The sequence below is a fragment of the Sphingomonas sp. RS6 genome, from assembly GCF_054489705.1.
The window spans coordinates 1-112,724 of sequence record NZ_JBTMWM010000008.1; the positions used below are offsets into that span (position 1 = coordinate 1).

Genomic DNA, 112,724 nt, shown 5'->3' on the forward strand with positions numbered 1-112,724 from the left:
ACGATCCCCTGTGGCTAGGACGCTGTTTCCAGCTGGGAAGTTCGGCTCTTAGCGCAACGGCGCGTCACGGCAAGTCATTGCGGTGCACAAAGCCGTTGCCGCGTGGCACAAACAAAAAGGCCCGCAAAATGCGGACCTCCATCATATTCAAGCTTCCGGGCCAGCGACACATTAACCAATGGCGCACGGCCACCGGCCCGGAAAAACGATCAGATTTAGAGCGGACGGATTTCGTTGCCGGTAACGCCGTCACGGAAGAAAAGGTTGAACCCGAACATCATTTGTCTCCCAGTCGTGCGGTTGCCGCACGCCGAATGTGTTAACGGAAAATTAATGATCGGGCAATCGAGATTCGGCTGCGAAACGTGTTGGCGGCGCGTACCGCAGCGGGACGTTTACCATTCGTTGAACCTCATCCGCTAACCAGTTGGTGGAATGTCGGTAATGATCGAGCCACCTGAGCGCTCCCATGGCGCGGACACGGACCTCGCGGCGCGCGCCGACGGGGCCGCGGCGCCAGTGCGGGCGGGTGATCAAATCGATCCAGGCGCGAAACCAGCCGAGGCGGGTTGGTACGGAATCGCGCACGTTTCAATCGGCAACTATGCGATCATCCGGCGCAATCACGGTCGCGGGGCAACCCGGCGCGCTTTCGATACGCTGATTTCGGAAATTGAGCGCCATCCGGATGTCAGCCTTTTGGAGGCCGGCCGCGACATCATCGAATTTGCGTTTCCAGCGGGGGACCTCAACGCGATTGAGCGGTTCGCCGAAACCATATGGCGGCAGCTTGAAGCCTGCTGTGAAGAGCTCGTGCAAGGCGATCCGCTGGTTCTTCACCTTGGCGTGGCGGCCGGCCCAATCGGTCAATGCGACGAAACCCGGCTTGTCGAGGCCGCCGAGTCCGCAGCGACGGTGGCGGCCGGAACGGGCGGGTTTCACCTGATCGACCTTTCGCGTGTCGATCTCGCCTTCGATTCGTTGACGCTCATGCGTGAGTTGCGGCGCGCCATCGAACAGGGCGAGATGTTTCTCCACTATCAGCCGAAGCTGAATGTCCGCCAGCAGCGGATCGCCGGTGTCGAGGCATTGATCCGATGGCAGCATCCCACGCGCGGGCTGATCCTGCCTGGCGATTTCATTTCGGTTGCCGAGAAGGCGGACGAGATCGGCGCGCTGACGCTCTGGACGTTGCGACAGGTTATTGCGGACCAGCGGCGGATGGCGGATGCGGGGCACGACATTCCTGTCTTCATCAATGTTTCGGGCGTGCTGCTGGCCGATTCTGCGTTCGTAGCGGAGGCTTGCGCGATAATTGACGGTAATTCGGAGGCAAGGCTTGGCTTCGAAATCACCGAAACGGCAGTGATTCAGGATCCAGACAGCGCAATTCGACACCTGAAGCAATTCGCAGATAGCGGCATTGCCTTGGCTATCGACGATTATGGTGCCGGTCTCTCGTCGCTCGCCTATCTAAAGCAACTCCCCGCGAAAGAGTTGAAGATCGACAAGATGTTCGTAACGAACCTCACGTCGAGCAACCGTGATCCGCTGATTGTGCGGTCCACGATTGACCTTGCGCATGCGTTGGAAATGGAAGTAACCGCCGAAGGGGTGGAGACGCCATCGGCGCTTGCTCTGCTGAGCGTCATGGGATGCGATATGGTTCAGGGCTATTTAATTTCGAGGCCCATCCCGCTCGATGCTCTGCTGGCCTATCTCGACGATCAGTTGAAGGAGGATCGCGAGGATCGTCTAGCTTCGCCCTTCATTCGACCTGAGAGCCTCTGGAAACGCGCGTGATCGGCGCCTTTCGCCGGTGTTTGATCGCACTTGCGATCACAGTTGTTGCTTTTCCCGGCGCGGCGTTAGCCGAAAATCTCGTTGATCTCCAACCTCTCGTGAACGCGGCAAAGCAGCATCTAGTTGAGCGGCCAGAGGACGCCTTGTCCTATATCCAAAAGATTCGGGCCGAATCTGCGCGCATCCAAGACAAGACGGATCAAGCGGCTGGAATGGCAACGGCGCTTTGGCTGGAGGCGGAATTAAAGATTCGTACCGATCATCCAGGTGAAGCCCAGCGTTTGTTAGAAGCCGGGATCAAGCTGATTGAAGATGTTCATCAACCAATTAAAGTACGCGGCGACTTGAGGATGTCGCTGGGCAACTTGTATATTGTGCAAGATCGTGCTGCCGCTGCTCTCGCCTCTTACCAGGAGGCGTATCGTATATACGGGCGTATCGGAGAACTCCGAAGTCAGGCAATCGTATTACAAAGTATTGGGGCGCTTTACACATCGGCAAATGATGTTCGAAGGGCCGAGCGATACTACGAGCAAGCCGCCAAAAAATTCCAAGGTGATCCTGTCCTATCACTGGCGCTTCACAATAGTCGTGGTAATGCGCTTTTGCTGCTGGAGCGCTATCAGGAGGCGAATCACGAATTCTCGGCCGCTGTTAAGATTGCAAGAGAACTTGATAAGCCGCTTTTGGAAGCTCGGGTTCTAAGTAATATGGCGCGCAATCAAGTTGAGTCTCGCGATCTGACGGGTGCCCAGCGGACGTTGAAGCGGGCATTCACCTTGATCGCTGGCGGCGACGCCGCAGGCTTGGATACCATGCTTCTCGCGACTGCTGCCCGTTTGGCTGAAGATCGAGGGGACATTCATCGAGCCAGGCAGCTAATCGATGAGGCGTTTGAGGGGGTTGATCTATTTAGTACCTCCGTCGAATTCAGGGGCCCGCACTTCTACGCCTACAGCATCTACCGCGCACTCGGCGACTATAAGCGCGCGCTTGTCCATCTGGAGGCGCTCAAGCGGTTGAGCGACGAGGCGGCGAAGGTTGCCACCACCAACAGTGCGGCGCTGATGGCGGCGCGGTTCGATTACGCCAACCAGGAACTGACGATCCAGAAGCTCACCACCGAGCAGTTGCGCAAATCGGCCGAGTTCCAGCGCACCCTGTTCCTTGCGATCGGCAGCGCGACGCTGGTGGTGATCGCGCTCCTGACCGTCGGGCTCATCACGATCCGGCGCAGCCGCAACGAGGTTCGGGCGGCGAACGCGGTGCTCAACGAAACCAATGTCGCGCTCGAAAAGGCGCTCAAGGCCAAGACCGAGTTCCTCGCCACCACCAGCCACGAAATCCGCACCCCGCTCAACGGCATCCTCGGCATGACTCAGGTGATGCTCGCCGATGGCAGGCTCGATCCGCTGATTCGCGAGCGCGTCGAACTCGTGCACGGCGCCGGCATGACGATGCGGTCGCTGGTGGACGATATTCTCGACGTCGCGAAGATGGAGACGGGGAACCTCACCGTCGACCCGATCCCGATGGATTTCGCCGCGCTGATGGCAGAGGCGGGACGGCTATGGGCGGAGCCGGCCAAGGCCAAGGGCCTGGCGTTCGACGTCGATCTCGCGGGCGCCCCCGGCTGGATCATCAGCGATCCGGGCCGCATCCGCCAGATGACGCTCAACCTGCTGTCGAATGCGCTCAAGTTCACGGCCGAGGGGCGAATCGGCCTGTCGGCGCGGGCGGTTCCCGAACGCGAGACGATCGAGATCAGCGTGTCGGACACGGGCGTCGGCATTCCTGCCGACAAGCTCGAGGAAATCTTCGAATCATTCCGCCAGGCGGATTCGAGCACGACGCGCGAATTTGGCGGCACCGGCCTGGGCCTCACGATCTGCCGCAATCTGGCGCAGGCGCTGGGCGGCGACATCCGCGTTTCGAGCGAGCCCGGCCGCGGATCGACCTTCACGATCGCGTTGCCGCTGATCCATGCCGAGGCGCCGGAGGCAGCGAGCGTGGCGAACGCCGCACAGGGCGGGGTGCTGATCGTCGATCGCAATCCGATCACACGGGCGATGCTGCGCGCGTTGTTCGCCGAGCTGGTGGAAACTGTCTGCCTGGCGGGCAATGTCGACGAAGCGGTTGCGCAGCTGGCGGCAAACCCGATCTTAGCGGTGATCGTCGACGATACGAGCGTGCGCGATCCCGCCGTTCCGCTGGCACAGGGATTGTCGAAGCTGGTCGCGGCGGGCGGCGCGCCTTTCATCAGCCTGTTGTGGACGCCAAAGGAGGGGGAGAACGAAGCCGATCTGCTGGACGCCGGCATGGCACAGGTGATACATAGGCCTGTGTCTGGCGCTGCACTGGTACGGGCGGCGTTGCCTGACGGGATAGCGAGAAAATCGATTCCACGGGCGAAAGACCCGCTTGTTTCGGAAGCGGCTTAGAGCGATAGCACACCACAAGATGAAAAAAACGGTCGCATTTTCTGAACTTGGCTGCGTGAGCGGGCCCGCATGAACGTCCTTTTTATCGAAGATGATCCGATGAATCGGCGCGTCGTCAAGGACATGCTCGACGTTGCGGGGGCTACCATGGCCGAAGCGGCCTGGGCCGAGGAGGGACTCGCGCGCATCGATGCGGAGACATTCGACGTCATCCTTGTCGATCTGCGCATGCCGGGAACCGACGGGTTCGAAACGATCCGGCGGATTCGCGCGCGCGGCGATGACAAGGCAAAGCTGCCGATCATCGTGGTCACGGCAGACGCGGCGGTGGATCTTCACCAGCGCTGTATGGCGCTCGGCGCGGACGACGTGCTGTTCAAGCCGGTGGCGATGGACGCGCTGTTCGATGCGATCGGCCGGGTGCTCGCAACGCGCGGCGACGGCCTGATCGCCTAATCCTCGACGATCTGGCTGTGGCGGGCGGTGTCGCGCATCGTCGCATAGGTGACGAGCGAGACGGCAATCAACGCCGTCACATACCAGTAAAAGCCGCGCTCCCAGCCCTCGTTTTTGAACCACAGCGCCACCGACGGCGCGGTGCCGCCGAAGATGGCATTGGCCAGCGCATAGGGCAGCGCCACGCCCAGCGTGCGGATATGGGCGGGAAACAGTTCCGCCTTCACCACCGCGTTGATCGAGGTATAGCCGGTGACGATCAGCAGCGCCCCGCTCATCAGCAGGAATGCCGATACCGGGTCCCGCACGCCCTCCAGCGCAACGAAAATCGGATAGGTGAAGACGACGCCGAGAATGCCGAAACCGACCATCAGCGGCTTGCGGCCGACCCGATCCGACAGCGCCCCGGCAAGCGGCTGGATCGCCATGAAGACGAACAGCGCGGCGGCATTGACCTGCGTCGCCGCGGCGTCGGAAAAGCCCGCCGTGTTCTTCAGGAACGCGATCGGATAGATGGTATAGGCATAGAAGGCGAGGGTGCCGCCGGCGGTGAGCAGCAGCACGAGCAGCGCCTCGCGCGGATGCTGTCGCACCAGCGCGAGCGTTCCCGAACGCGCGGCGCGGTCGCGATTGGCGAAGCTGTCGGTCTCGGCAAGCCGGCGGCGAAGCCAATAGACCAGCAGCGCCAGCACGCCGCCCAGCGCGAAGGGCAGGCGCCAGCCCCATTCGCGCAGTGCCGGCTCCGGCATCGCCGCCTGCAGCACGATCAGCACCAGCAGCGCCGAGAGTTGGCCGGAAATCAGCGTCACATATTGAAAGCTGGAGAAGAAGCCCCGGTGGCGCCGCCCCGCCATCTCCGAAAGATAGGTGGCACTCGCGCCATATTCGCCGCCCAGTGACAGGCCCTGGAGCAGCCGCGCCACCACCAGCGATGCCGTCGCCAGCCAGCCGATCGAGGCATAGGACGGGGTGAGGGCGATAATCAGCGATCCGCCGCACATCAGCGTGACCGACAGCGTAAGGCCGGCCTTGCGCCCGTGGCGGTCGCCATAGATGCCCATCAGCCAGCCGCCGATCGGACGCATGAAGAAGCCGATCGCGAAGACGATCCAGGCGTTCAGGTCGCGCGCCGCGCCAGGGGCAAAGAAGTGCGGCGCCAGATAGCTGGCGAGCGCGGCATAGGCGTACCAGTCGTACCATTCGACCAGATTGCCCGCCGAACCGCCCAGGATCGAACGCAGGCGGTGGCGATGGGCGGGCGCGGCAGCGGCGGAAACGGGCATGCCGGCAACTATAACAAAGCTCCGCTCACCGGGAAGTGCGTGCAGGGGGACGACACCTCGGTGAGCGGAGCCGATCGCGCGGGAAACCCTATTACCGCGCGATTCCGATAACCGCCGTGGCGGTAAGGCCTTCTGAAACGCTGCCGGTGGCGGCGGGCGTCTGTTGCGCCAGCTGTGCTGCGGTGTTGTCACCGAACACATTGTCGCTCGATAGCGAGATGCTGCTGAAGTTGCGAATGCTGGACGAATAGGCGCTCGACCCGTTGTAGACCGTCGAGCAGGCGGCCGTCGGCATCGCCAGCTGCGAGATCAGCGTCGCATAACGCCCGCTGGTGGCGTTGGCGAGGCTCGAGAACACCTCGAAATGGATGTGCGGCCATCGGCCCGAATAGCAGCCCGGGAAGATGGTGGTGAAGGTGACCTGGCCGTTTGCATCGGTCACGCCCACGCCGCGCAGATAGCTTTCGTTCGGCAGGTCGTAGAGCGAGTATTTGCCGTTGGCGTCGCAGTGCCAGATGTACACCGCATAACCGACAAGCGGTGCGCAGGCGGTGTTCACGTCGACGACGGTCAGCGTGAGCGTCAACTGCACGCCGGTCGCCGCGGTCGTCGACGATCCGATGAAGCTCGAACGGATATCGCTGCGGACGACGTTGGTCGCGGTGAGCGCGTTCGATGTCAGGCCAGACGACGTATTGGTGCCGTCGGCCGGATAGGGGCCATTGGTCTCGGTCGGATCGACGACGCAGCTTCCGGTCGAGGTGGCGGTCGGCGTCGGGGTGGGTGTCGGCGTCGCGCTGGGCGTCGGGGTCGGCGTGGGCGAAACCACGGTGCCCGAGTCACTTGAGTTTGAGCTGCCATCGCATGCCGCCAGCACGGCTGCGGTTCCGGCACCGGTGAACCAGCGCAGCGCACGTCGCCGGCTGGCCAGCGCGGTCATCGCGCCAAGATCGTGAGCGAGGCCGCGATCGTGATCATGATCGTAGTCTGGATGCAAAATCGGGTCTCCCTGCTGTCTGGGAGCCTTGTGGCGGCGCGATGATGCGGGCGTATTGCGCTATTTGGCCGCGTGTTGCGCTATCTTTCGGCGGGTAACCGAACGCGCACACGGCCCCCGCCGCCGTCGCGATTTTCCAGCGTGACTTCGCCGTCATGCGCCTCGACGATCGAGCGGACGATCGCCAGCCCCAGCCCGGTGCCGCCGGTCGCCCGGTTGCGCGACGTCTCCCCCCGCACGAATGGCGCGAACAGGCTTTCGGCGCGGGCAAGGTCGAAGCCCGGTCCGGCATCGTCGACGGTGACCACCGCCCAGCCGCGCGTGCTCGACCAGCCGATCTCCGCCGTTCGGCCGTAGCGCACCGCGTTCTCGATCAGATTGGTGAAAACGCGGCGCAGCGCGGCAGCATCACCCGTCACCACGACACGCGGGCCTGGGTTGACGGTGGCGGCGATGCCGGCGACCGCCAGGTCGTCCGCGAGGCTCTCGATCAGGCTGCCGAGATCGAGGCGCTTCGGATCGCCGCGCGCGCGATCGTCCCGCGCAAAGCGCAGCGTGGCGGCCAACATCGCCCGCATCTCCTCGATATCGGCGGCGGCGCGATCGCGGGCGACGTCGGGAAGCTGTTCGACCCAGAAGGCGAGGCGGGTGAGGGGGGTGCCCAGATCATGCGCCATCGCGGCGAGCATCGCGGTGCGGTTCTCGGCCTGTTGCAAAATCCGGCCCTGCATCGCTTCCACCGCGCGCGCGAGTTCCTGGACCTCGCGCGGTCCGCCGAGCGGCATTGGTTCCGGCGCACCCAGCCGCACGCGGCTGGCGGCGTCGGCCAGTCGTCGCAACGGCCGCGACGCCCGTTTCGCCGCCGCCCAGGCGAGCAGCGACAGCACGAGCAGCGTCAGCGCCATTGCCTGGAGCGTCCGCCAGCGCCACCGGGCGAGGTCGGGTTCGAAGCTGACCGAGGCGACCACCCAGCGATCGTTGCTGCGGTGGGCGACGGTAAAACTGCCCAGGACGTCACCATCGGGGTCGCGCGTGGGCCATTTGTAGAAGCCGCGGACCGATTCGGGTGAATCCGGGATCAGGGCGGCGATGGCCCGGTCGCGACGTGGCGAGGGCTGTTCGTCTCTAGGGGCTGCCGGTACCGCCGGCGAATAGCTGACGACGATGCGTTGCCCGGTGGCCGATGCCGGCGAGCGTTCAGTGCGCAGTGCCTCGGCGATGCGGGCGATCGGGATCGGGGCCATGCCCGGCGGCGGGCCGCGAAAGGTCACCGCAAACTGGACGAATATCGCCGCGGCGGCCGAGGTGACGGCGAATCCCATCATCGGCAGCACGATCGAGAACCGGGTGATCTTCACCTGCCGGCGCCTTATTTGGTCGTCACTTCAGCGACGAACATATAGCCTTCGTTGCGGATGGTGCGGATCAGCTCGTCATCGCCCGGACGGGCCAGCTTCTTGCGCAGCCGGCTCATCTGCACGTCGATCGCCCGGTCGAAATGTTCGGCGTTCGCGCCGCGCGAATAATCGAGCAGCGCGTCGCGGGTCAGCACACGGCGTGGCCGTTCCACCAGCGCCAGCAACAGCCGGAACTCGCCGTCGGAAAGGTTGATCAGCACGCCGTCGGGATCATAGAGCTGGCGGCCCACCGGATCGAGCCGCCAGCGGGCAAAGCGCAGGAACTGCCGCTCGACCGTCGGCGTCGCCACGGGCGCGCTGCCTACCCGCCGCAGGACCGAGCGGATCCGCGCGAGCAGTTCGCGCGGATTGGCGGGCTTGGCAATATAATCGTCGGCGCCCATTTCCAGGCCGACGATCCGGTCGATGTCCTCGCTCAGCACCGAATGGAAGATCACGGCCGGGCCCGCCTGGCGGTCCATCGTGCGCAGGATCGACAGCCCGTCCTCGCCCGGCATCATCAGGTCGAGCACGACCAGCGCATAGTCATGCGCGTCCAGCGCCGCCCGCATCGAAACCCCGTCCTCCGCGGTATCGACGACATAGCCGTGCTGCGACAGAAACGCGGCGGTCAGCTCACGAATACCGGGGTCGTCGTCGACGATCAGAAGGCGTGTCTCGTAATCCAAGGCTTGTGCTAGCTGAGTCATCCGGCCAAAATCGAACTCATAATTATCGGCCGCGTTGCGTGGCTGCAATGTTGTGTAATCTGCACGGCTGTGACTTCCGTGCCACAGGCGCTCGCCTCGACGATTTTGGGCCGCTTGCCCTTGAAGAATCGGATGGGCGCTGGTAAGCCGCGCGTTCGACGCCGCAGCCTTGGTTCCGGCGACCCCTTTCTATTGAATTGATTCGGAGCTGTTCGACTTTATGCAGATCATCGTTCGCGACAACAATGTCGACCAGGCGCTGCGCGCGCTCAAGAAGAAGCTGCAGCGTGAGGGCGTCTATCGCGAGATGAAGCTGCGCCGTCATTACGAAAAGCCCAGCGAGAAGCGCGCTCGCGAGCGTGCCGCCGCGGTTCGCCGCGCGCGCAAGCTTGAGCGCAAGCGCATGGAGCGCGACAGCGCCCGTTAAGGGTGTTGCGACGGCCGGGGCGCGATCGTTCGGGCCCCGGGTGTTTCCTGTTTGAATTCAGGGGCGTCATGCCCCGAGCCGGAGCTCCATCATGTCCGTGACCGCCGTTCCCCTTCAGCCTGTGAAGGGTCGCTACAAGGTATGGATCTGGCTGGGCGTTCTCGCTGCGGTCGCGCTTGCCGGCATCCTTGCCTGGACCGGCACGCGTGCATCCGTGGTGTCGCGCTACTCCGCCGAAGAGTTCCTTGACTGGCACAAGCAGCAGCCGGGCGTGCAGACGACCGCGTCTGGGCTTCAGTATCAGGTGGTCGAGGCCGGTAGCGGGGCGACCGCCGCCGATCAGGACGGGGTCGTGCTCGAAATCCACGGCACGCTCCGCGACGGCAAGGAATTCCAGCCGCGCGCGCCGATGCGTTTCCAGATCGGCCAGCCGATGATTCCCGGCTTCACCGAAGGCGTGAAGCTGATGAAGAAGGGCTCGCATTACCGCTTCTGGCTGCCGCCGAGCCTCGGCTATGGCGCAGAAGCCAGCGCCGAGAACGAGCTTGCCGGTCAGGTGCTCGTGTTCGACGTGCAGATGCAGGATCTGGTGCCTGCAGCGATCATCCAGCAGATGATGATGCAGCAGCAGCAGGGCGGCATGCCGCCCGCAGGGGCAGGCGAGGGCAGCGAACGCTGAGTCGCCACCCGCTCGAACAGCGACAATGATAAGGCCCGCGAACCCGGTTCGCGGGCCTTGTTGCGTCAGGGCAGCATGAGCCTGTGTCTGAGCGGCCTCACCCCGCCGCCATGCCGAAGCCGGCGCCGATCACAGCCGCGATCCGCGCTGCGGCCTGGCCGTCGCCGAACGGGTTGTGCGCGCGGGCCATCGCCGAATAGGCGTCCCCGTTGTCGAGCAGCCGACAGGCTTCGTCGACGATACGATCGGGATCGGTGCCGACCAGCCGGGCCGTGCCCGCTGCGACGCCTTCGGGCCGCTCGGTCGTCTCGCGCATCACCAGCACCGGCTTGCCCAGCGCGGGCGCTTCCTCCTGAACGCCCCCCGAATCGGTCAGCACGAGATGCGACAGCGTCAGCGCCCGGATGAAATGGGGGTAATCGAGCGGATCGATGCGCGCGATGTTCGGTTGTCCGTCCAGCGCCGCCGCCATCACCGCCAGGACATTGGGGTTGGGATGGACCGGAAACAGGATGGCGACATCGGGCCGCGCCGCCAGCCGTTTCAGCGCACCGGCGATCGCCGCCATGCCGTCCCCGAAATTCTCGCGGCGGTGCGTCGTCACCAGGATGATCCGCTTGCCCGCGAAGCGCGCGGCGATGTCGTCGAGCCCGGCGGCCAGCATCGGATCGGCCGCGATCCGTTCGCTGGTGGCGAGCAGCGCGTCGATCACGGTGTTGCCGGTCACATAGATGCTCGCCGGCGCGATATTCTCGTGGCGCAACGCGCGGGCGGCGGTGTCGGTCGGCGCGAAATGCTGGTCGGCGATCGGCGCGACGATCCGGCGGTTCACCTCCTCGGGCCAAGGCTGATAGATGTCGCCCGATCGAAGCCCTGCCTCGACATGGCTTACCGGCACCTTGCGGTAATAAGCGGCGAGTGCCCCCACCATCGCTGTGGCGGTATCGCCCTGCACCACGACGCGATCGGGCTGCACCTCGTCCATCACCTCGCCCAGCGCGACCAGCAGCCGCGCGGTGAGCTGGTCCAGCGTCTGGCCCGGCGTCATCAGGTTCAGGTCGATATCGGGCGTCAGCCCGGCAATGGCGAGCACCTGATCGAGCAGCCCGCGATGCTGGGCGGTGACGCAGGTGCGGACGTCGAACGCCTGCATCGCCCGCAGCTGCTGCACCACCGGAAACAGCTTTATCGCTTCGGGGCGGGTGCCGAAAATAACGAGAACGCGTTTGCGCAAAATGGTCATCGACGATCGTTAGCAGCGATCCGATGACCGAATGGTTAAAGCTTTGCTAAGATTTGCTTCACCGTCGGGCGCCGGTTATGGCCCGGCTATTCGGCGTAGCCAGATGAGGATATATGACGATCAAACCGCTGCGTAAGGCTGTTTTTCCGGTTGGTGGCCTCGGCACCCGATTCCTTCCCGCCACCAAGGCGATGCCGAAGGAAATGCTCCCGGTGGTCGATCGGCCGCTGATCCAATATGCGGTCGACGAGGCGATCGAGGCCGGCATCGAGCAGATGATCTTCGTCACCGGCCGCGGCAAGAGCGCGATCGAGGACCATTTCGACATCGCCTATGAGCTCGAAAGCACGATGGCCGAACGCGGCAAGTCGCTCGACGTGCTGGAGCCGACCCGGCTCAAGCCGGGCGCGATCGCCTATGTCCGCCAGCAGGAGCCGATGGGGCTCGGCCACGCGGTCTGGTGCGCACGCGACATCGTCGGCGACGAGCCGTTCGCCGTGCTGCTCGCTGACGATTTCATGCTCGGCAAGCCCGGCTGCCTCAAGCAGATGGTCGATGCCTATAACCGCGTCGGTGGCAACCTGATCTGTGCCGAGGAAGTGCCCGACGATCAGACGCACCGTTACGGCATCATCACGCCCGGCGCGCGCGACGGCGCGCTGACCGAAGTTAAGGGGCTGGTCGAAAAGCCGGCGCCGGGCACCGCGCCCTCGAACCTGTCGGTGATCGGCCGCTACATCCTCCAGCCGGAAGTGATGCGGATTCTCGACGGGCAGGAAACCGGTGCGGGCGGCGAGATCCAGCTCACCGACGCGATGGCGCGGATGATCGAGACGCAGCCGTTCCACGGCGTGACGTTCGACGGCAAGCGCTATGACTGCGGCGACAAGGCCGGCTTCATCCAGGCAAATCTGGCGGTCGCGCTGTCGCGGCCGGACATTGCGCCGGCCGTTCGCAGCTTCATGGCCGGCCTGTAGGTCGCTCGGCGGGCGCGGAAACAATCGCGCCCGCTGCGGGTTCGATGCAGGATGGATCAGTCGTTGCATCTCGAACCGCTTCCCCACGAATTGTCACTTCGCCGCATCGCGCATCTGCTGCGCGAAGTGGCGTTGTTCGCGCGGGGCATGGTTCGGCGCGGGCGTGCCGTGCGTCCGCGGCGACGCGCCGCCCGGCGCGGGCCGCGCGTGCTCGTGCTGCCCGGCCTGCTCGCCGACGACATCTCGATGTGGCCGCTGCGCAGCGGGCTGCGCGCCCGGGGCTTTCGCGCCTATCGCTGGGGCCTGGGCCGCAATCTCGGCGTCTCGCCCGATCTGATCGATCGGCTCGATGCGCGCGTGACACGCCTTCAGCGCCGCGACGGCCGCCCGCTCGTGCTCGTCGGCTGGAGCCTCGGTGGGCTGATCGCACGCGAATATGCCAAGCGTGCCCCGCACCGGGTGGCGGCGGTGATCACGCTCGGCAGTCCCTTTTCGGGCGATCTCAGCGCAACGCTGGTCTCGCACCTCTATCGGCTCGTCTCCGGGCATCGACCCTCCGCCGCATCGGCCGCCTTAGCCCTGTCCGAAAAGCCGCCGGTGCCGACGGTCGCTGTCTGGTCGCGTTGCGACGGCGTGATCCCGGCCGCGTCGGCGCGGGGCGATGAGGCCGAGGCCGACATGCAGATTGAAGTGGGTTGCCCGCATCTCGGCTATCCGTCGCACCCTGCGGCATTGAAGGCCGTCATCGATGCGATCGAGGCCTGTCGAGTGATGGACCTGTCTGGCAGCGACACGATCCCCGAGCGCGCGGCGATCGCGGCCTGACGTCGCCGTCCGGCGGAGAGCCGCGCCCGCTCAGCCGCGATAATGATCCAGATACCAGCGCACGAACGCCGCAACGCCCTCGTCCGGGCCGGTGGACGGCGCATAGCCGGTCAGGCGGCGGAGCAGATCGGCGGACGCCTCCGTCGCCGGCACGTCGCCGGCCTGCATCGGCATGAAATTCTTGATCGCCTCGCGCCCCAGCGCGCGTTCGGTGGCGGCGATATAGGTCATTAGCGGGGTGGCGCGGCCCGCCCCGATATTGACGATGCGGAACGGTGCCACCGGCGACAGGCTGTCGCCCGCCACCGGCACGTTGCCCGGCACCGCATCGATCAGCCGCACGATGCCTTCGACAAGATCGTCGATGAAGGTGAAGTCGCGCACCATGTCGCCATTGTTGTAAACGTCGATCGGCTCGCCTGCGAGGATCGCGCGGGTGAACTTGAACAGTGCCATGTCCGGCCGGCCCCACGGGCCATAGACGGTGAAGAAGCGGAAAAAGGTGGTCGGCGTGCCGAACAGATGGGCATAGCTGTGCCCCATCAGCTCGGTCGCGCCCTTGGTGGCGGCATAGAGGCTCATCGGCGTCGCGGTGCGCTGCGTCTCGCCGAACGGCATGTCGGTATTGGCGCCATAGACCGAGCTGGTCGACGCCGCGAGGAAGTGGCGCACCGGATGGTGGCGCGCGAGTTCGAGCAGGTTGAACGTCCCGACGATGTTCGCGCCGACATAGCTTGCCGGCTGTTCGATGCTGAAGCGCACGCCGGCCTGCCCGGCCAGATGGATCACCACATCGGGGCGGAACGCGGTCCAGGCTTCGGCAAGCGCCGGCTGGTCCTCGATCGACAGACGCTCGACGCGGAAATTCGCGTGGTTGGAGAGCATGTCGTTGCGCGCTTCCTTGAGCGCGACGTCATAGTAATCGGAGAAATTGTCGATGCCGAGCACCGTCGCACCGCCCTGGAGCAGGCGGCTGGCGACGTGGAAACCGATAAAGCCGGCCGATCCCGTCACGAGCACGCGTGGCGCCTGCGCGGCGGGGGGCGGGGCGATGGTCATGCGCGAACGATCCTGTGTGGGCAGCGGCCGGAAAGGGGTAGGGCTGCCTTCCTTAACCGAGCGTTCGCGCGCCGCAAGCCGGGCAGCCGGGATCCTTGGGCAGGATCAGCGTTCTGAACCGCAGCGCCAGCGTGTCGACCAGCAGCAGCTTGCCCGCGCTGTCCTCGCCGAACGGCGCGATCGCCCGGATCACCTCCAGCGCGGCAATGCTGCCGAGCACGCCGGTCAGTGCGCCCAGCACGCCCTGTTCCGAACAGCTGACGCCCTCGCGTTCCGGGTTGCCGCCGACGAAGCAGCGATAGCAGGGCTTGTCCGCCTCCCAGCCGCGGAACGTGCCGATCTGCCCTTCGAACTCGCCCACCGCCGATGCGATCAGCGGCACGCGCGCCGCCAGCGCGGCGTCCGCCACCGCCAGCCGCGTCGCGAAATTGTCGGTGCCGTCCAGCACGACGTCGTGGTTCGCGATCAGCGCGGGTGCATCCTCGGCCGACAGGCGGCGGCAAAGGGCGGTCACCGCCACATTGGGGTTGATCGCCGTCACGCGCGCGGCGGCGGTGGCCGCCTTTTCCCGGCCGATATCGGCGGTCGCGAACAGGATCTGGCGCTGGAGGTTGGACCGATCGACCCGGTCGTCATCGACGATCGTCAGCGCGCCGACGCCGGCGGCGGCGAGATACTGGATCGCCGGGGCGCCGATGCCGCCGGCGCCGATCACCAGCACGCGCGCCGCCTTCAGCGTCGCCTGACCCCCGCCGCCGATTTCGCGCAGGATGATGTGGCGGGCGTAGCGTTCGAGCTCCTCGTCCGAAAGCGTCATCGCGACCAGTCGAAGGTGATCGTCGCGCGATACCATTGCTCGTTGGCGGCGGTGCGCGGCAACAGATTGTCCCGAGCCGCCCCGGCGACCAGCGCGGCGGTATATTGTTCGACCGTGGGGCAGCGGATCGCACGCGGGATCACCGTGCGGATGCCGTCATCGGCGGCCACCAGCACGGCGACGTCGACCGTCAGCGTCTGGCCCGGCCCGGCAGGCACCGGGCATTTGCGCAGCGCGATCTCGCCCGCGACAAAGTCGCGCATCGCCGGGGTTATCTGGGGCAGCGTGCGAAAGGGCAGGGGCGCCAGCGCCGCCCAGTCGATCGTCCTGCCCTGGCCCGGAATCGCCTGAAGCGCGAAGGCGAGTGCGGCAAGCGCGATCATCGGCCGGTCGCTCCGGGTTCGCCGTCGCTCGCGAACGCCGGCATCATGTGCCGCAACGCGTTGTTTAGGGGCAGGTTCTCACGCAAGATCGTACCTTCCCATCCATTCGGCCGTTTGGCGATTGTCCGAGTCGAGCGGCATGATGCGCGGATCGCAATCGCTCAAGGCAAGTTCGGCATCGATTCGCGACGAACCGGCTCAGATCCCGGTCGACCCGAAACCGCCGGTGCCCCGCGCGGTTTCGCACGAGAATTCCGATACGGTCACGAAGTCCGGGCGCAGGATCGGCAGGAACACCAGCTGGGCGATGCGATCGCCGGGATTGATCGTCAGCGGCTCGCTGCCCGGCGGGGTCCGCAGCCAGGCGCTGATGAAGATCTCGTTGGTGTAATCGGCATCGATCGTGCCGACCGACTGGCCGAGGATCAGCCCCTTTTTGTGGCCCAGCCCAGATCGGGCGAGCAGGAAGGCGACCATGTTCGGGTCGTTCATCAGCAGCGCGATGCCCGACGGGATCAGCACGGCGGGCGCTTGGGGCTGGAGTTCCAGCGGCGCCTTCAGGCAGGCGTGGAGATCGATCCCGGCCGACATGTCGGTCTGGTACCGGGGCAGGCCCCATTCGCGGAGCCGGTCGTCGAGGATCCGCAGTTCGACCTTGGGTTGATTCACGTGTGCGCCTCGCTTCGGGTTCGGGGCAGCGCTAGTCGGTGGCGCGGCCGGCCGCAACCTTTGCCCCGGTCAGCGCTTGGTCGCCAGTCCCTGCGCCAGCTTCACGGTCGCGGCCAGCACCTCGGGGTCGTTGAGCAGGTCATGCCCCTTGCCGGGCACGAAGCGCAGATCGGTGGCGATCCCGCGCAGCGCCAGCGCCTCGGCATAGGCACGCGACAGCGCCGGCGGCGTCACGCGATCGCCGGTGCCGACCACCAGCGCCGTGCGCAGGCCGGGCAGCACGCCGCCCGCCGTCTTGAGCGGGTCGAGGCTCGCGACCGGCTGGCCCCAGCCGCCGCCCAGCCGCTTCTGCATGCCCCGCCGCCATTCGGGCAGCGCGCACGGACAGCTGACCAGCACCATGCCGTCGAACAGGTCCGGCCGCACCCCGGCCAGGTTCGCGGCGATCGCCGCCCCGCCGCCATCGCCGACGACGATCACATCGGCCTCGGGGAAGCGCCGCTCGGCGGTGGTGATCGCCGCGGCAACCGCGTCGAGCCGATCGCTGGTATAGTTGTCGCCGGTCCCCGCGCCGCGCTCGCCGGGGGAGCGGTTGCCGCCCGCATCGGCATAGCCGGGCCGCAGCAGCGCGACGGCCGCGCTGTGCGGAATCGTCCGGTACACCGTGTCGGCAAAACCATAAGGATCGCTGGCGCCGCCCGGCATCTCGTCGCCGTGCAGCACGATCACCAGCGTGCGCACCGACGATGCCCGCGCCGGGGCATAGAGTTGTGCGTGGAGATTGAATGCGGGCGCGTCTTCGCGCGTGCCGACGGGCGCGACCGGCGTGCAGCCCGCCAGCAGCAGCGCCCCCAGCGCCATGCCCGTCCATCGCCGCCTAGAGCGCATCGGCGATCCGCTGTGCCAGCCGCCCAGCCACCTCGCGCTTCGGCAGTCGTTCCCAGGAATCGACGCCTTCCGCCGTGACGATATGGATGCTGTTGGCTTCACCGCCCATCACATCGCCGGAAACATCGTTGGCGACAATCCAGTCGGCGTTCTTGCGCGCTCTTTTCGCGACGGCATGATCGATAACATGTTCGGTTTCGGCGGCGAATCCGATCAGCAGGCGCGGCCGCGCCGGGCTCGCGCCCAGCATCGCGAGGATGTCTGGCGTCTCGCTGAGCGCCAGCGCCGGCTGGCCCTCGCCTTTCTTGAGCTTCTGCGGCGCGGCGGCGACGCGCCAGTCGGCCACCGCCGCCACCATCACGGCCGCATCGGCGGGCAGCGCGGCGGCAACGGCATCGGCCATCTGCTGCGCGGTCTCAACGTCGATGCGCGTCGTCCCCGCCGGCGTCGGCAGCGTCACCGGCCCGGCGATCAGCGAGACGCGGGCACCCAGCGCCGCCAGCGCCTCGGCGATCGCGAAGCCCTGTTTGCCCGACGAGCGATTGGCGATGTAGCGCACCGGATCGATCGGCTCGTGCGTCGGCCCGGCGGTCACGACGATATGGCGGCCCGCCAGCGGCTGCGCGCCGGGCGCAAGCGCGCGCTCGATCGCCGCCAGGATCGCGCCCGGCTCGGGCAGGCGGCCGGGGCCATGTTCGCCGCACGCCATCGCACCCTCGTCGGGGTCGAGCACCGTCACCCCGTCGGCGCGGAGCTGCGCGACGTTGCGCTGCGTCGCCGCATGCGTCCACATCCGCACGTTCATCGCCGGTGCCGCAAGCACCGGCTTGTCGGTGGCGAGCAACAGCGTCGTGGCCAGATCGTCGGCGATTCCCGCCGCCATGCGCGCCATCAGATCGGCCGTCGCGGGCGCGACGACGATCAGGTCGGCCTCGCGGCTGAGCTGGATATGCCCCATCTCGGTTTCGTTCTTCAGATCCCACAGCGTGGTGTGGACCTCGTTCTCCGAAAGCGCCGCCAGCGTCATCGGCGTGACAAAATGGCTGCCGCCTTCGGTGAGGACGCAGCGCACGTCGATGCCCGCCTTGCGGCAAAGGCGAATCAGTTCGCACGCCTTATAGGCCGCGATGCCGCCGCCGACGATCAGCAGGATGCGTTTCATGGCGTCACCGTCTTCACCGTAATCCGGCGCCTGTCCACCGCGCGTGCCCACAGGTCGCGAAATGCATCGGGCACGAACACGAGGCCCGCCAGCGCGGCAGGCGCCACCAGCAGCGCCCAGTAAAAGGTATCGACGCGCGCGAACAGGGCGATGCCGGTGCCATAGCCGACCAGCAGCGCGAACATGCGCGCGCCCAGCGGATCTTCCCAGCTCGCCCAGCCGATCAGCGCCAGCCCGACGAGCAGCGCCCCGATCGCGAGCGGAAGCGCGTCGAGCGCGGTCGACACCACCAGCGAATGGATGAAGAAGCCCGGCCCGTTGAGCCCCGCCCAGCCAGCGGATTTCGCATCGAGCGGGCCGGTGACGCCCGCCACGGCATGCGCGTGCACGCCCAGCGCGACCCCGAGCAGGACCAGCGCGAATCCCCATCCCAGCGCCTCGCGACGCTCGCCCTCGAACCAGGCAAAGGCGGCCATCATCACGGCATAGGGGGCTGCCGTCTCGCGGATCAGCATCGCCGCCAGCCCGATGGCGACCGCCTCGATCCAGCGGCCCCGCCGCCGCATCGCCAGCGAAAGCGCGATCAGCAGGCCGGCCCAGATTTCGTGGAAGCCGATCAGGCCCGGTTGGAAAAAGGCCAGCATCGATGCCGCGATCGCGAACACCAGCACCGCGCGCGGCAGCAGCCCGGTCAGGTTGCCGCCGATCCGCGTCGCCAGCGCGACCGCCGTCGTGCCCGCCAGCAGCACCAGCAGCACCTGCATCGCCCAGACCGGGAGCGATGCCTGGATCATCGCCAGCGCCGGCATCCGCATCGTGACGAACGGACGCAGCGGATAGCCGGCCGATCGCATCGCTGCGCTGGCGGCGACATAGTAATTGTCGCCCCCGCGAATGCCCGCGACGACGCTTTCATACAGCCCCAGATCGGTCATGCCGTCGGCGGCGACCGCCGTGGCCGGCGCACCCGAGCCGATGGCGGGCGGGCCGAGCGCGGTCAGCGTCGCGCCGAGGATGAGCAGCAGCGCCAGCCAGGCGAGCCGCGCGCGGTTGCGCGGCAGGGCCGCGAACCGCGACGGCCGCAGCGTCCATAGCGGGCGGCCGCGCGGCCTCATCGCAGCAGCAGCGTTCCGAGAATGCCGATAGCCGCGGCGAGCCCTGCGACGAGCGCATAACGCCAGCCGCCGCCCACGCGCACCACCTGGATTTCGCGCAAGGGCGGTTCGGGCGGGGCACCGCCGGGGGCGGGGAAGCGGCGTTCGATGTTGCGCACAAGGTCCGGCAGGCGGGCCAGCGTGCGCAGATCCTCGATCAGCCGATCGGCGACCTTGGCTTCCGGCCCCAGCTCGGTGCGGATCCATTCGCGGACGAAGGGCGCGGACACGTCCCACAGATTGATGTCGGGATCGAGCGAGCGGGCGACGCCTTCCACCATCACCATCGTCTTCTGGAGCAGCAGCAGATGCGGCTGCGTCATCATGTCGAAGTCGCGGGTGATCGAAAACAGGCCGTCGAGCATCCCGCCGATCGACATTTCCTTCACCGGCAGGCCGCGCATCGGCTCGCCCACGGCACGAAGCGCCGTGGCGAACTCGGCGACATTGTGGTGGGCCGGCACATAGCCCGCCTCGAAATGGATCTCGGCGACGCGCTTATAGTCGCCGGTGATCAGGCCGTAGAGGATCTCGGCGAGCCAGACGCGGGCACGCCGATCGATCCGGCCCATGATACCGAAGTCGATCGCGGCGATGCGGCCATCGGGCAAGGCGAACAGATTGCCCTGGTGCATGTCCGCATGGAAGAAGCCCTCGGCGATCGCCTGGCGCAGAAAGGCACGGATCAGTTTGGACGCAAGCCCCGGCATGTCGTGCCCGGCGCGGACCAGCGCGTCGCGGTCGCTCAGCTTGATGCCGTCGATCCATTCGAGCGTCAACACCTTGCCGGTGGTGCGCTGCCAGTCGATCCGGGGCACCATGAAGTCCGGCTCGGCGGTCATGCCCTCGGCGAGCTCGGAGGCCGAGGCGGCCTCGCGTCGGAAATCAAGCTCGCGCGCGGTCCAGCGCTTGAAGCTTTCGATCACCAGCCGGGGACGTAGCCGGCGCGCCTCGCCGCCATAGGCCTCCAGCTGGGCGGCTGCCCATTCATAGGTGTCGATCGCGCGGGCGAAATCATTCTCGATACCGGGGCGGAGAACCTTGACCGCGACGCGGCGGCCGTCGGTTGTCACCGCGCGGTGGACCTGGGCGATGGAGGCGGCGCCGATCGGCACTTCCTCCACTTCCGCGAACAGCGCGGAAAGCGGGCGGCCATGGCTGGTCTCGATCCGATCGCGGATGATGTCGAAGGGAACCGGGGGCAGCGCATCCTGCAGGCGCAGCAGGTCGCTCGCGGCTTCCTCGCCTACCAGATCGGGGCGGGTGGCGAGCGTCTGGCCGAGCTTGATCGCGGCGGGGCCGATCGCCTGGAACGCATCGGCATAGGCCGGCACGGCGGGCACGCGCGCACCCAGCCGGGCGAGCCGGGCGAGGCGGCGCACCGGGCGCGGGGTATTGGCATCGCGCTCGATGCCGCGCAGCGCCCCGTGACGCGCGAGGATGCGGCCCCATTTCAGCAGGCGCCAGAGATGGACGGCGGGCGCGGTCATGCCCAAATCCTCCCCGGTACGGGGAGGGGGACCAGGCCGCAGCGCGGCCTGGTGGAGGGGGCTATCCACGCACGAGTCCGGTGGGGCGAACCCCCTCCACCACGCGCTGACGCGCGCGGTTCCCCTCCCCGTGCCGGGGAGGATCGAACGGGATCACCCATCAAATCTTCCAGCCGCTGTGGATCGCCACCAGCCCGCCGAGCAGCGGCTCGACCTTGGTCTGGCGGAAGCCGGCCTCGGCGATCATCCGCTCGAAGCTCGGCATGTCCGGGAAGCGGCGGATCGATTCGATCAGGTAGCGATAGCTGTCCTCGTCCTTCGCCAGCAGCTTGCCGAGCTTCGGCACCAGCTTGTGCGAATAGGCGTCATACACCTCGGCGAAGCCCGGCCACTGGGTGGTCGAGAATTCGAGCACGAAGAAGCGGCCGCCGCGCTTGAGCACGCGGTGCGCCTCGCGAAGCGCCTTGGGAATGTCGGTCACGTTCCGGATGCCGAACGCGATCGTATAGGCATCGAAGAAGCGATCGGGGAATTGCAGCGTCTCGGCATTGGCCTCGGTCCACACCAGCCCGTCGATGCCGCGCTGGGCCGCGCGCTCGACCCCGACGGCCAGCATTTCCGGGTTGATGTCGGCGACGGTGATCGCCGCGCCCGTTTCCGCCATGCGAAAGGCGATGTCGCCGGTGCCGCCGGCCATGTCGAGGATATGCTCGCCCGCGCGCGGCTTTACCCGGCGGACGAAGCGGTCCTTCCACAGCCGATGCATGCCGGCGGACATGGCATCGTTCATCAGGTCGTAATTGCGGGCGACATTGGAAAACACCGCGCCGACGCGGCGGGTCTTTTCCTCGGGGGCGACGTCTTCGTAACCGAAGGAGACGGTATCGGGCATGGGGGTGCCTTAGCCGCGACTTGTGGTCAAACCAAGAGGGCTGAGGGGAACCCATTCCTCCCCGGCACGGGGAGGGGGACCATTCGCGCAGCGAATGGTGGAGGGGGCTCTCCACCAATGAGCCCGGTTTGGCGGCCCCCTCGACCACGCGGCTCACGCCGCACGGCCCCTATCGCGGTGCCGGGGCGGGAGGGGGAGGTGACATTCCCACTGCTACTTCCTAGCTGTAGCGCCACATGCCCGAGCTTCCCGAAGTCGAAACCACCGTTCGCGGCCTCGCCCCCGTGCTGGAGGGCCAGCGGATCGAACGCGTGCTGCTCAACCGCGCCGACCTGCGCCGGCCGTTCCCGGTCGATCTCGGCCAGCGGCTGACCGGGGCGACCGTCACCGGCCTGTCGCGGCGCGCCAAATATGGCCTGATTGATACCGATCGGGGCGATACGCTGATCTTCCATCTCGGCATGTCCGGCCGCTGGCGGATCGATCCGGCGGAACTGGGCAAGCACGACCATGTCGTGATCGAGACCGCGCGGCACCGGCTGGCGCTCAACGATCCCCGGCGATTCGGCTCGATGGACTTGATGGCGACGGCCGCGCTGGCGGACTGGCCCGCGTTCAAGGCGCTAGGGCCGGAGCCGCTGGGGCCGAACTTTACCGCCGCGCACCTGGTCGCTGCCTTCAGGGATCGCATCGCGCCGGTAAAGGCGCTGCTGCTCGATCAGCGAATCGTCGCGGGCCTCGGCAATATCTATGTGTGCGAGGCGCTGTTCCTGTCGGGCATCGCGCCGGACAAGCCGGCGGGGGCGATCGGGCGCGCGAAGCTGGAGAAGCTGGTGGATGCGGTGCGCGAGGTGCTGGTCGCGGCGATTCGCGCGGGCGGCTCCACGCTGCGCGACTATGCCCGGCCCGACGGCGAACTCGGCTATTTCGCGAAGGAGTGGCGCGTCTATGGTCGCGAGGGCGAATCGTGCAGCTGCGGCCGTCCGGTGCTGCGCCGCGTCGATGGCGGGCGATCCACCTTCTATTGTGGCAAATGCCAGCGCTGAAGGTTGACCCGAATCGCCTGACCCGTTAAGGGGCGCCTCTTTCCGGCGTGGGCTCGCTTCCGCGCCTCACCCATTTCGAGCAGGAAACAGACCGAATGGCGAATACGCCGCAAGCGAAGAAGCGCATCCGTCGCAACCAGCGTCGTGCAGACATCAACGGCGCACGCGTCGGCCGTATCCGTACCTTCGTGAAGAAGGTGGAATCGGCGCTCGCCGCAGGCGACAAGACCGCTGCCGCCGCCGCGCTCGCCGCTGCGCAGCCGGAAATGGCGCGTGGCGTTGCCAAGGGCGTGCTGCACAAGAACACCGCATCGCGGAAGTTCGCGCGCCTGACCAAGCGTCTTCAAGCGCTCGCATAACTGCCATCAATCGGTAGCAATTGCCCCGTCGGAGCATTCCGGCGGGGCTTTTCGCGTGTCTGGCGTACGCGATTTGGCGTCTGGACAGGCGCCATTGGGGCAATCGGCGGATTTGCGCGAGTCGGCCCGATTCGGAAGCGCATGATCCTGCAGGTATCAAGATAAGTAACTGAAATATAACGATAAAAAGCAAGATTTGGCGGATTTCCTAGGGTTCGCCGTGTCAACAAAACTATTTCAGAATCTTTACATGGATTACGCTTGATCGACTCAGTGAGCCCTACCTAAAACAAGCGTCCCGGCCGAGTTCGCGCCGGGGTTTTTTGAACGCTCAGCGCGCGTGCCCGGGGGCATGACCGGCAGCGATGGGCCTCAAGGTCCTGTTTTGGTTTGGCACACGGAAACCCGTTTTCCGTGAAGGAGGGGTGCGTCTCAGTGAGTCAGGTTCAAACCCTGGAACGTGACGGGGGCGAATCGGTCGCCAAGGCTTGGGCGCAGGTGCGAAGCAACCTGCGGCGCTCGGCGGGCCAGCGCCTGTTCGAGCAGTGGCTGAAGCCCGTCGTCCTGATCGACGAAAGCGATCCGGTCGCGGTGCGGCTGGGTCTGCCTTCGGCGTTCATGACGCAGTGGGTGAAGAACCATTATGCCGAACGGCTGCTGCTCGAATTCCGCGCCGCGCTGCCCAGCGTGTGCAGCGTGACGATCGAGACGCTGCCCGAAGCGTCGCAGCGCGTGCTGAGCGCCGAGCCCGTGCCCGCGCCGGCGCCGCTCGAATCGATCGTCGAGGATCGTGGCGAGCGCCCGGCGTTCGATCCGCGCTTCACCTTCGACCGCTTCGTCGTTGCCAGCACCAACCGGGTGGCGTTCAACGCCGCGCGGGCGATGGCCTCGGCCGGCGCGCCGCAGTTCAGCCCGCTCTACCTTCACGCCGGCACCGGCCAGGGCAAGACGCACCTGATGCACGCGATCGGCCACGAATTTCTGGCGGCGAATCCGGGTGCTACGGCGATCTATTCGACGGGCGAACGCTTCATGTTCGAATTCGTCCAGGCGCTGCGCAACCGCGATACGCACAGCTTCAAGAAGCGGCTGCGCTCGGTCGACCTGCTGATGATCGACGATCTTCAGTTCATCGGCGGCAAGGACGCGACGCAGGAAGAATTCTTCCACACCGTCAACGAGTTCATGAGCGCCGGCAAGCGGCTGGTGATCGCGGCTGACCGCGCACCCCAGGCGCTCGAGGGCTTCGAGCCGCGGCTCGCGGGCCGTCTCGGCGCCGGGCTGGTGGCCGACATCAAGCCCGCCGAGCTCGAACTCCGCCGCGCGATCGTGGTCCGCAAGCTGGAGGACATGCCGGCGGTGCAGATGCCGGCCGAGGTGATCGACCTGCTGGCGGCGCGGATCACGAGCAACGTCCGCGAACTCGAAGGCGCGCTCAACCGCCTGCTCGCCTATGCCAATCTGTCGAACGAGACGATCACGATCGATTTCGCCGTCAACGTGCTGGGCGAGGTGCTGCGCAACAGCCAGCGCCGCATCACGATCGACGAGATCCAGCGCGCCGTGTCCGCGCATTTCGAGGTCAAGCAGCTCGATCTGATCTCGGCCCGCCGCGCGGTGGCGATCGCGCGCCCGCGCCAGATCGCGATGTACCTCGCCAAGCGCCTGACGACGCGGTCGCTCCCCGAAATCGGCCGCAAGTTCGGCAACCGCGACCATTCGACGGTGATTCATGCGGTCAAGCGGATCGAGGATCTGCGCGGCAAGGATGTCGAAATCGACGGCGCCGTCCGCGCCCTGATGCGCACGCTGGAGGGCTGATCCGTTCGCCTCGCCCGTGGGCGGGGGCGGGCGGATAAGCCGGGAGCAGGGCAACGCGAAGGTCGCGGCTGCTCGTTTAGGCGTCGATACTGACCGGTGTCTGCTCCCAAATCGCTTATTTACTCGATGGATTAACAGCCATTTCTTCCTTATTAACCATGTCTGGTGGGCCGCAACGGGCCGTGGCCGCAGATGACAATGGGGGAATGGCCATGATACGGAAATTGATTTGCAGTTTATTGTTGTGCCTGGCGTTTCCTTTCGCCGCCCAGGCGCAGACCTGGACGCAAAGCGGCACGGCGAGCGATCCCTTCTATGTGGGGATCGGGACGAGCATCTCCGGGCTGTACAGCATCGAATGGACGTTTGATCGGCCGCTGAGCGGCGGCCTCTACGTGAACAGCACGATTTGGGATCCGGAGACCGGAGGATCTCTGAACGAAACTTACTATTCGTTCAATGGTACTTCTGGCAATGTGTTGTATACTTTGAGGCGGCCTGATAATGGCTATGCAACGCTCGGTTGGTTGGACTTCTATATTTATCCCGCCGATGACGTTGATTATAGCGTCACGGTGCGCCGGCTTTGGGCGGCGGTTCCCGAACCGGCGAACTGGATCATGATGATCGGCGGTTTCGCGCTCGGTGGAGCTGTGCTCCGCCGTCGTCGCACGATGGCCACTCGACTGGCTTAGCTTTTGCTGAGTTGAATGGTGGCGTTCTGCGACCCGGCAGGGCGCGCGGAACGCCACAATTTGTAGCTACACCTGCAACCCCACCGCTTCCTGCGCCGCCTTGAGTGTCGGCGCCGCCAGCGCGCTCGCCCGCGTCGCACCCTTGGCGAGCTGTGCGCCCACCTCCGCCCGGTCGTTCAGCAATGCCGTCAGCCGCTCGCGGATCGGCCCGAGCACCGATACCGTCAGCTCCGCCAGCGCCGGCTTGAACGCGCCGAAGCCTTGGCCGGCATATTCCTCCACCACCGATTGCGGATCGCGATCCGCAAGGGCGGCGAAGATCGTCACCAGGTTGCGCGCCTCGGGCCGCTCGGCCAGCGCATCGAACGCATCGGGCAGCGGCTCGGGATCGGTCTTGGCCTTGCGGCACTTGGCGGCGATCGTGTCGTTGTCGTCGATCAGGTTGATGCGGCTCAGATCCGAGGGATCGGACTTGGACATCTTCGCATTGCCGTCGCGCAAGCTCATGATCCGCGGTGCGGCCTTGCTGATAAGCGGCTCGGGCAGCGGGAACAGCTCCAGCCCAAAATCCTGGTTGAACTTCGTCGCGATGTCGCGGGTCAGCTCCAGATGCTGCTTCTGGTCCTCGCCCACGGGGACGTGCGTCGCCTGATAGACCAGGATGTCGGCCGCCTGGAGCACCGGATAGGTGAACAGCCCGACGCTGGCGCCGTCGCGATTCTTGCCCGCCTTGTCCTTCCACTGCGTCATGCGGTTGAGCCAGCCCATCCGCGCTGTGCCCTGGAGGATCCAGCACAGTTCGGCATGGGCGGGCACGCGCGCCTGGTTGAACAGGATCGAGCGGTCGTCGATTCCCGCGGCGAACAGCGTGGCGGCCATTTCGATCGTCGAATTGGCCAGCTCGGCCGGGCTGATCGTGCCGGTCAGGGCGTGGAGATCGGCGAGGAAGAACAGGCATTCCCCCTGATCCTGCATCGCGACCCACTGCTTGATGGCGCCCAGATAATTGCCGAGGTGAAGGTTGCCGGTGGTCTGGATGCCCGAGACGACGCGCATGGGATAGTCACTCCGCACCCGGTTGACCGTTCGGCCGTTGGACCGGCCGCGGGTCCGACGGCGGCGGGGGTGCAAGGCCGCGCGATTTGCCGGGACGCGCGCGCTGTAGAGCAGCTTCGGGCGAAGGGAAACCGGATCAGCGCGCGGCGCGGCGGCGGATCAGTGCTTTCAGGTCGGCAAGGCGGAACGCCCCGGTCACGAAACAGGCGGCGAGATAGATCGCAAAGCCCGCGCCGACCAGGATGACGAGCCCGGCATAGCGCTCCCACAGCCGCCCGTTGAGCCACGGGTCGAGCAGGCTGCTCCCCGCCCAGATCGCCGCGCCCATCAGCAGCGCGGCGAGCGCCAGGCGCGGCACGCGGCGGGCAAGCTGCGCGTCCACGGTGAAATGGCCGCGCTTGCGCAGCGTCAGGTACAGCATCGTCACGTTAACGGTGGAGGACAGCGCGGTCGCCAGCGGCGGGCCGAGATGCGCGATCAGCGGGATCAGCGCCAGGTTCGCGGCGATGTTCACGCCCACCGCGATCATCGCGAATCGCACCGGCGTCTTCGTGTCCTGCCGCGCATAAAAGCCGGGGGTCAGCACCTTCACCAGCACATAGGAGGGCAGGCCGATCGAAAAGCCCGCCAGTGCCCATGCGCAGTTCACCGTGTCCTCCGGCGTGAAATGGCCATATTGGAACAGCCCGCGCACGATCGGCTCGGCCGCGACGATCAGCGCCACCATCGCCGGCAGGGTGAGGAACAGCGCCAGCTCCATGCCGCGATTCTGCGTCTCCATCGCCTCGGCGTCCTTGCCGGCGCCGAGCAGGCGCGAGATGGTGGGGAGCAGGATCGTGCCAAGGCCGATGCCGATCATCCCCAGCGGCAGCTGGTTCAGCCGGTCGGCATAATAGATGAACGAGATCGATCCCTCGTCGAGCAGCTTTCCCGACAGCGAGGTGGAGATGACGAGGTTGAGCTGCACCGCGCCCGCGCCCACTGCGGCAGGCAGGATCAGCTTCATCAGCCGGCGCACCTCGTCGTCGAGCCGGGGCAGGCGCGGGCGCAGCGACACGCCTGCGGCGCGACAGGCGGCGGCGAGCCACAGCAGCTGCATCAGCCCGCCAACGGGGACGGCGATCGCCTGCACCCGTGCGGTTTCCTCCGGCGTGCCGTGGAAGAAGAACAGCCCGCTCACCATCGCGATGTTGAGCAGGATCGGTGCGGCGGCGTTGACCCAGAATTTGTCGAGCGAATTGAGGATGCCGCCGAGCAGCGAGGCAAGGCAGATCAGCATCAGATAGGGGATGGTGATCCGCGACAGCTGCACCGCGAAGGCGAATTGCTCGGGGGTCGGGTTCTGCTTCTCGAAACCCCAGGAGAGGGCGAAGGTGAGCGGCCAGGCGGCGACCAGCGCCACCAGCGTCATCGCCAGCAGAAACGCGAACAGCACCGAAAGCGTGCGCTCGGCGAAATCGAACGCCGCGCCGCGCTCGCCGTTCACGCCCAGCTTCTGGTTGAACATCGGGATGAACGCCGATGCGAAGGCCCCCTCGGCGAAAAAGGCGCGGAACATGTTGGGCAGGCGAAAAGCGACGAGGAACGCATCCGACGCGAAGTTGGCGCCCACATAACGCGCCTGAAGCGAATCGCGAACCAGCGCGAGGACGCGACTGGCGAGCGTGAGACCGCCTACCGAACTCAGGCTGCGCACAAGCTTCATCGGCGTTTCGCTGAAAAAGAAAGGGAAGGGGCGGAATTATCAATCCTCCCCCAGCGTGCTGGGGGAGGGGGACCGCCGCCGAAGGCGGTGGTGGAGGGGCCGCGCCGAATGGCGCGGAAAGGGCGGGTAGAGGTGATCACCGCCGCGAGTGCGGCGGCCCCTCCACCACGCCGCGTTGCGGCGCGGTCCCCCTCCCCTGCGAGGCAGGGGAGGATTTGCGCGCGCATCTGCACGCGGCGCGCCGGTTCAGGCGTGACCTGCTTCTTCGAAGCCGATCGCGCCTTCCTGCTGGGCGCGCTGCTGCATGTAGATGCTGGCGAAGTCGATCGGCTCCAGCATCAGCGGCGGGAAGCCGCCGTCGCGGACCTGGTCGGCCAGCACGCGGCGCGCGAACGGGAACAGGATGCGCGGCGCTTCGCCGAGCAGGAACGGGTCGAGCGCTTCGGCCGGGATGTTGCGGAGCGCGAACAGGCCCGCATAGGAAAGGTCGACCAGGAACGCGACCTGCTCGCCCGCCTGGGCGCGCACTTCGATCTTCAGCACGACTTCGAACACGTCGTCGGCGACGCGATTCGATGCGATGTTGAACTGAACGTCGATCGCCGGCGGGGTCTGCTGCTGATAGATTGCGGGCGCGTTCGGATTTTCGAACGACAGATCCTTCACATATTGCGACAGGACGCCGGCCTGGGGCGCGGTGTCTTCGCCGTTACCGGCGGAATCGCCAATACCGGCGAACGGTTCGTTCTCTGCCATCGAAACTTCCTCTTTCGGAGATTTTCACGCATGTTGCGCGTTAACAAGCCGCGCGACTAGCAGGCGTGTGGCGCCCGTGCAATCGGCCGCTATCGCGTGACGATTTGAATCCGGGCGCGCGAGTGCTTATGTATTGGGTTGCGGAGGCTTTGGAGGGCCAGTGTTCTACGTCATTCTGTTCGCGATGGTTGCAGGCTTCCTGGCGCTGCGGCTCTATGCTGTCCTCGGCAAGCGGACGGGCCATGAGCAAACACTGCCCAAGCCGGCCGAGGAACGCGTCGGCGCAACGGCGATGCCCCGCACCGTCGACGTGACGCCCGAGGTTCGCGAAACGCACAGCCGCGCGATCGAGGCGGGCGCCGAAAACGGCCTGCGTGCCGTGGTGTCGGGCGACTCCTCGTTCGATGTCGGCCAGTTTGTCGAAGGCGCCAAGTCCGCGTACCGGATGATCCTCGAAGCCTTTTGGAAGGGCGATGTCGAAACGCTCGAATGGCTGGTCGAGCCCGAGGTCCGCGAAGCGTTCGTCGCCGCGATCGAGGAGCGCAAGGCGAAGGGCGAGGTGCTCGACAACCGGCTGATTTCGATCGAGCGCGCGACGATTGCCGAGGCGTCGGTGGAGGGCAAGGTCGCCCGCATCGCGGTGCGTTTCGATGCCGACATCGTCGCGGTGACGCGCGATGCCGAGGGCACGGTGATCGCCGGCTCGCTCAGCGACGCGACGACCACGCACGACGTCTGGACCTTCACGCGCAAGCTGCGCAGCGACGATCCGAACTGGAAGCTCGTCGAAACCGACGAAGCCTGAGGGGCTCTATGCGCAATCTGGGGGGACTGGCGCTGCTCGCGCTGCTGGGGGCCTGTTCCAGCGGCATCGTTCCGCCCGGCACGGCCACCCGCCCGGCAACGCCCGCCCGCCCGGGCGCGGCGCTGCCCGAAACCCCGGCCAACCTGCCTGCCCGGATGCCGACTGCGGCGGTCCCGCTGCCGGCCATGCCCGCCGTACCGGCCCCTGCCGGTGCGTCGACGGCGCTTGCCGCCGGAATCGTGGCGGGGCCGCCGGTCGCCTCGCTTCCGATCACCCAGGCAGCGGCCGAACGCGCGCTTGCCGCCTTCCGGCTGAGCTGCCCCGGCCTGGTCCGCCGGACTGACGCCAGCGGGCTGACCCAGGGCTCGGACTGGGCCGACGCCTGCGCCGCCGCCGCCAACTGGCCCGCCGGCGATGCCCCGCGCTTCTTCAACGACTGGTTCGAAACGGTCCAGGTCGGCGACGGCGCGGCGTTCGCGACCGGCTATTACGAGCCGGAGATCGCTGGCGCGCGTGAGCGGCGCGCGGGCTATGAGGTGCCGGTCTATGGCGTGCCCGACAATCTGGTCGAGGTCGATCTTGGCCTGTTCTCCGATGACCTGAAGGGCAAGCGCATTCGCGGCCGCGTCGATGGGCGCCGCTTCGTGCCCTATTTCGATCGCACCGCGATCGAGAACGGGGCGCTTGCCGGCCACGCGCCGGTGATCGCCTGGGCGGCCGATCCGGTCGAGATCTTCTTCCTTCAGGTGCAGGGCTCGGGGCGGCTGCGGCTTCCCGATGGCGGCGTGATGCGGATCGGCTATGCCGGGCAGAACGGCCGCGACTATACCGGCATCGGCAAGCTGATGAAGGACCGCGGGCTGCTCGGCCCCGGCCAGACCTCGATGCAGGGCATCATGGCCTGGCTGCGCGCGCACCCGGCCGAGGGCCGCGCGATCATGCAGGAAAACAAGAGCTTCGTGTTCTTCAAGGAATTGACCGGCGCCGGCCCGCTCGGCGCGATGGGCTATCCGGTCGCCGGATGGACCAGCGCCGCCGCCGATCCCAAATTCGTGCCGCTCGGCGCGCCGCTGTTCCTGTCGATGGACCGTGCCGATGCCACCGGCCTGTGGGTGGCGCAGGATACCGGCGGCGCGATCAAGGGCGCGAACCGAATCGACACCTTCTGGGGTGCGGGCGATGAGGCGCGGGCGATTGCCGGCGGCATGGCCGCGCGCGGCACCGCCTGGCTGTTGCTGCCGCGTGGCACGCTCGCCCGGCGCGCAGCAGCAACTGCGCCGCAGCCATGAGCGGGCACGGGCGCCGTTCGCTGGCGCCCGAGGAAGCGGCGCTGTGGCACCGGGTGATCGCCAGCGTTCGCCCGCTCCATGTCGCGGCCAAGCCTGCGCCCGTCGCCCGCATCGCCGCCGCCGATCCGCCCGCGCCAGCCGCCCCGCCGGCGCCGTCCGGTAAGGTCAAGCGCGCCGTCGCCGCGCCGGTCGCGCCCGCACGGCCCACGCCGGTTAGGAAGGCGGCGCCGCCCACCGCGCGCACGCTCGACGGCTCGTGGGAGCGGCGGCTGTCGCGGGGGCTGGTGTCGCCCGAAAGCGCGATCGATCTGCACGGGCACAGCCTTCATTCGGCCTATGACCGGCTCGATCTCGGGCTCGCCCAGGCCATCGCCCAGGGCGACCGGGTGTTGCTGCTCATCACCGGAAAACCGCCGCGCCCCGAATCCGAACGCCCGCATGCGCGCGGCGCGATTCGCGCGGCGGTGGGCGACTGGCTGGCCGCATCGCGCCATGCCGATCGCATCGCGGCGGTGCGTCAGGCGCACCCCCGGCACGGTGGATCGGGAGCGCTCTATATCGTGCTTCGCCGATCGCGATCGGCGGAAGAAAGATCAATTTCTTAACCTATCGCTGCCAGATTTCGCATCGAATGTCGGGCAATAGCCCGAGCTTGGACGGGGGGTCGGAGCGGGGGTGGTGAAGGGGTTGACGCTAGACAGTCGCACGGTTTCCGTTGCGGCCTGCGCCGCAGCAGTCGCCTTCCTGCTCGTGCTCGCGGGCAGCGACTCGCTGACGCTGTCCACCGTCGTCCGTGGTCTGCTCGGCGCGCTCGGTTGCGGGGCGATCTGCTGGGGCGCGTGCGCGCGCATCCGCGCCAACACCGCCGCCGCGATCGAAGCTGCCATCACCCGCCTCGCCGAGGCCGCCGGGGGCGATCTTCAGAGCGAGGTGCCTGCCGCGGTCCGCGATGGCTCGCCGCCGCTCGCCCAGGCGATGGCCTCGCTGTTCCACCAGCTCCACGCCAATCTCGAAAGCGTCCAGCGGCTGGCGATGTTCGATACCGTCACCGGTCTCGCCAATCGCCCGAATTTCCGCCGCAGCGCCGAACGCATCCTCGCCGATCTGCCGCCCGGCGTCCGCGCCGTGCTGTTCTTCATCGATCTCGATCGGTTCAAGGCGGTGAACGACACGCTGGGCCATGCCGTCGGCGACGTGCTGCTCGGCATGGTGGCCAACCGGCTGCGTGCGGTCGCCGATCGATTCGCTGCCGAGGGGGCGGGGCGGGCGCCGCTGATCGGGCGGCTGGCCGGTGACGAGTTCACGATGTTCTTCCCCGATCTCGCCGATCCGCGCGATGCGGAGCGGATCGGGCGCGGCATCCTGTTCGCGCTGGCTGAGCCGTTCGGGCTCGCCGAGCAGGAAGTGTCGATCGGCGCCTCGGTGGGCATCGCGATGCGGCCCGATCATGGCACGACGCTCCACGATCTGATGCGCGCGGCCGATGCCGCCATGTACCATGCCAAGGCGCAGGGCCGCGGCCGGGTGGAGCATTTCACCGAGCTTCTCGCCGCGCGCATGGCCGAGCGTGCCCAGCTCGAAAGCGATCTGCGCGCCGCGATCGAAAAGGATCAGTTCACGCTCGTCTTCCAGCCGCAGCTTGCCGCCACCGATGGCCGCATCGTCGGCGCCGAAGCGCTGCTGCGCTGGCGGCACCCCGATGGCATGCGGCTGCCCGGCGCGTTCATCCAGCGCGCCGAGGAGACCGGGCTGATCGTCGAGATCGGCGAATGGACGGTCGCCAACGTCGCAGGCACGATTTCGCGCTGGGCACGGATGGGCGTCGAACAGCGGCTCGCGGTCAACATCAGCCCGCGCCAGATCGATCACGCCACCTTCTTCCGGCGGTTGCGCGAGGCGATGCTGATCGCCAATGCGCCGGCCCGGCTGCTCGAGCTCGAGATCACCGAAACGCTGGCGATGCATTGCTCGGACGATGTGCTCGATGCGATCGCCACGCTGCGCGCCGATGGCGCGAGCATCGCGATCGACGATTTCGGCACCGGCTATTCCAATCTCGCCCGGCTGCGCGAGCTGCCGGTCGATCGCGTCAAGCTCGATCGCAGCGTCGTCGAGCATGTCGCGACCAGCAACGAGGCACGCGCCATCGCCCAGGCGGTGATCAGCCTCGTCCACGGTCTCGGCTGCGAGGCGGTGGCCGAGGGCGTCGAGAGCCACGCGCAGGCGGCGGTGCTGCGCGTGATCGGTTGCGACGTGCTTCAGGGCTATGCGATCGGCGCGCCGATGTCGGAGCCCGATTTCATCGCCTGGGTGCGCGGCATGGTGCCGCAGCGGGTCGCCAGCTGACGCGTCAGACGCGCCGCAGCACCTCGGCATAGACGTCGGCCAGCGCCTCGAGGTCGGCGATCGCCACCGCTTCGTCGAGCTTGTGCATCGTCGCGTTGAGCAGGCCGAACTCGACCACCGGGCACACCCGCGACAGGAACCGCGCGTCGGACGTACCGCCGCTCGTCGACAGTTCGGGCACTACCCCCAGCCGCGCGGTGATCGCGTCGCTCACCAGCTGCGACAGCCGGCCCGGTTCGGTCAGGAACGCCTCGCCATAGACGCGGCCCTTCACCGCGGCGCCCGGCGCGTGCCGGTGGACGATCGCTTCGATCCGCGCGATCAAGTCGGCGCCGCGCTGCTCGTCGTTGAAGCGGATGCTGATCCGCGCCGCCGCGTGCCCGGGGATGACGTTGGTCGCCGGATTGCCGACCGCCAGGTCGATCACCTCGATGTTCGACGGCTGGAACCAGGCATTGCCCTGGTCCAGCTCGATCGCATCGATCTCGGCCAGCGCGCGCACCAGCCGCGGCACCGGATTGTCGGCAAGATGCGGGTAGGCGACATGCCCCTGCCGCCCGGTCACGACGACGTCGATCACCGCCGAACCGCGCCGGCCGATCTTGATCGTGTCGCCCAGCCGCTGCGCCGATGTCGGCTCGCCGACCAGGCAAAGGTCGGGCCTGATCCCGCGCTCGGCCATCCGCTCGATCAGGCGCGGCGTGCCATAGGTTGCCGGCCCTTCCTCGTCGCCGGTGATGATCAGGCTGGTCGTGCAGCCCGCCGGCACATGGCTCGCGGCGGCGACGAAGGCGGCGATCGCCCCCTTCATGTCGACCGCGCCGCGGCCATAGAGCAACTCGCCGCGCACCTCGGGCGCAAACGCCCCGCTCGTCCAGCCCTCGCCGGGCGGCACGACGTCGAGATGGCCGGCAAAGGCGAAATGCGTCGGCCCGCCCGGCCGCACCGCCAGCAGGTTCTCGACCGGCCCCTCGGGCGCCTCGCCCTCGACGAAACGCTCGACCGCGAAGCCCAGCGGGACGAGCGCCGATTCGAGCACATCGAACACCGCGCCCGTCGCCGGCGTGATGCTTTCGGCCGCGATCAGGGCCTTGGTGAGTTCGACGATGTCGGGCACAATCACTCCAAACAGCAATGGAGGGGGCATTGCCCAAGCTGGCGCTCGATACAATCCCGTCCGTGAACGCCACCGGCTATCCCGCGCCGTTCGATGCGGCGGTCGCCGGGCGCTGGTATCGCCGGCTCGCGCCCGTTTCGGGCCTTACCGAAATGGGGGTCAGCCATGTGACGCTCAGGCCCGGCGCCTGGTCGTCGCAGCGGCACTGGCACGACAGCGAGGACGAGTTCGTCGTGATGCTCGCGGGCGAGGCGGTTCTGGTCGAGGATGGCGGCGAAACGATCCTGCGGCCAGGCGATTGCGCCGCCTTTCCGCGCAGCGCCGAAAACGGCCACCACCTCCAGAACCGGTCGGACGCCGACTGCGTGTTCATCGCGGTCAGCGCGGGGCCGCGGGGCGGGGGCGACTATCCCGATATCGACATGGCGTTCACCGCCGATGGCTATTTCCACAAGGACGGCACGCCCTATCCCGCCAGGCGGATACGGTGATCGGCGTCAGCCGGCCGGCAGCTCGTATTTCTCGATCACCCATTCCTCTTCCTGCGCAGCGGCGATCCAGTCCTGCATGAACGGGTGCTGGAGCACCGCGAGCATATAGGCCTGCGCGAAGCGCGGCACCGGCAGCGAATAGGTGACGATCCGCGTCACCACCGGCGCGAACATGATGTCGGCCGCGCCGAACGCGCCGAACAGGAAGGGCTCCTCGCCCCCGTGGCGCGAACGCGCCTCCGCCCACAGCTCGACGATCCGGGTCAGGTCCGCCGTCACATCGGCGTCGGGTGTGCGGGGGGCATGGACCTGGCGGATGTTCATGCTGTGCTTGCTGCGCAGCGCCGTGAAGCTCGAATGCATTTCGGCCGCCATCGATCGGGCCATCGCGCGCGCCGCCGGCGCTTCGGGCCAGAAGCGCGTGTTGCCAGTTTTGTCGTTCAGATATTCGACGATCGCCAGGCTGTCCCACACCACCGCCTCGTCGTCCCACAGGATCGGCACCTTGCCCGATGACGGCGCGAACTCGGCGCCCGCGCGGCGGCGATCCCATTCCTGATCGTAAAGCGGTACCACCGTTTCCTCGAACGGCAGTCCCGATTGCTTGCACGCGAGCCAGCCGCGAAGCGACCAGGACGAATAGGCCTTGTTGCCGATGATCAGTTTCATGGCCGCTTCGATACAAGCGGGCGGCGGGGGCGGCAACCGGGCGTGACGATTGTCGATTTACGCCGCGCGCGACTCTTGCCATTCTCGAAATGGGCAAGGGGCGATCGGGGATCGCAATCATGTGGGGGAAACAGTGACTTTCAGCAAATACCTGCTGCTGGCGGGGCTGGCGGCGTGCGCCACGATCGCACCGGCGCATGGCCAGACCGCGCCGGCGAACGCCGCGGCGGCGCCTGCGCAGTATGACACGGCGGTGTTCGCGGCGCTGCCGTCGGTCGAGGGTCCGGAACTGTCCCCGAACGGCAAGATGGTGGCGGCGCGCATCGCCGTCGCCAACAAACAATATTTTGCGCTGGTCGCGATCGACGGCAGCGGGCAGCGGCTGATCCCGATCGACGATGTCGATCTCAACTGGTGGTATTGGGTCAATGACGATTGGCTCGCGCTCGGCGTCGGGCAGGTGCTCAAGGTTCAGGGTGACGACTGGTATATTTCGCGCGCGGCGGCGCTGAACGCCGCGACGCTCAAGCTGCTGACGCTCAGCAATCGCGAATCGGGGCAGGATGCCGACGATCTCATCTGGTCGGCCAGTGACGGCTCGGCGCGGGTGCTGATCGCGTCGCAAACCTCGATCTACAGCGATCGGGGCGGCTTCTGGCCCAAGGTCGAGGAAGTCGATCTGGCGCGGAACAAGCGCCATACCATACTCGATGGTCGCGAAGGCGTGATGGACTGGTATGCCGATGCCAGCGGCGTCGTCCGCATGGGGATCGGCGTCACGCTCGACGGGCGCTCGCGGCGTCTGCTGTATCGAAACGGCGATCATGATGCGTTCCGCGTGGTCGATCGCGCCCGCGGGATTCACGATTCGCTGGCGGTCCCGGCGATGTTCCTGCCCGATCGCGGCAAGGCGCTGGCCATTCAGGACGACGAAAAGGGCTTCTCGTCGCTCTACGAATTCGATCTCACGACGATGCAGCGCGGCAAGCAGCTGTTCGCCAGCCCGGGCTATGACATCGGCTCGCTCGTCACCGATCGGTCGCACGCGCGCTATCTCGGCGTCCGCGTCAACGAGGACCGGCGACGCGTGCGCTGGTCCGATCCGAAGATGGCCGCCTTGCAGCAAAAGCTCGACGGCATGATCAAGGGCGGCCAGCCGGAAATCGTGTCGTTCACCGATGATCTGTCGGTCGTTCTCGTCCAGGTCGGCGATGCGACCTCGCCGGGCGGCTATTTCATCTATCGCGCCGCCGACGATTCGATGACGATGCTCGGCCTCAACAACGAAAAGATCGGCCTGAAGCGGCTGCATCCGGTCCGCACCATCCGCTACAAGGCGCGCGACGGGCTGGAGATTCCGGCGGTGCTGACGCTGCCCGCCAAGGATGCGACCAATCTGCCGCTGATCGTGATGCCGCATGGCGGCCCGGCCGCCCGCGACAGCGAGGAATGGGACTGGTGGGCGCAGTTTCTCGCCGATCGCGGCTATGCCGTGGTGCAGCCCAATTATCGCGGCTCGACCGGCTATGGCACCGAATTCACGGCAAAGGGCGAGGGGCAATGGGGCCTCGCGATGCAGGATGATCTCAACGACGCCGTCACCGAGCTTGCCGCGCAGAAGCTGATCGATCCCAAGCGCGTCTGCATCGTCGGCGCCTCCTATGGCGGCTATGCGGCGCTGCGCGCGGCACAGCGGGACGGCACGATCTATCGCTGTGCCGTTTCCTATGCCGGCGTGTCGGACCTCGAACGGATGAAGCGGTACAACCGCCGCTTCCTTGGCGGCGAGGTTCGGAAGGACTGGCTGAAGGCGCAGGCGCCCGATTTCAAGGCGATCTCGCCGATCTACCATGCGGAGGATTTCTCGATCCCCGTGCTGCTGCTGCACGGCCGCAAGGATCGCGTGGTGCCCTTCGCCCAGTCGAAGGAGATGGTCGAGCGGTTGAAGGCGGCCGGCAAGACCGTCGAGTTCATCGACCAGCGCGAGGGCGATCACCACTTCACGCGCGGCGAGGATCGGCTCGAATTCCTCAACGCGCTTGAGGCGTTCCTGGCCAAATATAATCCGGCCTCTTAGGCCTTCACATAGACCCAGGCATGGGCGCCGGATTCGAGCGGCGCCCATAGCCGGCGGTAATTCTCGCTCTCATAGACGTCCGCTGCGGCAAGTTCGTCGGCGGTCAGGTGAAACAGCTTGCCCGGAATCGGCGGGCCGTCGCCCGGCACCAGCGCCAGATGCGTCTCGATCCCGCTCGCGTCGAGCACGGCCGGGTCGCGGATCGTCACCTCGGTGATGCGAAAGCCGTGCAGCACATCGTCGGTGCCGTGCAGCAGCCGGCCGAACTGGCTAAGCTGCACGCTTTCGAGCTGGAGCGTGCCGTAGGAAAAGAGCGGCGCGTCCGGCGTCGGCATCTCAGCCGATCGCCTCCAGCACGGCCGCGCGCAGCTCGGCGATCCCCATGCCCTTCTCGCTGGAGGTGGCAAGGATCTCGGGATGCGCGGCGGTGCGCTTGCGGGCTTCGTCGGCGGTCCGCGCGGTCACGTCGGCCAGTTCGGTCGCCTTGATCTTGTCCGCCTTGGTCAGCACCAGCCGGTAGCTGACGGCGGCGGTGTCGAGCATCTCGAGGATCTCGCGATCGACATCCTTGATGCCGTGGCGCGCATCGATCAGCACCAGCGCGCGCTTCAGCGCCTGCCGCCCGCGCAGATAATCGTTCACCAGATAGCGCCACTTGCGCACCACGTCCTTGGGCGCCTTGGCAAAGCCATAGCCGGGCATGTCGACCAGGCGCATCCGCAGCGGCGCGCCGACGTCGAAATAGTTGAGCTCCTGCGTGCGCCCCGGCGTGACCGAGGTGCGCGCCAGCCCGTTGCGGTTGGTCAGCGCGTTGAGCAGCGAGGATTTGCCGACATTCGATCGCCCGGCAAACGCAACCTCCGGCACCACCGGCTCGGGCAGATGCTCGAGCGCAGGGGCGGACTTCAGGAACGCCACCGGCCCGGCAAACAGCTTGCGCGCAGCTTCGACATGATCGGGATCAAAGGACATTACGCCACACGCCTCGCTGCGGACTGAAATTCCTCCCCGGAACGGGGAGGGGGACCATTCGCGCCAGCGAATGGTGGAGGGGGAGCGTCACGAGTGACGACACGGCGTTGCGGGCCAGACATGCCGCCGCTCGCGCGGCGGCCCCTCCGCCATTCGCTGCGGCGAAGGGCACGCCTCCCCGCGTCGGGGAGGAACAGAGGGCGCCGCCCGCCGTCACTTCCCCGCGCCGGCCTTGGCGACGGGCTGCTTCAGCTCGGGGTGGCGCGAATAGAGCCACTGCTGCTGGAGCACCGTCAGCACGTTCGACGTGATCCAGTAAACCTGCAGGCCCACCGCGAACGGCGCCATCAGGAACATCAGCATCCACGGCATGATCGCGAAGACCTGCTTCTGCATCTCGTCCATCGGCGCGGGGTTGAGCCGCATCTGGAAATACATCGACACGCCGAGCAGCACCGGGAACACGCCGATCGCCAGGAAGCTCGGCGGCGTGAAGTGGAGATAGCCGAACAGGTTGAGGATCGTCGCCGGATCGGGCGCGGACAGGTCCTTGATCCACAGCACGAACGGCTGGTGGCGCATTTCGATCGTCAGCAGCAGCACCTTGTACAGCGCGAACATGATCGGGATCTGCAGGAGCATCGGCAGGCAGCCCGCGAGCGGATTGACCTTGTCCTCCTTGTAGAGCTTCATGATCTCCTGCTGCTGGCGCTGCTTGTCGTCCTTGAAGCGCTCCTGGATCGCCTTCATCTTCGGCTGGATCTTGCGCATCGCCGCCATCGACGCGAACTGCTTCTGCGCGATCGGGAACAGCAGCAGGCGGATCGTGATCGTCAGCAGGATGATCGCCACGCCGAAATTGCCGACCAGGCGGAACAGCCAGTCGAGATAATAGAAGATCGGCTGCTCGATCATGCCGAACCAGCCCCAGTCGATCGCGCGATCGAACTGAACGATGCCGAGATCCTTCTGATAGGCCTCGAGCAGCTTCACTTCCTTCGCGCCGGCGAAGAAGTGGCTCGAATAGGTCGATTGCTTGCCCGGCGCGATGGTGATCGGCTGGCTCAGCGCATAATCGGCCTGATAGGCCTGGGCGGTGGTGCCGCGCTGTTGCAGCTGCACCGTCGCGCGCTGGTCGGGGATCGCCGCGGTCAGCCAGTAATGGTCCGAAAAGCCCACCCAGCCGCCGGTGGTGGCGAACTGCTTGGGCGTGCTTTCGATGTCCTTCCAGTTGATATAGTTGGCAGCACCGTCCGACACCGCGATCGGGCCGACATGCGCCGCCCATTGGTCGACGTCGATCGAACGCTCGGCGCGCGACACCAACGTATAGGGCGTCACCGCCACGGCTGCGCCGCCACGGTTCGCCACCGTCTGGCGGATGCTGAACATGTAGTTGGAATCGACCGCGATCTCGACCTGGAACACCTGGCCGGTGCCGTTGCTCGCGGTCAGCTTTACCGGGGTTGCCGGCGTCAGCTTGTCGCCATCGGCCTGCCAGACCGTGTTGGCATCGGGCACCTTCACGCCCGAACCCTGCCAGCCGAACTGCGCGAAATAGGCCGAAGGCGCGCCGCTCGGCGACAACAGGCGGATCGGCGGCGAATTCTTCGCGACGCTCTGGTCATAATCGCGCAGCACCAGATCGTCGAGGCGCAGGCCCTTGAGGTTGATCGATCCCTTGAGCGCGGGCGTGTCGATCAGCACGCGTGGCGTCTCGCCGATCACCGCCTCACGCGCGCGCAGTGCCTTGGCGCTGTCCGCCGCCGGATCGGCGGCCGGGTTCGGCACCGGCTGAGTCTTGCCGTCGACCATCTTGACCGGGGCCTGGGGCTGCTGCGGGAAGACCCAGCGTGCGATCACCGGCCATCCGAACAGGATCAGCGCGGCCAGCACCGCAAACAGCACGAAATTCTTTTGGTCTTCTTTCACCGATTATTCCCCGGAAGGTCCGTCATGGAACGGGATCGTGGCCGTGCCCGCCCCAAGGATGGCAGCGCGCGATGCGCCGGAACGCAAGCCAGCCGCCCTTCACCGCCCCATAGCGGCGAAGCGCCTCGATTGCATAGGCCGAACAGGATGGCTGGTAGCGACAGCTGGGCGGCAGGATCAGCGACGGCCCCAATTGCCAGGCGCGCGCCACCAGGATCATCAGCCGCGCGATCATTTCGCGGGCTTCCCCCGCACGCGGCCCAGCGCCTTGGCGAGTTCCGCCTTGAGCTCGGCATAGGGGCGCTCGATGCCGCCGGCGCGCCCGATCAGCACATGATCGGCCCCGGCGATTCCCGATTCGGGAAGCACCTCGCGCGCGAGCACGCGAAAACGCCGCTTCATGCGATTGCGCACGACGGCGTTTCCGACTTTCTTGGAAACGGTGATGCCGATCCGCATCGACGGATCGGCGTCCCCGCGGTCGCGCACGATCAGGACGAAGCCGGGCATCGGTGCCCGCTTCCCCGCATTCGCGGCGAGATAGTCCTTGCGCTGGGTGAGCCGGTCGAGGCCCCCCGCCGCACTGCCGGCGATTACGCCGACAGCTTGTTGCGGCCGCGGGCGCGGCGGGCGCGGATCACCTTGCGGCCGCCCGGCGTCGCCATCCGTGAACGGAAGCCGTGCCGGCGCGCACGCACCAGGTTGCTCGGCTGAAAGGTCCGCTTCATCGCTCATCCTCGAGTATCTAGAACGTAAAAGGGCCGCCACAGGGGCGGCCGCGTGTCGGGTGCCCATAAGGCGATGGGGCGCATGAGTCAACGCGCGATGCGGAATTGAGCCGGCGTCATAGCACATGCCCGCCCAGATGGTAGGGGTGTGTTGCTCGCGCAAGACGCAACCGTAACGCTTTCGCCCGCGCCAAAAGCGGCTATGCTCGCCCCGGGGGGAGAGGGGCATTGGTCGCAAGCGTTTCGACGGTCGCGTATCTGGGTCTGGAAGCGCGCGCGGTGGAGGTGCAGTGCAACCTCGTCGCCGGCCTCCCCAAATTCGTCGTCGTCGGCCTGCCCGACAAGGCGGTGGCCGAAAGCCGCGAGCGGGTGCGCGCCGCGATGGCCGCGATCGGCCTCGCGCTGCCGCCCAAGCACATCATCCTCAACCTCTCGCCCGCCGACCTGCCCAAGGAAGGCTCGCATTTCGACCTGCCGATCGCCCTCGCGCTGCTCGCCGCGATGGGCGTGATCGATGCCGAGGCGATCGCCGATTATGTCGTCGTCGGCGAACTCGCGCTCGACGGGCGGGTGGCGCCCTCTGCGGGCGTGCTGCTGGCGGCGATGCACGCGGCCGAGGCGGGCAAGGGGCTGGTCTGCCCCGCCGCGCAGGGGCCGGAGGCGAGCTGGGCCGGGCAAGTGGAGGTGCTCGCCGCGCCCGACCTGATCGCGCTGCTCAACCATTTCAAGGGCAACCAGCTGCTCCCCGCGCCCGCCGCCGGCACCGTCGATCCGCCGGGGCAGGGGCCGGACCTCGCGCAAGTGAAGGGCCAGGAAACCGCCAAGCGCGCGCTGGAGATCGCCGCGGCCGGCGGCCACAACATGCTGATGACCGGCCCGCCCGGCGCCGGCAAGTCGCTGATGGCCTCGTGCCTGCCGGGCATATTGCCCCCGCTCGACGCCGCCGAGGCGCTCGAAGTCTCGATGGTCGCCTCGGTCGCCGGCACGCTCCAGGGCGGGCGGCTCACCCGCACCCGGCCGTTCCGCAGCCCGCATCATTCCGCCTCGATGGCGGCGCTCACCGGCGGCGGGCTGAAGGTGAAGCCGGGCGAAGTCAGCCTCGCCCATCTCGGCGTGCTGTTCCTCGACGAGCTGCCCGAGTTCCAGCGCGCCGTGCTCGATTCGCTGCGCCAGCCGCTCGAGGCCGGCGTGGTCAGCGTCGCCCGCGCCAACGCCCATGTCACCTTCCCGGCGCGCGTGCAGCTGATCGCGGCGATGAACCCGTGCCGCTGCGGCCATCTCGGTGATCCGGCGCTGGCCTGCACCCGCGCGCCGCGCTGCGCCGCCGACTATCGGGCCAAGGTCTCCGGCCCGCTGCTCGACCGCATCGACCTGCATGTCGAGGTCCAGCCGGTCACCGCCGCCGATCTCGTCCTGCCGCCCCCGGCCGAGGGTTCTGCGCAAGTCGCCGCCCGCGTCGCCGCCGCCCGCGCGGTCCAGAGCGCGCGCTATGCGGGCACGGCCACGCGCACCAATGCCGAGGCGGACGGCGAGCCGCTGATGGCCGTCGCCACCCCCGACGATCCCGGCCGCAAGCTGCTCGCGCAGGCGGCGGAGGCGATGCGGCTATCCGCGCGCGGCTACACCCGCGTGCTGCGCGTCGCCCGCACCATCGCCGACCTCGCGGGCGCGGACGGGGTAGGGCGCATCCATGTCGCCGAGGCGCTCAGCTACCGGCGACAGGCGCCGCGGGGGTGAGGGGGCAGTCCATCAAGAATGAAGGTCTGAATGCGCCATCTTTCTATTGAGGTAGGGAAGTGCGGACATGAAGAAGATCGTCGTGATCTCGCTGCTGCTCGTAATCGCCACTCCGGCGATCCTGATGATGTTGCGCAAGAGCGGCAGGAATATTGAGCAAGATGTCTATGCTCAATGTTCGCCCATCCCGCCGGGCAGAGCGGAATTGGTTGAACAGGCGAGGGCTACATTAAGTGCGGCCGGTTTTGCCGGTCGTGGGAAAGAAGAATATTGCGTCGAAATAGAGGTTGAGTGCGACGAGTGCTCAAAGGACGACATTTTCGTGAAGTTCACGCCCAGGCGCGGCGGAAACTGGTCTGGCGCGATCGTAAGCACTGTATCCGCGCACGATCCTATCATCAGGATAACACAATAAAGTCCGAAGTGTCGGGTTTAGGGACGTAGATTGCCATGACCGAACCAGAGGAATCCTATTTCAGCGTCACCGCGCACAACGAAACCGCAGCCGTCGCCTATGTCACCGAGCGAGGGTTTCCCCCGATCCGGGTTGAACAGGATGGCGTGCAGCGCGTGCTCGTCTTCCCGCCATTGCCGGACGAGGAAATGGCGCGTCTGGCCCAGGCGCTTCCGATCCACCTGAGTGTCAAGATCGGTATCGTCGGCGGCTATCCGTTTACATGACCGGATTTGCGCCCGCGCCTCGGTCCATTTGAGCCGGTCGCCTTTTTTGCGTCTGGCCGAGTTTCATTCGATCTTCTTTGTCACCACCGCAACACGTCGCGCAATGAAGCGCGCAATCACCTCCCGTCAACGCAGGCGAGCATCCTTGCGCTGACGGTTGAGGCGTCAGACCGGACGGAGCCGGTCTTCTACGGCTGGCGTTCAGCGGCTCCCGACCTGATTGCCGCCGAACACGCTGGGATCAAAGCGGGTCGGCAGCGGCTTGGGGGCCGCCGGTTCGCTGAACGTGGCTGCCGACGCGGTTTGGGTCTCCTGCTGCTGATAGTGCGTGAACAGCAGCGGTTCCGCCAGATAGGCGGTCACGGGCGTGCCGGCCTCGATTGTGCCGCTGGTGCCGTGGATGAGGAAGCCCAGCGTGGAGACCAGCGCGAACGTGGCGATCGAAACGGCAGTCCCGCTCTTGCCTTCGTCATAGCCCCGCCCGGTCAGGCGCACCGGACCGCTTGGGGTTTCCACGTAAAGCGGGCGGATCTCCACCTTGCCTTTCTTGCCGAAATGGCCGTTCCGCTGAACCCGTGTGACCTCGCCGACCACGATCGAGCCGATCGGGACGACCACCTGGCCCCGGAATACGACGCTTTCTGCGACTTCAAGATAGATCCGGTCGCCGGCCTTGTTTTCCTTGGTCGAAACTTCGGTGCGCGTCACCAGCGACAAGGGCGTACCCATCGGCAGGTTATATCGCACACCGCCGTCCGTCGGCGCCGCAGCGGGCGCCGGCCAGTAAAATGTAGATTGGGCGTGTGCAGTCGTCGCGAAGCAAACTGCCAGCACAAAGCCGGCGCTCACAGTCCTCAACATGTGTCGTTCCCCCATTATCAAGCGATCTTCGTCGATATGGGGTAGTTCTTAACAAGTAATCCTTCTTATTCTGGATTCATGGTAAAAATTCGCTCAGTTTCAATTTTGCCAGCGGTGTTTGGCGCGCAAATCAGCTCAGTTGCGCGCGCTCTCCCGCCGCCCATCACCCCGGGCTCGCCGCCGACCCCGCCAGCAGCCCCCCGTCGATATTCACCTCGGTCCCGGTGACATAGGTCGCCTCGTCGGACGCCAGCATCACCGCGATCGCCGCGACTTCCTCGGGCAGGCCGAAGCGCTTGAGCGGCGTGTCGGCGACGAACGCGCGCATATTGGCCTCGCGCTCGGGGCCGGTGCCCAGCATCGGTTCCCACATCGGCGTCAGGATCGCCGCCGGGTGGATCGAATTGCAGCGGATCCGCCATCCCTGCTGCGCGCAATAGAGCGCCACCGTCTTGCTGTGGTTGCGGATCGCCGCCTTGGACGAGGCATAGGCGGCGGCGCCCGGGATGCCGACCAGTCCCGATCGCGACGAGATGTTGATGATCGAGCCCGTTCCCGCCGCCTTCATCACGCCGATCGCATAGCGACAGCCGAGGAACGTCCCGTCGAGATTGACCCGGTGGACCGCGCGCCAGTCGGCCAGCGTGGCATGTTCGGGGTCGTGCGCCACCATCCCGGCTTCGAACCCGGTCACGCCGGCATTGTTCACCACCACATCGGCGGCCGGCACCGCGCGCGCCAGCCGCGCCCAGTCGGCCTCCTCGCGGACGTCGAGCGGTTCGAACCGGCAGCCGATCTCGGCGGCGGCGGCGCGGCCCGCGGCCTCGTCGATGTCGGTCAGGATCACGGCGGCGCCCTCGTCATGGAAGCTGGCCGCGATCGCACGGCCGATGCCGCGCGCTGCGCCGGTGATGACGCAGGTCTTGTTGTTCAGTCGTTGCATGTCGCTCTCGGGAAAACAGGATGGGATCGGCGGGTCGCCCCGCCGGCGGTCGATTTCCGCCTCAGCGGTCACCCTGAATCATGCATCTTCTCCCAGGCCGGGTGCAGCCTATGCCCTCCCGCCCGGCATCGCAATGCCGCGTGCCTGGCGACCCGGCAGCCCGTGCGCCCTCGCCCTACAAGAAATTCGGGGTGGCCGCTCCGGCACCTGCGCCCTAGGCATTCCGCCTATGGACGTGTTGCGTGATGCGTGTCGCTGGGGCCTGACCGACAAGGAGAAGCAGACGCTTCGCCTGATGGTGCGCGGGCATGATGCGAAATCGATCGCCCGCAGCCTCGGCCTTTCCGTCCACACGATCAACGAACGCCTTCGCGAGGCGCGGCGCAAGATGGCGGTATCGAGCAGCCGCGAAGCCGCCCGGCTTCTGCTCGAGGCCGAAGACGGTCTGGCGCCCGCATCCCCCGAAAATCGGGTGGACACGGGAATCGGGGAAGACCCGGCGCCCATGACGGCCGATCCCGTTGCGGCGCCCCCGATGGGCGCAGGGTGGGCAGGTCGCCCGCTCTGGATCGTTGCTGGAGCCCTCACCATGATGATTGCCCTTTCCGCACTCGCCTTCGCCGTGCTGCCGCCTTCGGGCGCATTGCCCGTGCGGCAGGCGGCGACCGATCCCGTCCCCGCCAATGCCGAGGTGGTTCAGGCCGCACTGAACTGGCTGTCGCTGGTCGATCAGGGGAAGTGGGACGAAAGCTATCGCGGCACCACGGCCGCGTTCCGCAAGCTGAACAGCGCCAAGACCTGGGCGTCGGTTTCCGAACGGGTGCGTCCGCCGCTCGGCGCGGTGCTGTCGCGAACGCTGCTCCGCCAGGAAAACCTGCCTGCGCCGCCGGGTGGCTATGAGGTCGTCAAATTCCGCACCAGCTTCGCGAACAAGGCCGATGCGATCGAAACCGTCACGCTCGAACAGGGTGGCGGCATGTGGCGTGTCGCTGGTGTCACCATAGAGTGAGTTGGTGCGGCCATCGCGCCGGGACGGCCCTTGGGCGGGCGTCCCGGCCTGGTCGCCTGGCGCTCGTGCTGCGGGCTCTGTCCTACACGCATCGTTCGCTGTATGTTCCGTTCCTGTCTGGTCCGGTCGGGGGGAGCGTGCGCGCATGCGAAAAACGTCAGATACGGCAACTTTGGCAACTTCGGCCTGTGCGGCGGGACGGTTCTGCACGCGCCTTCGCTGCCCTCGCCGGCGCGGGTCGTCGCGCGGGAGGCGCGGAAATCCGCGGGTTTCGGGCTGTCGCGGGTGCGGCGATTGCCGCCGTCCGAACGCGACGCGAATCGCCAACCGGATGGTGTGCTTTCCGCGGCGGCGATGCACGCTATCATTCGCGAATTGCAGCAGGAGGAAGACGATGGCCGAATCCGTGGAGAGTCCGTTTGTCGCGCCGAACCGCACCGCCGTGGCGCGCCGTTCCGATCGCGAGCTGGCGGTGACGCGCCTGTTCGATGCGCCGCCGCCCATCGTCTTTCGCGCCTGGTCTGAGGCTGCCCTGTTCCGCCGCTGGTGGGTGCCCGAGGGGGCGGGGATCACGCTGGTCGGCTGCGAGATGGATGTCCGCACCGGCGGCAGCTATCGCCTCGAATTCGCCGCCGGCGACGAGACCATGGCCTTTTACGGCAAGTATCTGGAGGTGGTGCCCGGCGAGCGCATCGTCTGGACCAATGACGAGGGGGAGGCGGGCGCCGTCACCACGGTCACGTTTCAGGCGCAGGACGGCAGGACGCTGCTCACCTTTCACGAACGCTATCCCGATGCAGCCGCGCTCGACGAGGCGATGGACGGATCGGCGGCCGGCCTGCCGATCCAGCTCGACCAGCTGGGGGCGCTGTTGCCGGCGCTGGGCGGTTAGGCCGGGCGGTGTCCCAAAGGGCCGGTCGCGCGGCCGCAACCTAACGCGGTGCGCGACGTTGAGCGCGGATGGAACAGCCCCGAAACGATGCCGATCCCGCCGACGAGGCCCATCTGCCCGACGATGAGGAGGAAGAGGTCGAGCGCCGGCGTGCCGCGCCGTCGCGCGTCATCCACGAGGTCATTCGTCGTCAGGGCGACGAGGAACTCGATCGGCCGGCGAGTTCGCTGCTCTGGTCGGGCGTGGTCGCCGGGGTGGCGATGGCGGCGTCGGTGCTGGGGCGCGGGCTGATCGAAAGCCATCTGCCCGATGCGCCGTGGCGGCTGGCGGTGTCGAGCATCGGCTATTCGCTGGGGTTCGTGATCGTGATCCTCGGGCGGCTTCAGCTGTTCACGGAGAGCACGCTCTCCGCGGTGATCCCGGCGGTGGCCAATCCGACGGCGCGGAATTTGCGGCGGCTCGCGCGGCTCTGGGCGCTGGTGTTCCTGGCGAACATGGCCGGCACGCTGCTGATCGCCTATCTGGTCGCGACCGGCTGGTCGGGCACGCCCGAGGCGACCGCGGCGATGCTGGAAACGTCGCGCAGCCTCGTCGATCACAGCGGCTGGGGCGCGGTGCGGGCCGGGGTGCCGGCGGGGTTCCTGATGGCGGCGATCGCCTGGTCGCTGCCGGGGGCGCGGAAGCAGGAATTCTTCGTGATCCTGTTCTGCACCTATTTCATCTCGCTCGGCGGCTTTGCGCATGTCGTGGCCGGGGCGGTGGAGGCGTGGCTGTTGTGGCTGGCGGGCGAGGCGAGCCTCAGCTGGGTGCTGTTCGACTTTCTGGCGCCTGCGCTGCTCGGCAACATCCTCGGCGGATCGGTGCTGTTCGCGCTGCTCGCCCATGCCCAGGTGCGCGAGGAATTGTGATGCGCAAGGCATCTGGCATTCCCCGTCGCACCTGCCTATAGGAGCCGGCGGTCGCGGCGACGCGGCCCCATGCGGGTGTGGCGGAATTGGTAGACGCAGCGGACTCAAAATCCGCCTCTGGCAACAGATTGTCGGTTCGAGTCCGACCACCCGTACCAACGCTTCAGCCGCTGCTCGACAGGCGGAGCGTCACCGGCAGGTCCGGCGCATCTCGCAGCCGTATGCCGATCGTGCCGCTGGCGGGCGCCGGAAGCTCGATGGTCCGCCCGACAAAGCCCTGCGGCACGGCGATGGCGGCCGAGCCGACCATGATCGAGTCGATCAGGTTGAGCGCCTCGCCCCGCACCGTGCAGCGGCTGGCCGGCGGCGTCCCGCAGTCGATCCCGGCGATGCGGGGGAGGCGGACCAGCACGCCCAGCGGCACCCAGTCGCTGGCGACGCCGTCGCGGACCAGCCGGAAGCGGAGCGGCCCCGCCACCGACGGGCCGAAGCTGCCGGCATCGAGCCGGGCGACGAGCACGGCATCGCTCTCGCGCTGCAGGCCGTGTCCGCTGGAGAGCCTGAGCGTGGCCAGCGCCTCGCCGACGCTGACCTCGACGGCGTCGCTGGGCCGGAATTTGGTCGCGTCGTCGCCGGCGCGGATCGAAAAGTCGAGCACCGCGTCGCTCGCCACCAGTTCGCCATCGGCCTTGCCGATGCGCCAGGCGTCGGCGGGGCGGCTTGTCCGCTTGCCGATCAGCGCCAGCGTCGGCCGTGGCGCCGCCAGCCGGACGGGGAGCGTCAGCGTCCGGCCGTCGTCGAGGCTGACCCGGGCGACGCCGCCGCCGGTTGCCGGCAGCCGCGCCCCCTCGGCGGCGACCAGCGCCAGCCGGTCGCGGTCGCCGTCCCGGCTCAGGCTGCCGGGCACCATGCGGATGCCGCCCAGCGTCACGGCCTGCACCTGGTCGAGCCGGAGGCCGGACAGCGTCGCCCGGTCGTCGCCGGCATGGGCATCAAGGCCGTCGAGCCTTGCCGCCTGTGCCAGCGCATCCAGCCGCATCGTGGCGGGTGCCGCGGCGCCATATTGGCGGATCTCGATGGTCACGTCGCCGACCTGTGCGTCGTCGAGGGGCAGGGTCAGCGCCGCCGCGTCGTCGCCGGCCACCGCCCAGGTCACGGGCTGCGGCGCGCCGTTGTCGAGCTGCATCGTCACCCGCTCGATGCAGGCAGGGGCCGACCCGACGATGCGGAGCACGTTGCTGCGGCCGACGACCAGCTTCTCGTCCGCCTGCGCCGGCCGCCAGTTGCCCGCGTCCGGGAACTGGAGCGTGAATTCGGGCCCGTCGAACGGCTCGAACCCCCATTTGCCGTGCAACTGCGCCCGAACCGTGCCGTGCAGCCCCTCCAGCGCGGCGGCATCGTCGAGCACGAAGCCGGCCCGATCGGCACGCGCTTCGACCGGCAGGTCAAGCGGCGAGCCGCCGGGCGGGGTCAGTTGAACCTTCATGTCGTGGGCGTAGGCGGTCGAAAAGACGAGTGGCGCGCCTTCGACGGGGAGTTTCAGGTCGGTGCGGGCGCCGCAAAGCGGGCCGGGATCGCCGTTCCGCAGCCGCGGCGGGCGGTCCGCGCCGATTGCCGGCATCGGAATCACCATCACCGATTTCGGCTTGGCGAAGGAAGGTGCGGTATTGAGCTTGAGCGCCAGCCGCTCGCCCAGCGGGGTGACCAGCGTCGGCAGATAATTGAACTGCGGGTTGCTGAACGCCCCGAACACCCGCGCCAGGTCGCGCACCACCGCAATATACGGGCTGTAATAGCCAAGTCCCGCTTCGCGCGTGTAGCTGAGCTGGAGCGCAAGATCGGTCGGCTTGCCCGCCAGCGTTTCCGCCATCGAGTTGCTGTGCACGTCCGAAAGCACCAGCGAATCCCGGTTCTCGAGCAGGCACGCGGCCTGGAACTCGACCACCTTGGCCAGGCAATCGTCGTTGAGCTTCATCGCCAGGCTCTGCGCCAGCACCGGCGCAATACGGCGGAGATATTCGGGATGCGTGTTGTCCTGCGCGCGGATCGCCGCGACAAAGGCATCGAGGCGCGATCGATCGAGCGACGCCTGGTTGAGCGACTGCGTCGCCCGCACGAACTCGCCGGGCCTTCCCTGCACGGCGGAGGTGATGCTGCCCGCCGCGCCGCCGGTATCGGGCACCATGAACAGCACCAGCTGCTTCGCGTTTTCCGGCACCGTCAGCGTCAGGCTGTTGTCCTTCTGCTTGCGCTTCCAGGTTTCGGCGACGTCGATCCACTGCTTAGGCGGCGGATTGGTGGCACCGTTGAGGAATGCCGAAACCAGCAGAAAGGATTCGCGCTGATCGTCCGGCAGATCGGCCGCGATGTGCAGCTTGTCGCCCGGCGCCAGCCCCGGCACCTGCGCGATCGGCAGCGTGGTGGTCCCGCGCGTGACGCTGATCCGCAGGCCGGGGCCGGACAGGTCGAACGCGGGGGGATCGGCCGCCGCTGCCGGTGGAGTCACGAGCAGTGTCGCCGGCGCGAGCCACGGCACCGAACGGGCGACGCAGCCAGCGTGTCGCGCGGCTGCAATCAGCGAGTTGCGCACGGTCATGTTTCTCCAAATGCGTAAGGCCCGCGTTCGATCAATCCCAAGCGGCTCCAGCGCGGCCAGATCATGGCGGGGATGCGGCATTTGCGCGTTCCGCCCGCGCATGCGGCGCCGATGGGACGGGGATCGAGGGGCGGGTTGCATCTGGCGGACAAACAAGGATAACCGCCCGGTTTCCTTCCCGCAGAGTATTCAGATGTCGCCACGCTATCGCCGGTACCGCTCCTGGATGTTCTATGCGGGGCTGATGCTGCTGCTTGCAGCGCCGTTCGTGGCTGATCTCAGCTTTCCGCTCGGGACCGCGGTCTGGGTGGCGTATCTGCTGCCAACGGTGATCGGCTATCTCGCCCAGCGGCCGCTGGTCCCGCCGATCGTCGCGGCGGTCTCCACGCTGTTGATCATCGCCGGGTTTACGCTGGCACCCGCCGGCATCGACCCAAGCGTCGCCATCGCCAACCGTTCGCTCGGTGTCGTGGTGACGTGGATCCTGGCGGTGATCGGCTACGCCTTTATCCGTAACCGGCTCGCGATCCGGCGCGAGGAGTGGCTTCAGGCCGGGCAGGTGGGCCTTGCCGATGCCGTGGGCGGCGAACTGCCGATCGATGTGCTGGGTGAGCGAGCGCTCCACTATCTGGTGACCTATCTCAATGCGCAGGCTGGCGCGATTTTCATTCGCGACGGCCAGATATTTCGTCGCCAGGCGACCTATGGAGTCCCGGCCGGGGCGCCCGTGCCGGAGACCGTCGGGCCGAGTGACGGGCTGTTGGGCCAGGCGATCGCCGACAAGCGCCAGTTCGTCGTGCAGGATGTGCCCGACGGCTATCTCTATTTCGGCTCGGGCCTGGGGCGGGCGCGGCCCGGCGCATTGCTGATCGGAGTCAGCGAAGCCGATGGCGAGGCGAACGCGGTCATCGAGCTCGGGTTCGGCCAGCCGGTCGATACCGACGCACAGGCACTCCTGGCTCGCGTTTCGGGGCAACTCGGCATCTCGATCCGCTCGGGCAAATATCGTGCCCGGCTGCGCGAGCTGCTCGAGGAAACGCAGCAACAGGCCGAGGAACTGCAGGTCCAGAGCGAGGAGCTGCGCGCCAACAATGACGAGCTCGAGACGCAGAGCCGCCAGCTTCAGGATACCGCGGCGCGGCTTGAGAATCAGCAGGCCGAGCTCGAACAGAGCAATGCCGAACTGGCGGCGCAGACCCGCCAGCTGGAATTGCAGCGCGACGAACTCGCCCGTGCCCAGACGTCGCTGGAGAAACAGGCGGCCGATCTGGACCGGGCAAGCCGCTACAAGTCCGAATTTCTCGCCAATATGAGCCACGAGCTGCGCACGCCGCTGAACTCGCTCCTCATCATGGCGCGGCTGCTCGCCGAGAACCGCGCCGGTAACCTCACCGGCGAACAGGTTCGGCATGCCGAGACGATCGAGACATCGGGCAACGATCTGCTCACGCTGATCAACGACATCCTCGACATCTCGAAGATCGAGGCCGGCAAGCTGGAGCTTCAGCCGCGGCGCGTCCGGATCGAGCCCGTGCTCGACAAGTTGCAGTCGCTGTTTGCCGCTTCCGCCACGGCGAAGGGGCTTGCGATGCGCGTCGAGCGCGCGGCGGACGCGCCGGCCGAGATCGACACCGATCCCCAGCGTCTCGAACAGGTTTTGAAGAACTTCCTGTCGAACGCGATCAAGTTCACCGAACGCGGCGAAGTGGCGCTGGCGGTTACCGGTCTGGCGGACGGGCGCATTACATTCACCGTCCGCGATACGGGCGTCGGCATCCCGCCCGACCAGCAACAGATCATCTTCGAGGCGTTCCGACAGGCGGACGGAACGGTGAGCCGCAAATATGGCGGCACCGGGCTGGGCCTGTCGATTTCGCGCGAGCTGGCGCGCCTGCTCGGCGGCGAGGTGACGGTGGAAAGCGTGCCGGGCGAGGGCAGCCGCTTTTCGCTGGTGCTGCCGGCGGTGCATGATCCCGCCGCGATCCAGTCGCCGGCGCCTGCGTCGCCCGCGCCGACCAAGCCCCTGCCGTCCAATCCCAAGCCCGCTCGCGCGCGCAGCGCCCCCGCGGCCGAAGATGATCGCGAGCGTCTGTCGGGGGATTCGCGCGTGATCCTGATCGTCGAGGACGATCCGGTCTTTGCGCGCATTCTATGCGACATCGCGCACGATCAGGGCTTCCAGTGCCTGATCGCCGGCACCGCCGACGAGGGGGCGCTGATGGCCAGGCAATATGTGCCGAATGCGGTGATCCTCGACATGAACCTGCCCGATCACACCGGGCTTTCGGTGCTCGATCGCATCAAGCGCGATGTGCGCACGCGGCACATCCCCGTTCATGTCGTGTCGGTCGACGATGACAGCCAGGCGGCGCTTTCAAGCGGCGCGGTCGGCTATCTGTTCAAGCCGGTCCGACGCGAACAGCTGGTCGATATGCTGGAGGGGCTGGAATCGCGGATGGCGCAGCGCATGCGACGCGTGTTGGTCGTCGAGGATGACGCGCAGCAGGCGGAAAGCGTCAAGCAACTGCTCGCCTCGCGCGACGTCGAAACCGTCGAGGCGCATTCGGCGGCCGATTGCGTCCGCCGGCTGGGCGACGCGACGTTCGACTGCATGGTGCTCGATCTCAACCTTCCTGATGCGTCGGGGCTCGATCTGCTCGACCGGCTGAGCAACGATGAAAGCGTCGGCTTCCCGCCGGTGATCGTCTATACCGGCCGTGACCTGAGTGCAGACGAGGAATTGCGGCTGCGCAAATATTCCAAGTCGATCATCGTCAAGGGCGCCAAGTCGCCCGAGCGGCTGCTCGACGAGGTGACGCTGTTCCTCCACCAGGTGGTGTCGGAGCTGCCCGAGCCGCAACAGGCGCTGATCGCCAAGTCGCTCGGCCGCGATTCGGCTCTGGAAGGTCGATCGATTCTGGTTGTCGAGGACGACATCCGGAACGTTTATGCACTTACCAGCATTTTCGAGCCGCATGGCGTTTCTGTTCGCATCGCCCGTAACGGCCGCGAGGCACTGGCGGCACTCGACGAGTCGGCGCGCGGGATCGCCGCGCCGGTCGATCTCGTGCTGATGGACGTGATGATGCCCGAGATGGATGGGCTGACCGCAACGCGCGAGATCCGCAAGCAGCGCTGGGGACGGGCGATGCCGATCATCGCGCTGACCGCCAAGGCGATGGCGCGCGACCAGCAGGACTGCCTCGACGCCGGCGCGAACGACTATCTCGCCAAGCCGCTCGACGTCGACAAGCTGCTCAGCCTGGTCCGGGTATGGATGCCGCGTTGAACGACGAGCCGATTCCGCCGCACGAGGCGATCGAGCTCGATCTGCTGCTCGACGCGATCTGGCGCCAGTATCATTACGATTTTCGCGGTTATGCGCGAACGTCGTTGCATCGGCGGCTCGATCGCGCCCGGCAGCGTTTCGGCTGCGCCAGCCTGTCGCAGCTCCAGCATCTGATGTTGCGCGACCGCGGGGTCTTTGCCGAGTTGATGGGTTTTCTCACCATCCAGGTGAGCGAGATGTTTCGCGACCCCGTGTATTTTCGCGCCTTGCGGGAAACGGTGGTGCCGCATTTGCGCACCTGGCCTTCGCTCAAGGTCTGGATCGCGGGCTGCGCCAATGGCGAGGAATTCTATTCGCTGGCGATCCTGTTCCACGAGGAGGGGCTGGCGGATCGCACGATGTTCTATTGCACCGACATCAGCCCGGCCGCGCTGCGCAAGGCGGAAGCGGGAATCTATGATCTGGAGCGGCTGCCGCAATTTACCGAGAACCACCGGCGCTCGGGCGGGAAATCGTCACTATCGGATTATTACACAGCAGCTTATGGTGCGGCGGTGTTTGACAAGAGCCTTCGCGAGCGTGCGGTTTTCGCAGAGCACAGCCTTGCCACCGACCAAGTGTTCGGCGAGCTGCAGTTGGTCTCCAGCCGGAACGTGCTGATCTATTTCGATCGTGCGCTTCAGGATCGTGCGCTGGGGCTGTTCGGCGATTCGCTGGTGCGCGGCGGCTTTCTCGGGCTCGGCGCGCGGGAGACGCTGCGCTTTTCCCGTTATGCTGCGGCCTTTTCGGACTTTGACGCGGGCGAGAAGATCTATCGTCGGAACAGCACTGATCTGAAGGCGCTTCGCGATGCCGCGTGAAACGGTCAAGGTCCTCGCGGTCGACGACGTCGCTGAAAACCTGATCGCTCTGGAGGCGCTGTTGCGTCGCGAGGGTATGGAATTGCTGACGGCGCGTTCGGGGACCGAGGCGCTGGAACTGTTGCTCAGCCATGATGTCGCGCTGGCGCTGCTCGACGTGCAGATGCCCGGCATGGACGGTTTCGAGCTGGCCGAGCTGATGCGCGGCACCGAACGGACGCGGCGTATTCCGATCATCTTTCTCACTGCTGTCGCGACCGATGAGCGCCGGCGGTTTCGCGGCTACGAAACCGGCGCCGTCGATTATCTGCTCAAGCCGGTCGACGCGCAGATCGTTCGCAACAAGGTGGAGATCTTCGTCGAGCTTGCGCGGCAACGATTCGAAATCGCACGTCAGCGCGACCGCCATGCCGCCGCGCTCGCGCGGTTGAACGCCCATCGCGACAATTCGCCGCTTGCGATCGTCGAATTCGACGCCGACCAGCGGATCGTGGCGTGGTCGGCCGGGGCGGAGCGCCTGTTCGGGTGGCGATCGGCCGAGGTATCAGGGCTGCGCCCGTGCGAGATCGAATGGCTGGACAGCGAACATTCAGAGGTTTTCGCGGGGCTGATCCAGGGAATGATCGCGGGCGAGCGCGTGCGCGACATGCGCACCCTGAAGATGCGGACATCGGTAGGCGCCACGCTTTATTGCGAATGCTATGGCTCCGCATTGCTGGCGGCCGACGGTACCTTGATTTCGGTGAACACCCAGATTCTCGACATTACCGAACGGGTTCGCGCAGAGGAAACGCAGCGGCTGCTGATCGGCGAGCTCAACCACCGGGTGAAGAACACGCTCGCCTCGGTCCAGGCGATCGCGGCGCAGACGCTGCGCCATTCGAGCGGGCCTTCGGACTTCGCGCCGACCTTCACCGGCCGCATCCATTCGCTGGCACGCGCGCATTCGCTGCTGAGCAGCACCACCTGGCAAGGCGCGAGCCTGAAGGAACTGATCGATGGCCAGTTGCAGACCGGCACGATCGACCCCGAAAGGCTGGACACGCGGGGCCCGGACTTGGACCTCGCCCCCGAGCCTGCGCTGCATCTGGCGCTGGTGCTGCACGAACTGGCCACAAACGCGTATAAATATGGCGCGCTTTCCGTGCCCGAGGGGCGCGTGTCGCTGCTGTGGGGCGTGCGCGATGGCAAGCTCGAACTCGACTGGTCGGAACATGGCGGGCCCAGTGTCGCCCCAGCGTCGCGCAAGGGATTCGGCACGGCGCTGATCGAGCGTAGTCTGAAGGCGGAAGGGGGCAGCGCGGTCGCCGATTTCAGCGAGCGGGGCGTCGCCTGGAAGCTGACGATTCCCTATGCGAGCGCGGTTCGTGCGCGCAACAAGGCGAGGGCGCCGCGCCCGGCGGTGATACAGGGCGCGAGTGCCGTGGTGGAGGATGCCATTCGCGGCAAGCGGTTCCTGGTGATCGAGGACGAGCCGCTCGTCGCGATCGAACTGGCGACCATCCTCAACGATGCGGGCGGCGAGGTTGTCGATGTCGCCGCGTCGGCCGAGGATGCGATGGCGGCGATCATTGGCAATCCGACGGTGGACGGGGTGCTGCTCGACGGCAATCTGCAAGGCGCTGCGGCGGACGAGATCGCCGTCGCGCTGATCGAGCGGCGGATCCCGTTCGTCTTCGTCAGCGGCTATGGCCGCGATCACCTACCGTCGGGTCTTGAAACGGTGCCGGTGATCGAGAAACCGTTTGTGCCTCGCCAGCTGACGGCGGCGGTTTCGGCGCTGCTCGCCGGGGCGACGGCGGAAATCGCCACCCCGGCGGACTGACCCGTTACGATATGATCGTCGCGCGGTCGCCGTCGATCGCCAGTTGCAGCACCGGCGCTGGGGTGCCGAGAAATGCCTGGCGCGCGGCCGCCACGCTCTCCGGCGGCGTGGCGCGGCCGACGAGATCGGCGAAGCTCCACACGCTGAGATCGGCGTTCACCAGCCAGCTATAGGCCTGGAACGGCGCCTCGGGCGGGTTGGCGATCACCAGCCCGGTGCCGTTTAGCGGGCGCCACGGCCCGGCGATACGATCCGCGGTCAGGCCGTAGAGCCCGGTCGGCCCGATCGGACCGTCGGGCGCAAACACCTTTGCTTGGGTCGACCAGAACAACAGCAACCGGCCACCATGCACGACGATGTGCGGGCGTTCGAGTTCGTTGTTGAGCCCGACCGCGTCAACGAGCGGGGGCAGCAATTCCCAACCGGATTCGGTGCGCCGCGCATGGCCGATTACGCCGTTCCATCTCGACGCCGACTGCGCCTGCGACGCGGTGAACAGCAGATATTCCTTGCCGTTTGCGGGATCGACGAACGGCGCCGGATCGCGAAACGCCTTGATCGTGCCGACCTCGCCGCCGCCGATCAGATCGGCCTGGTAGAGCTTGTCGTCCGGCACGACGAGTTCGCGCGGGCAACTCCACTGGGTCACGCGCGGCTTGCCGTCGACGACCGCGAACCGCCCGCGCAGCTGGATCAGCCGCTGGAGATAGCCGGTTTCGGCTTCGCCCCTCACGCCGGCTGCGGTGTAATAGAGCGACAGCGTGGTGCCATCGTCTTCGAGGATAGTGGTGCCGGCCCATTCGCGGCTGCCGGGATTGAGCGTCTCGGGCAGCAGGTGGCCGAAATCACGCCAGCCGTCTTCGGTGATCTGTGCGAGCCGCAGCCGCGCCATTCCGTGCCGGAGTTCAGGATCGTGCAGCACGGGCGCGGTGAGCGCCACCACCAGCGGCCCGCCCGCAAACTGGACAATCCGCCCCCTGCGATCCGTGACCGGCCAGTGATCCCAGAGATCGATTCCGGGCAGGACGCGGGCGGCGCGCCGGAACACCGGTGCCGCCGCGTCCCCCGGCGCGATCCCGGCGACATGCTCCGGCGTCCAGTGGAAGGTCTGGACGCCGGAGCATGCCGGGGGAACTGCGGTCATGGCTTGATCGTCATCGGACATATTTCAGAACGCAACCCGAACTGCGGCCGAGATGGTTCGCCCGTTGATCGAGCGGGCGCGGACGATGCCGTTCGCCGGGATCGTGCCCTCTTCCGCCTCGGTGAAGCCGGCGACGTCGAACAGGTTATTCGCCTGTAGCGAGAGTTGCAGCCGATCGACCGGGCGGACCTGGAGGAACGTGTTGACCGTCGTGTAGCCGGGCAGCTTCAGACCATTATTGTCCTGTGCATAGCTCGACGTGGTGCCGACGATGTTCGCGCCGATCGTGAACAGGCGGGTTTCGTATTGCGGCGTCGTCTGGAAGATGAATTCGGCCTGGCGGCGAGGACGATTGCCGACCACGCCGGGATTGAGGACGTCGCTGACGATCTTGGCGTCGGTCCAGGTGCCGCCGGCATTGATGCTGAAGCCGCCGATCCGGTAGCTGCCCTCCAGCTCGACACCATAGGCGCGGTATTTGCGATCGAAGAAGCGTTGTGTGGTCGCCTCGAAATTCTGCTCCTCGGTACGAGCCCAGAAGCCGGTGGCATAAAAGGCGATGCCGCCCGAGCGATACTTCACGCCGGCTTCTGCCTGGCGCACCATGTCCACTGCCGCATCGGCGCTTACCAGGCTTCCGTCGGTCGTGCTGACGGCAGGGCCGAACAACAGACGATCGGCATTGGCGCGACCGCCGCGGCTGTAGCGAGCGAACAGCGCGAGATCGGGGGCGATGCGGTAGTTCACGCCCAGCGAGTAGGACAGATAATCGAAATCATAATCGACTGGGGCGGGGCTGGAGAGCGGGATCACGGCGACGCGGGTTTCCGCATCCGAGATCACCCCGTCGCCATTCATGTCGCGCGAGACCGTGCCGACACGGCCATCGCCCAGATCGGCGCCGGCGACGCTGCCCTTAGCCGAGCCGAAGTCATAGCGGAGGCTGCCGTCGAGGGTCAGCGCGCCGCTATTGTAGCTGAGCGATGCGAACGGCGCGTTGGTATCATAATCGATGTCATAGGTGCGCCGGCAGCAACCGCCGAAATAGGCGGCGCCATAGCCATAGACGCCGTCCTGGGTGACCAGCGTACCGCCCGAGGTGCGGACATCGACCAGCGCCGCGTTGCCGCCGCCGACGACGTCGGAGAGCAACGACGTCCAGCGCCATTCGGTGTCGATCGTCTGGCGCGATTTGTAGAAGCCGGCGGTGAACGACAGGGCGCCGGCGCCGAGGATGAAATCGCGGCTGAGGCGAAGATCGTTGGTGATGTTGTTCAGGCTGTTCAGCCGGGTGTCGAACACCACGATTTCGGCCAGAAGCCCGTTGCCATTGAGCGCCGACGGATCGATGATCGCCTGGCCGGCTCGCGGGCCGTTCGCATAGCTTAGCGTCGCACCTGCGCCGCCCAGTGCGGTTGCGATCGACGAGGCCGAATCGACGCTGGCCGGGAAGTTCGAGATGAAGCGGCCCGAAATGTCCGAGAAGCGGAACTTGTCGTTTAGCGTCCAGCCGCCGAGATCGACCTGCGCCTCGAACCCGATCGACTTGACCAGCGGGCGCTGGCCGTCGCGAATGTCGTCGGTGACGAGATTGTTCTTGCCGTCGAGCGTGACGTTGCGCGTGATATTGGGCGAATGCAGCGTATCCCGGTTGATCGAGAAATTGGCGATGCTGCTGTAAGTCGGATTGGAGTCGCTGCCCGTCACCCGCACCGGATTGGGCAGATACCCGATCGCGCGATCGTCGAGATATTTGCCGTACACGCGGAAGAAACCGCCGGTGAATTCCTTGGTGACGTTCAGCTTGATCTGGCCGCCCTTGTTGCCGTCATAGCCAGCCTCGCGCGGGCCTTCGCCCTGACGATAGAAGCCGCCGACATGATAGCGCAGCGTATCCGACAGGCGGCCGCCATAATCGAAGTCGAGGCGATATTCGCCATAATCGAGCCCGACCGATGCCTGGGCGGCGCCGCCTTCGGTCTCACCGGTTTTCGAGATCAGGTTGATCACGCCACCAGGCGAGTTCGACGCGAAGGTGGAGGCTGAACCGCCGCGGATCGCCTCGACGCGGGCGACGTTGAAATCCGCGCGCAGAAAGATGTCGGCATTGCCGAAGGTGATGTCGCCATATTCGAGGACCGGCAGCCCGTCTTCCTGAAGCTGCAGGAACTTCGCGCCGCCCGACGCCACCGGCAGGCCGCGTACCGCGATGTTGGCATTGCCTTCGCCGCCGGAGCTTTCGGAACGGATGCCGGGGATGTTGCGGAATACTTCGGCCACCGATCGCGGCGCCGCTTGCTGCAGCGCCTCTGCGTCGATCGAACTGACCGAGACGGAACTGTCGAGGCGGTTTTGCCCGCGCGCGACGCCGGTGACGACGATTTCGTCGGACGACGAATCGGCCGCAGCTGCCTGAACATCGCTGTCGGTGGTCTGCGCCAGGGCCGGGGATGCGATCGCGCACGCCGTGCCGGCAAGCAGTAACGGAAGCAGTTTCATCGTTCCTCTCCCAACTTCGGCCGGCTTGGGCCGGCTCGTTGCAGCTTGCATAATGCAAGTGCAAACGTTTGCCAACGGAAAATTGCAAACGTTTGCGCGATGAGTTACGCTCAAACAGACGCAGGACGATTCCCGGTGTAGAACCGGCGCCGCGTGGGAGAGGGAGAATGCCATGGGCGCGCGCCGACCGGTATTGAGTGCTTTACGGATCGCCGAAATGAACCTTGGGTTCTTCGGCCTGCAATTCTCGTTCGGGCTGCAACAGGCGAATATGGGCCCGATCTACAGCTATCTCGGCGCGGACGAGGCAACGATGCCGCTTCTGTGGCTGGCGGGGCCGATGACCGGGCTGCTCGTGCAGCCGCTGGTCGGCGCGCTTTCCGACCGTACGGTTACGCGGCTTGGCCGGCGGACTCCCTATTTCCTAGTGGGCGCAGTGCTGTGCAGCCTCGGTCTGTTGGCGATGCCGTACAGCCCGGAGCTGTGGGTGGCAGCGAGCCTGCTCTGGATGCTCGACGCAGCGAACAACGTCACGATGGAGCCGTATCGCGCCTATATCAGCGATCGGCTCGACGAATCGCAAAGGCCCGCCGGATTCCTCACCCAGTCGGCGTTCACAGGGCTGGCGCAGACCTTGGCCTATCTGTCGCCGTCGCTGCTCGTGTGGAGCGGATTGAGCATGGACCTGATCGATGCGAACGGCATCCCCGAAATCACCCGCATTGCGTTCGTGATCGGCGCGGTGCTGTCGCTCACGACGATCCTCTGGTCGGTGATCCGCGTGCCCGAATTGCCGGTCGTGGCTGAGCCGGGCGGGCCGGCGCTGTCGGTGCGCAAGGCGATGGCGGATCTGGTCCGCGCCTTTGCCGAAATGCCGCTGCCGATGCGCCAGCTGGCGCTGGCGATGCTGTTCCAGTGGTTCGCGATGTTCGCCTATTGGCAGTATATCACGCTGGCGCTCGCGCGATCGGTGTTCGATACCACCGACCCCACCACGTCGGGTTTCCGCCAGGCGGTGCTGCTCAACGGGCAGGTGGGTGCCTCCTATAACTTCGTTGCCTTCCTTGCCGCCTTCGCGATGGTGCCGATCGCGCGGCGTGTGGGGGCGAGGGGCGTTCATGCCGTGGCGATGCTGCTTTCCGGGCTGGCGATGATTGCCCTGCCTTGGATCGAGCAGCCGATTCTGCTGGTGCTGCCGATGATCGGGATCGGGATCGGTTGGGCGAGCCTGATGGGCAATCCCTATGTAATGCTGGCCGGCGCGATCCCGCCGGCCCGTACCGGCGTCTATATGGGCATTTTCAACATGTTCATCGTCGTGCCGATGCTGATCGAGAGCCTGGTGATGCCATCCATCTATCGCCCGCTGCTCGGCGGCGATCCGCGTAACGTGCTGATCCTGGCCGGCGCGCTGATGCTGGCAGCGACGGCGGCGACGATGCGGGTGCGCGGCGCCGGGCATGCGGTGAAGCCGGCCGCCGTCTGACGTTCAGGCGGTTTCGCGCAGGATCAGCCGTGGCGCCATCATCACCGGCGCCACGGCCTGTCCACCGATGCGCGCGAGCAGCAGTTCGACCAGCAGCCGCGCGCCGCGCTCGACATCCTGGCGTACCGTGGTGAGCGGCGGCGCGGTGTGCGCGGCGATGCTGACATCATCATAGCCGACGATCGACACATCGGCGGGGACGCGCAGCCCGCGATCGGCAATCGCCCGCATCGCGCTCATCGCGATCACGTCCGATGCCGCAAGCATGCCGTCGGGTGCCGGATTGGCGGCCAGATAATCGGCCATTTCGCGATAGGCGCTCTCGACTGTGAGGTGCAGCGGCAGCACCGTTTCGGCGACGCCCTGTGCTTCGGCGACGGCAGCATGGAAGCCGCGGTGGCGGTCGCCGAATTCGGGAACGGCCGGATTGCCCAGAAAGGCGAGGCGACGGCAGCCGCGCGCGATCAGGTGACGCGCGGCGAGTTCGCCCCCGGCAACGTTGTCCGTCCCCACCGTAATCTGGCTGGAGCCATCGCGGGCGGCGCCCCAGACGACCATCGGGTGATAGTCGCCAGCGACGCGCTCGATCTCGTCCAGCTGGTCCGACTGGCCGATCAGGATGATGCCGTCGACCCTGCCCGCAGCGATGATATCGTCCAGCCAGCGCGGCCCCTGCGGGAGTACCCGCGACAGCAACAGGTCATAGCCGTGATTGGCCAGCGTGTCGGCCAGCGGCCCTAGCAAGGCCATGAAGAAGGGGTCGGATAGGGCCTGATCAGCATCGTGACCCATCGGGAACACCACGCCGATCGCGCCGGTCCGCCGCTTGCGCAATGCGCTGGCGGTGTGGTTCAGGCGGAACCCGTGATGATCGGCGAGCGCGCGGATACGATCCTTGGTCGCCTGGGCGACGCGCGGGTGATCGGACAGCGCCCGCGATACCGTGGAAACCGATACCCCGGCGATTTTCGCCAGCTCAACGAGGCCAACCGGTTTCAACAGTGTCTTTCCCCCGACGACACGTCCATCCCCCAGACTTAGAGCGTTTTGGGGGGGCTTGGGAAGTCACTCCGAGTATTTGCCGCACTGCCCCGCCAAATCATTGATCTGGCTCACACGGCCGGGGCGAACAGATCATCTAGTTCGCTGTCATAGGCGGCGATGTCATATCCCTGTGCGTGGCGCCACTGCTCGTCGAAACAGGTCGAGGCATAGCGGCGACCATCGTCGCACAGCAGCGTGACGATCGATCCCCGGCGGCCGGCAGCCTGCATTTCGCGGATCAGGGCGGCGCAGGCCCAGATATTGGTGCCGGTGGAGGCGCCGCACGGCTTGCCAAGCACGCGGCTGATCCTGAGCGCGGCGGCGACGCTTGCAGCGTCGGGCACGGTGATCATCCGGTCGACCACGTCGGGCAGGAACGACGGTTCGAGCTGGAGGCGTCCGATGCCTTCCACGCAGGAGGGCGCGCCGTCGATCGTGGTGATCCGGCGATCCTGGTAATGACGATGAAAGACCGATGCCTCGGGATCGGCGACGCAGAGTTGTGTCGCCAGGCGGCGATAGCGGATGAAGCGGCCGATCGTCGCGGAGGTGCCCCCGGTGCCGGCGCCGCAGACGATATGATCGGGCACGGGATGGGGCTCATGCGCCATCTGCTCGAAGATCGACTGGGCGATGTTGTTGTTGCCGCGCCAGTCGGTCGCGCGCTCGGCATAGGTGAACTGGTCCATGAAATGGCCGCCCAGTTCGGCAGCGAGACGCTGCGCTTCGGTGCGGACCGAACGTGGATCGTCGACCTGATGACACCGGCCGCCGTGGAATTCGATCGCCGCGATTTTCTCGGGCGAGGTGCCGCGCGGCAGTACGGCCACGAAGTCGAGGCCGATCAGCCGCGCAAAGAAGGATTCGGACACGGCGGTCGACCCGCTCGACGCCTCGACGATCGTGGTCCGCGGGCCGATCCAGCCATTGCAAAGCGAGTAGAGAAATAGCGAGCGGGCGAGGCGGTGCTTGAGGCTGCCGGTGGGATGGCTCGATTCGTCCTTGAGGTATAGCGTTACGCCTGGCGCACCGGCAAGTTCGACGCGGATCAGGTGGGTATCTGCCGATCGGTTCAACTCGGCCTCAATCGTCGCGACCGCATCATCCAACCAGGTGCGATCGGCCAACGCGCCTCCGGTTTGAAGCGGGATTGCGACAGCGGGGCCGTAAGCAGGATCGAGCATGCCGCTCCACTAGCGCCTTGAAGGTTCCGACGTCGAGTCCGCTCGCAGAAGTGTGCTCGACGTCGGCGCGCGCCGATTAACCTATGCGAACGATCAATATCGCTCGTCATGATACACCGAAATTCCAGCAAAAACCGGGGCAGTGTAGATGGGTAGCCAGCAAGATCGACTTTATTTCACCCGCAGGGCCGAACAAGAGCGCTCGATGGCGCCAGCCTGCGTCGACCGTTCGGCGGCGTTCATACATCTTCGCCTTGCGGATGAATATGAACGTCGCCTGGTGCAACTCGACAAGGACTCGCCTGCCGCCGATCGCATCGACTGATCATTCTGCCGCCACTTCCATCAACCGGTGGCTGTCGGCAGGGCCGACGCCCATCTCCCGCGCGAACCAGGCGAAGGTTTGGGCCAACCCCTCGGCTAATGGCACGTGCGGCTGCCATCCCAGCAGATCCGTCGCCCGCCCGATGTCCGGCTTGCGACGGCGGGGGTCGTCGGTCGGCAGCGGTCGATACTCGATGGCGGGCCTGTCCTCGACGAGCGCGGCGATTCGCTCGGCCAGATCGCCGACGGTGAGTTCGACGGGGTTGCCCAGATTGACCGGCTCGGCGCCCGCGCGGTCGCTGTCCATCAGCGCGATCAGTCCGGCCACGAGATCGGACACGTAGCAGAAGCTGCGCGTCTGGCTGCCATCGCCGTAAACAGTCAGCGGCTTGCCGGAAAGTGCCTGCACGATCAGGTTGGAAACGACCCGCCCATCATCGAAGTGCATGTGCGGCCCATAGGTGTTGAAGATGCGCGCGACGCGGACTTCGGCACGATGCATTCGCTGGAAATCGAACGCCAGCGCCTCGGCGGCCCGCTTGCCTTCGTCATAACAGGCGCGGGGGCCGGTGCAGCTGACCCAGCCGCGATATTCCTCGCGCTGCGGATGCACCTCGGGATCGCCATAGACCTCGCTGGTCGAGCTGAGCAGGAACCGTGCACCGGCAGCCGCGGCCAGACGAAGGAGCTGATCGGTGCCAACGACGTTGGTGAGCATCGTGTGTTCTGGGTCCGCCTGATATTGTGGCGGCGAGGCGGCGCAGGCGAGATTGTAGATGCGGGTAAACCGCCGTGTCCGCTCGGTGATCGCCACCGGAAGTGGGTTGACGATGTCCGCTTCGACGAACTCGAAGCCGGGACGTCCTTCGAGCGTGCGCAGGTTGGACAGGTTCGACGTTTGGAGATTGTCAATGCAAAGCACCCGGTCGCCGCGGTCGAGCAGCGCGGCGCACAAATGCGATCCGATGAAGCCGGCACCGCCGGCGACCAGCGTGAGCGGGGTATCTTGTTTGTTGTGCATCGGCTGGTTCCTCGGCGTGCGCATCGGTTGCCGATGCGCCTTGGCTTGATTGAGATACTGATCGAGTTCGGCGGCCCGGTGCGCGGCGCTGTGGACCGCCAGCACGCGCTTGCGCGCGGCATCGCCGATGGCAGCGGCATCGCGCTCGATTGCGTCGATTGCTTCTTCGGTCGTGTCGGCGAGCAGGATTTCGCGGCAGGGCGTGAACAGGCTGTCGATGCCTTCCCAGCGATCGGAGAGGATGGGCGTGCCGCACGCCGATGCCTCGAACAGTCGCACCGATGGCGACCAGCCTGCAGCGATCATGTCCGCGCGGGTAACGTTCAGCGTCATGTGCGATGCGCCATAGAACGCCGCATGCTCCTTCGGTGGCAGATGTTCGATCCGATCGACATTGGCAGGCCAGTCGATGTCATCGGGATATTGCGAGCCGGCGACGGCAAAGCGCTTGTTCGGGCAGCGCCGGGCGGGCTCGATCAGCAGGCGATCGAGCGTCGGCTGGCGATCGGGGCTGTACGTGCCCAAATAGGTCAGCGCCCAACGCTTGGCGACGCCGAGCGGCCGGTACGCATTGGTATCAACCGAGCAGAACAGCGCCCGCGCCGCCGGGCTTCCCCATTCGCGTTCCAGCCGATCCAGTGTGGGTCCGCCGGTGAACGACAGATAGAGGTCGTAGCCGCTTATCAGATCACGGCTCAAATAGTCGCAATCATCGCGTAGAAGGCGGGCGAGCGTGACGGGGGTGTCGATATCGTAGAAGGCGGTAACGCCGCGCGCGTGACGCCGGACGAAGCGGCCGATCTCGATCCCCTCGGGCACATAGGAACCGACGATCACCGCATCGGCGCCCGCGATTTCCGAGCGACACGCATCGAGATCGGCAAGCGTGCGGTAATAGGCCAGCCGGCAATAATCGGGCGCCACCAGATCGCGGTGCGCGCCGGCATACCAGGGCACTTCGCGCTCGAGGAACAGGATGTCGTGCCCGCGCGCCGCAAAGGCCTTGAGCAGCGCGCGATAGGTGGTGGCGTGGCCATTCCCCCAGGAGGAACCGAGACTGAGACCCAGGACGATCAGCTTCATGCGACTTCCCTCATGCGGGCGTGGTGGTTGCGAAAAATGGCGTCGACCTGGGCACCGCGAAGCGCATAGCTGTGCTCCGCCAGCACGCGCGCCCTTGCCGCCTCGCCGATCGCGCGCGCGCGTTCGGGGGTGAGAGCGACGAGGTGATCGGCGACGTCCTGGCCGTCGCGCGCCACCAGCACTTCGGCATCGGGCTGGAGAAACAGCTCGATGCCCTCCCACGCATCGGTGATCAGGCAGGCGGCCGCACCAGCGGCTTCGAACACGCGCGTCGCCGGCGAAAAGCCGATCGCCGCCATCGAATCGCGTGCGACGTTGAGCACGGCAGTCGGCGTGCAGTTGAACGCGTTGTGATCGGCCGTGCCGACATGGCCGATCGCGCGAATATTCGCCGGCATCGCCTTGTCATGCCAGCCATTGCCGCCTAGCATGAAGCGTCGCTCGGGCGTCAGCGACGCGGCACGCAGAAAGAACTGCTCGATCCGGGCCTCGCGGTCGGGCAGCCGGTTGGCGAGCAGCGCGAGATCGGCGGTGAACCGCGGATCAGCAGGGGCGGGGTGATGCGTATCGGGATCGAGGGCGTTGTAGACCGGGATGCATTCGGTCGCTCCGAACGCACGATAGGCATCGATCACCGGCGGCCCGCCGCCATAAGTGAGGACGAGATCGAGGGACGGCAGCGCGGCTCGCACCGGATGCCCTGGATCGGCGCGCATTTCATCGAGCGTCGCGGCGGCATCGACGTCCCAGAAGATGCGCAACGCATTCGGGCGAGCGTTATCGACAACGCCTTCGATCAGTTCGCGATCGAATACGCCGACACCGCTGGCCTTCACCACCACGTCCGCGTCGCCGGCCCGGCCGAGCACGTCGCGGAGCCCTTGCTCGTTGGCCGGGTACACCACCGATCGCGCCCATTCGGGCGGATCGATGTCGCGGTGCTGCTGCCGATCGAATGCGTCGGGTTCGTAGAAGGTGATGCTGTGCCCATGCGCCGCAAGCGCCTTGAGAATGCCGCGATAATAGGTCGCGGCGCCGTTCCAGTAGGAGGAAAGCAGGCTCGATCCGTAAAACGCGATCTTCATGCGGCATCCTTGGCGGGTTGGGGGCGAATGAGGCGGGCGACGATCGAGAGCAGTTCGTCAACACGGTGCGCGCAGCTGTGGCGCTCGCGGATGATTTCGAGGCCGTGCCGGGTGAGCGAGGCGCGCAAGTCGGCATCGTCGCGGATCGCCGACAGGTGGCGAACCATCTCTGCGCCGTCGCGCGCGACCAGATAGTCGGTGCCCGGGCGGAACAGATGTTCGCAATCGTCCCACGGTGCAGAGACGAGCGGAATCCCGCAGGCCAGTGCTTCGAACACGCGGATCGTGGGGATGCCCGGCAGCATCGTCGTATAGAAGCGGCGGGGGACGTGCGCCGTGGCGAGGTGGGTTGCGAAGATCGCAGGCGCGCGCGCATTGGGCGCCCAGCCATGATAGCGGGCACCGTGCGCATCCAGCGTCGCGCGCGCCCCGTCGGGGTAGCGCACCCCATAGATGTCGAGCGGTAGCCCCGCCTCCGCAGCGGGGCGGAACAGGAAGCGTTCCAGCTCCTCGGTCCGTTCGCCGTCGCCCCAGTTGCCGATCCACACCAGCCCGCTGCGCGCACCATCGACCACTGGCGGCTGGAACAGCCGGAGATCCGCCGCCTCGTGCCAGGTCCACACCCGATCCCGCCATCCCCAGCCGCGATAGACCTGCGACAGCGCCTCGCCGAACGCCAGCACGCCATCATAGCCCGACAGGTCATAGGCGCGCATCGCGGCCGGATCGCTGACGGCGCGGTGATGGGTGTCGTGGAACAGCAGCGTGAAGCGACCGCCCTGCGCGCGGGCGCGGCCGATCCGCGCGACAAGACCGTGATCGTTCCATTCATGAACGATCACCAGATCGGCGTCACCGATCATTCCCTGTGGATCACAGACCGCGGTGTAGGTCGATGAGGCAAGCTCGGGATAGGCCTGGCGATAGGAATCGAGACCCGCATCGCCGTGATCGGCGCGCAGATTGGCAAGGCTCCATGCGTCCTCCGGCTCCCATACGCGGACGTCATGGCCACGGGCGATCAGTTCGCGCAGGACGCCGCGCAGGAAATGGGCGTTGCCGTGGTTCCAGCAGGATGCCAGCGAGTGCGTGAAATAGACGATCTTCATGCGGCAACCTTCCGTCGCGGTGTCGGCTCGACGAGGAGCTGGCGGTAGAGCGCGAGCATCGCCTCCGCCGTTCGAGCGGGTGTGTAGCGGGAGGCGCGCGTCGCGGCGGCGTCGCCCAGCGCGCACCGCTGCACGATATCGCCGATCAGCAGCTGGATAGCCTCGCGATAGGCGTGCTCGTCGCCCGGCGGCACGAACAGTGCGACGCCATCCCACAGCTCGCGAAACACCGCGATATCGGCAAGAACCAGCGCACAGCCAGCACCTGCCGCTTCCAGGACGGCGAGGCCGAACGGCTCGAACGTCGCGGCCGAGACGAAGACGGGCCGGGCAGCCAACAGCGATGCCAGCGCCGGCGTGTCGACCTGACCAACGGCGTGGAGATGATCCAGCCGGGCGGTTTCGCCATGCGGCCCGCGCAGCGCGCCCGCCGCGTGGAACGGGACGCTGAGACCGGCGGCGACCCGGTCCAGCAGCGCGGCCCCCTTCACCTGATCCCAAAGTCGGCCGACCGTGAGCACACAATCCTGGAGCGGCGGCGCGCTCGGCGCGACGAGCGTGTGCCGGCCGTTGTGAACCACCGTCGGACTGTGCCGAAGCCCGTAGAGCCGGGCGATGGTTCGCGCATAGCCGGCGGACGGCGCGACCACCCGATTTGCGGCGTGCAGCCCCTCCGACGTCAGCGAGCGGTGCCAGCGAAATTGCCGGGCGAGCGGTTCGCCCGGTCGCGCTTGTTGCCACCAACTGGAGACACAGCCATGCGCGACCGCCAGCACGGGGACGCCCGGCGGCGCCGCGGCGGCGAGCGTGGGCATGTTAACCTGAACGAGATCGATCCCCTGCTGCCGCGCCAGCCGCATCACTGCCTCGCCCGCAGCAAGCACGGGGGCAGGGCGATCGCTCAGCCAGTCCAGTGGCTGGCCCGTTTCGATCAGCGTCACGGACCCGATCGCCTGCGCCGCGGCGCGCTGGTCGTCGCTCGGTGCGGGGCCGAGATGCGCGAGGACAGTCTCCACCCCGAGTTCGCCGAGCGCCAGGGCGAGATCGAGACTATACTGCCAGACGCCCCCGACGGAATCGGTGGTGAGCAGCAGGCGGAGGCCGCGATTGTCGGTCACAGCGCTGCCGCGTGGAGGGCGAGCGGCCGTTCCGTCATGTCGATCCCGCGCTGGTCCGCGAGCCAGCGGGCCAACCTGGCGACGCCGTCGTGCCACGGCGTCGGATCGCCCAGCCCCAGGGCCGACTCCGCAGCGCGCCGGTCCGCGACGAAGTAGCGCTGATCGCCGGCGCGCCAATCGTCGAAGCGCAGATCGAGCGGCCGGCCCACGATCGCTTCGACATGATCGAGCAAGGTCCGAAGGCTTACGGCGTTGGCGGGGCCGCCGCCGAGGTTGAGCGCGCGCCCGGCGATGGTGTCGATCCGGCGCCATGCCGCGACATAGGCATCGACGGCATCGGCCACGTCGAGAATGTCCCGAACCTGATAGCCATCGCCATAAAGGGTGATCGGCGCACCTTCGATCGCGCGGATCAGGAAATGGGCGACCCAGCCCTGATCCTCGGTGCCCATCTGGCGCTGACCGTAGATGCAACTCATCCGCAACACTGCCGTGCGCAGGCCGTAGCTGCGGGCATAATCGAGGACATACTGGTCTGCGGCGCCCTTGGAGCAGCCATAGGGGGTGTGGAAATCGAGAGGGCGGGCCTCGTCGATGCCATGACGTGCGATCGCGGCGTCAAAAGGCCGGTATTCCTGGCCGCTCCGCTCGAAGCCGAGATCGCCGAGATCGCCATAGACCTTGTTGGTAGAGGCGAAGATCAGCGGTGGCGGGGCGGGTTGCTGCCGCACGGCTTCGAGCAGCGCGAAGGTGGCGGCGATATTGACTTCGAAATCCTCGCGCGGATCGGCCAGGCTGGTGGTGACGGCAACCTGCGCGGCGAAGTGGAATACGGCGTCGGCACCGCGCACCGCCGCCCCCAGTCGTTCGCTGTCGCGGATGTCGGCGACGATCGGCTCGATCCGATCGCCGTGCCGCTCTCGCAGCCAGGCAAGGTTTCGCTCGACACCGGGGCGGCGTAGCGCATCATAGATTCGAACGCGGTGGCCGTCGCTCGCCAGGCGATCGGCGAGATTGCTGCCGATGAAGCCGGCGCCGCCGGTGATCAGGATGGGGCGACCATCGTCGGTCATGCAACCAGCCCCCGCGCCTCGAGCTCCGCACGGGCGTGGGCGACGCGGTCCTCGGCGGTCTGTTGCTGCACCCAGGCCGCGAGTTCGGCCAGCCCGGCTTCGAAATCCTGCCGTGCCTCGAAGCCCAATCGCTCGCGGGCCAGGCTGGTGTCGCAGAAGCAGTGGCGAATATCGCCAACGCGCGCCTTGCCGAGAATTTCGGGTGCGGCGTCGTTGCGGCCCATCGCGCGGGCCAGCGCGGCGGCAACTTCGGTTACCGAACGATCCTCGCCCGAGCCGATGTTGAACGTCTGCCCGGTCGCCTCCGGCAGCACCAGCGCGTCGGCAAAGGCGCGGGCGACGTCGCTTACATGCACGAAATCGCGCCGCTGCTCGCCATCCTCGAACACCATCGGGCGCTGCCCGTTGAGCAGCCGCGAAGCGAAAATCGCGAGGACGCCGGTGTAAGGATTGGAGAGCGCCTGGCCAGGGCCATAGACATTGAACAGGCGCAGGCAGACCGTTTCGATGCCATAGGGCGCGCCCATGATGTGGGTGGTGCGTTCCTGGACGAACTTGTTGAGCGCATAGATCGATGCGAGGCTGGGGCGCTTCCATTCCGGCGTCGCCACGGGCTCTAGCGGGCGGCCGGCGGCGTCGACGGGATTCCATTGCTGTTGTCCGTCGCGGACGATGCCGCGTTCGGCATTTTCGACGAGGTTGCCGTCGGCGTCGCGATAGAGTCCCTCGCCATAGATGCTCATCGAGGACGCGGTAACGACGCGGCGGACGGGACGGTCGATCAGTCGTTCGAACAGCACGGCGGTGCCGACGTCGTTGGTCGATGTGTAGCGTTCGACCTCATACATCGACTGGCCGACACCGACCTCGGCGGCGAGATGGATGACGCTGTCCATCCCGTTCAGTGCACGGGCAACCGCGTCGCCGTCGCGCACATCGGCGTGGATCAGTTCGACATCGTCGCTCAAACCTTCCGGCCTTGTGCTGGTACCGTGAACCTGCGGCAACAGTGCGTCCAGGACGCGTACGCGATGCCCTTGCGCCAACAGGGCCTCACATACCGCCCGTCCAATAAAGCCTGCTCCGCCCGTGACGAGCACGTTTTCAGTCATTCCGTCGATCCCGCCCAGTTTCTGCAAATATAACATATGTTAATATAAATATCGCGGCATCGCTGACATGTTTAACCGCGTCGCCTTCCCCAACGATGGCTTCTTCATCTTGTTCCTAAGCTGTCATATTTTGAAAGTTCAGTAGCTTTGAAGATTTAGAATGTATTTGGAGGAGTGGAACTCGGCAAAGGGCGGATTGTTACGTTAGCATCTAAATTGATGCAGACGGGCGGCCTATTCCGGCATGACGACGAGAGTTCACTTGGTGCGGCATGCTGCGCATGGCGATGTCGGCCACACGCTTACCGGGCGGGGCGGCGCAGCTGCGTTGACTCCGGAGGGGCGCGCCCAGGCTCAGGGGCTGGCGTCGCGCTTTGCGCGGCGCGGGCCGATCGCGCGCATCCATGCCAGCCCGCAGACACGCGCTGCCGAAACCGCGGCGATCATCGGCGCGCGGATCGGCGTGGGTGTCGATAGCGTCGATGCGCTCGACGAGGTCGATTTCGGCGAATGGACCGGCCGCTCTTTCGCGGAACTCGAGCACGATCAACGGTGGAGCGAATGGAACGAGGCGCGCGGCCGCGCCCGCGCACCGGGCGGCGAGACGATCGCCGATGTCTGCGCGCGTGCCGTCGGCCATATCGAGGCGATCGCGCGGCGCGGGGTGAGCGGCACGCTTGTCTGCGTCAGCCATTGCGACGTGATCCGCGCGGTTGTGGCCCATTATCTCGGGCTGAGCTTCGATCGCATGCTCGCGTTTGACGTCGACCCGGGCTCCGTCAGCACGCTGCTGGTGGGCAAATGGGGCTCGCGCCTCCTCAAATTGAACGAGGGAGAAGAATGAAGAATTTTGCCGCTGCACGCGTGAACCGCGCCGATCCGGTGCAGGATCGGATCGATGCGCTGGGGCCCTGGTTCCAGAATATCCGCATCGGGGAAACCGAGACGGCGCCCGATCATTTTCTGGGCGATTATCCCGCATTCAAGTTCGCCCGCTTTGCCGATGCGCTGCCGGCCGATCTGGAAGGGCAATCGGTGCTCGATATCGGCTGCAATGCCGGCTTTTATTCCTTCGAGATGAAGCGGCGCGGCGCGGGTGAGGTGCTCGGCATCGACAGCGACGAGCGCTATCTGGCGCAGGCGCGGTTCGCGGCCGAGGCGCTGGGGTTTGATGATGTCTGTTTCGAGCAGCGCTCGGTCTACGACGTGGCGGCGCTCGGCCGGCGCTTCGACATCGTCATCTTCATGGGCGTGCTCTACCATCTGCGCCATCCGCTGCTGGCGCTCGATCTGATCCGCGAGCATGTGGCGGGTGAGTACATGCTGTTCCAGACGATGCAGCAGGGTTCTGACAGTGTCGCCGAGGTGCCGGAGGACCATCCCTTCCACGTGCCCGGCACCTATGACCCGCCGGCCTATTTCGAGGATCCCGGCTACCCGAGGCTGCACTTTATCGAGCGCAAGTTCGCGCACGACTGGACCAACTGGTGGGCCCCCAACGCCGCCGCGAGCCAGGCGATGCTGCGCGCGGCGGGCTTTGCGGTCGAGGCAAACCCGGAGCCGGAAGTCTATTGGTGCCGCGTCGCCGACGTCCCCTTCGCGGAATATGGTCCTGCCGCCGTCTATCCAGCCCGGGGAGGCGCCGCATGATCGAGGCGGCGATGCTCTGGAACGAGCCCAACAACAAGTCGCATTGGGATCCGGCGATCGACCCCGACTGGTCGATGTTCGCGGAACACGTCATCGCGGCAGGCAACGCCATTCGCGCGGTGAATCCTACCCTCCCGCGCGTCCTGGGCGGCATGTCGCCGATCGACCCGCACTGGCTGCGGCGGATGGAGGGGCATGGCGCGCTTGAGGCGGTCGACGTGGTGGCCGTGCACGGCTTTCCGCTCGACTGGAACCTTTGGCCGCTCCCCGCCTGGCCGGACAAGATCGCCGAAATCCAGGCCGTAACCGACAAGCCCGTCTGGGTGACCGAAGTGGGCGTCAGCTCGTTCGGCGCGGAGGAAGTGCAGGAATTTGGCCTGCGTCGCACGGTCGAGCTGCTGCGGGGCAGGGCCGAGCGCGTCTTCTGGTATTCGCTGTTCGATCTGCCGACCAGCTGGGGGGCGGAGACGCGACACCGCGAGGCGGAAGGCTCCTCCTATTATCGCCATTTCTATCTGGGCCTGATCCGCGAGGACGGCAGCCCCAAGCCCGCGCTCGACGCCTATGCCGAGCATGCTGCGGAAATCGGTCTGATGCAGTGGTTCCATTTCCACGATCCCCGGCTCGACGAGGCGGTGGCGTGGATGAAGCGGCTCGGCACGCGGCGCATCCGCACCGGGCTCAGCTGGGCGGACAGCTTTCGCGAGAATGCAGTCGACTGGTTCGACCGGCAGATGGAGGCGCTGGCGGATTTCGACGTTACCGTCACCTTCTGCTTCACCCCCGCCCATCTCGGCATCGAGCCGCATCACACCAGCCCGGCCCGCGACCCACAGGCCTTCGCCGATTTCTGCGCCTGGATGATCGACCGCTATGCCGGCACGGCCAACGTTGCAGCGCCGGCCGCCCCCGTCGCGCTGGCGACCAGCCAGTCCGAGCTCAATCCCTTGCTGTTCAACCGCGACGAGCGTCTCGCCGCCGAGAGGAGGTCCGCCTGATGCTGTCCCCAGACCGCCATGCCATCAACCTCGCGCTTGTGGGCGTGGGCAATTGTGCCAGCTCCCTCGTGCAGGGGATCGAGCATTACCGTGCCGGCGCCAACGACATGGTCGGGCTGATGCACGCAGATCTTGGCGGCTATGCGCCCAGCGACATTCGCATCGTTGCCGCCTGGGACGTGGATTCGCGCAAGGTGGGCCGCGACGTCGCCGAGGCGATCTTCGCCAAGCCGAACTGCACGGCGGTGTTTTGCGACGAGGTGCGCCATACCGGTGCGAAGGTGCGGATGGGCAGGGTGCTGGACGGCGTTGCCGATCATATGGCCGACTATCCGGCGGAGCGGACCTTCCTGCTGGGCGACGACGCGGAGCCTAGCAAGGAGGATGTCGTGCAGGCACTGCGCGATACCCATGCGCATGTGCTGATGAACTATCTGCCGGTCGGTTCGCAGGCGGCAACCGAGTTCTACGCCGAATGCGCGCTGGAAGCGGGCGTGGCGTTCGTGAACAACATCCCCGTGTTCATCGCCAGCAATCCCGAATGGGCGGCGCGGTTCGAGGCGGCGGGCGTGCCGATCATCGGCGACGACATCAAGGCGCAGTTGGGTGCGACGATCGTTCACCGCGTGCTGACCGACCTGTTCCGCAAGCGCGGGGTAAAGCTGGAGCGGACCTATCAGCTCAATACCGGTGGAAACACCGATTTCCTGAACATGCTCAACCGCACCCGGCTGACATCGAAGAAGGAATCGAAGACTGAGGCGGTGCAGTCGGTCGCCGAAAACCGGCTGGCGGACGAGAATATCCATGTCGGCCCCAGCGACTATGTCGCGTGGCAGAACGACAACAAGATCTGCTTCCTGCGCATGGAAGGCCAGATGTTCGGCGGCGTGCCGATGAACCTCGAGCTGCGTCTGTCGGTGGAAGACAGCCCGAACAGCGCCGGGGTGGCCATCGACATGATTCGATGCGCCAAGATCGCGCGCGATCGCGGGTTGGCTGGCCCGATCGTCCCGGCGGCGGCGTGGTTCTGCAAACACCCGCCCGAACAGATGGCGGATGACGACGCCTATGAGGCGGTCGAGGCGTTCATCGCCCGTCGCTGAAACCTCTAAACGATCACACGAAGCTCAACCCATCGGAGGAATGATGATGCGCGCGGCAATCCTGAAGGGGCCGGAGCATATCCGCATCGAGACGGCGCCGCTGCCGATGCCTGGGGCCGACGAGGTACGCATCCGGCTGGAAGGCTGCGGCGTCTGCGCGTCGAACGTCGAGCCGTGGCAGGGACGGCCCTGGAGCGAATATCCGGGCGATGCCGGCGGGCTCGGCCACGAAGGCTGGGGCGAAATCGACGCAGTGGGCGAGGAGGTCAGCGGTCTGCTTCCGGGCGATCGGGTGGCGGCGCTCTCGTTCCGCAGCTTCGCCGACTATGACGTAGCCAAGGCGGATATGGTGGTGAAGCTGCCCGACGCGCTTTCTGGTCAGCCCTTTCCAGGCGAGCCGCTGGGCTGCGCATTCAACATTTTCCGCCGCAGCGACATCCGCCCTGAGCAGACGGTGGCGATCATCGGCATCGGCTTTCTGGGCGCGGTGCTGACCAAGCTGGCCAGCGATGCCGGCGCGCGGGTGATCGCGATTTCGCGGCGGCCGGAATCGCTCGATCTTGCCCGCCGCTATGGCGCGGCCGAGACGATCCCGATGCACGACCATTATGCGATCATCGAGGCGGTGAAGGCGCTGACCGGTGAGGCCATGTGCGAGCGGGTGATCGAAGCGGTGGGCAAGCAATGGCCGCTCGATCTGGCGGGTGAACTGGTCGGCTTTGGCGGTCGGCTGGTGGTGGCGGGCTATCATCAGGACGGACCTCGCCAGGTGAACATGCAGGGCTGGAACTGGAAGGGCATCGATGTGATCAACGCCCATGAGCGCGATCCCGCGGTGCAGATGCAGGGGCTGCGCGAGGCCGTCGATGCGGTCGCAAGCGGCCGATTGGACCCGCAGCCGCTCTACACCCACCGATATGCGCTGGAGGAACTCGGCGAGGCGCTGGCGGCGACGCGCGACAAGCCGGACGATTTCGTCAAAGCGCTGGTGATGCTGCGATGAAGCCGCGGATCGGGTTTCTCGGCACCGGTTGGATCGGCCGCCACCGCATGGAAGCGATGCTCGCCACCGGCGTGATCGAGGCGGCGGCGTTCGCCGATCCGTCGGCGGACTGTGCGGAGCAGGCGCGCCTACTGGCGCCCGATGCGCGGCATGTCGACGGGCTGGAGGCGATGCTGGCGCTTGGCCTAGACGGCATCGTCATTGCCACGCCCAGCGTGATGCATGCCGAACAGAGCATTTGTGCGCTCGATGCGGGCGTTGCGGTGTTCTGCCAGAAGCCGCTCGGCCGCATTGCCGCCGAAGTGGACGCGGTGATTGCCGCGGCGCGCAGGGCGGACCGGCTGCTCGGCGTGGACCTTTCCTACCGGCATACCGAGGGGATGCGGGCGATCGCCGGCCTCATGCGGAGCGGCGCGCTCGGCCAGGTCTTCGCGGTCGATCTGGTGTTTCACAATGCATACGGCCCGGACAAGCCGTGGTTCTATGATCCGGAACAGTCGGGCGGGGGCTGCGTGATCGATCTGGGCGTTCATCTGGTGGACCTCGCCTTGTGGACCCTCGGTTTCCCGACAGTGGAGCGTGTAACCGCGTCGCTTCGCGCGCAGGGGCAGCCACTTGGGCCTGCACAGGTGGAGGATTATGCCACCGCCGCCTTTCGGGCCGGGGATGCCGATGTGCGGCTCGCCTGCTCGTGGCGGGTGCATGCCGGCACGGACGCGGAGATTTCCGCCGTCTTCTACGGCACGGAAGGCGGCGCGGCGCTGCGCAACGTTGGCGGCAGCTTCTACGATTTCGTGGCGGAGCGGTTCACCGGCACGTCGAAGACCCTCCTGGCGAGCCCGCCGGACGCCTGGGGCGGACGTGCCGCCGCCGCCTGGGCGGAGCAACTGGCGCGGTCCGCCCAGTTTGATCCCGAGGCCGTGCATTTTGCACGATCGGCCGAGGTTCTGGATCAAATCTACGGGCGAAGATGAGCGTCCTTCCAGTTTTTTCTTTAAAGATCGGGTAGGCAGTGCCCGGTCTTTCGTATCGTTGTCGTAATGGCGATGCTTTTGTTCGGTGGGGCATGAACATCATAGATGATGCTATCATTCTGATAGCTATTCGTTGCCCCGTTCGTCGCGTGCGGTGCATTCAATAAAAGATTGCAACTTGCCGCACTGCCGGTGGTTTTCTCTCCTGAACGTACTTCCCAAGTTCAGGAGACCGGATCATGGCCGCCACGCCGCAGGACACCGGGTTTCGCGACGAACAGCGCGATCCCGGTTCGACAGACACCAACCCCGTCGGCACGTCGACCCCCGCACCCGCCGAGGGCAGCGACGATCTTCCCCCCAAACAGCCCGGCTCGCCGCGGGGCTGAGCCGCAAACGGAGGCTTTATGGCCGACACGATGAACCGTGCGGCGCAGGATGATGCGCCGCTGAGCACCGCCAATGACGAGCGGAAGGCGATCGATGAGGCCACGGACGGCCCGATCGTCCAGCGCGGTGACAAGCTGGTCGCCCGCGCCGTCACGATCAATCGCCCGCGCGACGAACTCTACGCCTTTTGGCGGGATTTCAGCAATCTGCCGGCGGTGCTTGATAATGTCGAGCGCATCGAGATGCTGGACAAGAATCGCAGCCACTGGGTGGTGAAGGCCCCCGGCGGTGGCACCGTGGAATGGGAGTCACGGGTTACCGAAGATCGCGAAGGCGAACTGATCGCCTGGGCGTCGGAAGATGGCGCGGACATTCCGAACAGCGGCCGCATCGAATTCCACGATGCCGGCCAGCGCGGCACAGTGGTGATCGCAACGATCAACTATGCCCAGCCGGGCGGCACGATCGGACGCGTCATCTCCCGCATTTTCCAGCGCGAGCCGAAGATGCAGGCGCAACGCGACCTGCGCCGCTTCAAGCAACTTATGGAAACCGGCGAGATCGCCACCGCCTCCTTCACCCGCAAACAGCTCGAAGAGGAGCGGAACTGATGCGCGCACTCACCTGGCACGGCAAGCATGACGTCCGCATGGACTCGGTGCCCGACCCCGAAATCCTGAACCCCCGCGACGCGATCATCAAGATCACCTCGACCGCGATCTGCGGATCGGACCTGCACCTTTACGACGGCTATATCCCGACAATGATGGCGGGCGACATTCTCGGCCATGAATTCATGGGCGAGGTCGTCGAGGTCGGCGCCAAGTCGACGCTCAAAAAGGGGCAGCGCGTGGTGGTGCCGTTCACCATCTCCTGCGGTTCCTGCTACCATTGCGGCAAGAACCAATATTCGGCCTGCGAGAACGGGCTGCCCGCCGACAATCAGGACATTGCGCAGGAACTGTACGGCCAGCCGATGGCGGGGCTGTTCGGCTACAGCCACATGACCGGCGGCTATGCCGGGGGGCAGGCGGAATATGCGCGCGTGCCATTCAGCGATTTCGGCCCGATCGTGGTCCCCGACGGCGTTGAGGATGACAAGGTGCTGTTCCTCTCCGACATCCTGCCCACCGGCTGGATGGCGGCGGAGAATGCGCAGATCGAGCCGGGCGATGTCGTCGCCGTGTGGGGTTGCGGGCCGGTGGGCCTGTTTGCCGTGCAATCGGCCTTTCTGATGGGCGCCGAGCGAGTGATCGCGATCGATCATTTTCCGCACCGCCTCGAACTCGCCCGCCGCTTTGGCGCGGAGACGATCAATTTCGAGGAAACGGATACCGCCGCGGCGCTGTTCGAAATGACTGGCGGCATCGGCCCCGATGCGGTGATCGATTCGGTTGGCCTGGAGGCACATGGCTTCTTTGCCGACAATGTGATCGACCAGATCAAGAAATCGGCGATGCTCGGCACCGATCGCATCCATTCGATCCGCCAGGCGATCCTGGCGTGCCGCAAGGGTGGTCGCGTCTCGATGCCGGCGGTCTATGGCGGGTTCGTCGACAAGTTCCCGCTCGGCGCGCTGATGGAAAAGGGGCTTACGCTGCGAACTGGGCAGACGCACGTCCAGCACTATCTGCCGGGGCTGCTCAACGCGATCATGGAAGGCAAGATCGATACGACCTTCCTGATCAGCCATACGCTGCCGCTGGAGCAGGCGCCGGAAGGCTACAAGATGTTCCACGACAACCAGAATGAAGTGACCAAGGTGGTGCTGAAACCCGGCATGGCGACGGCGGCCGAGTGAGGAGAGGCAAAATGGCGAACAAGTTTGCGATCGTGACCGGCGCCTCGAGCGGCATCGGCCTGGAATTGGCGCGGCTGGCGGCGCGTGACGGCTACGACCTGCTGGTGGTCGCGGACACGCCGCTGGTCGATGCCGCGGCGTCGCTGAAGGACGAGGGCGTCGAGGTGCGGTCGGTGGAGACTGATCTTTCCACCTTCGAGGGCGTTGACCGGCTGCTGGCAGCGACAGGCGGGCGGCGGATCGATCTGCTCTGCGCCAATGCCGGTCACGGGCTGGGTGGCGGCTTTCTCGATCAGGAGGTTTCCGATTGGCGACATGTGATCGACACCAATGTCGTCGGCACCACCTATCTGCTGCACAAGGTGCTGCGCCAGATGCGCGATGCAGGCGAGGGCAAGGTGCTGATCACCGGATCGATCGCCGGATGGGTGCCCGGCAGCTTCCAGGCGGTCTACAACGCCACCAAGGCCTTTGTGGACAATTTCGCCGCAGCGATCCGCAACGAGCTGAAGGAGGTGGAGGGCATCACGATCACCACCTTGCAGCCGGGGCCGGTCGAAACCGAATTCTTTGAGCGCGCCGGCATGATGGACACCAAGGTCGGCCAGAGCGACAGCAAGTCCGATCCGGCGGAGGTTGCGAAGGACGGGTGGCGGGCGCTGATGAAGGGCGAGGACAACATCGTCTCCGGGCTTTCCAACAAGCTGCAGGTCGCCGGCGCGGGCGTGCTGCCGCAATCCGTGACGGCCGAGCAGCATCGGAAGATGGCCGAGCCGGGCAGCGGCGATTAATTGCGATACAAGTATTTAGCTGCGGTGCCCGTCGCGCAGGTGGTAGGCGCGGACTGGACGACCTTTTGACCGCGAGATGCGGTGGCGGCTAACGAGCCGTCACCGCAGCGTTGTCCGACTTGCCTTTACGCCTCGACCGGCATCGCCCGAAGCCCCGGGAACACATCCTCGATCGCCTTGCTGTCCGGCAGAACATAGACATAGCCGCCCTTGCGCCGGAACATCGGCGCAAGCGTCTTTGCATAAAAGGCGCGGGGGACGTTTATGCAGCCGAAGGTGATGCGATTGTCCTTTGACGTGGCGGACAGCAGCCGCTCGCGGCGGCGCTCCTTCTTCGGATAGTGTGGCGGGATCGGGTGGAGCGCCACCGATGTGTGGTAATCGACCCAAAGCACCCGTGCCTTGCCGACGGCAAGCCCGAACCGCGCCAGAAAGCGGCCCGCCGGCGTCGTCTTTTCCGCCGGGCCGATCGCCGACAGGCTCTTGGCGCCGATGCCCGGCGTGGCCTCGTCCCCCGCAGCGATGCCGATCAGCACGGCTTGCGCGGTGATCGCCTTGCCATGTGCGTCGAACATGAACATCGCAGCGTTCTTCTTGTCGACGATGAGATAGGGAAGGCCGCGATTGTCGCCTGTGGCAGAAACCCAGGCGGCAACGCGCTTGCTGTCCGGCGTCAGCGCAAGTTGCGCCGGGGCGCTCGGGGGCAGCAGTGCTGCCGCCGGGGGCGCCGCGAGGGGAGCGGCGAGCGTCAAAAGCAAGGGAATCATTGGAAGGGCCTGAACGAAAGGTGGCCGCCCGCATGGGGCGACCACCTGTTGCTGGGATGCGCGGGGCGCGTGGGGTCGCCCCGGCGCAATCAGTTGCGCGGGCGCTTGCGCTTCGCGGTCATTTCGGCCTGGCGTTGCTCGACGGTGTCGACGCGGCTGGTGAGCTGATCGAGGCGCTGCGTATTGGCCTGGGCCTGACCGGCCGCAGCCTGTGCCTGGCCGGTTGCCGCCTGGGCCTGCTGAAGCGCGGCCTTGGCCGTGCCGTCGGTTTCCTGGAGCCGGGCTTCGAGCGCATCGACACGCTGGCTTACCGGCGCGATCTGCTCACGGACAAAGGATTTGGAGGCGCAGCCGCCGAGCGCGACGGCGCCGGTCAGCAGGACGGCAAGGGGTGCCATTTTCGTCAGGGTACGCGACATGGTTTCTCTTTCACAACATTGACCCGGTGAACGAACCGAAGCCGAGCGCGCCCGTTTCGCCAATCCCGATTCTGGCCGGACGTGCCGCTTCCCGGACCAGTTGAAGCGGCGCAGAATCGCGTTCGTGCCACACGGAACCAGAGCGCTACCAGCGCGTTTTGGTCAGCCGCCTGCGGCCATGTGCGCGATGGACGGTGCCGAATCAGCGATCCGATTCGCGCTCGTTCCGGGCAAAGGGATCCTTGGGGACGCCGTTGGCATCATCCTGGTCTTCGGCGCTTGGGTTGCTACGCAGTGCGTCGAGGCAGCGGCGCAGTTCCGCGATCGCCGCCGCGCTGCCATCCATTGTCAGGCGCGCGACCGGCACGCTGCTGCGATCGATGTCGAGTGAGCGCGCCGCGGCCATACGATTGGGAAACCGGGCATCGAATCCCGCCGCAAAGCCGGGCTTTCCGGCAGAGGCGATGCCGATCGCGACATGGTCTGGATAGCGCGCGTCACCGAGCGTGAAGCTGAGGTTGAGCCGCTCGTTTGGCTCGATCGACCAGTTGTCGTTGAGCACGGAAAGGCGATTGTCGCCCTTCAGGTCGATGCCGAGCAGAAGCAGGGTCCGGCCTTCGCCCGGATAGTCCCGGGTGGCGAAGCAGCCCTGGCGATCCTTGCTCGGCAGCACCTGCCAATCGCCCACCCGCTTCTTCGCGGCACCTTGTGCCGCAGCGGGCAGTGCGAGGCAGAACGCAGCGCAGGCGGCGAGTCGGCGAAGGGTGGCGATCGGGCGGGGCGGCATTGGCGATCCTTATCCAGTCAAACGGCGCATAGCGTCACAGCAACGAAAAGGGGCCGGAATCGCTCCCGGCCCCTTTATTTCTGTCGGCAGTGTCGCCGGATCAGACGGCGGCGACTTCCGCCACGTCGACCTTCACGCCCGGGCCCATCGACGAGGACAACGCGACCTTGCGGAGGTACTTGCCCTTGGCGCCTGCCGGCTTGGCCTTGACCACCGCGTCGACCAGCGCGTCGAAGTTGCGGCGCAGGTCTTCGTTCGAGAAGCTCACCTTCCCGATGCCCGAGTGGATGATGCCGGCCTTTTCGACGCGGTACTCCACCTGGCCGCCTTTGGCAGCCTTCACGGCCTCAGCAACGTTCATGGTCACGGTGCCGAGCTTCGGGTTCGGCATCAGGCCCTTCGGACCCAGCACCTTGCCGAGGCGGCCGACCAGGCCCATCATGTCGGGCGTGGCGATGCAGCGATCGAAATCGATCTTGCCGCCCTGGATCGCTTCCATCAGGTCTTCCGCACCGACCACGTCGGCGCCGGCTGCGGTCGCTTCTTCGGCCTTGGCGCCGCGGGCGAACACGCCGACGCGAACGGTCTTGCCGGTGCCCGCGGGCAGGGTGACGACGCCGCGGACCATCTGGTCGGCGTGGCGCGGATCGACGCCGAGGTTCAGCGCGACTTCGATCGTCTCGTCGAACTTCGCGTTCGCATGTGCCTTCACGACGGCGATCGCCTCGTCAACGGCGTGCAGCTTGTCCGCCTGAACGGTCCATGCCTTCTGCTTCTTGGTCAGCTTTGCCATGGAATCAGCCCTCCACCACTTCGAGGCCCATCGCGCGGGCCGAACCTTCGATGATCTTCGTCGCCGCCTCGATGTCGTTGGCGTTCAGGTCCTTCATCTTGACCTGCGCGATTTCGGCGAGCTGCGAACGCTTGATCTTGCCGGCCACGCTCTTGCCCGGCTCCTTCGAACCCGACTTGAGGTTCAGCGCCTTCTTGAGAAGGTAGGTCGCGGGCGGAGTCTTCGTCTCGAACGAGAACGAACGATCGGCATAGACGGTGATGATGGTGGGCAGCGGGGTGCCCTTTTCCACGTCGCCGGTCTGTGCGTTGAAGGTCTTGCAGAATTCCATGATGTTGACGCCGCGCTGACCCAGCGCCGGGCCGATCGGCGGCGACGGATTTGCGGCGCCGGCGGGCACCTGCAGCTTGATATAGCCGGTAATTTTCTTTGCCATGTCACTCTCTTCCAAGTCGAGCGGTACCAGCGGCGGCCGAAGCCGCCTCCCGCAAGGTTCCAATGCTGATGCGCTGGAAGCGGGCGCCCTTAGCGCAGGACGCGCCCGAACGCAACCGGTGCGAGCGGGCAGGGGCTATGTACGAACCCGGATGATTTCATGACGAGATCAAGCTAAAGCCATAACATCCGCAGACAGGGCAACGGCGGAGGCAAGAAAGGGGCAGACGGGCGGAACTTGACGATCGCGGGGCGCAAGATCTGGACCTGGCTGCCGACCGTGGTCCTTCTGACCGGGTTCGCGACTTGGGCGAACGCCGCGATGATTACCGCGCCCGGCTATATCGTGCCGATCTGGGTGCCCAACGCGCTGGTGCTGGCGCTGCTGCTGGTGCGGCGCGGCGAAGGGTGTCCGCAGATCGTGCTCGCCGCGTTTATTGGTCTGGTCGGCGGCGGCATCGCCTACGGCGACCCGCTGGGCGGTTCGCTCGCGCTGGCGGCCTGCGATGCCGGCGAGGTGGCGATCGCCTGCCTGTTGCTGCGGATGAGCGGCGGGGCGGCGGCCTATGACATCACCAGCCCGGCCGGGCTGTTGCGCTTTGCGGTGGTGGCCGGACTGATCGCGCCGGCCCTGGTGGCGGTGCCGGCGGTGACGCTATTCGCCGAGCGGGGGGTGCCCGCGTCTTGGCTGCGCTGGACGATCTGGGCGCTGACCGACGGGCTGGGCAACCTGGTCGTCGCGCCGATCCCGCTGCTGCTCGCCGATGCGTTCAGCCGACGCGCGACGGCGACGCGGCGCACGGCGATCGACTGGGTGACGATCATGGCCGGCGGGGCGGCGGTGACGATCGGCATCTTCTCTCAGGAAAGCTACCCGTTCCTGTTCTTCGCCGGACCCTTCGTGTTGGCGGCGGCGTTCCGGCTGGGCGTGCTGGGCGCGAGTGTCGCGACGCTGATCGTCACGCTTATCGCAGCGGTGGGCACAACGCTGGGCAGCGGGCCGATCCAACTGGTGGTGGGCGGGCGGCAATTGCAGACGCTGGTGCTCCAGATATTCCTGCTGGCGACGTTCGTCAGCGCGCTGCCGGTGGCGGTGGCGCTGCGCGAACTGGGCGAGGTGCGGCGGCGGCTGGCGGAGCGCGAGGGACTCCAGCGTGCGGTGCTCGACAATCTGCGCGACGTCATCTTCCGCATCGATCCTGCCGGACGCTGGACCTTCCTTAACCCAGCCTGGAGTACGCAATCGGGGCTGCCGGTCGAGGCGACGCTGGGCATGCCGGCGCGGCACTGGATCGCCCCTGAATCGCTGACAACGTTCGACGAACTGCGCGAAGCGCTGGCCGACGGCGCCGACCGGCGTTTCGCCGAACTGAGCTTCCAGACCATCGAGGGCGGCCGGTGGACGGCGGAAGCGCGAATCGACCGTTTGATCGATGACGATGGCCGGTTTGCGGGTCTTGTGGGTAACCTGCGTGACGTGACCCTGCAGCGGGCGGATCAGCGAGCATTGCTGGAAGGGCAGCAGCGGCTGCGGATGATCGCCGACATGTCGCCGGCCGGCATCGTCCGAACCGATGTCGTGGGCGACATGACCTACGCCAGCCCGTCCTGGCTTCGCCTGACCGGCCTGCGGCTGGAGGAGGTGCTGGGCACGGGCTGGGCGAACAAAATGTATCCCGAGGCGCCCGAGGAAGCGGTGAAGTTCTGGCGCAGCCTGGTGGCCGAGCAGGCGCCGTTTCAGCGCGAGTTCCGCTTCACCAACCAGGCCGGCGAGCGCATGTGGGTGGTGGGTTATGGCCAGCCCGAACTCGGCCCGGACGGGCATGTGACGGGCTTCATCATCCTGGTGCTCGACATCACCGATCGAATGCGCGCCGAACGCAAGCTTGCCGAGCGCGAGCGCGATCTGAGTATCTTCGCGTCCAATGTCTCCGACGCGGTGTTTCGCCTCGATCTGGAGGGGCGATGCCTTTACGTCACGCCGTCGGTGCAGCAGGTGCTTGGCTATACCCCCGAGGATCTGATCGGCGAGAAGGTGCTTGCGCGGCTGCATCCCGACGACCAGGCCTCGATCGAAGACATTTTCGCGGCAATGGCCAGCGGGGAGCAGGATCGCGCGATGCTTTCGTATCGTGCCCGCAGCGCCGCCGGCGATTGCTGGCTCTGGCTGGAGGCGAATTCACGCGTCGTGCGGGACGATGGCGGGATGCCGCGCGAAGTGGTCGCCTCGGTTCGCGACGTCACCGAACGCAAGCAGATGGAAGAAGCGCTCGACCGCGAGCGGGTCCGCGCCGAGAGCGCGACCCAGGCCAAATCGCGCTTCCTGGCGAGCATGAGCCACGAAATTCGCACGCCGATGAACGGCGTGCTTGGCTTTGCCGAGCTGTTGCTGGCGGCCAATCTGCCCGCCGCGCAGCATGAGCAGGTGCGGATGATCGCCGAGTCTGGCCGGATGATGATGCAGATCCTGAACGAGATCCTGGATCATTCGAAAATCGAGGCCGGGCAGATGGCGATCACCGCCGAGCGGGTGGATCTCGTTCACGCCATCCGGCGCTCGGTTCGCCTATTCGAATCGGCCGCGCGCCAGAAAGGGCTGGGCTTGCAGCTCGAGATCGATCCCGATCTGCCGCGCTGGATCCGGAGCGACGGGCTGCGTCTCCGCCAGATCATCACCAATCTGGTCGGCAATGCCGTGAAGTTCACCCGCGTCGGAGACGTGCGGGTCATCGCGCGCACGATCAGGGTCGGTGACGGGATGCGGTTGCGCGTTGACGTGCTCGATACCGGCCCCGGCATCCCGGCCGACCGGTTCGAGTCGATCTTTGGCGAGTTCGTGCAGGTGGAGAGCGGACCGGTGCGGGCGCAGGGGGGCACGGGCCTGGGCCTGTCGATCAGCCGCAGCCTGGCGCGGCTGATGGGCGGCACCATCCTGCTGGAGAGCGAGGTCGGAGTCGGATCGCGCTTCTCGCTCGATCTGCCGCTGGTCGAGGACGGCGCGGGCGAAGGCGCCGGCGCCGACGCGATCGCCGCGGCCACGCCCGAGGATGCGCCGCGTGGCGCGCTGCCGGCGCGGATCCTCGTCGCCGAAGACAATGACATCAACCAGCGCCTGATCGGCACCGTGCTGACGCAGATGGGTATCCATTGCGACATCGTTCCCGATGGCCGCGATGCCATCGCCGCCGCGCTGAGGGCGGAGGCGCAGGGCAACGGATATGACCTGGTGCTGATGGACCTTCAGATGCCCGAGGTTGACGGGTATGAGGCGGTGCGCGGCATCCGCGCCGCCGGGCTGGGGCCGGAGGCGCTGCCGGTGGTGGCGCTCACCGCCAATGCGTATCAGGAGGATATCCGCGCGGCGCTGGCGGCCGGGATGCAGGACCATCTGGCCAAGCCCGTCGATCTGGCGGCATTGACCCTGGTCTTGCGGCGCTGGATGCGGCTGCCGGTCGAGACGCCGGTGCCCGTGCTCGATCCCGCGCTCGATTCGCTCCGGCCGCAATTCCGCCGCCGCCTGCGCGCGGTGCGCGTCGCGCTCGCCGACTGGCAGAACAAGGCGGACGATCCCGAGGCCCGGGCGACGCTCAGGGGGCTCTGCCATCAGGTTGCCGGCAATGCCGCGCTGTTCGGCTATCCCGCACTGGGCGACGTTGCGCGCTTCATCGATCGAAGCATCGCCGACGCCGATGCGGAAGCGGCGGCCGGGCTTCCGAAGGATCCCGAACCCGATCCCGCCTTCGCGGCGGCGCTTGCGTTGCTGGAACGCCGCGCCCGCGAAGCGGCAGCGAGTGAACGGAGCAGTGCCCGTGACATGCGCGCCGAAAACGTCCAGCCCAATCCTAGCTGAAGACAGCCTTGTCGTCTTCGCCGTGAATGAGGCGGCGAATGTCCCAAGCAATCCGCGCCAGATCGCTGCTCGGGGAGCCGGTTCCGGGTAGCCGGGCGTCGAGCGGATAATGCCGGGCAATGAAGCGCGCCTCGGCGTCGATCCGCGCGCGCACCCGCCGGGCAAGCGTGGCGAAGGCCGTGCTGTAATCGTTCCAGGCCGATGGGGCGGGGGCACTGTGCCACTGCTGCGCATGGGCGGCGAACTGCTGGGCGAGCGTTCGGGTGGCGTCGATCTCCGCCTCCGCGATTTCGCGCGCCTCCGGATCAAGTCGCATCGGCGCATAGAGACCGGTTTCCACCTGAGCCAGGTGGAGCAGCAATTCGCGCGCCAGGCGCCACCGCGATGCGCGCAGATCGAGCGCAGAGGCGGTTTGCGAGTCGATCGCCCGTTCGACCGCGACCAAGGCGCTCAGAATGTGGGTGTGCTGCCGCAGCAGCCGCTCGATCGACAAATTGGCCTCCGAATGACGACAGGATAATCGCCAATGGCTGATTGTGACTTACACGTGGCGCCCGTAGTTGTGCGCTACGGCATCGCGCGGAACGGAGAGCGCCGAAGGATGCGCGAAACGGATCAGTTGGCGGGCGCGGCACCGCCGATGTCGCCATCGGCGACCCATTCACGCCAGAGCAGCACCAGCGCCGCCATCACCGCAGGCCCGACGAACAGGCCGAGCAACCCGATCGTCTCGACGCCCCCGACGATCCCGATCAGCACCCAGACAAACGGCAATCGCGTGGCGCCGCCGATCAGCCCCGGTCGCAGAAAATGGTCGATGACGAAATTGATCGCAAAGCCAAGCACGCCCACCAGCACCGCCGCCACCATCGCGCCTTGTGCCAGCAAGAGCAGCACGGCCAGGCCGAGCACGGCGACAAGACCGAACGGTACGATCGAGGCCAGACCGGAAAGCAGGCCGAGCAGGATCGGGTGCGGCACACCGGCTACGGCGTAGAGGATCGCCATCAGGATGCCCTGGGCAAGACCAAGCAGCACCAGTCCATCCACCGCGCCGCGAACCGCAGCGAAAATCTGGGCACCAAGCCGGCCGCCCGCATCGCCAAAGGCGCGCGTGGCGCCGCGATCGAGCTGGCGGACGATCGAATTGCGATCACGAAGCAGGAAGAACAACACGACCAGCGTGAAGCCGAAGACGATGCCGCGGGACACGATGCCATGGGTCAGTTGCCGGGATTGGCGGAGCAGCAGATCGGTGTCGATACGCCCGATCTCGGCACTCGCCGCTGCGGGGGTACCGAGATGCGTGGTCCACCAGGCGGTGAGTTCGGCCGCGCCATAGGGCAAAGACGCCACCCATGCCGGCACGGGTGCGCCATGCGCCCGGATATCGGCAACCCAGAGTGCGATCGCCTGTGCCTCGATCACCGCCTGGGACAGGGCGGCGCTGAGCGGCACGAGAACGACTAGAACGACGGCAAAGGTAATCGCGCCCGCGACAAGCGTGTCCCGGCCGGGCCACCGCGCCGCAGCCCGCCGCCGCAGTGGTTCGACGGCGATCGCGAGGACGCCCGCCCACAGGATCGCGGGCACGAAGGCCGCGCCAATCCACAAGGCCGCAAGCGCGATTGCCGCCGCCAGAACGATTCGCGCACGCGTTTGCGCCTGCGTCGATCCTTGCACCTGAATTCTTCCCCCGAAAAGTCGTCGCGTGGTTTTGCCCCGGGATCGATTGTGGCGGGCGCGACCGGACTGCGCAATGGGTGCGCAACACGGAAGATAAATTCATTGCGGAGGCTTGTAGGCAAGGCGGTCAAACGACGGAATGCGAGGCAGGAGATCGTCGCGCCGAAGCAGCGGCTGGCACCCCGATTCTGCTTTCCTCCACTTCTGCGTCCTTCGACGGCGCGTTTTGCGCTTTCGCCGTCTCTTTGCTAACATGACGCCAGAAGACGTTTGAACAGCGACAAGTTCTGATAGCGAGAAGATGAGGGGATGCCATGTTTCTGAAAGTAATCGCGATCGCTGCGGTGCCGTTCGTGATGGCCGGAACGGCACATGCGCAGGTCGGTGCGCCGGAAACCACGCCAGGGGTGACTGATCCGTCGGCGGACGTCGGCTCGGACCGCAACCAGCAGTTCGCTTATGACAACATCGTCGAGGAGGTGGGCGCTGAGAAGCGCGCCACGGGCCGCGTCGACCGCAGCCGGGTGAAGCGCAATCAGATCATCGAGGCGACGCCGGACGATCTGGTGATCGGTGCGGTCGTCCATGATTCCGCCGGTGCGAAGCTCGGCACGATCGAGGCGGTAAAGCCGGAGGGCGTCCAGCTTCTGGCGGGGAGCACGCGCGCAATGGTGCCGGCAAATGTCTTCGCCTTGAAGAACGGCAAGCTGTTGCTCAACGTCACCAAGGCCGATTTCGAACGGCAGATTTCCGGCCAGTAACCGGCGCGCGCAACCGCTGCTGCGATGATCGCCTCGCGCCGCTTCATTGCGGCGCGGCGGCATCGCCGCCGGCCGCGCGCGTGATCGGGACCGAGAGATGGATGATCGCGCCACCGTCCGGATGATTCGTGACTTCGATCGTGCCGCCCAGCAGCGCCGCGCGCTCCTGTATGCCGATCAGGCCGAAATGACCCGACCGCTGGCGCCCTTGGCGTACGTCATCGGGGAAGCCGACGCCGTCGTCGCGGACGGCGATCGCGAGCCGCTTGCCCGCGACGGACATCGTGATTTCTGCGCGGGTGGCGCGGGCGTGGCGAAGCACGTTCGACAGGGCTTCGCCGATGATCGCGAGCAGTTGTTCGACCTGCGCTGCCGCGAGCGAGGGGCAGTCTGGATCGAGTTCTACCGCCACATCGAGCCCGTCTTCGGCGAATTGGGCGGCAAGTCGCCGCAGGCTGGCCGCCAGCGGGGCGGGCGAGGGCGCGGCGCGCAGGGCCATGACGCGATCTCTGGCCTCGATCAGGACATCGTCGGCGCGCTCCAGCGCGGTTTCGATCAGTTCCTGAGCACGCGAACCCGGCGCGGTGGCATAGGCGGCGGCCTGAAACCGCAACATCAGACCCTGCATGCTCTGGAGCAGCGTATCGTGCAGTTCGCGGGCGATCCGTTCGCGTTCGCTGATCTGCGCATCGGCGCGGGCGCGGGCGCGGGCAAGGTGTTCGCGAACGCGCCACACATAGAGAAGCCAGACCGTGCCGAGCAGCGCCGCGAGCACCAGCAGCCGGAACCAGCCGGTCTGATAGAAGGACGGCGCGATCGTCACCACCATCGCGGCGCCCGTGCGGTTCCAGACGCCGTCATTGTTGGCAGCGATCACGCGGAAGCGCCACGTGCCCGGCTGAAGATTGGCGTAGAATGCCTCGCGCCGGGTTCCGGCGTCGATCCATCCCGCATCGACCCCCTCCAGCCGGTAGCGGAAGCGGGACTGCTCGGCCGCGGCGAGACTGAGCGCGGTATAGCTGATGCGCAAATTCTGCGTACCTGCCGGCAGCGCAACGCGCTGAGGGGCGACGAAGCGCCGGCCGTTGGCGACGAGATCGCGAACGATGACCGGCGGCGGCAGGGGATTGTAGGTGAGGTTGGCGGGATCGATCGAGCCGATGCCTATATTGTTCGCAACCCAGATCCGGCCCTCGCCGTCCTGAACCGCCGTCGTCTTGTGCTGATCCTGGAGCGCCACGCCGGGCAGACCGTCCGCTGCTGAGAAAAGATGGTAGTCGAGCGGTGCCGGAGGCGCCGCAGTTGCCGTGGCGATCGCCGCTCGGCTGGTGCTTACCAGTCCTTTCAAGCCGCTGATCCACACGCTGCCGTCGTCGCGCTGGACGAGGCCGGTAATACCGGCCAGTACCGGCACGCGCCGCGCGTCGATCGTGCGAAACCGGCCGCCAGCGAGGTGCGCGATCCCGAACTCGCCCGCGACGAAAACGCCCGCGGGCCCGGTTGAGACCAGCGCGATCTGACCCACGGCGGGCGCTGCGTTCGCGGGTATCGCGGCGATGGCGTTGCCGGTGCGGCGATAGAGCCGATGTCCGGCAAACAGCCATTCGCTTCCGCCCGCGCCCGAGCCGACGTGCAGCGTGCCCGGCGTCGGCGACGGGCCCGGCACAGTCACCGGCTGCCAGCGGCTATCGACCAGCCGAAAGACCCCCTTGCGGGCGACCGTGACCCAGGGCGTGCCCTGCCGATCGCGCGACCAGGCGGTGATGTCACCGTCCGGCGGGGGCACGTCGGCCGGAGCGATCGTTTCACCGCGCAGGCGGAGCACGCGGCCGGGCTGGCCGATGATCAGCGCCTCGCCATCCCCCTCGATCGTCGTTATCGTGTCCGGAAGCAGCCGGAGCGGCGCGAGTGCGCCGCCGGCGCGGGCCCGGTAAAGCTGACGACCGCTCGCGACATAGACCGTGCCTGCCGCTGTCGCCGCGATCTCGAAGCCGCTGCGCGCGTCCGGTGCCAGCGTGAGTGCGGTGACGGCGCTGACCGGGCGTAGCCGGTTGAGCCCAAGATTGGTGCCGATCCACAAATTGCCTTCCCGATCCTCGAACAGCGGAACGGCAATCGGGGAGGTGAGTCCGTTGGTGGTCGAAAAGCGATCGAACGCCGGACGATCGCCGGGGGCGAGGCCCCGAATCTGGAGCAGACCGCCGGCAAAGACGGTTTCCCAAAGCGCGCCGTCGCGGGTGAACAGCAGGCGATCCGCCATCACGTCACGGGCGCCGGGGGGCAGCGGAACGATCGACAGGCCGTTGGTGGGCGGGCTCGACAACTGGCGAGCATCGCCCGACGCCCAGATGCGACCGTCCGGCGCCTCGGCAAGGCGGACGACGCCGCGGCTTTCGCGAACTGTGGTGAAGCGGCGCGCGCCGGGGCGCTTTACCAGGATATGATGCTCGCTCGCTGCCCAGACTGCACCGTCGCGCGCGACGAGCACCGAAAAGGCGGTGCCGCCGGGGAAACCCTGCGCCGGGCCGATCGCGTGCCAGCCGGTGCGATCAATCGTGAAGAGGCCACCTGCCGTCCCGGAACGCGCCACCCAGATTGTCCCGGCTGCATCGCGTGCAAGCTGCTCGACCGCCGCAAAGCCGCGACCATAGCTGGTGAGTGTGCCGTCACGCAGTTGTGCGACCTCGCCGCTGAAGAAGCCGAGCCACAATGCGCCGTCGGGTGCGGCGAGCAGCGCGGTGATGTTCTGCGAGGGGAGGTTGCCGCGCCTAGGGGCTACCGGTTCGAACGTGATCCCGTCGAACCGGACGAGCCCTGCACCGGTTCCGAGCCACAGAAAGCCGTCGGGGGTCTGGGTAATCGCCCAGATATCGGGCGGCGCACCGTCGACGAGCCGCCACGCGCGGTGGTTATACTGGCCGATGCTGCGCTGCGCCTGGGCAGGCGAGGGCGTTGCCATCAGCGTGGCGCAAAGCGCGAGCGAGGCGGCCCGTGCAACGAGCCTGGCCAGGAAACGGGATGGGTCCAACGATCGGCTCGGCCCGTGCTGCCGCCGCCCCAACCGGGCGGCCCCTACATCGTTAGCCGAAAAAGGCCCGCCGCCGCCAGAACCAAGCAGGTCCCGGACCGGCGGCCGTCGCCATGGTTACTTGACGCGTTCGACGTCCTCGAAGCCGAGCTCCAGCGGCGTCGCGCGACCGAAGATCGAGATCGAAACCTTGACCCGGTTCTTGTCGTAATCGAGTTCCTCGACCACGCCGGAGAAGGTTGCGAAGTTGCCACTCGTGACCTTGACCGTGTCGCCGATGTCGTAATCGACCTTGAGGCGGGTCTTGGGCGCTGCGGTGGCGGCTTCCTCCTTGGTGTTGAGGATGCGCGCGGCTTCCGCCTCGCTGATCGGCTGGGGTTTGCCCGAGCTGCCGAGAAAGCCAGTCACCTTCGGCGTGTTCTTCACCAGGTGATAGACGTCGTCGTTCATTTCCAGCTTGGCGAGGACATAGCCGGGGAAGAACTTGCGCTCCGACTGGATCTTCTTGCCGCGGCGGACCTCGGTCACGGTTTCGGTCGGCACTTCGACCGATTCGACGAGGCGATCCAGGCCCAGACGCGTCGCGTCGGCGAGAATCTGATCGCGGACCTTGCCCTCGAAACCGGAATAGGCGTGGATGATGTACCAGCGCGACATGTTCAGGGTGCTTTCTGTTACTGCGCGAGGCGGAGCAGGGAGTTGACGATCAGGTCGAACAGCGAATCGACCCCCAGGAAAAAGACGCCGAGCAGCGACGTCATGATCATCACCATGACGCCGGTCATGATCGTCTCGCGCCGCGTAGGCCACGCGATCTTGGACGTTTCCTGGCGCACCTGGCGCATGAATTCGACGGGACCGGTCTTCGCCACTGGCGGCATCCTCGCTTGAAAAACATCATGCCTATCGCGGGCATGGGTCCGCTGCCCGGTCCTTCGCAGGAGCCGGTGCAATCCCACCACGCTTTAGGCTAGGGGGCCGTATCTAGCGTCTTGTTACGGCTTGTGCAACCCGCGCGCCGCGCCCGTCTCAGAGATAGGCTACCGCAACGAAACCGCCTACGATCAGCAGCAGGAAACCCCAGGCGAACAGGTTCAGCCGCTGTTCGATGAACGCCTGCACCGGCGCGCCATAGCGTTTGAGCAGCGCGGCGATGATAAAGAAGCGCGCGCCGCGCGTGACCGCGCACAGGATGACGAACAGCGCGAAATTGAACTTGGCGATGCCGCTGGCGATCGTCACCAGCTTGAACGGGATCGGCGTCAGCCCCTTCAGCAGGATGATCGCGGCGCCATATTCGGCATAGGTCGTCTGGAACTGCACGACCTTGTTCTGCATGTGATAGAGTTCGATGATCCACGCGCCGATGCTTTCCAGCAGGAAATAGCCGATCGCATAGCCGAGCATCGCGCCGAGAACCGAGGCGACGGTGCAGACGGCGGCGATCGTCCACGCGCGTTCGCGGCGGGCGATCACCATCGGGATCATCATCGCATCCGGCGGAATCGGAAAGAAGCTGCTTTCCGCGAACGAAACCGCGGCAAGCGCCGGCAGCGCGTGACGGTGATGCGCCATGCGCAGAACCCAATCATACAATGCCCGAAACATGATGCGGTGGCGGTTCCCATCTCTGCCGCGCCCGGACGATCCGCGGCGCGAGTCCGTTGCCGGACCCTGTTGACCCCGCTACCCGCAAGCTGGCGACACCGCAACGCCGCGCAATGGAGTAAACATCATGGTCCGTATCGTCGCCGAACCGAATGCGGCACCGGATGCACCATCGCCGCCCGCGAAGCCCGGCCGCTGGTACTCGCACCTCTATGTCCAGGTGTTGGTCGCGATCGTCGTCGGCGTGCTGGTCGGCCATTTCGCACCAGCGACCGGCGAGGCACTGAAACCGGTCGGCGACGGCTTCATCAAACTGGTCAAGATGATCATCGCGCCGGTGATCTTCCTGACGATCGTGACCGGCATCGCCGGCATGCGCGATCTGGGCGCGGTGGGGCGGGTCGCGGCCAAGGCGTTCGGCTATTTCCTGTTCTTCTCCACGCTGGCGCTGCTGGTCGGCATGCTCGTCGCCAACGTTGTTCGGCCGGGCGCCGGGCTGAACATCGATCCGGCGACGCTCGATGCCGGCAAGGTCGCCGACTATGCCGCCAAGGCGCACGAGAGCACGCTCACCGGCTTTTTGCTCGGCATCATCCCGGATACGTTCTTTTCGGCCGTTACCGGCGGCAACATTCTCCAGACGCTGTTCGTCGCGATCCTGTTCGGCATCGGCCTGGCGTTGATCGGCGATCGCGGCGAGCGTGTGCTGACCCTGCTGGAAGACGCATCGCTGGCGGTGTTCAAGGTGGTCGCCATTCTGATGCGCGCGGCGCCGATCGGGGCGTTCGGCGCGATGGCGTTCACCGTCGGCAAATATGGCGTCGGCACGCTCGCGAACCTGGCGATGCTGGTCGGCACCTTCTATGCGACGTCGCTGCTGTTCGTGATCGTCGTGCTCGGCGCGGTATCGGCGCTGGCCGGCTTCTCGATTTTTCGCCTGATCGCCTATCTGAAGGCCGAACTGCTGCTGGTGCTGGGCACCTCATCGTCCGAGAGCGCGCTGCCGTCGCTGATCGAGAAGATGGAGCGAGCGGGGTGTCCGAAGACGATCGTCGGCCTGGTGGTGCCGACCGGCTATTCGTTCAACCTGGACGGCACCAACATCTACATGACGCTGGCGGCATTGTTCATCGCGCAGGCGACCAACGTCCACCTCTCGTTCGGCGAGCAACTGTTGCTGCTGGGCGTGGCGATGCTGTCCTCCAAAGGCGCGGCGGGGGTGACGGGCGCCGGCTTCATCACGCTGGCCGCGACGCTGTCGATTGTGCCGAGTGTGCCCGTGGCGGGCATGGCGCTGATCCTGGGCGTCGACCGATTCATGTCCGAATGCCGCAGCCTGACCAACTTCATCGGCAATGCGGTGGCGACGGTGGTCGTGTCGCGCTGGGAGGGGCGGCTCGATCGGGAGGCGCTCGATGCGGCGCTGAGCGGGCGCGCGCTGCCGGTCGACGAACGCGACGCCTATGCGATCGCGTCCTGACCCGAGACTTGACTAAATCATTGAGTTTGCTCTTCGCGTCCGGTTTTGTCAGAGTAGCTGCGAGACCAAGAGGGGAGTGAATGATGCTGTTGAAGGGCCTGATCCTGTTACTGGCGCTGCCGGGCGTGGCGTTCGCGCAGGAATCGATCGAACAGGCCCGCGCGGTCGCCGGTGCGCCGGCGGCGACGCCGCAGCGGCTGACGCTGGTCGATCTGCCGAAGCCTGTCGGGGAAGCGATCTCGCTGTTCGACGGCCATAGCCTGGCCGGCTGGGCGCCGTGGCTCGGCTATCCCGATCCTTCGGTGACCTACCAGGCGAAACCTGCCGCCACCCCGATCGGCACGAGCCGCGACACCAGCGGCGACTTCGCCGTGCGCGAGGTGGACGGCGAGCCGGCGATCTGGATCAAGGGCGAAACCTGGGGCAGCCTGGTCCAGGCGCGTGACCTGAGCAATTATCACCTGCGGCTCGAATTCAAATGGGGCGAGCGCACCTGGGCGCCGCGCAAGACGCTGCCGCGCAACAACGGCCTGCTCTATCACACCCACGGCACGCCGGGCGACGTGTTCGGCACCTGGCGGCCCTCGGTCGAGTTCGAAATCATGAAGGGCTCGACCGGCATGATCGTGATGGTGGGCAGCCAAGTGCGCGGGCGGACCGCGGCGGTGGTCGATCCCGCGATCATGGCCCCGCATCTGCGCTTTCGCATGGGTGGGCGCGAAGTCGAGATGGTCAACGGTACGCCCACCTGGAATGTCGAGGCGGCAATCGACGCGGAAAAGCCGATTGGCGAGTGGAATGTGCTCGACCTGTACGTCGTCGGCGACCGCGCGGTGCATGTGGTGAATGGCGTGCCGGTGGCCGAGGTGCACGGCCTGTCGGTGATCGGGCCCGACGGCGCCCGCCAGCCGCTGACGCACGGGCAGATCCAGCTCCAATCCGAAGGCGCCGAGACCTGGTTCCGCCGTATCACCGTCGAGCCGATCCGCAGCCTGCCGCGGATCGTCGTCGCGCAGTGAGGCGCTTATCGGGGCGGCGCGGTGCTGCCCCGGATGATCAGTTCGTGGGGCAGGGTTACCTGGTGCAACGGGCAATCGGCGCCCTGCAGGATGCCGACCAGCAGTTCCACCGCGCGCCGGCCGATCTGTCCGGTCGGCTGGGCGATCGTGGTCAGCGCCGGCTGGAAGAAACGGGCGAAAGGCAGATCGTCGAAGCCGATCACCGAGACGTCGTCCGGGCAGGAAAGCCCGGCAGCACGGATCGCGCTGATCGCCCCCAGCGCCATTTCGTCGTTGAAGCAGAAGATCGCGGTGACGCCCGCCGCCAGCAGCGCGGCGGTTTCGGCATGGGCCGACGCCGCGGCATAATCGCCCACGCGCACCTGGAGGCGATCGGCGATGCGGTGCGCCTCCGCAACGCGTAGCGCACCGGCAAGGCGGTCGCGGCTGATCGGGCTGACCGGCGGGCCGGTGACGATGCCGATGTCGCGGTGGCCGAGCGCGATCAGATGCTCCAGTGCGTCGGCGCCAGCGGCCGCATTGTCGATATGAACGCTCGGCACGCCCAGATCGGGCGAATACTCGCAGCCATTGACGACGGGCGCCGCCCGCCCTTGCTGCGCGACCAGCGGTGCCAGCCTAGCCGGCAGGCGGTGACCGAGGAAAACCAGCCCGTCGACCTCGCGGCGCGAAAGCATTTCGGCATATTGATCCTCGACATCGGGATCGTGGCGCGTGTCGCCGACGATGACCGCATAGCCGGTGTCGCGCGCCGCCTCCTCAGCGCCGCGGATCACGCTGGCGAAGAACGGATTGGCGATGTTTGGCACCGTCAGCAGGATCTTGGCCGCGCGCAACGTGCGGAGACTCCGCGCGGCGACATTGGGCTGGTAGCCGAGTGTCGCCACCACATCGAGCACGCGGCGCCGCGTCGCGTCCGCCACGCGATCGGGCTGGCTGAGCACGCGCGAGACGGTGGCGGTGGAGACACCCGCAGCCGCCGCGACCTCGATGATCGTCGTCATGCCCCTCTTCATGTCGCCTGCGACCAGCGGTGTCGATAGCGATTGATGTAATCCTTTACATCGCGGATGGTGCTGAATAGGCTGTGATTCGACATGCAGCCAAGCTGCAATCGGGGGAGAGGAAAGCGCATGGTCGCTGCTGATGGGGCGTTGACGGGTGGCGTGCGCCCGGCGCCGGGAATGCTCACGGGGCGCCTGAGCGCACTGATGTTCATGCAGTTCTTCGTCTGGGGGGCGTGGAACGTCACGCTGGGCTTGGTGATGCAGACGGTGGGCGTCGGCGATCTGATCGCGAACGCCTTTTCGGTCGGCCCGATCGCATCGATCGTCGGATCGTTCCTGCTCGGCATGGCGGCGGCGCGATTCCTGAGCCCGAAGATGCTGATGGTGATCCTGCACCTTATCGGCGGCGTGATCCTGTTCGTTCTGCCCTGGCTGCTTACGCCCGAACATGGCGCGAGCTTCGTCTGGCTGCTGCTCGGCTACATGATCCTCTACATGCCCACGGTGGGCCTCGCGAACACGATCGCGCTCAAGAGCTTCGGCGAGCGCGTCGACCGGTTTCCGTTCGTGCGCGCGTTCGGCACGCTCGGCTGGATCGCCGCCGGGCTGATCATCGGCTGGGCCGGGCTTTCGGCGAGCCCGAAGATCTTCCAGGTGGCGGCGGTCGTGTCGATCGCGCTCGGCCTGTACAGCTTCACGCTGCCGAACGTCGAGCCCGATGCGCCCCAGGGCAAGAGCCTGGTCGCCGAGGTGTTCTGCACCGACGCATTCGGTCTGCTGCGCCAGCGTTCGTTCCTGATCTTCATCGTCTGCGCGACGCTGATCTCGATCCCGCTGGCGATGTATTATGCCTATGCCTCGCCCTATGTCGGCGCGGCGGGGATCGAGAATGTCAGCGGCACGCTGGCGATCGGCCAGATGTCCGAACTCGTCTTCATGTTCTCGATGCCGTGGCTCTATCGCCGCTTCGGCGTGAAGCCGCTGCTGCTGGTCGGCATGGCGGCATGGGCGCTGCGCTATGCGCTGTTCGCGATCGGCGACGGCGGCGGCTCGCTCTGGGCGATCTATCTCGGCGTGGCGCTGCACGGCGTGTGCTACGACTTCTTCTTCGTCGCCGGCGCGATCTACACCGGCAACATCGCGACGCCCAAGGGCGTAAACGCGCAGGCGCAGGGGATGCTGACGCTGTTCACCTATGGCGTCGGCATGCTGCTCGGCTCGCAGATCGGCGGGTTGCTCTATGCGCAGCTGCCGGAGAGCCCCAGCGTCGCCGACTGGCAGGGCATGTGGTGGTATCCGGCGATCGCCGCCGCGCTGATCGCGCTGCTGTTCCAGCTGACATTCAAGAACGACCGAAAGACGGAGGTGCGGACATGACCGCGATACAGGGGCCGGCAATTTTCCTCGCCCAGTTCCTTGGCGACAAGGCGCCGTTCGATACGCTCGACCATATGGCCGAATGGGCGGCGGGCCTCGGCTATGTCGGGGTGCAGATTCCGTGCGATCCGCGGCTGATCGACGTTCGGCAGGCGGCGGAGAGCCAGGCCTATTGCGACGATCTACGCGCGCGGCTCGACAAGTTCGGCATCCAGCCGACCGAGCTTTCGACGCATTTGCAGGGGCAGCTAGTGGCGGTGCACCCGGCCTATGACGCGCTGTTCGACGGCTTCGCGCCCGCCGAGCTGCACGGCAAGCCCGCCGAGCGCCAGGCATGGGCGGTCGATCAGGTGAAGCTCGCCGCCCGAGCCAGTGCGCGGCTGGGGCTGAAGGCGCATGCGACCTTCTCGGGCGCGCTCGCCTGGCCCTATGTCTATCCCTGGCCGCAGCGGCCGGCGGGCCTGGTCGAGGAGGCATTTGCCGAGCTGGCGCGCCGCTGGACGCCGATCCTCGACGTGTTCGAGGAAGCCGGCGTCGACTGCGCGTTCGAGATCCACCCGGGCGAGGACATTCACGACGGCGCCAGCTGGGAGCGATTCCTGCAGGCGGTGGACCACCATCCCCGCGCGCGAATCCTGTTCGATCCGTCGCACTATGTGCTTCAGCAGCTCGATTATCTCGACTTCATCGATCGCTATCACGATCGGATTTCGTGCTTCCATGTGAAGGACGCCGAGTTCAATCCCACGGGGCGCAGCGGCGTCTATGGCGGCTATGAGAGTTGGGTGAACCGTGCCGGCCGCTTCCGTTCGACCGGCGACGGCCAGGTCAATTTCGTTGGCATCTTCAGCAAGCTCGCGCAATATGGCTATCGCGGCTGGGCCGTGATCGAATGGGAATGTGCGCTGAAGAACAGCGAGGATGGTGCCCGCGAAGGCGCGCCGTTCATCCGCGACCATATCATCCGCGTCACCGAGCGCGCGTTCGACGATTTCGCCTCGAGTGGCGTCGACAAGGCGGCGATCCGCAACCTGCTCGGTCTGGGAAGCACCGAGGCATGATCCGGCGTCCCCTTCGACTGGGCATGGTGGGCGGCGGCGAGGGCGCGTTCATCGGCGCCGTTCACCGCATGGCGGCGGCGCTTGACGGCGACTGGCGAATGACGGCGGGCGCGTTCAGCACCGATGCCGGCAGGAATGCACGAACCGGCGATCTGCTGGGGCTCGATCCTGCGCGCGTCTATGGCACCTATGAGGCGCTGCTCGCGGGCGAGGCCGCCTTGCCGGAAGGCGAGCGGATCGATGCCGTTGCGATCGTAACACCGAACCACCTCCACGCCCCCGTCGCTATTGCTGCACTGAACGCGGGCTTTCACGTCTTCTGCGAAAAGCCGATGGCGATGAACAGCGACGAAGCGCGCGCGATCGGCGCGGCTGCGGATGCTAGCGGCAAGCATTTCGGGCTGGCCTTCACCTATGGCGGCTATCCGCTGATCGAGGAGGCTCGCGTCCGTGTGGCGCGGGGCGATTTCGGCGCGATCCGCCTGGTGCAGGTCGAGTATATCCAGGGCTGGCTCAGCGCGCCGCTCGATACGGCGGGCAACAAGCAGGCCGAATGGCGCACCGATCCGGCGCGTGCCGGACTGGGCGGTTGCCTGGGCGATATCGGCACGCACGCCTTTCACCTTGCCGAGCATGTCTCCGGCCTCAAGGTTGAGGCGTTATCCGCCGAACTCGTCACGCATGTCGCCGGCCGGCGACTAGACGACGATGTAAGCGCGTTGCTGCGCTTCGATGGCGGCGCGAGCGGCACGCTGAAGGCGACTCAGGTGGCGGCGGGCGAAGAGAACGGCCTGCGCCTCAGGATCCACGGGGAACGCGGCGGGCTGGAATGGGCGCAGATGGAGCCGAACACGCTGACGCTGCGCTGGCTCGACCGCCCGGCCGAGATCGTTCGCGCCGGCGGGCCGGGGCTGGACAGCGCGACATCGAGGCTGTTGCGCACGCCGGCGGGCCATCCAGAGGGCTATATCGAAGCGTTCGGCAACCTTTACCGCGCCTTTGCAGCGACGATCCGCGGCGAAACCGGCGGCGATTTGCCGGGCGTCGTGGACGGACTGCGCACGATGGCGTTCGTCGAAGCTGTCGTGGCCAATGCGATGTCCGATCGGAAATGGACCAGGATCGATCCCGGAGAATATGCATGAAGTTCTGGATGGCTTTTGCCGCGACCGCGGCGCTTATGGTGGCTGCACCGGCATGGGCGCAGACCGCGGCGCCGCCCGCGTTCGCTGCGTGCAAGGCGTGCCATACCGTTGAGAAGGGCGGTCGCAACGGCGTCGGCCCCAATCTGAACGGCGTGGTCGGGCGCCCGGCCGCGTCGGCACCAGGGTTCAACTATTCGACCGCGCTCAAGGCATCGAAGCTGCGCTGGGACGAGGCGACGCTCGACCAGTTCATCGCCGCGCCGATGAAGAAGGTGCCCGGCACGCGCATGCCGATCGGTATGGCGGACCCGGCCAAGCGGGCGGCAATCATCGCCTATCTCAAGTCGATGAGCGGCAAATGAGCGTGTCGCGCCGCACCGTGCTGGCGGCGGCCGCTGCCGCGCCGCTGGCAGCCACTGCCGCTCGGGGCCAGTCCAACGCTGCGCGCTTTTCGATGGGCTATGCCCCGCACGAGGGCAGTTTCGCGAGCCGTGGCGGGCGACTGGAGCAGATCGCCTTCGCCGCTGACCAGGGCTTCACCGCCTGGGAAGACAATGAGGCGCGAAGCCGCACGGTCGACGAGCAAAACCAGATGGCCAGGGCATTGTCGAGCCGCGGCATGACGATGGGCGTGTTCGTGGCGAGCATGCCCAAATGGTCGCAGTCGCGCCCGCTGCTCGGCGGCAATGACGGCGCCGATCGCGAAGCGTTCCTTGCCGATATCCGCAGCGCGGTCGAGGTGGCAAAGCGACTCAACGTCAAGTGGATGACGGTGGTGGCCGGATTCATGGACCCTCGGGTGCCGGTCGACATCCAGACAGCACGCGTGATCGACGTGATGCGCGCCGCGGGCGACATCGTCGCGCCGCACGGCATGGCGCTGGTGATGGAGCCGCTCAACACCCGCACCAACCATCCCGGCGTCTATATGCAGAGCATCGCGCAGGGCTATGCGGTGGCGCGCGGCGCCAACAGCCCGGGGATCAAGATCCTGGCCGACCTGTATCACGAGCAGATCCAGTCGGGGAATCTGATCCCGGTGATGCAGGCATGCTGGGACGAGATCGGCTATATCCAGTTCGGCGACAATCCCGGCCGTAACGAGCCCGGAACCGGCGAGATCAACTATGCCAACATCGTCCGCTGGCTGCGCGCGCAGCGCTATGGCGGCGTGATCGGCATGGAACATGGCAATTCGATCAAGGGGCGCGAAGGGGAAGAGCGGCTGATCGCCGCCTATCGAGCCATCGACGCGCAGTGAGGAGAGGGGAACGCATGGTCGCGCGGACAATCACGGGCCTGTTGGCAGGCGGCATCGTACTGGCCGCGCTGCCGGCTGCGGCGCAGGACAAGCCCGGTTTCAAGGACACACCGATGCTGCCCGGCGGCAAGTGGCATGTGCACGATCCGGATCGGCCGGCGCCCGACGTGGTGACGCCCGAGGCGAAGCCGGGCGGGGCGCCTTCGGATGCGATCGTGCTGTTCGACGGCACCTCGCTCGACGCCTGGCGTGCCGAGCGCAAGCTGTGGCCCGTCGAGAACGGCGTGATGACCGTGCCGTCGCGGGCGAGCAGCGGCGGGGAGAATGCGCTGATCACCAAGCAGAGCTTCGGTGACGTCCAGCTTCACCTCGAATTCCGTTCGCCGACACCGCCGACCAAAAGTTCGCAGGACCGCGGAAACAGCGGCATCTGGTTCATGCAGCGTTACGAGATCCAGATTCTCGACGGCTACCAGAACCCGACCTATGCCGATGGCACGGTGGGCGCGGTCTATGGCTGGAAGCCGCCGCTGGCCAACGCGGCGCGCAAGCCCGGCGAGTGGCAGACCTATGATGTCGTGTTCGAACGGCCGCGCTTCGCAACGGACGGAAAGCTGCTGCGCCCCGCCTATATCACCGCGTTCCTGAACGGCGTGCTGGTGCAGAACCATCAGGCGATGCTCGGCACAACGATCTGGCGCCAGGTGGCGCATTACGAAGCGCATCCCGACGCGGCGCCTATCCAGCTTCAGGATCATGATTCGCCGGTTTCGTTCCGCAACATCTGGGTTCGACCGCTGCCTGACGCGGCAATCGCGCAGGATCTGGAAGGAGAGGGGAAATGATCGACCGCCGTCAGGCACTGGCCGGGGTGATCGCGATGTTCGGCGCCGGGGTGTTCGCCCCGATCGCCCGCGCCGCGCAGACCACCGCCATCCCGCTGATCAGCGATGGCCCACCGAGCAGTGCCGTATTCACACCCGCACAGCGCGCGCTGGTGACGGCGCTCAGCGAACGCGTCGTCCCGACGACCGATACGCCGGGCGCGATCGCCGCGGGCGTGCCGATGTTCATCGAAAAGCTGCTGGCCGACTGGGCGGCGCCCGGTGACCGCGTGCCGATCCTGAAAGGGCTCGATGCCATCGAGGCGCAGAGCATCGCGGATTATCAAAAGCCGGCCGCTCAGGCGACGCCCGAACAGCAGGATGCGTTGCTGACGATGGCGATGAACGATCGCCTGCCGATGGGCAAAACCTTCTTCGAGGCGTTCCGCCAACTCGTCATCGCCGGCTATTACACGTCGGAGATCGGCATGACGCAGGAGCGCGAATACCTGCCGGTTCCGGGCGAATATAACGGCGCCTTTCCCTATTCACAGGTCAACAAGGTGTACAGCGCATGATGAACCGTCGTTCTTTGCTCGCCGGTGCTGGCGGCGTCGCCGTGATGGCCGTCTCCGGCGGCCTCGTCCGGCCCGCGCATGCGGCGCAACTGCAGGCCATCGGCATCCAGCTCTATACCGTGCGCGATCTGTTTCAGAAGGATCCGGTAGCGACGCTCGAGGCGATCGCGAAGATCGGCTATCGTGAAGTCGAATATGGCGGCGGCGGTTACGACGCGATGGACGCCAAGATGCTTCGCGCGGCGACCGATCGGCTGGGTCTTCGCGCGCCGTCGGTCCATATCGGCTATGACGCGCTGCTCGGTCAGTTCGACAAGTCGGTCGCGATGGCGCGTACGCTGGGGGCGGAGACGGTGGTCCTCCCCTATATGACCGACGAACATCGCACTGAAGCGGGCTGGAACGCGGCGCTGCCGAACTTCAACCGCTTCGCCGCCGATCTGAAGAAGGCCGGCCTGGGCTTTGCCTATCACAACCACGACTTCGAGTTCACGATCAAGCCGGGCGGCGTCAGTCTGTACGAACGTTTCCTGAAGGAAACCGACCCTGATCTCGTGAAGGTCGAGCTGGACCTGTACTGGGCGGCGCATGCCGGCGAAAACCTGACGGCGTGGATCAACCGGCTCGCGCCGAGGCTCTATGCCTACCACGTCAAGGACATGCGTGCCGATCGCAGCATGACCGCGGTGGGCCAGGGGACGATCGATTTCGGTGCGCTTTTCGCGCTGAAGGGCAGCCAGGGCGTCCGGCATTTCTATGTCGAGAACGATCAGGCGCCGGCGCCCTATCTCCCGGACATCACCACCAGCTTCAACACGCTGCGCGCGCTGCGCTTCTGAACTGGGGCAGGAGAGGATAAAAGAACATGGCTGCAACCAACAGGTTCGACGCGATCGTCATCGGATCGGGCGTCAGCGGCGGTTTCGCCGCAAAGGAACTGACTGAGAAGGGACTGCGCGTCCTGATGCTTGATCGCGGCCGGATGGTCGAGCACGCGGTCGACTATCCGTATGACGGCAAGCCCGCATTCGAGGTGCCGGCACGCAACATGATGCCCAAGCCGCTGCTCGAAAGCGATTATTTCATCGCGCGGCACGGCTATGTGCAGCCGAGCAACATGGGGTTTTATAACAACGACCGGCTCAACCCCTATGCCTATGGCGAGGGCGACAAATTTTACTGGATTCGGCCGGGCGCGGTCGGCGGCAAATCGCTGATCTGGGGGCGGTGGAGCTTCCGCTGGGCGCCCGAGGACTTCGAGGCGAACAAGCGCGAGGGCATCGATGGTGTCTGGCCGATCGGCTATGACGACCTTGCACCGTGGTACAGCTATGTCGAGAAATATATCGGCGTATCGGGCTCGCGGGAGAATCTGCCCTATCTCCCTGACAGCGAATTCCAGCCGCCGATGCCGATGAACGTCGCCGAGAAGTGGCTCAAGGCGAGGCTGGAAGCGGAGTTTCCGGGCCGCAAGCTGATCCACACGCGACTGTCGAACATGACCGAGGACAAGCCCGAGCAGGGCCGTACCAAATGCCAGTTCCGCAACCAGTGCGGCAATGGTTGTTCGTTCGGCGCCTATTTCTCGACCCAGGCGGTGACGCTGCCGGCCGCGCGAGCGACCGGGCGGCTGACGCTCCAGTCGGACGCGGTGGTGACGAACCTCGAATATGATGCCGCACGCAAGCGGGTGACAGGCGTCCGCTATATCGACACCAAGACCGGGCAGGCTCAGGTGGTCAATGCCGATCTGGTCTTTCTCTGCGCATCGGCGATGGCCTCGACGCAGATCCTGATGAACTCGCGTGCGCCGGGCAGCGAGCGCAGCCATTTCGACAGCAGCGGAACGCTGGGCCGTTATGTGATGGATCATATCTTCCGCGTCGGCGTGGAAGGCGAGATTCCGGGCATGACCGATCTGATCGAATATGGTCGGCGCCCGGGCGGCGTCTATGTGCCCAGGTTTCGCAATATCGGCGGCGAGGAAGGCGTGGGCTTCAAGCGCGGCTATGGCTATCAGGGCAGCGCGCGGCGCGATCCTGCCGGACCGGATGGTTTTGGTGCCTCTATGAAGCACGGCATGCGCCGCTATGGTCCTTGGAAGTTCAGCATGGGCGCATTCGGCGAATGTCTGCCCTATCGCGACAATCGCGTGTCGCTGCACCCGGACAAGGTCGATCGGTTCGGGGTGCCGCTGATGCGCTTCGACGTGACGTTCCGCGAGAACGAACTGCGGATGATGAAGGACGCACGCGCCGAGGGCGAGGCAATGCTGCGCGCGGCGGGCCTTCAGAACATCCGAAGCTATGAGGGCGAGCATGTGCCCGGCGATGCCATCCACGAAATGGGCGGCGCGCGCATGGGCGCCGATCCGACCCGCTCGGTGCTCAATGGATGGAGCCAGGCGCATGACGCCCCCAACCTGTATGTCACCGATGGCGCGCAGATGGCGTCGGTTTCGTGCGTCAACCCCTCGCTCACCTTCATGGCCTTCACCGCTCGCGCGGCCGACCACGCGGTCCGCCAGTTGGCTCGCGCCTGAGCGAGCGGCCTGCGCGGCTGCGCTGGCCTTGCGTTCAGTCATGAAAAGGGGCGGTCCGTCGCCGGACCGCCCCTTCTTTGTATTGGTGCCGGCAAGCCGGCGATCAAGCGCTTACTTGATTTCGACGGTCGCGCCGGCTTCTTCAAGCTGCTTCTTGATCTTCTCGGCTTCGTCCTTGGACACGCCTTCCTTGACCGGCTTCGGAGCGCCTTCGACCAGCGCCTTTGCTTCGGTGAGGCCGAGGTTGGTGATGGCGCGGACTTCCTTGATGACGTTGATCTTCTTGCCACCGTCGCCGGTGAGGATCACGTCGAATTCGGTCTGCTCTTCAGCAGCCGGGGCAGCGGCGCCACCGGCGGCCGGGCCGGCAACGGCGACGGCAGCGGCGGCCGAAACGCCCCACTTCTCTTCGAGCAGCTTCGACAGCTCGGCAGCTTCGAGAACGGTCAGCGCGGAAAGCTGGTCGACGATTGCGTTAAGGTCAGCCATGATAAACTCCAGTCAGTTCAATAGGTTCGGGATAAAATAAAGGTCGCTTGAAGCCGAAGCTCAGGCAGCCTGCTTTTCGCTGTGCGCCGCAAGCACGCGGGCGATCTGCGCCGCCGGTGCCTGGGTGATCGTGGCGAGCTTGGTCGCGGGTGCTGCGATGAGCCCCACGAGCTTGCCGCGCAGCTCGTCCAGCGACGGCAGCGAGGCGAGTGCCTGCACGCCAGCCGGATCCAGCAGCACGCTGCCCATTGCGCCGCCGACGATTTCGAGCTTGTCGTTCGTCTTGGCGAACTCCGCGACGACCTTGGCCGCAGCCACGGGATCGATGGAGGTGGACAGTGCCGTCGGACCCGTCAGAAGGTCCGCGAGCACCGCATAATCGGTGCCCTGGGTGGCGATCTTGGCGAGCTTGTTCTTCGAGACCTTGTACGTCGCGCCGGCTGCACGCATCTTGTTGCGCAGGTCCGTCGACTGCTTGACGGTCATGCCGAGATTGCGGGTGACAACCACCACGCCAACCTCGTTGAAGGTGCGGTTCAGCTCGGCAACGGCGTCGGCCTTCTGGGAACGATCCATGCCGGTCTCCTCATACATGAGGCTGCCCCCGCGCGAACGAAGGCGGCCCCGGTTAAAGACCCGTGCGAACACGGGCCAGGCTCAGTCTGTCCGAGGGGAAGGATCGTCACGAGGCCGGGAAACATCCCTGGGCGTGACCCGGACCGCCCGACCGCCTGCCGCGAAACACGCGGATAGGGGGGCAAAGCCGCCGGAAAAATCTGTCCCCGTCTAGGCGAGAAAATCAAGACCGGCAGATTCCGGTCACTCGCTGTCTCGGACGGATTCCTCCCGAAGGAGGAGCGGCGCCAATAGCGCATCCGCCGCACGAGTCAATGCCCCGCCGCGCAACAAGGCCAGGGAAGGGGGGCGGGACAGGAAGGCCGGGACAGGATGCCCGGAACAGGGGCTGCGCCGACGCGACGACTTGCAACGACGAGCCGATGTTATAATGTCTCACGCCTCTGCTCAACTCGACCGGGAAGTCTCATGCGTTCAGTATCCACCCTTGCCCTGATCGCCTGCCTCGCCGCCGCCCAGCCCGCGCTGGCCCAGGACAAGGACGACGCCGGCGGCGACGCCAGCGCCGCCAAGCAGCACGAAAAGGCCGTTGCCGAGACGATCGCCAAGCAATGGGCCGACGCGCCGGTTGAGGAGACCGAGAAAAGCTATAGCGGCCGCGCCACCGTGGACGGCGCGGGCATCAGCTACAAGGCGACCGCCGGCACGCTGACGATCCGCGACGACGCGGGCAAGCCGGTCGCCAGCATCTTCTACACCGCCTATACCGCGCCGGGCGCGCACCGGCCGGTGACGTTCCTCTATAATGGCGGCCCGGGCTCTGCGAGCCTGTGGCTGCGCATGGGATCGTTCGCGCCCGAGGCGGTGAAGACGGCCGACCCGGTGGCGGTCTCGCCCGCGCCCTATGACATCGGCGCCAATCCCGACACGCTGATCGGCAGCACCGACCTGGTGTTCATCGATGCGGTGGGCACCGGCTATTCGCGCATCCTGGGCGATGCCAAGGCCAAGGACTTTTTCGGCGTCGATCAGGACGCCAGCGCCTTTACCAGCGCGATCAAGCGCTATCTGACCAAGAACGAGCGCTGGGGCGACCCGAAATATCTGTTCGGCGAAAGCTATGGCACCACCCGATCGGCGGCGCTGGCGCTGCAGCTGGAAAATGCCGGCGTGTCGCTGAACGGCGTGGTGCTGCTCTCCTCGATCCTCAATTACGGCGTCGAGCAACCCGGCTATGACCTGGGCTATATCGGCTATCTGCCGACCTTTGCCGCCACCGCCTGGTATCACAACAAGGTGGCCGACAAGCCCGCCGACGTCGCCAGCTTCGTCCAGCAGGCGCGCGACTTCGCCGCGGGCGACTATGCCGCCGCGCTCGCCAAGGGCACCGACATCACCCCCGAGGAAGAGGACCGGGTGGCCCGCCAGCTCGCGCATTTCACCGGCCTGCCGGTCGATTACGTCAAGCAGGCGAACCTGCGCATCGACGCCAGCCGCTTCCGCAAGGAATTGCTGCGCGATGCCCGCGAGACGCTGGGCCGGTTCGACGGCCGCTATATCGGCAGCGACGCCGATGCGGCGGGCGAGACGCCGGGATACGACCCGTCGGACACGGGGATTTCGGGCGTCTATGTCAGCGGCTTCATGGACCGGCTGACGCGCAAGTTCGGCTACAAGACCGATCTGAACTATCGCCTGTCGGTATGGGACACGCGGCCCTGGGACTGGGATTTCACGCATAGCGGCCCCGAAACCGGCAAGCAGCAGAATGTGGACGTGGCCGAGGACCTGGCCCGCGCCATGCGCACCAACCCGCATCTGCGCGTGCTCTCGCTCAACGGCTATTACGACATGGCGACGCCGTTTTTCGCGACCGAATATGACCTGAAGCACATGATGCTGCCCAAGCCGCTGCGCGCGAACCTTTCGTTCCGTTACTATCCGGCGGGGCACATGGTGTACCTGAACCCGGACGCGCGGCACGCGATGCGGCTGGATTTGCAGGCGTTTCTGGCGGGCAAGGCGGGGTGAGTTGGGCTGGGGGCGGGTGTGGGCCTGCCTCCCCCGCGGTTTTGGTGTTTGGGATTTGCGGGTATTCTGATCCAGTGAAAAGACGGTGCATGTTTTTGGGATCTACTTCTAGGCGCGCTCTGCACTATAAAATACCTTGAGGTGAGAGATTTGGTTGTTCGTCGTATTGATAGATGTTTTGTAGGTTAGCTATATAAATATAGGCTTTCATTGCTATGAGCACCTGCGGGTCCGTCATCAGTTGCATTCAGGTGTTCCAACCGCTCATATCCGCATTCTTTGCGGGAACGGCTGCTTTGGTTTCTGCTCGTGTGATTTGGGCCGCAGCTAGATTGACCGATTCGCGTGAGCGGGACCGTGAGTCGGATCAAACGCGTCGGAGACTGAGCTTCGTTGCCAATCTTCTCTCAATCGAAATACAAGGATTGAGGAGGCGCGCGAGAGCGGTTGAAGGAACGATCAGGGTTATCCGAGCCTCTAATAAAGCATTGACCGAGGATGGGGCGAATAAATGCCGGCTGGACCTTCCTACCGATGTGGACGACTGGGAAAAGATTGGCTTGATACCTCATGAGATACAACGAGATTTATTCACTTTCCGTCGTCTTCTGGGTGAGTACAATGATAACATGCAGGCTGGCCAAACTTTTGCGAGTGATCAGGCGGCCGAACAGGTTAATCACCAACTCGGACTGATAGCGACTCAAGGAAGCAAATTGGTGGGTGCGCTTATGCTGCTGGCGAAGGATAACGCGCGTGCCTAGCTCGGCCCGCGCCTGACGTGATAGTGAATGTTGGAGGGGCGCGTGGCGGCTTGCGATATTTGACAGCGCCTTAGCCTAGACGGCGATTTTGATGTAGGCAGAACCCTGTTTCGCGATCATCAACTGGTGTAGCTGTTAACAGGCGATCATCAACGCCGCAGCGACTCGCGCTTCTGAGGTTGCGGCTGTCCGCCGGAGATGCCGTTGCCTGTTCTCTATCATCAAGGGTGTTTCCCGCCTGCTGCGCTCGATCTGGGCGCTTTGTTTCCTCTGGTCGGGCCAGCCAATGCTGCGATTGCCCGCTACGAGGGCGTTCTGTCGGGCATTCCCAATCCCGACATTCTGCTCGCTCCATTGACCGCGCGTGAGGCGGTGCTTTCCAGCAAGATCGAGGGAACGCAGGTTACCCTGGGGGAAGTGCTGGAGTTCGAGGCGCAGGGCCAACTTTTCGATGAGAGCACGCCCAAAAAAGCCGATGCGCGCGAAGTTCTGAATTATCGCGCAGCCCTTCGGGAGGCCGAGGGACTGATGGCGCAGCTCCCGCTTTCGCAACGCCTCATCAAGGCGACGCACCGGGTTCTGATGGATGGCGTGCGGGGCCGCAACAAGGATCCGGGCGAGTATCGTCGCATTCCGAACTGGATCGGGCCGGAAGGCTGCACCATCGAACAGGCGCGCTTCGTGCCGCCCGGCGCGGACGGGATCGAAGCCGCGATGGCAGGCTGGGAGGCCTATATTCACGCCGACGCACCAGACCGACTGGTGCAGTTGGCGATTGTTCATGCCGAATTTGAGTCGATCCACCCGTTCCTGGACGGCAACGGCCGCATCGGGCGATTGATCATTCCGCTGTTTCTGTATGCGCACGGATTGCTCTCGCGCCCAAATTTCTATCTGTCGGAATATCTGGAGGCGCACCGCGACGAATATTACGAACGCATGCTGGCTGTTTCTCGAGACGATGACTGGACTGGATGGGTTGTTTTCTTCCTGCGAGGCATCATCGCACAAGCCGAAGCCAACACGCGCAAGGCGCAGGCAATTTTGGCGCTGCACCAGGAGGAGCGCGATCGGGTAGTAGAGATTACACACTCGCAATATGCGGTGCGCGCGCTTGACTGGATTTTCCAACGCCCGATATTCCAGACACCGGATTTCATCGCCTCGGCGCAAATCCCGCCAGCGACCGCCCGCAAAATCATCCGCGACCTGCGCGACAACGGA

General features: G+C 66.3%; 105 protein-coding genes, 1 tRNA gene and 1 pseudogene (1 of these 107 running past the window's edge). 54 read left to right on the forward strand and 53 right to left on the reverse strand.

Annotation, left to right across the window (positions count from 1 at the left end):
* The first annotated feature begins 444 nt into the window (after window positions 1-444).
* From ACX40Y_RS13960 to ACX40Y_RS13970, 3 genes are all read left to right on the forward strand, one after another.
* The gene (locus tag ACX40Y_RS13960; RefSeq protein ID WP_459120177.1) at window positions 445-1,803 is read left to right on the forward strand and encodes an EAL domain-containing protein; all 1,359 of its coding nucleotides are present in this window, start codon (window positions 445-447) and stop codon (window positions 1,801-1,803) included.
* On the forward strand, window positions 1,800-4,244 hold the full coding sequence (locus ACX40Y_RS13965; RefSeq protein WP_459120178.1) for an ATP-binding protein: 2,445 nt from the start codon (window positions 1,800-1,802) through the stop codon (window positions 4,242-4,244). Before ACX40Y_RS13960 ends, ACX40Y_RS13965 begins: the two co-directional genes overlap by 4 nt.
* A 69-nt stretch (window positions 4,245-4,313) precedes the next feature.
* A complete protein-coding gene (locus ACX40Y_RS13970; RefSeq protein WP_459120179.1) occupies window positions 4,314-4,700 on the forward strand; it encodes a response regulator in 387 nt (128 codons plus the stop codon).
* Here ACX40Y_RS13970 and ACX40Y_RS13975 read toward each other — a convergent pair.
* The 4 genes from ACX40Y_RS13975 to ACX40Y_RS13990 form a co-directional block, all read right to left on the reverse strand.
* On the reverse strand, window positions 4,697-5,983 hold the full coding sequence (locus tag ACX40Y_RS13975; RefSeq protein ID WP_459120180.1) for an MFS transporter: 1,287 nt from the start codon (window positions 5,981-5,983) through the stop codon (window positions 4,697-4,699). The two genes, ACX40Y_RS13970 and ACX40Y_RS13975, sit on opposite strands and share 4 nt — an antisense overlap.
* Window positions 5,984-6,074: 91 nt before the next feature.
* Complete coding sequence (locus tag ACX40Y_RS13980) at window positions 6,075-6,980, reverse strand: intradiol ring-cleavage dioxygenase (RefSeq protein WP_459120181.1); 906 nt, start codon at window positions 6,978-6,980, stop codon at window positions 6,075-6,077.
* Window positions 6,981-7,060: 80 nt separating this feature from the next.
* Window positions 7,061-8,338 (reverse strand): ATP-binding protein, encoded by a 1,278-nt coding sequence (locus ACX40Y_RS13985; RefSeq protein WP_459120182.1) that lies wholly within the window; start codon window positions 8,336-8,338, stop codon window positions 7,061-7,063.
* Window positions 8,339-8,349: 11 nt separating this feature from the next.
* Window positions 8,350-9,087 carry a response regulator gene (locus tag ACX40Y_RS13990; protein WP_459120183.1) on the reverse strand — a complete coding sequence of 246 codons (738 nt, stop codon included), beginning with the start codon at window positions 9,085-9,087 and terminating at the stop codon, window positions 8,350-8,352.
* A 220-nt stretch (window positions 9,088-9,307) separates the two neighbouring features.
* On the opposite strand from ACX40Y_RS13990, the gene rpsU reads away from it, so the two are divergent.
* Both rpsU and ACX40Y_RS14000 read left to right on the forward strand, forming a co-directional pair.
* The gene (gene rpsU / locus ACX40Y_RS13995; protein WP_010545388.1) at window positions 9,308-9,514 is read left to right on the forward strand and encodes a 30S ribosomal protein S21; all 207 of its coding nucleotides are present in this window, start codon (window positions 9,308-9,310) and stop codon (window positions 9,512-9,514) included.
* A gap of 91 nt (window positions 9,515-9,605) precedes the next feature.
* Window positions 9,606-10,193: an FKBP-type peptidyl-prolyl cis-trans isomerase gene (locus tag ACX40Y_RS14000; protein ID WP_459120184.1), complete on the forward strand. Its 588-nt coding sequence runs from the start codon at window positions 9,606-9,608 to the stop codon at window positions 10,191-10,193.
* A 97-nt stretch (window positions 10,194-10,290) separates the two neighbouring features.
* Here the strand turns inward: ACX40Y_RS14000 and wecB are convergent, their stop codons facing one another.
* Window positions 10,291-11,436: a non-hydrolyzing UDP-N-acetylglucosamine 2-epimerase gene (gene wecB / locus ACX40Y_RS14005; RefSeq protein ID WP_459120185.1), complete on the reverse strand. Its 1,146-nt coding sequence runs from the start codon at window positions 11,434-11,436 to the stop codon at window positions 10,291-10,293.
* A 113-nt stretch (window positions 11,437-11,549) separates the two neighbouring features.
* Between wecB and galU the strand changes: the two genes are divergently transcribed.
* The gene (gene galU / locus ACX40Y_RS14010) at window positions 11,550-12,413 is read left to right on the forward strand and encodes a UTP--glucose-1-phosphate uridylyltransferase GalU (RefSeq protein WP_459120186.1); all 864 of its coding nucleotides are present in this window, start codon (window positions 11,550-11,552) and stop codon (window positions 12,411-12,413) included.
* 63 nt (window positions 12,414-12,476) lie between these two features.
* Window positions 12,477-13,238, forward strand: coding sequence for an esterase/lipase family protein (locus tag ACX40Y_RS14015; protein WP_459120187.1), 762 nt, complete (start codon window positions 12,477-12,479; stop codon window positions 13,236-13,238).
* A 30-nt stretch (window positions 13,239-13,268) separates the two neighbouring features.
* Here the strand turns inward: ACX40Y_RS14015 and ACX40Y_RS14020 are convergent, their stop codons facing one another.
* The 9 genes from ACX40Y_RS14020 to ubiE all read right to left on the reverse strand — a co-directional run bounded on the left by ACX40Y_RS14020 (window position 13,269) and on the right by ubiE (window position 21,752).
* A complete protein-coding gene (locus ACX40Y_RS14020) occupies window positions 13,269-14,297 on the reverse strand; it encodes an NAD-dependent epimerase/dehydratase family protein (RefSeq protein WP_459120188.1) in 1,029 nt (342 codons plus the stop codon).
* 52 nt (window positions 14,298-14,349) lie between these two features.
* Window positions 14,350-15,114, reverse strand: coding sequence for a HesA/MoeB/ThiF family protein (locus tag ACX40Y_RS14025; RefSeq protein WP_459120307.1), 765 nt, complete (start codon window positions 15,112-15,114; stop codon window positions 14,350-14,352).
* Entirely contained in the window at window positions 15,111-15,497 is a 387-nt protein-coding gene (locus ACX40Y_RS14030; RefSeq protein ID WP_459120189.1) for a hypothetical protein, read from the reverse strand. Before ACX40Y_RS14030 ends, ACX40Y_RS14025 begins: the two co-directional genes overlap by 4 nt.
* A gap of 198 nt (window positions 15,498-15,695) precedes the next feature.
* Window positions 15,696-16,166 (reverse strand): dUTP diphosphatase, encoded by a 471-nt coding sequence (dut, locus tag ACX40Y_RS14035; RefSeq protein WP_459120190.1) that lies wholly within the window; start codon window positions 16,164-16,166, stop codon window positions 15,696-15,698.
* A gap of 69 nt (window positions 16,167-16,235) precedes the next feature.
* Window positions 16,236-17,027, reverse strand: coding sequence for an alpha/beta fold hydrolase (locus tag ACX40Y_RS14040; RefSeq protein ID WP_459120191.1), 792 nt, complete (start codon window positions 17,025-17,027; stop codon window positions 16,236-16,238).
* Between the two features lie 16 nt (window positions 17,028-17,043).
* Entirely contained in the window at window positions 17,044-18,216 is a 1,173-nt protein-coding gene (coaBC, locus tag ACX40Y_RS14045) for a bifunctional phosphopantothenoylcysteine decarboxylase/phosphopantothenate--cysteine ligase CoaBC (RefSeq protein WP_459120192.1), read from the reverse strand.
* Entirely contained in the window at window positions 18,213-19,331 is a 1,119-nt protein-coding gene (locus tag ACX40Y_RS14050; RefSeq protein WP_459120193.1) for a hypothetical protein, read from the reverse strand. The genes coaBC and ACX40Y_RS14050 overlap by 4 nt, the downstream gene beginning before the upstream one ends.
* Window positions 19,328-20,860, reverse strand: coding sequence for a 2-polyprenylphenol 6-hydroxylase (ubiB, locus tag ACX40Y_RS14055; protein WP_459120194.1), 1,533 nt, complete (start codon window positions 20,858-20,860; stop codon window positions 19,328-19,330). Before ubiB ends, ACX40Y_RS14050 begins: the two co-directional genes overlap by 4 nt.
* 160 nt (window positions 20,861-21,020) lie before the next feature.
* Entirely contained in the window at window positions 21,021-21,752 is a 732-nt protein-coding gene (gene ubiE, locus ACX40Y_RS14060; protein ID WP_459120195.1) for a bifunctional demethylmenaquinone methyltransferase/2-methoxy-6-polyprenyl-1,4-benzoquinol methylase UbiE, read from the reverse strand.
* A gap of 236 nt (window positions 21,753-21,988) precedes the next feature.
* On the opposite strand from ubiE, the gene mutM reads away from it, so the two are divergent.
* From mutM to ACX40Y_RS14080, 4 genes are all read left to right on the forward strand, one after another.
* Window positions 21,989-22,798, forward strand: a complete 810-nt coding sequence (gene mutM, locus ACX40Y_RS14065) for a bifunctional DNA-formamidopyrimidine glycosylase/DNA-(apurinic or apyrimidinic site) lyase (protein ID WP_459120196.1) — start codon at window positions 21,989-21,991, stop codon at window positions 22,796-22,798.
* Window positions 22,799-22,893: 95 nt separating this feature from the next.
* Entirely contained in the window at window positions 22,894-23,157 is a 264-nt protein-coding gene (gene rpsT / locus ACX40Y_RS14070; RefSeq protein ID WP_459120197.1) for a 30S ribosomal protein S20, read from the forward strand.
* 435 nt (window positions 23,158-23,592) lie between these two features.
* Complete coding sequence (gene dnaA / locus ACX40Y_RS14075; protein WP_459120198.1) at window positions 23,593-24,978, forward strand: chromosomal replication initiator protein DnaA; 1,386 nt, start codon at window positions 23,593-23,595, stop codon at window positions 24,976-24,978.
* 212 nt (window positions 24,979-25,190) lie between these two features.
* A complete protein-coding gene (locus ACX40Y_RS14080) occupies window positions 25,191-25,673 on the forward strand; it encodes a PEPxxWA-CTERM sorting domain-containing protein (protein ID WP_459120199.1) in 483 nt (160 codons plus the stop codon).
* 66 nt (window positions 25,674-25,739) lie between these two features.
* Here ACX40Y_RS14080 and trpS read toward each other — a convergent pair whose 3' ends face one another.
* From trpS to secB, 3 genes are all read right to left on the reverse strand, one after another.
* Window positions 25,740-26,729 carry a tryptophan--tRNA ligase gene (gene trpS / locus ACX40Y_RS14085; RefSeq protein WP_459120200.1) on the reverse strand — a complete coding sequence of 330 codons (990 nt, stop codon included), beginning with the start codon at window positions 26,727-26,729 and terminating at the stop codon, window positions 25,740-25,742.
* A 136-nt stretch (window positions 26,730-26,865) separates the two neighbouring features.
* Window positions 26,866-28,434 (reverse strand): murein biosynthesis integral membrane protein MurJ, encoded by a 1,569-nt coding sequence (gene murJ / locus ACX40Y_RS14090; protein WP_459120201.1) that lies wholly within the window; start codon window positions 28,432-28,434, stop codon window positions 26,866-26,868.
* A 246-nt stretch (window positions 28,435-28,680) separates the two neighbouring features.
* Window positions 28,681-29,190 carry a protein-export chaperone SecB gene (gene secB / locus ACX40Y_RS14095; RefSeq protein WP_459120202.1) on the reverse strand — a complete coding sequence of 170 codons (510 nt, stop codon included), beginning with the start codon at window positions 29,188-29,190 and terminating at the stop codon, window positions 28,681-28,683.
* Window positions 29,191-29,350: 160 nt separating this feature from the next.
* On the opposite strand from secB, the gene ACX40Y_RS14100 reads away from it, so the two are divergent.
* The 4 genes from ACX40Y_RS14100 to ACX40Y_RS14115 all read left to right on the forward strand — a co-directional run bounded on the left by ACX40Y_RS14100 (window position 29,351) and on the right by ACX40Y_RS14115 (window position 33,630).
* On the forward strand, window positions 29,351-29,995 hold the full coding sequence (locus ACX40Y_RS14100) for a Tim44/TimA family putative adaptor protein (protein WP_459120203.1): 645 nt from the start codon (window positions 29,351-29,353) through the stop codon (window positions 29,993-29,995).
* Between the two features lie 8 nt (window positions 29,996-30,003).
* Window positions 30,004-31,284, forward strand: a complete 1,281-nt coding sequence (gene mltA, locus ACX40Y_RS14105; RefSeq protein ID WP_459120204.1) for a murein transglycosylase A — start codon at window positions 30,004-30,006, stop codon at window positions 31,282-31,284.
* Window positions 31,281-31,889 (forward strand): Smr/MutS family protein, encoded by a 609-nt coding sequence (locus tag ACX40Y_RS14110; protein WP_459120205.1) that lies wholly within the window; start codon window positions 31,281-31,283, stop codon window positions 31,887-31,889. The genes mltA and ACX40Y_RS14110 overlap by 4 nt, the downstream gene beginning before the upstream one ends.
* Window positions 31,890-31,962: 73 nt before the next feature.
* Window positions 31,963-33,630, forward strand: coding sequence for a putative bifunctional diguanylate cyclase/phosphodiesterase (locus ACX40Y_RS14115; RefSeq protein ID WP_459120206.1), 1,668 nt, complete (start codon window positions 31,963-31,965; stop codon window positions 33,628-33,630).
* A 4-nt stretch (window positions 33,631-33,634) separates the two neighbouring features.
* On the opposite strand, the gene dapE is transcribed toward ACX40Y_RS14115, so the two are convergent.
* Window positions 33,635-34,777: a succinyl-diaminopimelate desuccinylase gene (dapE, locus tag ACX40Y_RS14120; RefSeq protein WP_459120207.1), complete on the reverse strand. Its 1,143-nt coding sequence runs from the start codon at window positions 34,775-34,777 to the stop codon at window positions 33,635-33,637.
* Between dapE and ACX40Y_RS14125 the strand changes: the two genes are divergently transcribed.
* The gene (locus tag ACX40Y_RS14125; RefSeq protein ID WP_459120208.1) at window positions 34,777-35,238 is read left to right on the forward strand and encodes a cupin domain-containing protein; all 462 of its coding nucleotides are present in this window, start codon (window positions 34,777-34,779) and stop codon (window positions 35,236-35,238) included. The genes dapE and ACX40Y_RS14125 overlap by 1 nt on opposite strands.
* Before the next feature lie 6 nt (window positions 35,239-35,244).
* Here the strand turns inward: ACX40Y_RS14125 and ACX40Y_RS14130 are convergent, their stop codons facing one another.
* Window positions 35,245-35,907, reverse strand: a complete 663-nt coding sequence (locus ACX40Y_RS14130) for a glutathione S-transferase family protein (protein ID WP_459120209.1) — start codon at window positions 35,905-35,907, stop codon at window positions 35,245-35,247.
* Between the two features lie 133 nt (window positions 35,908-36,040).
* Here ACX40Y_RS14130 and ACX40Y_RS14135 point away from each other — a divergent pair, with 133 nt between their 5' ends.
* On the forward strand, window positions 36,041-37,984 hold the full coding sequence (locus ACX40Y_RS14135) for an alpha/beta hydrolase family protein (protein WP_459120210.1): 1,944 nt from the start codon (window positions 36,041-36,043) through the stop codon (window positions 37,982-37,984).
* On the opposite strand, the gene ACX40Y_RS14140 is transcribed toward ACX40Y_RS14135, so the two are convergent.
* The 6 genes from ACX40Y_RS14140 to rpmH all read right to left on the reverse strand — a co-directional run bounded on the left by ACX40Y_RS14140 (window position 37,981) and on the right by rpmH (window position 41,616).
* Window positions 37,981-38,319, reverse strand: a complete 339-nt coding sequence (locus ACX40Y_RS14140; protein WP_459120211.1) for a gamma-glutamylcyclotransferase family protein — start codon at window positions 38,317-38,319, stop codon at window positions 37,981-37,983. The two genes, ACX40Y_RS14135 and ACX40Y_RS14140, sit on opposite strands and share 4 nt — an antisense overlap.
* Window position 38,320: 1 nt before the next feature.
* Entirely contained in the window at window positions 38,321-38,956 is a 636-nt protein-coding gene (gene yihA, locus ACX40Y_RS14145; protein WP_459120212.1) for a ribosome biogenesis GTP-binding protein YihA/YsxC, read from the reverse strand.
* Between the two features lie 213 nt (window positions 38,957-39,169).
* Window positions 39,170-40,888 (reverse strand): membrane protein insertase YidC, encoded by a 1,719-nt coding sequence (gene yidC, locus ACX40Y_RS14150; RefSeq protein ID WP_459120213.1) that lies wholly within the window; start codon window positions 40,886-40,888, stop codon window positions 39,170-39,172.
* Between the two features lie 22 nt (window positions 40,889-40,910).
* Window positions 40,911-41,123 (reverse strand): membrane protein insertion efficiency factor YidD, encoded by a 213-nt coding sequence (yidD, locus tag ACX40Y_RS14155; protein WP_459120214.1) that lies wholly within the window; start codon window positions 41,121-41,123, stop codon window positions 40,911-40,913.
* Complete coding sequence (gene rnpA / locus ACX40Y_RS14160) at window positions 41,120-41,482, reverse strand: ribonuclease P protein component (RefSeq protein ID WP_459120308.1); 363 nt, start codon at window positions 41,480-41,482, stop codon at window positions 41,120-41,122. The genes yidD and rnpA overlap by 4 nt, the downstream gene beginning before the upstream one ends.
* The gene (gene rpmH / locus ACX40Y_RS14165; RefSeq protein WP_224922788.1) at window positions 41,482-41,616 is read right to left on the reverse strand and encodes a 50S ribosomal protein L34; all 135 of its coding nucleotides are present in this window, start codon (window positions 41,614-41,616) and stop codon (window positions 41,482-41,484) included. Before rpmH ends, rnpA begins: the two co-directional genes overlap by 1 nt.
* 228 nt (window positions 41,617-41,844) lie before the next feature.
* Here rpmH and ACX40Y_RS14170 point away from each other — a divergent pair, with 228 nt between their 5' ends.
* From ACX40Y_RS14170 to ACX40Y_RS14180, 3 genes are all read left to right on the forward strand, one after another.
* Entirely contained in the window at window positions 41,845-43,353 is a 1,509-nt protein-coding gene (locus ACX40Y_RS14170; RefSeq protein WP_459120215.1) for a YifB family Mg chelatase-like AAA ATPase, read from the forward strand.
* A 67-nt stretch (window positions 43,354-43,420) separates the two neighbouring features.
* Window positions 43,421-43,768 carry a hypothetical protein gene (locus ACX40Y_RS14175; protein WP_459120216.1) on the forward strand — a complete coding sequence of 116 codons (348 nt, stop codon included), beginning with the start codon at window positions 43,421-43,423 and terminating at the stop codon, window positions 43,766-43,768.
* 35 nt (window positions 43,769-43,803) lie between these two features.
* Window positions 43,804-44,034 (forward strand): hypothetical protein, encoded by a 231-nt coding sequence (locus ACX40Y_RS14180; protein WP_459120217.1) that lies wholly within the window; start codon window positions 43,804-43,806, stop codon window positions 44,032-44,034.
* Between the two features lie 201 nt (window positions 44,035-44,235).
* Here the strand turns inward: ACX40Y_RS14180 and ACX40Y_RS14185 are convergent, their stop codons facing one another.
* On the reverse strand, window positions 44,236-44,751 hold the full coding sequence (locus tag ACX40Y_RS14185) for a hypothetical protein (protein WP_459120218.1): 516 nt from the start codon (window positions 44,749-44,751) through the stop codon (window positions 44,236-44,238).
* Window positions 44,752-45,058: 307 nt separating this feature from the next.
* Complete coding sequence (locus ACX40Y_RS14190) at window positions 45,059-45,838, reverse strand: SDR family oxidoreductase (RefSeq protein ID WP_459120219.1); 780 nt, start codon at window positions 45,836-45,838, stop codon at window positions 45,059-45,061.
* A gap of 229 nt (window positions 45,839-46,067) precedes the next feature.
* On the opposite strand from ACX40Y_RS14190, the gene ACX40Y_RS14195 reads away from it, so the two are divergent.
* The 4 genes from ACX40Y_RS14195 (at window position 46,068) to ACX40Y_RS14210 (ending at window position 48,805) form a co-directional block, all read left to right on the forward strand.
* The gene (locus ACX40Y_RS14195; RefSeq protein WP_459120220.1) at window positions 46,068-46,847 is read left to right on the forward strand and encodes a DUF4019 domain-containing protein; all 780 of its coding nucleotides are present in this window, start codon (window positions 46,068-46,070) and stop codon (window positions 46,845-46,847) included.
* Window positions 46,848-47,241: 394 nt separating this feature from the next.
* Window positions 47,242-47,739, forward strand: coding sequence for an SRPBCC domain-containing protein (locus ACX40Y_RS14200; RefSeq protein WP_459120221.1), 498 nt, complete (start codon window positions 47,242-47,244; stop codon window positions 47,737-47,739).
* Between the two features lie 68 nt (window positions 47,740-47,807).
* Window positions 47,808-48,647 (forward strand): formate/nitrite transporter family protein, encoded by an 840-nt coding sequence (locus tag ACX40Y_RS14205; protein WP_459120222.1) that lies wholly within the window; start codon window positions 47,808-47,810, stop codon window positions 48,645-48,647.
* 71 nt (window positions 48,648-48,718) lie between these two features.
* Window positions 48,719-48,805, forward strand: a tRNA-Leu gene (locus tag ACX40Y_RS14210).
* A gap of 5 nt (window positions 48,806-48,810) precedes the next feature.
* Here the strand turns inward: ACX40Y_RS14210 and ACX40Y_RS14215 are convergent.
* Window positions 48,811-51,243 (reverse strand): hypothetical protein, encoded by a 2,433-nt coding sequence (locus ACX40Y_RS14215; RefSeq protein ID WP_459120223.1) that lies wholly within the window; start codon window positions 51,241-51,243, stop codon window positions 48,811-48,813.
* A gap of 193 nt (window positions 51,244-51,436) precedes the next feature.
* On the opposite strand from ACX40Y_RS14215, the gene ACX40Y_RS14220 reads away from it, so the two are divergent.
* From ACX40Y_RS14220 to ACX40Y_RS14230, 3 genes are read left to right on the forward strand one after another with little or no spacing between them, the layout of a single operon-like run.
* The gene (locus ACX40Y_RS14220) at window positions 51,437-54,532 is read left to right on the forward strand and encodes a response regulator (RefSeq protein WP_459120224.1); all 3,096 of its coding nucleotides are present in this window, start codon (window positions 51,437-51,439) and stop codon (window positions 54,530-54,532) included.
* Complete coding sequence (locus tag ACX40Y_RS14225; RefSeq protein ID WP_459120225.1) at window positions 54,517-55,392, forward strand: CheR family methyltransferase; 876 nt, start codon at window positions 54,517-54,519, stop codon at window positions 55,390-55,392. Before ACX40Y_RS14220 ends, ACX40Y_RS14225 begins: the two co-directional genes overlap by 16 nt.
* On the forward strand, window positions 55,382-57,217 hold the full coding sequence (locus tag ACX40Y_RS14230) for a response regulator (protein WP_459120226.1): 1,836 nt from the start codon (window positions 55,382-55,384) through the stop codon (window positions 57,215-57,217). Before ACX40Y_RS14225 ends, ACX40Y_RS14230 begins: the two co-directional genes overlap by 11 nt.
* Window positions 57,218-57,221: 4 nt before the next feature.
* Here the strand turns inward: ACX40Y_RS14230 and ACX40Y_RS14235 are convergent, their stop codons facing one another.
* Window positions 57,222-58,361 (reverse strand): glycoside hydrolase family 68 protein, encoded by a 1,140-nt coding sequence (locus tag ACX40Y_RS14235; protein ID WP_459120227.1) that lies wholly within the window; start codon window positions 58,359-58,361, stop codon window positions 57,222-57,224.
* Window positions 58,362-58,385: 24 nt separating this feature from the next.
* A complete protein-coding gene (locus tag ACX40Y_RS14240) occupies window positions 58,386-60,860 on the reverse strand; it encodes a TonB-dependent receptor (RefSeq protein WP_459120228.1) in 2,475 nt (824 codons plus the stop codon).
* A gap of 217 nt (window positions 60,861-61,077) precedes the next feature.
* On the opposite strand from ACX40Y_RS14240, the gene ACX40Y_RS14245 reads away from it, so the two are divergent.
* Window positions 61,078-62,346: an MFS transporter gene (locus ACX40Y_RS14245; protein WP_459120229.1), complete on the forward strand. Its 1,269-nt coding sequence runs from the start codon at window positions 61,078-61,080 to the stop codon at window positions 62,344-62,346.
* A gap of 3 nt (window positions 62,347-62,349) precedes the next feature.
* On the opposite strand, the gene ACX40Y_RS14250 is transcribed toward ACX40Y_RS14245, so the two are convergent.
* From ACX40Y_RS14250 to ACX40Y_RS14290, 9 genes and pseudogenes are all read right to left on the reverse strand, one after another.
* Entirely contained in the window at window positions 62,350-63,345 is a 996-nt protein-coding gene (locus ACX40Y_RS14250) for a LacI family DNA-binding transcriptional regulator (RefSeq protein WP_459120230.1), read from the reverse strand.
* 113 nt (window positions 63,346-63,458) lie between these two features.
* Entirely contained in the window at window positions 63,459-64,517 is a 1,059-nt protein-coding gene (locus ACX40Y_RS14255) for a PLP-dependent cysteine synthase family protein (RefSeq protein WP_459120231.1), read from the reverse strand.
* Between the two features lie 382 nt (window positions 64,518-64,899).
* The gene (locus tag ACX40Y_RS14260) at window positions 64,900-65,919 is read right to left on the reverse strand and encodes an NAD-dependent epimerase/dehydratase family protein (protein ID WP_459120309.1); all 1,020 of its coding nucleotides are present in this window, start codon (window positions 65,917-65,919) and stop codon (window positions 64,900-64,902) included.
* A gap of 75 nt (window positions 65,920-65,994) precedes the next feature.
* A pseudogene (locus ACX40Y_RS14265) lies at window positions 65,995-67,002 on the reverse strand (CgeB family protein); the annotation flags it as partial.
* Window positions 66,999-68,087: a CgeB family protein gene (locus ACX40Y_RS14270; protein WP_459120232.1), complete on the reverse strand. Its 1,089-nt coding sequence runs from the start codon at window positions 68,085-68,087 to the stop codon at window positions 66,999-67,001. The gene ACX40Y_RS14270 and the pseudogene ACX40Y_RS14265, both read right to left, overlap by 4 nt.
* Window positions 68,084-69,196 (reverse strand): CgeB family protein, encoded by a 1,113-nt coding sequence (locus ACX40Y_RS14275; RefSeq protein ID WP_459120233.1) that lies wholly within the window; start codon window positions 69,194-69,196, stop codon window positions 68,084-68,086. Before ACX40Y_RS14275 ends, ACX40Y_RS14270 begins: the two co-directional genes overlap by 4 nt.
* The gene (locus tag ACX40Y_RS14280) at window positions 69,193-70,314 is read right to left on the reverse strand and encodes a glycosyltransferase family 4 protein (protein WP_459120234.1); all 1,122 of its coding nucleotides are present in this window, start codon (window positions 70,312-70,314) and stop codon (window positions 69,193-69,195) included. Before ACX40Y_RS14280 ends, ACX40Y_RS14275 begins: the two co-directional genes overlap by 4 nt.
* The gene (locus ACX40Y_RS14285; RefSeq protein ID WP_459120235.1) at window positions 70,311-71,387 is read right to left on the reverse strand and encodes an SDR family NAD(P)-dependent oxidoreductase; all 1,077 of its coding nucleotides are present in this window, start codon (window positions 71,385-71,387) and stop codon (window positions 70,311-70,313) included. The genes ACX40Y_RS14280 and ACX40Y_RS14285 overlap by 4 nt, the downstream gene beginning before the upstream one ends.
* Window positions 71,384-72,535, reverse strand: coding sequence for an NAD-dependent epimerase/dehydratase family protein (locus ACX40Y_RS14290; protein WP_459120236.1), 1,152 nt, complete (start codon window positions 72,533-72,535; stop codon window positions 71,384-71,386). Before ACX40Y_RS14290 ends, ACX40Y_RS14285 begins: the two co-directional genes overlap by 4 nt.
* Before the next feature lie 208 nt (window positions 72,536-72,743).
* Here ACX40Y_RS14290 and ACX40Y_RS14295 point away from each other — a divergent pair, with 208 nt between their 5' ends.
* The 10 genes from ACX40Y_RS14295 (at window position 72,744) to ACX40Y_RS14340 (ending at window position 81,212) form a co-directional block, all read left to right on the forward strand.
* The gene (locus ACX40Y_RS14295; RefSeq protein ID WP_459120237.1) at window positions 72,744-73,343 is read left to right on the forward strand and encodes a histidine phosphatase family protein; all 600 of its coding nucleotides are present in this window, start codon (window positions 72,744-72,746) and stop codon (window positions 73,341-73,343) included.
* Window positions 73,340-74,149: a TIGR04290 family methyltransferase gene (locus tag ACX40Y_RS14300; RefSeq protein WP_459120238.1), complete on the forward strand. Its 810-nt coding sequence runs from the start codon at window positions 73,340-73,342 to the stop codon at window positions 74,147-74,149. Before ACX40Y_RS14295 ends, ACX40Y_RS14300 begins: the two co-directional genes overlap by 4 nt.
* On the forward strand, window positions 74,146-75,147 hold the full coding sequence (locus tag ACX40Y_RS14305; RefSeq protein WP_459120239.1) for a glycosyl hydrolase: 1,002 nt from the start codon (window positions 74,146-74,148) through the stop codon (window positions 75,145-75,147). The genes ACX40Y_RS14300 and ACX40Y_RS14305 overlap by 4 nt, the downstream gene beginning before the upstream one ends.
* A complete protein-coding gene (locus ACX40Y_RS14310; RefSeq protein WP_459120240.1) occupies window positions 75,147-76,253 on the forward strand; it encodes an inositol-3-phosphate synthase in 1,107 nt (368 codons plus the stop codon). The genes ACX40Y_RS14305 and ACX40Y_RS14310 overlap by 1 nt, the downstream gene beginning before the upstream one ends.
* A 46-nt stretch (window positions 76,254-76,299) precedes the next feature.
* Window positions 76,300-77,256, forward strand: coding sequence for an MDR/zinc-dependent alcohol dehydrogenase-like family protein (locus ACX40Y_RS14315; RefSeq protein WP_459120241.1), 957 nt, complete (start codon window positions 76,300-76,302; stop codon window positions 77,254-77,256).
* Window positions 77,253-78,230 (forward strand): Gfo/Idh/MocA family protein, encoded by a 978-nt coding sequence (locus ACX40Y_RS14320; protein ID WP_459120242.1) that lies wholly within the window; start codon window positions 77,253-77,255, stop codon window positions 78,228-78,230. The genes ACX40Y_RS14315 and ACX40Y_RS14320 overlap by 4 nt, the downstream gene beginning before the upstream one ends.
* Before the next feature lie 239 nt (window positions 78,231-78,469).
* Window positions 78,470-78,619, forward strand: a complete 150-nt coding sequence (locus ACX40Y_RS14325) for a hypothetical protein (protein ID WP_459120243.1) — start codon at window positions 78,470-78,472, stop codon at window positions 78,617-78,619.
* Window positions 78,620-78,637: 18 nt separating this feature from the next.
* Window positions 78,638-79,231, forward strand: a complete 594-nt coding sequence (locus ACX40Y_RS14330; RefSeq protein ID WP_459120244.1) for an SRPBCC family protein — start codon at window positions 78,638-78,640, stop codon at window positions 79,229-79,231.
* A complete protein-coding gene (locus ACX40Y_RS14335) occupies window positions 79,231-80,421 on the forward strand; it encodes a zinc-dependent alcohol dehydrogenase (RefSeq protein ID WP_459120245.1) in 1,191 nt (396 codons plus the stop codon). Before ACX40Y_RS14330 ends, ACX40Y_RS14335 begins: the two co-directional genes overlap by 1 nt.
* A gap of 11 nt (window positions 80,422-80,432) precedes the next feature.
* Window positions 80,433-81,212 carry an SDR family NAD(P)-dependent oxidoreductase gene (locus ACX40Y_RS14340; RefSeq protein WP_459120246.1) on the forward strand — a complete coding sequence of 260 codons (780 nt, stop codon included), beginning with the start codon at window positions 80,433-80,435 and terminating at the stop codon, window positions 81,210-81,212.
* A gap of 125 nt (window positions 81,213-81,337) precedes the next feature.
* On the opposite strand, the gene ACX40Y_RS14345 is transcribed toward ACX40Y_RS14340, so the two are convergent.
* The 5 genes from ACX40Y_RS14345 to rplK form a co-directional block, all read right to left on the reverse strand.
* Window positions 81,338-81,979, reverse strand: coding sequence for a hypothetical protein (locus tag ACX40Y_RS14345; RefSeq protein ID WP_459120247.1), 642 nt, complete (start codon window positions 81,977-81,979; stop codon window positions 81,338-81,340).
* Between the two features lie 89 nt (window positions 81,980-82,068).
* Window positions 82,069-82,398, reverse strand: coding sequence for a hypothetical protein (locus tag ACX40Y_RS14350; protein WP_459120248.1), 330 nt, complete (start codon window positions 82,396-82,398; stop codon window positions 82,069-82,071).
* Window positions 82,399-82,600: 202 nt separating this feature from the next.
* Complete coding sequence (locus ACX40Y_RS14355; protein WP_459120249.1) at window positions 82,601-83,185, reverse strand: hypothetical protein; 585 nt, start codon at window positions 83,183-83,185, stop codon at window positions 82,601-82,603.
* 100 nt (window positions 83,186-83,285) lie between these two features.
* Window positions 83,286-83,978: a 50S ribosomal protein L1 gene (rplA, locus tag ACX40Y_RS14360; RefSeq protein ID WP_459120250.1), complete on the reverse strand. Its 693-nt coding sequence runs from the start codon at window positions 83,976-83,978 to the stop codon at window positions 83,286-83,288.
* Between the two features lie 4 nt (window positions 83,979-83,982).
* A complete protein-coding gene (rplK, locus tag ACX40Y_RS14365) occupies window positions 83,983-84,414 on the reverse strand; it encodes a 50S ribosomal protein L11 (RefSeq protein ID WP_459120251.1) in 432 nt (143 codons plus the stop codon).
* Window positions 84,415-84,693: 279 nt separating this feature from the next.
* On the opposite strand from rplK, the gene ACX40Y_RS14370 reads away from it, so the two are divergent.
* Complete coding sequence (locus ACX40Y_RS14370) at window positions 84,694-88,263, forward strand: PAS domain S-box protein (protein ID WP_459120252.1); 3,570 nt, start codon at window positions 84,694-84,696, stop codon at window positions 88,261-88,263.
* On the opposite strand, the gene ACX40Y_RS14375 is transcribed toward ACX40Y_RS14370, so the two are convergent.
* The gene (locus ACX40Y_RS14375) at window positions 88,256-88,756 is read right to left on the reverse strand and encodes a hypothetical protein (protein WP_459120253.1); all 501 of its coding nucleotides are present in this window, start codon (window positions 88,754-88,756) and stop codon (window positions 88,256-88,258) included. The two genes, ACX40Y_RS14370 and ACX40Y_RS14375, sit on opposite strands and share 8 nt — an antisense overlap.
* 122 nt (window positions 88,757-88,878) lie before the next feature.
* Window positions 88,879-89,946: an AI-2E family transporter gene (locus ACX40Y_RS14380; RefSeq protein WP_459120254.1), complete on the reverse strand. Its 1,068-nt coding sequence runs from the start codon at window positions 89,944-89,946 to the stop codon at window positions 88,879-88,881.
* 317 nt (window positions 89,947-90,263) lie between these two features.
* Here ACX40Y_RS14380 and ACX40Y_RS14385 point away from each other — a divergent pair, with 317 nt between their 5' ends.
* On the forward strand, window positions 90,264-90,710 hold the full coding sequence (locus ACX40Y_RS14385; protein WP_459120255.1) for a hypothetical protein: 447 nt from the start codon (window positions 90,264-90,266) through the stop codon (window positions 90,708-90,710).
* A 43-nt stretch (window positions 90,711-90,753) separates the two neighbouring features.
* On the opposite strand, the gene ACX40Y_RS14390 is transcribed toward ACX40Y_RS14385, so the two are convergent.
* The 4 genes from ACX40Y_RS14390 to ACX40Y_RS14405 all read right to left on the reverse strand — a co-directional run bounded on the left by ACX40Y_RS14390 (window position 90,754) and on the right by ACX40Y_RS14405 (window position 95,313).
* On the reverse strand, window positions 90,754-93,669 hold the full coding sequence (locus ACX40Y_RS14390) for a sensor histidine kinase (RefSeq protein ID WP_459120256.1): 2,916 nt from the start codon (window positions 93,667-93,669) through the stop codon (window positions 90,754-90,756).
* 186 nt (window positions 93,670-93,855) lie between these two features.
* Window positions 93,856-94,395: a transcription termination/antitermination protein NusG gene (gene nusG / locus ACX40Y_RS14395; protein WP_459120257.1), complete on the reverse strand. Its 540-nt coding sequence runs from the start codon at window positions 94,393-94,395 to the stop codon at window positions 93,856-93,858.
* 17 nt (window positions 94,396-94,412) lie between these two features.
* Window positions 94,413-94,619: a preprotein translocase subunit SecE gene (secE, locus tag ACX40Y_RS14400; RefSeq protein ID WP_459120258.1), complete on the reverse strand. Its 207-nt coding sequence runs from the start codon at window positions 94,617-94,619 to the stop codon at window positions 94,413-94,415.
* A gap of 148 nt (window positions 94,620-94,767) precedes the next feature.
* Window positions 94,768-95,313 (reverse strand): YqaA family protein, encoded by a 546-nt coding sequence (locus tag ACX40Y_RS14405; RefSeq protein WP_459120259.1) that lies wholly within the window; start codon window positions 95,311-95,313, stop codon window positions 94,768-94,770.
* Between the two features lie 160 nt (window positions 95,314-95,473).
* On the opposite strand from ACX40Y_RS14405, the gene ACX40Y_RS14410 reads away from it, so the two are divergent.
* Together ACX40Y_RS14410 and ACX40Y_RS14415 are read left to right on the forward strand one after the other, a co-directional pair.
* Window positions 95,474-96,826 (forward strand): dicarboxylate/amino acid:cation symporter, encoded by a 1,353-nt coding sequence (locus tag ACX40Y_RS14410; protein ID WP_459120260.1) that lies wholly within the window; start codon window positions 95,474-95,476, stop codon window positions 96,824-96,826.
* An 83-nt stretch (window positions 96,827-96,909) separates the two neighbouring features.
* Window positions 96,910-97,845 carry a 3-keto-disaccharide hydrolase gene (locus ACX40Y_RS14415; RefSeq protein WP_459120261.1) on the forward strand — a complete coding sequence of 312 codons (936 nt, stop codon included), beginning with the start codon at window positions 96,910-96,912 and terminating at the stop codon, window positions 97,843-97,845.
* 5 nt (window positions 97,846-97,850) lie between these two features.
* Here ACX40Y_RS14415 and ACX40Y_RS14420 read toward each other — a convergent pair whose 3' ends face one another.
* On the reverse strand, window positions 97,851-98,849 hold the full coding sequence (locus ACX40Y_RS14420) for a LacI family DNA-binding transcriptional regulator (RefSeq protein ID WP_459120262.1): 999 nt from the start codon (window positions 98,847-98,849) through the stop codon (window positions 97,851-97,853).
* Between the two features lie 129 nt (window positions 98,850-98,978).
* Here ACX40Y_RS14420 and ACX40Y_RS14425 point away from each other — a divergent pair, with 129 nt between their 5' ends.
* From ACX40Y_RS14425 to ACX40Y_RS14465, 9 genes are read left to right on the forward strand one after another with little or no spacing between them, the layout of a single operon-like run.
* Complete coding sequence (locus tag ACX40Y_RS14425; RefSeq protein ID WP_459120263.1) at window positions 98,979-100,229, forward strand: MFS transporter; 1,251 nt, start codon at window positions 98,979-98,981, stop codon at window positions 100,227-100,229.
* Window positions 100,226-101,290, forward strand: a complete 1,065-nt coding sequence (locus ACX40Y_RS14430; RefSeq protein ID WP_459120264.1) for a sugar phosphate isomerase/epimerase family protein — start codon at window positions 100,226-100,228, stop codon at window positions 101,288-101,290. The genes ACX40Y_RS14425 and ACX40Y_RS14430 overlap by 4 nt, the downstream gene beginning before the upstream one ends.
* The gene (locus ACX40Y_RS14435) at window positions 101,287-102,435 is read left to right on the forward strand and encodes a Gfo/Idh/MocA family protein (protein ID WP_459120265.1); all 1,149 of its coding nucleotides are present in this window, start codon (window positions 101,287-101,289) and stop codon (window positions 102,433-102,435) included. Before ACX40Y_RS14430 ends, ACX40Y_RS14435 begins: the two co-directional genes overlap by 4 nt.
* Window positions 102,432-102,797: a c-type cytochrome gene (locus tag ACX40Y_RS14440; protein ID WP_459120266.1), complete on the forward strand. Its 366-nt coding sequence runs from the start codon at window positions 102,432-102,434 to the stop codon at window positions 102,795-102,797. The genes ACX40Y_RS14435 and ACX40Y_RS14440 overlap by 4 nt, the downstream gene beginning before the upstream one ends.
* Window positions 102,794-103,696 (forward strand): hydroxypyruvate isomerase family protein, encoded by a 903-nt coding sequence (locus ACX40Y_RS14445; RefSeq protein WP_459120267.1) that lies wholly within the window; start codon window positions 102,794-102,796, stop codon window positions 103,694-103,696. The genes ACX40Y_RS14440 and ACX40Y_RS14445 overlap by 4 nt, the downstream gene beginning before the upstream one ends.
* Before the next feature lie 14 nt (window positions 103,697-103,710).
* Window positions 103,711-104,541, forward strand: a complete 831-nt coding sequence (locus ACX40Y_RS14450) for a 3-keto-disaccharide hydrolase (protein WP_459120268.1) — start codon at window positions 103,711-103,713, stop codon at window positions 104,539-104,541.
* Entirely contained in the window at window positions 104,538-105,098 is a 561-nt protein-coding gene (locus ACX40Y_RS14455) for a gluconate 2-dehydrogenase subunit 3 family protein (protein WP_459120269.1), read from the forward strand. The genes ACX40Y_RS14450 and ACX40Y_RS14455 overlap by 4 nt, the downstream gene beginning before the upstream one ends.
* The gene (locus ACX40Y_RS14460; RefSeq protein ID WP_459120270.1) at window positions 105,098-105,937 is read left to right on the forward strand and encodes a sugar phosphate isomerase/epimerase family protein; all 840 of its coding nucleotides are present in this window, start codon (window positions 105,098-105,100) and stop codon (window positions 105,935-105,937) included. Before ACX40Y_RS14455 ends, ACX40Y_RS14460 begins: the two co-directional genes overlap by 1 nt.
* Window positions 105,938-105,963: 26 nt before the next feature.
* Complete coding sequence (locus tag ACX40Y_RS14465) at window positions 105,964-107,640, forward strand: GMC family oxidoreductase (RefSeq protein ID WP_459120271.1); 1,677 nt, start codon at window positions 105,964-105,966, stop codon at window positions 107,638-107,640.
* Window positions 107,641-107,751: 111 nt separating this feature from the next.
* On the opposite strand, the gene rplL is transcribed toward ACX40Y_RS14465, so the two are convergent.
* Both rplL and rplJ read right to left on the reverse strand, forming a co-directional pair.
* Window positions 107,752-108,129 (reverse strand): 50S ribosomal protein L7/L12, encoded by a 378-nt coding sequence (gene rplL, locus ACX40Y_RS14470; protein ID WP_459120272.1) that lies wholly within the window; start codon window positions 108,127-108,129, stop codon window positions 107,752-107,754.
* 60 nt (window positions 108,130-108,189) lie between these two features.
* Window positions 108,190-108,705 (reverse strand): 50S ribosomal protein L10, encoded by a 516-nt coding sequence (gene rplJ / locus ACX40Y_RS14475; protein ID WP_459120273.1) that lies wholly within the window; start codon window positions 108,703-108,705, stop codon window positions 108,190-108,192.
* Window positions 108,706-109,173: 468 nt separating this feature from the next.
* On the opposite strand from rplJ, the gene ACX40Y_RS14480 reads away from it, so the two are divergent.
* The 3 genes from ACX40Y_RS14480 to ACX40Y_RS14490 form a co-directional block, all read left to right on the forward strand.
* Window positions 109,174-110,736, forward strand: coding sequence for a S10 family peptidase (locus tag ACX40Y_RS14480; protein WP_459120274.1), 1,563 nt, complete (start codon window positions 109,174-109,176; stop codon window positions 110,734-110,736).
* 251 nt (window positions 110,737-110,987) lie between these two features.
* Window positions 110,988-111,500 carry a hypothetical protein gene (locus ACX40Y_RS14485; RefSeq protein WP_459120275.1) on the forward strand — a complete coding sequence of 171 codons (513 nt, stop codon included), beginning with the start codon at window positions 110,988-110,990 and terminating at the stop codon, window positions 111,498-111,500.
* A gap of 198 nt (window positions 111,501-111,698) precedes the next feature.
* On the forward strand, window positions 111,699-112,724 hold the 5' portion of the coding sequence (locus tag ACX40Y_RS14490) for a Fic family protein (protein ID WP_459120276.1). The gene runs 96 nt beyond the window's last position; the window shows 1,026 of its 1,122 coding nt (coding positions 1-1,026); it begins with the start codon at window positions 111,699-111,701; its stop codon lies off the right edge, out of view.

Excerpts from the sequence above, each read along its gene's own strand:
- ACX40Y_RS14405 (WP_459120259.1), bottom strand. The coding sequence starts at position 95,313 with ATGGCGCATCACCGTCACGCGCTGCCGGCGCTTGCCGCGGTTTCGTTC.
- ubiB (WP_459120194.1), bottom strand. The coding sequence starts at position 20,860 with ATGACCGCGCCCGCCGTCCATCTCTGGCGCCTGCTGAAATGGGGCCGC.
- ACX40Y_RS14425 (WP_459120263.1), top strand. The coding sequence starts at position 98,979 with ATGGTCGCTGCTGATGGGGCGTTGACGGGTGGCGTGCGCCCGGCGCCG.
- ACX40Y_RS14040 (WP_459120191.1), bottom strand. The coding sequence starts at position 17,027 with ATGGCGCTGGGGGCGCTGCTGCTGGCGGGCTGCACGCCGGTCGCGCCC.
- ACX40Y_RS14195 (WP_459120220.1), top strand. The coding sequence starts at position 46,068 with ATGGACGTGTTGCGTGATGCGTGTCGCTGGGGCCTGACCGACAAGGAG.
- ACX40Y_RS14295 (WP_459120237.1), top strand. The coding sequence starts at position 72,744 with ATGACGACGAGAGTTCACTTGGTGCGGCATGCTGCGCATGGCGATGTC.
- yihA (WP_459120212.1), bottom strand. The coding sequence starts at position 38,956 with ATGTCCTTTGATCCCGATCATGTCGAAGCTGCGCGCAAGCTGTTTGCC.
- rpsU (WP_010545388.1), top strand. The coding sequence starts at position 9,308 with ATGCAGATCATCGTTCGCGACAACAATGTCGACCAGGCGCTGCGCGCG.
- wecB (WP_459120185.1), bottom strand. The coding sequence starts at position 11,436 with ATGACCATTTTGCGCAAACGCGTTCTCGTTATTTTCGGCACCCGCCCC.
- ACX40Y_RS14385 (WP_459120255.1), top strand. The coding sequence starts at position 90,264 with ATGTTTCTGAAAGTAATCGCGATCGCTGCGGTGCCGTTCGTGATGGCC.
- ACX40Y_RS14330 (WP_459120244.1), top strand. The coding sequence starts at position 78,638 with ATGGCCGACACGATGAACCGTGCGGCGCAGGATGATGCGCCGCTGAGC.
- ACX40Y_RS14305 (WP_459120239.1), top strand. The coding sequence starts at position 74,146 with ATGATCGAGGCGGCGATGCTCTGGAACGAGCCCAACAACAAGTCGCAT.
- coaBC (WP_459120192.1), bottom strand. The coding sequence starts at position 18,216 with ATGAAACGCATCCTGCTGATCGTCGGCGGCGGCATCGCGGCCTATAAG.
- rpsT (WP_459120197.1), top strand. The coding sequence starts at position 22,894 with ATGGCGAATACGCCGCAAGCGAAGAAGCGCATCCGTCGCAACCAGCGT.
- nusG (WP_459120257.1), bottom strand. The coding sequence starts at position 94,395 with ATGTCGCGCTGGTACATCATCCACGCCTATTCCGGTTTCGAGGGCAAG.
- ACX40Y_RS14390 (WP_459120256.1), bottom strand. The coding sequence starts at position 93,669 with ATGGCAACGCCCTCGCCTGCCCAGGCGCAGCGCAGCATCGGCCAGTAT.
- mutM (WP_459120196.1), top strand. The coding sequence starts at position 21,989 with ATGCCCGAGCTTCCCGAAGTCGAAACCACCGTTCGCGGCCTCGCCCCC.
- ACX40Y_RS14410 (WP_459120260.1), top strand. The coding sequence starts at position 95,474 with ATGGTCCGTATCGTCGCCGAACCGAATGCGGCACCGGATGCACCATCG.
- ACX40Y_RS14225 (WP_459120225.1), top strand. The coding sequence starts at position 54,517 with ATGGATGCCGCGTTGAACGACGAGCCGATTCCGCCGCACGAGGCGATC.
- trpS (WP_459120200.1), bottom strand. The coding sequence starts at position 26,729 with ATGCGCGTCGTCTCGGGCATCCAGACCACCGGCAACCTTCACCTCGGC.
- ACX40Y_RS14325 (WP_459120243.1), top strand. The coding sequence starts at position 78,470 with ATGGCCGCCACGCCGCAGGACACCGGGTTTCGCGACGAACAGCGCGAT.
- ACX40Y_RS14020 (WP_459120188.1), bottom strand. The coding sequence starts at position 14,297 with ATGACCATCGCCCCGCCCCCCGCCGCGCAGGCGCCACGCGTGCTCGTG.
- ACX40Y_RS14455 (WP_459120269.1), top strand. The coding sequence starts at position 104,538 with ATGATCGACCGCCGTCAGGCACTGGCCGGGGTGATCGCGATGTTCGGC.
- ACX40Y_RS14030 (WP_459120189.1), bottom strand. The coding sequence starts at position 15,497 with ATGATCGCGCTTGCCGCACTCGCCTTCGCGCTTCAGGCGATTCCGGGC.
- ACX40Y_RS14050 (WP_459120193.1), bottom strand. The coding sequence starts at position 19,331 with ATGAGGCCGCGCGGCCGCCCGCTATGGACGCTGCGGCCGTCGCGGTTC.
- ACX40Y_RS13975 (WP_459120180.1), bottom strand. The coding sequence starts at position 5,983 with ATGCCCGTTTCCGCCGCTGCCGCGCCCGCCCATCGCCACCGCCTGCGT.
- ACX40Y_RS14260 (WP_459120309.1), bottom strand. The coding sequence starts at position 65,919 with ATGCACAACAAACAAGATACCCCGCTCACGCTGGTCGCCGGCGGTGCC.
- rplA (WP_459120250.1), bottom strand. The coding sequence starts at position 83,978 with ATGGCAAAGCTGACCAAGAAGCAGAAGGCATGGACCGTTCAGGCGGAC.
- ACX40Y_RS14310 (WP_459120240.1), top strand. The coding sequence starts at position 75,147 with ATGCTGTCCCCAGACCGCCATGCCATCAACCTCGCGCTTGTGGGCGTG.
- ACX40Y_RS14130 (WP_459120209.1), bottom strand. The coding sequence starts at position 35,907 with ATGAAACTGATCATCGGCAACAAGGCCTATTCGTCCTGGTCGCTTCGC.
- galU (WP_459120186.1), top strand. The coding sequence starts at position 11,550 with ATGACGATCAAACCGCTGCGTAAGGCTGTTTTTCCGGTTGGTGGCCTC.
- ACX40Y_RS14355 (WP_459120249.1), bottom strand. The coding sequence starts at position 83,185 with ATGCCGCCCCGCCCGATCGCCACCCTTCGCCGACTCGCCGCCTGCGCT.
- ACX40Y_RS14450 (WP_459120268.1), top strand. The coding sequence starts at position 103,711 with ATGGTCGCGCGGACAATCACGGGCCTGTTGGCAGGCGGCATCGTACTG.
- ACX40Y_RS14445 (WP_459120267.1), top strand. The coding sequence starts at position 102,794 with ATGAGCGTGTCGCGCCGCACCGTGCTGGCGGCGGCCGCTGCCGCGCCG.
- ACX40Y_RS14340 (WP_459120246.1), top strand. The coding sequence starts at position 80,433 with ATGGCGAACAAGTTTGCGATCGTGACCGGCGCCTCGAGCGGCATCGGC.
- ACX40Y_RS14245 (WP_459120229.1), top strand. The coding sequence starts at position 61,078 with ATGAACCTTGGGTTCTTCGGCCTGCAATTCTCGTTCGGGCTGCAACAG.
- murJ (WP_459120201.1), bottom strand. The coding sequence starts at position 28,434 with ATGAAGCTTGTGCGCAGCCTGAGTTCGGTAGGCGGTCTCACGCTCGCC.
- ACX40Y_RS14140 (WP_459120211.1), bottom strand. The coding sequence starts at position 38,319 with ATGCCGACGCCGGACGCGCCGCTCTTTTCCTACGGCACGCTCCAGCTC.
- ACX40Y_RS14435 (WP_459120265.1), top strand. The coding sequence starts at position 101,287 with ATGATCCGGCGTCCCCTTCGACTGGGCATGGTGGGCGGCGGCGAGGGC.
- rpmH (WP_224922788.1), bottom strand. The coding sequence starts at position 41,616 with ATGAAGCGGACCTTTCAGCCGAGCAACCTGGTGCGTGCGCGCCGGCAC.
- ACX40Y_RS14270 (WP_459120232.1), bottom strand. The coding sequence starts at position 68,087 with ATGAAGATCGCGTTTTACGGATCGAGCCTGCTTTCCTCCTACTGGAAC.
- ACX40Y_RS14465 (WP_459120271.1), top strand. The coding sequence starts at position 105,964 with ATGGCTGCAACCAACAGGTTCGACGCGATCGTCATCGGATCGGGCGTC.
- rplJ (WP_459120273.1), bottom strand. The coding sequence starts at position 108,705 with ATGGATCGTTCCCAGAAGGCCGACGCCGTTGCCGAGCTGAACCGCACC.
- ACX40Y_RS14000 (WP_459120184.1), top strand. The coding sequence starts at position 9,606 with ATGTCCGTGACCGCCGTTCCCCTTCAGCCTGTGAAGGGTCGCTACAAG.
- mltA (WP_459120204.1), top strand. The coding sequence starts at position 30,004 with ATGCGCAATCTGGGGGGACTGGCGCTGCTCGCGCTGCTGGGGGCCTGT.
- ACX40Y_RS14285 (WP_459120235.1), bottom strand. The coding sequence starts at position 71,387 with ATGACCGACGATGGTCGCCCCATCCTGATCACCGGCGGCGCCGGCTTC.
- ACX40Y_RS14275 (WP_459120233.1), bottom strand. The coding sequence starts at position 69,196 with ATGAAGATCGTCTATTTCACGCACTCGCTGGCATCCTGCTGGAACCAC.
- ACX40Y_RS14315 (WP_459120241.1), top strand. The coding sequence starts at position 76,300 with ATGCGCGCGGCAATCCTGAAGGGGCCGGAGCATATCCGCATCGAGACG.
- ACX40Y_RS14430 (WP_459120264.1), top strand. The coding sequence starts at position 100,226 with ATGACCGCGATACAGGGGCCGGCAATTTTCCTCGCCCAGTTCCTTGGC.
- ACX40Y_RS14200 (WP_459120221.1), top strand. The coding sequence starts at position 47,242 with ATGGCCGAATCCGTGGAGAGTCCGTTTGTCGCGCCGAACCGCACCGCC.
- rplL (WP_459120272.1), bottom strand. The coding sequence starts at position 108,129 with ATGGCTGACCTTAACGCAATCGTCGACCAGCTTTCCGCGCTGACCGTT.
- ACX40Y_RS14320 (WP_459120242.1), top strand. The coding sequence starts at position 77,253 with ATGAAGCCGCGGATCGGGTTTCTCGGCACCGGTTGGATCGGCCGCCAC.
- secE (WP_459120258.1), bottom strand. The coding sequence starts at position 94,619 with ATGCCGCCAGTGGCGAAGACCGGTCCCGTCGAATTCATGCGCCAGGTG.
- ACX40Y_RS14240 (WP_459120228.1), bottom strand. The coding sequence starts at position 60,860 with ATGAAACTGCTTCCGTTACTGCTTGCCGGCACGGCGTGCGCGATCGCA.
- ACX40Y_RS14415 (WP_459120261.1), top strand. The coding sequence starts at position 96,910 with ATGCTGTTGAAGGGCCTGATCCTGTTACTGGCGCTGCCGGGCGTGGCG.
- ACX40Y_RS14235 (WP_459120227.1), bottom strand. The coding sequence starts at position 58,361 with ATGACCGCAGTTCCCCCGGCATGCTCCGGCGTCCAGACCTTCCACTGG.
- ACX40Y_RS13990 (WP_459120183.1), bottom strand. The coding sequence starts at position 9,087 with ATGACTCAGCTAGCACAAGCCTTGGATTACGAGACACGCCTTCTGATC.
- ACX40Y_RS14220 (WP_459120224.1), top strand. The coding sequence starts at position 51,437 with ATGTCGCCACGCTATCGCCGGTACCGCTCCTGGATGTTCTATGCGGGG.
- ACX40Y_RS14230 (WP_459120226.1), top strand. The coding sequence starts at position 55,382 with ATGCCGCGTGAAACGGTCAAGGTCCTCGCGGTCGACGACGTCGCTGAA.
- dapE (WP_459120207.1), bottom strand. The coding sequence starts at position 34,777 with ATGCCCCCTCCATTGCTGTTTGGAGTGATTGTGCCCGACATCGTCGAA.
- ACX40Y_RS14080 (WP_459120199.1), top strand. The coding sequence starts at position 25,191 with ATGATACGGAAATTGATTTGCAGTTTATTGTTGTGCCTGGCGTTTCCT.
- ACX40Y_RS14175 (WP_459120216.1), top strand. The coding sequence starts at position 43,421 with ATGAAGAAGATCGTCGTGATCTCGCTGCTGCTCGTAATCGCCACTCCG.
- ACX40Y_RS14110 (WP_459120205.1), top strand. The coding sequence starts at position 31,281 with ATGAGCGGGCACGGGCGCCGTTCGCTGGCGCCCGAGGAAGCGGCGCTG.
- ACX40Y_RS14290 (WP_459120236.1), bottom strand. The coding sequence starts at position 72,535 with ATGTTATATTTGCAGAAACTGGGCGGGATCGACGGAATGACTGAAAAC.
- ACX40Y_RS14345 (WP_459120247.1), bottom strand. The coding sequence starts at position 81,979 with ATGATTCCCTTGCTTTTGACGCTCGCCGCTCCCCTCGCGGCGCCCCCG.
- ubiE (WP_459120195.1), bottom strand. The coding sequence starts at position 21,752 with ATGCCCGATACCGTCTCCTTCGGTTACGAAGACGTCGCCCCCGAGGAA.
- ACX40Y_RS14440 (WP_459120266.1), top strand. The coding sequence starts at position 102,432 with ATGAAGTTCTGGATGGCTTTTGCCGCGACCGCGGCGCTTATGGTGGCT.
- ACX40Y_RS14350 (WP_459120248.1), bottom strand. The coding sequence starts at position 82,398 with ATGTCGCGTACCCTGACGAAAATGGCACCCCTTGCCGTCCTGCTGACC.
- ACX40Y_RS14335 (WP_459120245.1), top strand. The coding sequence starts at position 79,231 with ATGCGCGCACTCACCTGGCACGGCAAGCATGACGTCCGCATGGACTCG.
- ACX40Y_RS13960 (WP_459120177.1), top strand. The coding sequence starts at position 445 with ATGATCGAGCCACCTGAGCGCTCCCATGGCGCGGACACGGACCTCGCG.
- ACX40Y_RS14190 (WP_459120219.1), bottom strand. The coding sequence starts at position 45,838 with ATGCAACGACTGAACAACAAGACCTGCGTCATCACCGGCGCAGCGCGC.
- ACX40Y_RS14480 (WP_459120274.1), top strand. The coding sequence starts at position 109,174 with ATGCGTTCAGTATCCACCCTTGCCCTGATCGCCTGCCTCGCCGCCGCC.
- ACX40Y_RS14215 (WP_459120223.1), bottom strand. The coding sequence starts at position 51,243 with ATGACCGTGCGCAACTCGCTGATTGCAGCCGCGCGACACGCTGGCTGC.
- rplK (WP_459120251.1), bottom strand. The coding sequence starts at position 84,414 with ATGGCAAAGAAAATTACCGGCTATATCAAGCTGCAGGTGCCCGCCGGC.
- ACX40Y_RS14180 (WP_459120217.1), top strand. The coding sequence starts at position 43,804 with ATGACCGAACCAGAGGAATCCTATTTCAGCGTCACCGCGCACAACGAA.
- ACX40Y_RS14420 (WP_459120262.1), bottom strand. The coding sequence starts at position 98,849 with ATGACGACGATCATCGAGGTCGCGGCGGCTGCGGGTGTCTCCACCGCC.
- ACX40Y_RS13970 (WP_459120179.1), top strand. The coding sequence starts at position 4,314 with ATGAACGTCCTTTTTATCGAAGATGATCCGATGAATCGGCGCGTCGTC.
- ACX40Y_RS14300 (WP_459120238.1), top strand. The coding sequence starts at position 73,340 with ATGAAGAATTTTGCCGCTGCACGCGTGAACCGCGCCGATCCGGTGCAG.
- ACX40Y_RS14205 (WP_459120222.1), top strand. The coding sequence starts at position 47,808 with ATGGAACAGCCCCGAAACGATGCCGATCCCGCCGACGAGGCCCATCTG.
- ACX40Y_RS14025 (WP_459120307.1), bottom strand. The coding sequence starts at position 15,114 with ATGACGCTTTCGGACGAGGAGCTCGAACGCTACGCCCGCCACATCATC.
- ACX40Y_RS14460 (WP_459120270.1), top strand. The coding sequence starts at position 105,098 with ATGAACCGTCGTTCTTTGCTCGCCGGTGCTGGCGGCGTCGCCGTGATG.
- yidD (WP_459120214.1), bottom strand. The coding sequence starts at position 41,123 with ATGATCGCGCGGCTGATGATCCTGGTGGCGCGCGCCTGGCAATTGGGG.
- secB (WP_459120202.1), bottom strand. The coding sequence starts at position 29,190 with ATGGCAGAGAACGAACCGTTCGCCGGTATTGGCGATTCCGCCGGTAAC.